Genomic DNA, 111404 nt, shown 5'->3' on the forward strand with positions numbered 1-111404 from the left:
GGGCCCTCCACCCCGCTTCACCACCCCCCGGGTGGGACGCATAAACCCACACTGTTTGGCGGCGCCGTTTTGTGGCGGTGGGGGGGGGGGGGCGGGGGGGGCCCCCCCCGCCCCCGCCGCTTTTTGTGGACGCGGGCTGCGCGCCGGTAGATCTCTGACTAAAGTCAGAGAATGACTGACGCTGCGCACATCGACGACGTCCGCCGCTTCAACCGCACCGTGACCGCGCGGGTGGGGGTGCTGCACGACCGGTATCTCGGGCGGGACCGGCCGATCGGGGAAGCCCGCCTGCTGTGGGAGATCGGCGAGGACGGGCGGGACGTCCGGCAGTTGCGTGAGCGGCTGGGGCTGGATTCCGGGTACGTGAGCCGGTTGCTGCGTTCGCTGGAGGCGGCCGGACTGGTGACGGTCGAGTCGGCGGAGGCCGACCGGCGGGTGCGGACGGTGCGGTTGACCGAGGCGGGGCGGGGCGAGCGTGACGTGCTCGATCGGCGGAGCGACGAGGTCGCCGCGTCGTTGCTGGCGCCGTTGAACGCCGGGCAGCGGGAGCGGCTGGTGGCGGCGATGGCCGAGGTCGACCGGTTGTTGACGGCCGGGACCGTGTCGATTGACGAGGTCGATCCGGAACATCCCGACGCGGTGTTCTGTCTGCGCAGCTTCTACGCGGAGCTGGGGGAGCGGTTCGACACGGGGTTCGACCCGCTGCGGAGTCTGCTGCCGGATGCGGGTGAACTGCGGCCGCCGCGCGGGGTTTTCCTGGTGGCGCGGCAGTACGGGGAGCCGGTGGGGTGCGGCGGATTGAAGCTGCCCGCGGGGTTGCCGGCGGAGGTGAAGCGCATGTGGGTGGCGCCGAGCGCCCGGGGTTTGGGGCTGGGGCGGCGCTTCCTGGCCGAGTTGGAGGCACGCGCGGCCGCCGCGGGGCGGGCCGTGTTGCGCCTGGACACCAACAAGGTGCTCGACGAGGCGATCGGCCTGTACCGGGCGTACGGCTTCCGCGAGATTCCGGCGTTCAACGACGAGCCGTATGCCCACCACTGGTTCGAGAAGGAGGTGCGGGGCGGGGCGTGAGTCGCGGCGAGGCGGTTGTGCTCTTCCGGAAATAGCTAGGCGGAAAGTGACTTTGCGCAAAGCTGTCTCCGGAAGGGCGTGCTGCCTTCAAGCGGCCCGCACCGCAGTCGGCCGGCAGCGCGCGCGTGGCCCGGGCCGCGGCGGAGCGGCCCGGGCCGTTCAGCCGCGGCCCGGGCGCCCGCTCAGCGGCTCGCCAGGAACGCCTCGACCTGTTCGTGGATGTAGGCGGTGTCCTCGTCGTCCATGCGGTGGTTCAGCGGGACGATGAAGGCGTGCTCCATGACGCGGTCGGCGTTCGGGTATCCCGCCGGGTCGGCGCGGTGGGCGATGTCCTTGAAGCCGGGCTGGCGGAGGATGTTGCCGGACCAGACGGTGCGCGTGGAGATGCCGCGTTCTTCGAGGTACTGCTGGAGTTCGCCGCGGGTGAAGCCTGCCTCCGGGTTGATGATCGCGGGGAAGTTGAGCCAGCCGGTCTCCAGGCCGTCGGTCTGGCGCGGCGGGATGAAGGCCTCGGGGTGCTTCGAGAAGAACGCGTGGTGGGCGGCGAAGTGCCGCTGCCGGGTGGCGAGGAAGGTGGGGAGCTTCTCGAGCTGGGCGAGGCCGAACGCGGCGCCGAGTTCGGACGGTTCGAAGTTCCAGCCGATTTCGTCGAAGATGAACAGGTTGTCGTACAGGACGCCGTCGATCTCTTCGAAGAAGTCGCGGTTGCCCTTCTTGGAGCCGAAGAGCTGGAGTTCGGAGCGGCGGCCCCAGCGGCGCAGCATGAGGCCGCGGTCGCGGAGGGCTTCGTCGTCGACGAGGACCATGCCGCCGTTGCCGGCGCAGGTGATGATGTGGCTCATCGCGAAGCTGGTGACGGAGATGTCGGCGCGGGTGCCGGTGGGGGTGCCGCGGAGGGTGGCGCCGAGGGCGTCGCAGGAGTCTTCGACGACGACGAGGTTGTGCCGGTCGGCGATCTCGCGGATGCGGTCCCAGTCGGGGGCGTTGCCGGCCAGGTTGGGGGTGAGGATGGCTTTGGTGCGGGGGCCGATGAGGCCTTCGAGGCGGTCGACGTCGATCTGGAAGCTGTCCGGGTCGACGTCGGCGAGGACGGGGACGATGCCGGCCTTCACCATCGGGGCGATGTCGGTGGAGAAGGTGAGCGTGGAGGTGATGATCTCGTCGCCGGGCTGCAGGCGCAGCAGTTCGATGGCGAGGTAGAGCGCGGAGGAGCCGGAGTTGCACATGAGGCCGTGGCTCTTGCCGAAGAGCGCGGCGACCTTCTGTTCCATGGCGGCGACGTTGCGGCCGATGGTCATGGCGCTGGGCGGGCCGTTGAGGATGGCCAGCATGGCGTCGATTTCGGCTTGGTCGTGGACGCTTCCGGCGTAGGGGATCTTGCGCATGCGGCGGCCTCGCGGTGGGATCGTCGGGTGCGTGCCCGGGTGCTGGGTCGGGGTGGCCGGCCCGGTTGGTTCTGACGGGCCGTCAACTCTACTTTCATAGCTATCATGGCTATGATGGTGGGGCAAGGTGTCGAGCCCCGCACCGTCCGTCGGAGGCGGGGCGACGCGCGAGGGACACGGCGGAGAGCGAGGCGCGGGTGCGGTACTCCACGGTCGGCGGGTCGGGGCTGAAGGTCTCGGCGGTCGGGCTCGGCTGCAACAACTTCGGCATGCGCATCGACGCCGACGAGGCCGACCGGGTGGTCGGCGCGGCGCTGGACGCGGGCGTCACCTTCTTCGACACCGCGGACGTCTACGGCGGCGGCGGGCGTTCCGAGGAGATGCTGGGCAAGGCGCTCGGCACGCACCGCGAGGACGTGGTGGTGGCCAGCAAGTTCGGCGCGCCGGGGCGGGGCCCGTACGGCGGCGGCGGGTCGCGGCGGCATGTGATGCGGGCCTGCGAGGCGAGCCTGCGGCGGCTGGGCATGGACCACATCGACCTGTACTACCTGCACTTCCCGGACCCGGACACGCCGATCGAGGAGACCCTGTCGGCGCTGGACGACCTGGTGCGGCAGGGCAAGGTCCGCTACCTGGCGAACTCGAACCTGACCGGCTGGCAGCTGGTGGACGCGGACCACATCGCGCGGGCGAGCGGCGGCTCCCGGTTCATCGCCACGCAGCAGGAGTGGAGCCTGCTGAACCGCGACATCGAGCGGGAGGTCGTGCCGGCGGCGCGGCATCTGAACCTCGGGGTGATCCCGTACTTCCCGCTGGCGTCGGGGCTGCTGACCGGCAAGTACCGGCGCGGCGAGGGTTTCCCGGACGGCACCCGGTTCGCGGCGATTCCGCGGCTTGCGGGGGCGGCGACCGAGGAGAACTTCGCCGCGGTGGAGCGGCTGGAGGCGTACGGGCGGCAGATCGGCCGCAGCGTGCTGGAGCTGGCGCTGTCGTGGCTCGCCGCGCAGCCGGGTGTGCCGTCGGTCCTGGTCGGGGCGACGAGCGCGGCGCAGGCGGCGGCGAACGCGGCCGCCGTGGTGGAGCTGTCCGGCGAGGAACTGCTGGGCGTCGAGCGGGCGATCGCGGGGCCGGTCGCGGAAACGGCGGAGGGGTGACCTCGGGCGCGGTGCGGGCCGTCGGTTCCGGCGACGAGCAGGCGGTACGGCACCACAGTGTCGCCGACGCCGTCGCCGACCGGCTGCGGGCCCGTATCCTCGACGGCGTCATCGCGGACGGCGGAACGCTGCCGAAGCAGGACGACCTGATGGCCGAGTTCGGCGTCGGCCGCACGACGGTGCGGCAGGCGTTCCGGATCCTGGAGACCGAGGGTCTGATCACGGTGCGGCGCGGCAACACCGGCGGTGCGGTCGTGCATGTCCCGCAGCCCGCGGACGCGGCGCACATGTTCGGCATGGTGATGCACGCGCGGCACGTCCCGTTGGAGGACCTGGCCGGGGCGTTGCGGCAACTGGAGCCGGTGTGTGCCGCGTTGTGCGCGGAACGCGCGGACCGGGCCGAGGCGGTGGTGCCGGTCCTCGCGGACGTGCATGCGCGGATGGCGGATGCGCTCGACGACGGGCAGGCGTTCCTGCGGGCGAACCGCGACTTCCACGAGGCGCTGGTGGCGCGCTGCGGCAATGCGACGATGCAGATCCTGCTGGGCGCGGTCGAAGTGCTGTGGGCGCGCCAGGAGCAGGTGTGGGCGCATGCCGCGCTCGCGGACACGGGGCGCCCGGTGCGGGAGGCGGGTCTGCGGGTGCACGGACGGCTGATCGAGCTGATCGCGGCGGGCGACCGCGACGGGGCGTACGCGCTGGCGTCGCGGCACGTGACCGGGGCGCAGGAGTATCCGCTGCGGGATCACGGGGACCGGCCGGTCCAGGTGTGAGGTGCCGCCGGGCTGCCGCTTCGGGAGCCGGGGTGGGAATCGCTTCCGGACCGGGGCCTTACCCCAGTTCCTTGGCCATGCAGACGCTCAGCGGGCTGTTGCGGTAGTAGCCGAAGCCGGGGATGTCGGTGTAGCCGCTGGAGCGGTAGAGGGCGATGGCCTCGGGCTGGAGGGTGCCGGTCTCCAGGATCATGCGGGTGCGGCCTGCCTCGCGGGCGCGGTGTTCCACCTCGGCGAGGACCGCGCGGGCGAGGCCGCGGCCGCGGGCGTCGGGGCGGACGTACATGCGCTTGAGTTCCGCGTCGCCCGCGGACAGGCCGGGCTCGGCGGGGTCGGCGACGCGCCAGCCGCCGCACGCGAGCGCGCGGTCGTCCTGGTACACGACGAGGAACAGGCCCGACGGCGGGGCGAAGTCGGACTCGTCGACCGGGCCCTGGTCGGGGTCGCCGTAGCGTTCGGTGTAGATCTGCTGGACCTCGTCGCAGAGCTTGCGGACGTCGGGGTGCTGGTAGCCGAGCGCGCGGAAATCCATCGGGAAACGGTAACCGGCGGGGTCGGTGGGCCGGACACCGGTCCGCCCCGGCCGCGGACGCATAGTGCGACCCTTGACCTGGTCATACTCTTCTGGATGGACTTGCCGCGCCGTGACACGTGTCACCGCCTTCTCGTCCCAGTTCCGAGTGAGGACCGCCCGTGCGTACTCCCCGCCACACCCTCGTGCAGTTCAGCGACGTGCACATCGTTCCCGAGGGCGAGCTGCTCATGGGCACGCTCGACACGCTCGACCAGATGGAACGCGCGCTCGCCGCGGTCGAGAAGGCGGATCTGGACCCCGCGGCGCTGATCTTCACCGGTGACCTGGCGGACACCGGCGACATCCGCGCGTACCGCCGCCTGCGCGAGCTGGTCAAGGCCGCCGCCGAGCGCATCGGCACGCCGGCGCTGTTCGCGATGGGCAACCACGACAAGCGCGAGGCCTTCCGCGAGGGACTCCTGGAGACGGCGCCGCACGGCGAGCCGCACGACTACGTGCACCACGCGGGCGACGTCCGCGTCGTCGTCCTCGACAGCACCGTCCCGGGCACCCACGGCGGCGGCCTCGAGGATTCCCAGCTGGAATGGCTGCGCGCGGAACTCGCCGAGCCCGCCGCGGCCGGCACGGTGCTGGCCCTGCACCACCCGCCGATCCCGACGCCGCTGGCGTTCCTCGAGCGGCTGTCTCTGGAGAACCCGGAGCGACTCGGCGCGGTCATCAAGGACACCGACGTCAAGATCGTGCTGACCGGCCACAACCACCACGCGACGTGCGGCGCGCTGGCGGGTGTTCCGGTGTGGTCGGCGCCGGCGGTGGCGTACCGGGCGGATGTGTTCCCGCCGAAGGGCAGCTACCAGGGCGTCACCGGCGTCGGCTACACCCGCGTCGACGTGTACGACGAACTGGCGACTGCCACGTTCGTCCCGGTCGAACAGGCCAGCCCCGTCTACAGCTTCGAACGCGCGAAGGTCGACGCGTACCTGGCGAAGAATCCGGGCGCGCAGCACTGAGCAAGCGAGGTGAGGGCCGCGATCCGGCCGGGGGCGTAGCGGCGTTGCCGTGAGGCCCGGCCGGACCGCGGGCGTGGCATGGTGCGGCCGACTGCCACGTGCCTGCTCGCGGGCCGGCCTGCCGGACCCATGTGCGGCCGACTGCGGCACGCCTCCTCGCGGCCCGGCGGCCCGGCCTGTCGGACCCCACCCATAGCCCGTAAGGTCCCCCGGCCCGAGGCCCCGTCCGCTCCCGGGCGCGGGCTACTCCGGCCGGTACGACCCGAACGCCCACAGGTTGCCTTCCGGATCGCGCGCGACGTAGCCGCGGCCCCCGTAGTCCTCGTCCTGCAGCTCGCGTTCGATCTCCGCGCCCGCGGCGACCGCCCGCGCGTAGTGCTTGTCGACGTCGTCGTCCGTGTCGAGGATCAGGTAGACGCACACCCCTCCCACGGCCGTCTTGAGCCGTCCGGGTGCGTCACCCGCGTCCGACGCGGCCATCACACACCCGTTGCCCCAGCGCAGCTGCGCGTGCGCGACCGTGTCCTCGGGCCCGGGCACCACCATCGTGGGCGTCAGCCCGAACGCCTCGTCCAGGAACGCGATCACCCGCGCCGCGTCGCGGAACCGCAGCGTCGGGACCACATCCGCCACGGGCCGTCCGTTGTCTGCGCTGGTCATGGCACACCTCCACCGATTCCGGAGGGGCATCCGCCGTCTGCGGATCCCCACCGCCTCAGTCTCGGCAGGTGGGCGCGGCGTGTATTGGACGAACGGGAACAGCAGGGCCGCCGTCCCCGAGACGCGTGATGCCGGGGCTCCGACCGCGCCCTCCGGGACATCCCTGCCCGACCACGCGGGCCCCGCACCCGGTCCGCCCGGACCTCAGCCCGCGACCCCGCCCTCGTCCGGCAGCCGCGCCCCCAGGTACGTCGTCGGCGTGCACCCGGCCAGGTCCCGGAAGTCGCGGTTGAAGTGCGCCTGGTCGTAGTAGCCGCACGAGGTGGCGACGGCCGCCAGGTCCGGCACCGGCGCCCTCAGCAGAGCGACCGCGCGGCGGAAGCGGAACAGCCGGGCGACCTGCTTCGGAGGCAGCCCCACCTCCTCGCGGAACCGGGACGTCAGATGCCGGCGGCTCCAGCCGACCTCCGTGGCCAGCGCGGCGACGCCGACACGGCCGTGCGACGCGTCCAGCAGCGCCCACGAGCGCGCGACCTCAGGCCGCGGCACCGGGCCCTCGGCGAGGCGGCGCAGCCACACCGCGTCGATCAGCGCGAAGCGTTCCGGCCAGCCGGCGGCGGATGCCAGCCGGTCCGGCAGTTCGCCGCCGAGGGCATCCCAGACGTCCTCGAACGGGACGATCCGGTCGGCGAGTTCCGCCATCGGCAGGCCGAGCAGGGTGTACGCGCCCAACGGGCTCAGATCGACTTGCACGCCCGCCTGGACGCCGTCGTGCTCGGTCACCGTCGGCCCGTTGTGCAGTCCGGCGACGAACGACACCGTCTCGTCGGGCACCGCGATGCCGTCGTGCGGGAGCAGCCGGATCCGGTCGCCGAAGCTGATGATCAGGGTGATCTGCCGGGAGGCGACCTCGCGGCGGCGCAGCGGCCACGGCGTGCGCTCCGCGTAGCCGCAGTAGCCGCCGACCAGGCCGGTCAGCGCCGGGTGCGGGGTGGTGCGCACCATCTCCCAGGACCCGAGCGCCGAGGTGTGGCGGACGACGCGCGGCTCGGGGCGTATGCGGGGCAGTTCCGCGGCCGTGGCCATGGTCCGAGTGTGGCACGGTGGACCCACGGCGGCGGTGCGCCGCCGGTCGAGGGAGGTGCGGCGGTATGCGGATCGCGGTATCGGCGGACGAGGTCGCGGGCGTCGCGGAGCTGATCGGTGCGGAACTCGAGCGCCGCGGGCACGAGGTGCAGTTGTACGGGGCGCTGGTGCCGGGGGAGCGTGCCGACTGGGCGTGGTGTTCGGAGGCCGCGGCGCGCGCTGTTGCCGAGGGGCGTGCCGATCAGGCGGTCGTGGCGTGCTGGACGGGGGCTGGGGCGTCGATCGCGGCGAACAAGGTGCCCGGTGTGCGTGCGGCGTTGTGCACGGATGCGGTGATGGCGGACGGGGCGCGGAAGTGGGCGGATGCCAACGTGCTCGCGCTCAGCCTGCGGTTGACGTCGGAGCCGCTGCTCGGCGAGATGCTGGACGCGTGGTTCGCGGGGGAGCCGAGTGCGGATCCGGTGGACCGGGAGAACGTGGCGCACGTCGCGGACATCTGAGGCCCGCGGTCGCGCGGTCGGGTGGTGTCTGCGGCGTTCAGTCGCGGGTCCGGCCGACGCCGCCGAGGAGGAGTTCGGCGACGCCGCGCGGGGCTTCGCGGCGGGCGAGGCGGCCGTCGCGGACCGCCCATCCGGCGCCGACGGCGAGGGAGAAGACGGCTTCGGTGATCCACGCCGCGGGCAGGTCCAGGCGCAGGACGCCGTCGGCTTGGCCCTGCCGGACGACGGCGTTGACCCGGTTGTCGATACGCTGCCAGGCGGCGTCGATCTCCGGGACCTCGCACAGCGCGTTCTCGCCGTAGAGGATGCCGAGGAACTCGGCGATGGGCATGAGTTCGTCGACCACGCGGCGCAGGGCCTCGTCGGCGGGGCCGTCCTCGATGCGGGCGGCGTCCACGGCGGCGGAGACCTGCTCCAGGGCGCGGGCGCCGATGGCGCGGACGAGGGCGTCGCGTCCGGCGTACATGCGGTGCAGGGTCGCGCGGCTGATTCCGGCGGCGCGCGCGATGTCGTCCATCGCGGCGGCGGGCCGGCGGATCAGCAGGGCGGTGGCCTCGCGCAGGACGGTTTCGCGATCGGTCGACATGAATCAATTCTACCTCAGATGAGACAGTAATGTCTCATCGCGCCGGGGTGGCGGACTCGGCACCGGGGTGTGCGGGTGCGAAACCCTTGACCTTCTCCAAGAAAACGAGTTTTCTTTCGACGGTAAGACGTACGGAACGTACCCGCCGGAGGATCGATGACCGACCAGCACGCCGCCGACCCGTTCGACCTGACCGGACGGGTCGCCGTCATCACCGGCGGCAGCCGCGGCATCGGCCTGGCCATCGCCAAGGGCTTCGCCGCCCGCGGCGCCAAGGTCGTCGTCGCCAGCCGCAAGGCCGAATCCTGTGAAGCCGCCGTCAAGGACATCGAAGCCGCCGGCGGCACCGCACTGGCCGTCGCCGCGCACATGGGCGAGCTGGACGACCTGCAGAAGCTCGTCGACCGCACCGTCGAGCACTTCGGCGGCATCGACATCGTCGTCAACAACGCCGCCAACCCGCTGACCCTCCCGATCGGGCACTACACGCCCGAGGCCTGGGACAAGTCCATGCAGGTCAACCTGCGCGGCCCGATCTTCCTCGTCCAGTACGCGCTGCCCTACCTGCGGCAGAGCCGCAGCGCGTCCGTCATCAACGTCATCAGCGCCGGCGTCTTCCTGCGCTCGGAGCCGACGTCGATGTACGCCCAGGCCAAGTCCGGCCTGCTCGCCTACACCCGCTCCGCGGCCGGCGCCCTCGCCGCCGAGGGCATCCGCGTCAACGCGCTCGCGCCCGGCACCGTCGACACCGACATGGTCCGCAACAACACCCCCGATCGTGTGGAGTCCATGAAGAAGTCCTCGCCGCTCGGCCGCATGGCCGACGCCGACGAGATGGTCGGCCCGGCCCTGCTCCTGGCCTCCGACGCGGGCAGCTACATCACCGGCGCGGTCATCAGCGCGGACGGCGGACTGACCGTCCACTGACGGACGTTGCCGGACTCCTCCGGTGTTGCGATCGCGGCCGGGCGCCCGTGCGGGCGCCCGGCCGCCACCGTCGTGACGGGTGCGGCGGGTGGGACGTCGGCGTTGCGGTTCGAACTGTTCGATCCGGACGCCGAAAGCCCCCGCCGGGTGTCCGGGCGGCTGCCTAGAATGCCCAGATGCGCAGCACGCCCGACCCCACCGCCCCCGAAGACCCGCCCCCGCACGAGGCGACGGCCGCCGGGCCGACACCCGGCGACCCGGTGTCCGAATCCGTGCACGGCGTGCTCCAGCGCGTCTTCGGCTACGACGCGTTCCGCGGCGACCAGCACGAGATCGTCACCCACGTCGCCCGCGGCGGCGACGCCCTCGTCCTGATGCCCACCGGCGGCGGCAAATCGCTGTGCTACCAGATCCCCGCGCTGGTCCGCGACGGCGTCGGCGTCGTCGTCTCGCCGCTCATCGCCCTCATGCAGGACCAGGTCGACACCCTCACCGCCCTGGGCGTCCGCGCCGGCTTCCTCAACTCCACCCAGGGCCCCGACGACCGCCGCCGCGTCGAAAACGCCTTCCTCTCCGGCGAATTGGACCTGCTCTACCTCGCCCCGGAACGCCTCCAAGTGGAAGGCACCCTGCGCCTCCTCGACCGCGGCAAGATCGCCCTGTTCGCGATCGACGAAGCACACTGCGTCGCGCAATGGGGCCACGACTTCCGCCCCGACTACCTCGCGCTGTCGCAACTGCACGAACGCTGGCCCGACGTCCCGCGCATCGCCCTCACCGCGACCGCAACGCCCGCCACCCACAAGGAAATCACCCAGCGACTCCAGCTCGACGGCGCCCGGCACTTCGTCGCCAGCTTCGACCGGCCCAACATCCAGTACCGCATCGAGTCGAAGCAGGACCCGAAGAAGCAGCTGCTGCGCCTGATCCGCGAGGAACACCCCGACGACGCGGGCATCGTCTACTGCCTGTCGCGCGCCTCCGTGGAGAAGACCGCCGACTTCCTCGTCGCGAGCGGTGTGACCGCGCTGCCGTACCACGCCGGACTCGACACCCGCACCCGCGCCGCCAACCAGGCCCGCTTCCTGCGCGAAGACGGCGTCGTCATGGTCGCCACCATCGCCTTCGGCATGGGCATCGACAAACCCGACGTGCGGTTCGTCGCGCACCTCGACCTGCCCAAGTCCGTCGAGGGCTACTACCAGGAAACCGGCCGCGCCGGCCGCGACGGACTCCCGTCCACGGCCTGGCTCGCCTACGGGCTCCAGGACGTCGTCCAGCAGCGCAAGATGATCGACGACTCCGAGGGCGACGCCGCCCACCGGCGCAAACTCAGCGCCCACGTCGACGCCATGCTCGCCCTCTGCGAGACCGTCGAGTGCCGACGCGCCCGCCTCCTCGCCTACTTCGGCCAAACCGGCGCCCCCGCCTGCGGCAACTGCGACACCTGCCTGACCCCGCCGGAGTCCTGGGACGGCACCGTCCCCGCGCAGAAGCTCCTGTCCACCGTCGTCCGCCTGGCCCGCGAACGCCGCCAGAAGTTCGGCGCCGGCCAGATCATCGACATCCTCCGCGGCAAGAAGACCGCGAAGGTCATCCAGTTCGACCACGACGCCCTCAGCGTCTTCGGCATCGGCGCGGACCTCGACGACAACACCTGGCGCGGCGTCGTCCGCCAACTCCTCGCCCAAGGCCTCATCGCGGTCGAAGGCGACTACGGCACCCTCGTCCTCACCGACGCCAGCGCCGACGTCCTCGGCGGCCGCCACCAGGTCATGCTCCGCCGCGAAACCCAGCGCGCCGCGGCGGGGAAGACGGCCCGGACGAAGTCCGCGGGCGGCTCGCGTACGAAGGGCACGCCGGAAGACTTCCCGGCGGAGGCCGTCCCGGTCTTCGAACACCTCCGCGCCTGGCGCGGCGCGACCGCCAAGGAACAAGGCGTCCCGGCCTACGTGATCTTCCACGACGCCACCCTCCGCGACATCGCCGCCGGCCGCCCCCGCACCCTCGCCGAACTCTCGACGATCGGCGGAGTGGGCGAGAACAAGCTCGCGAAGTACGGGGAACAGATTCTGGAGGCGCTGGGGGAGCTGGGGGAGTTGGATGAGGACGGACCGGTGAGCCCGAGTCCCTCGGGGGAGCCGGTGACCGGCGCCGGGGGCTCGGGCTCGTCTGGGCAGTCCGGCCTTGCCGGGGCCGGCGACGGAGCCGAGGGGCGTGGCCCGCGGGCGGACGCCGAGGCGGGGTCGGCGGCTGCGGCCGGGGACTCGGCGACGGCGGGACGGCTCGGGGGCTCCGGAGCAAGTGCCGGGGCCGAGAGTGCCCCCCGGGCGGCTATCGGCGCGCCCCGGTCGGCGGAGGAGACGGTCGGTGCGGGGGAGTTGAGCGCCGCGCACGCGGTGAGTGCCGGCCGTCCGGACGCGTCGGCCGCACCTGCGGCAGGCGCCGACGGCACCAGCCGCCCTGCCCCCGCCCGCACCGCACCGCGCCCGCCGCGCGGCGGAGGCGCCCCCGTCCTCGGCCCGGACGACGGCGCCCCTTGGGACGAACCCCCGCCGTGGGACATGGTGGAACCGCCGGAGGACGACGAGATGTACCGCTGACGAGGCCGGCCGGGCGCCCGACCGTGGCCGACGCCGGGGCGGGGGCTCGTGAGGCTTGCGGCATGTCCTTGGCCCGGCCGCGTTGGAGGGCGCGTGCCGCACGCTCCGGAGTAAAGGGCGTGGGGGTCTGCCGTTGTGCGTCTGCTGACGAGGTCGGCGGGGCGCCCGACCGTGGCCGACGCCGGGGCCGGGGCTCGTGAGGCTTGCGGTATCTCCTTGGCCCGGCCGCGTTGGACGACGCGCGCCGCAGGCCCCGGAGCGCGCGGGGACTCGGGGGTCGACCGCCGGGCGGGTCGACGTCGCCGTGGGCTGGGCTCCGCGGCACACGCGTCGTGCGCAGCGGCGGCGGGTTCGGGCCCGGCGGCATCGCCCTGGTCGGGAACCGCTCCGCGGCGATAGCCGACGGCGTTCGCGCGCTGTTGGTGGCGCGAGTGATGCCACCGCTCCCCGGACATGGGGCACTCGTCGCACGCGGAGTTTCCCGTGGCGACCGCTTGCCTGGGCCTGCCGCACCGGTGATGTCCTCGGCGCGGCCCCTTCCTGCCGCGCGCGCCGCAGGCTCTGGAGCCCGCGGGGACTCGGGGGCGCGGGGGCGACCGTCGGCGGGATCGCCACCCGGTAAGCGTCGCCGTGGGTCCGGAGGACGAAAGAACGAGACGGGCGCGGTGGCGGTGACAGTCGCTTGGCGACTTCTGTGGGCGCATTCAAGGGGCGTTGGCCGGCGTTGGCCCCGTGGTCGTCGTCGGTGCCCCGGTCGGCCACCGCCACCACCGGCTCCGCGGCTGCACGATGAACGCTTGGCAGCGTGGGCCTCGCCTGTCCGAGCTGCTTGTCGCAGGTCGGCGACCGGAAGCCATTCCCCTTTGAGGGCGATTCAGGGTAATTCGTGAATTTCGGGTGATCTATCCCCGTATTGGGGTGTGTCGGGCTCGATCGGAAGGTGGGCTGCCCCCTAGCGTCGGGGGCGGCGCGTACCTCGGCTCTGTGCAGGGCTGGTTGCGCGCGGTCCACCGCCCCCGTCGGGAGGTCCCGTGTCCGAAGAGGTGGAGAACCGCCCCGCCCCGCCCACCCGCCCGCGCAAATCGCGGCGCGCGGCGACGACCACCGCGGACGAACAGTCACCGCACCCCCAGGCCGAGTCGGCCGAGGAACCCAAGCCGCGGACCCGGCGTTCGAAGGCGCCCAAGAACTCGACGCGGACGCCGGGGCGTGAAGCGTCGCCGACGGATGCGCCCACAGGTGGTGATGTACCGGCGGACGGCGGGGTGGCGGCGTCGGCGGACGTGGCACCGTCGCCGGACGGCTCGACGGTGACGGAAGGGGCATCGTCAACGAACGCCGCTGCGTCGGCGGATGGTTCGGGGCCGAAGGCGGCCGTGCCCGACACGGTCGAGTGGTCGGCGTCGAGTTCGGCGCCGGCTTTGGCCGAGTCGGCTGCGGGAGCGCGTGAGTCGCGCAACTCGGCCGTGGAGGCACCGGCTGGACGGCGGCGCAAGTCGTCTGCGCGCAAGTCGCGTTCGACGGCGGTCGATACGTCAGCCGGTCAGGGCGCTTCGACCGCGGAAGCCGCAGAGGCAGGAAGTCCGCGCGGCGCGCAGGTCGGCGCCGAGGAGTCGCGGACGACGGCCGACGATGCCCTCAAGGACGACGCCGGACGGCCCGCGGCGTCGGCCGAGGGGGCCGTCGGTCAGACCGCCCGCACGCACGATTCGGCGCCACCCGTCGTGTCGGCGGACGACGACGATGCGTGGTCGTCCGCCGCGGCGAACGTTGCGGCTGCGCAAGGCGGGTCCAGGAGTGGTGCGGCAACGGGAGCCACGTCGACGGCGGACACCGAACCGCACGTCAGCCCGGTCGATGTGGTCGATGCGTCTCCCGTGTCGACGGAAGACGGTCAAGAGCCACCCCGTGACGGCACCGCTGCTGTAGCACACCCCGCCGGATCCACGCAGGCTGCGGTCGAAGCCGACGGCGCGACTCGCGGGACCACAGCCGACGTCGCGGCGGATGCCGCCTCAACCGACACCGCCGACGCGTCCTCCGCGTCGACGGACGAAGTCGCCGAACCGGTCGAGGCGACCACCGGCGCCCCAGCCGAAGCCACCCCGGCTGAAGCCGACGCCGACCATGACACCAAGGCCGAGGCCGTCGACAACGCTCAGGCGGACCTCGACGTCGACGCCGACCGCGAGACCGCGGCCGAGACGGAGACCGAGGCCGACACGGAGGCCGAGGCCGACGACGAAGCCGCGGCCGACCACGAGACCGACGAAGCGTCCGACGACGCAACCATCACCGACGACGACCCCTCCGCCTCCCAAGACACCCCCCACCCACCCCTCCCCGCCCTCGCCGACTCCATCCCCCTCCCCGCCCGCGTCCAGGCCCCCGCGGCCGCGTTCGGTCGGCTCATGTCCCGGCGGTCGCCGCTGGTCCACCTCGGCGTCCTGGCCGTGGCTTGGGTCCTGGCCCTCGGCGGGGTCGCCCTGCTCTGGCAAGGGCTCCCGGGCGGCGGCGGAGGCGCCGGGATCTGGGGGTTTCTCGGACTGCTGATGGCGTGTGTCGGCTGCGGGTTGGGCGTGGCGCAGGCCGTACCCGTGGCACGGACCCGGGAACCGGAAATCGCCGCGAGCGGCTGGGCGGTGGCCGGACTTGCCACCGCGGTGATCGGCGGGCTGGGCGTCGTCGCGGTCGTCGCCATCAACGAGATCGCGTGGGTGTGGAACCGGATCGGCTGACGAACCGCAGCCACGGTCGACGGCACGGCGGTACAGGCCGCACCGCCGACCGTCGAAGCCGACGCTGACCGCACCGACGCTGCGCCACCCGCGCGGGGAGTAGGCCGTCGGACTCGCAGAGCGGGAAGCGCGGTGACCACGGCGATGTCCCGGTGTGCCGACCATCCGCGTGGACCTCGGCGCGGACCCGGCCGAACGGGCGCAGCACGCTGACCCACCGAGGACAGCGATCGCGTCGGGCAGCCCCGCCGGCTGACGCCCGACGGCCACGACCGACGGCCACGATCGACGGCGATCACGGCCCAGGCAGCCCCGAAGGCATCGATGCTGCCACCAGCCCCACGGAGCACAGTCGGCGTGCAGGAAAGCGGCGGCGCGATCACGGCGATGTCGGTGCCCCGGCGTCCGGGTGGACGTCGACACAGACCCGGTCGAACAGTCCCGTCACGCTCAGAAGAGCGATCGCGCCGGGCAGCCCACCCGCGGCTCGACTTCGACAGCGCGGCCCTCGAACCAGGCAGTGCGGACTGCCGCGCAGCGCCAAGCGGGCGGGCGGCTGATCGTCTGCAATCTCCGACCACGAGAGGGAAGGCGGGCGTGGTATCGGCCGGGCCGCGGTCGAAGACAGCTACCCGGCTGCCAACCCTCTGGGCATCAACGCCGACGCCACATACATGTCACTGCCGCCGCACCACACCACGGTTGACGCCGACCTTCGGCCGCGTCGCATGCCCGGACCACGAAGTCACCCGCGACCACATCACGCCGACTGCCTCGGCTCGCCGCCGGACACGCCTCCGCGCCGGGCCGCCCCGGATGCGATCGAGAGCCGGACCCGGGGCGTACCGTACGGCCATGGAGTTCACCAAGCTCGGCCATTCCTGCGTCCGTCTGCGCGCCAAGGGCGTCACCTTGGTCATCGATCCCGGCGCGTTCAGCGACCCCGGGGCCGTCGACGGCGCGGACGCGGTCCTGGTCACGCACGAGCACTTCGATCACGTGGTGCCCGACCGGTTGCGGGCCGCGCTCGCGGCGAATCCCGAGCTTGAGGTGTGGACGAACCCGGCCGTCGCCGCGCAGTTCGCCGACCTCGGCGGGCGGGTGCATGCGGTGACGCACGGGGACATGTTCTCCGTGGGCGGCGCGCAAGGCGTTCCGGTGCACGTGTACGGCGAGAAGCACGCGACGATCCACCGCGACATCCCGCTCGTCGACAACGTCGGATTCCTCGTGGACGGGCTGGTGTTCCACCCCGGGGACGCGCTGACCGTCCCCGAGGAGCCCGTCGCCACGCTGCTGACACCCGCGGCCGCGCCGTGGCTCAAGGTGGCCGAGGCGGTCGACTACGTCCGCGAAGTCGCCCCGCGCGAAGCCCTGCTGATCCACGACGCGGTGCTGAGCGACGCCGGGCGCGAGATCCACACCCGGCTGCTGACCGGGCTCACCGAGTCGCCGGACCGCACGGTCGCCCTCCCCGCGAAGGGGACCGACCGGACGCTCGGCTAGCCGCTCCCGTCAGGGGTCCTTCGCCAGGCTCTTGACCGGCGGCGCGGACGCGGGACCGAAAGTGCCGCGCGCCGGTTCCCGCGGACTCCGGTGCTCGACGCCGGCCGGGAGTCGCGGCCCCGCCACGCCGGTCGCCCGGCCGACGGCGGACAGGTTCACCTTGAGGTAGTTCCGGTGGGCCGGGATTCGGGCGATCCCCCTGCCTGCCACGTCCGTCGCCCGCCGCACGGTCTGCGACCGCGGCTCCGGCGCTGTCGAGGGCGGTCCCGCAACCGACCGCGCGCGCGAGGTGTGTGGGGCGCGCGCACCGTGCGCGGCGGCCTGCCGGCTCTTGTCCAGGTGATCGTGGAACACGTCGTGGACCTTGTCCGGTTCGACCGGGGTCGTTCCCCGCAGTGCGTGCAGTTCGTTGACGCGTTGGGCATACCGGCGCATGTTCACCGGGTCCATATCCCCGATGAGGTCCGCGCCACGGGCGAGCCGGGTGGCGATGGCCAGGCCCCAGGTGGCCACATGACCGCCGACGACGAGAGTTTCGATGAGTTTCCGGTCCGACGCCGACGGGTCGCGACCCCCGTTGGGTAGCTCGGAGAGCATTTCCCGCACGATGTCCCAGCGTTGCTCGCTGGTTTCGCTGGGGTTCCAGCGGTCCAGGCATCGGTAGGCGAGGTATGCGGGATCGTCTCTGCGGATTCCCGCGAAGTCGAAGTTCCAGGTGGTGCCGCCGGCATCCCTGATCATCTGCGCCGGCGCGAGGCGGTGGCCGAGGGGCACCGGCCCCGGCTCGTGTTTCCGCATCAGTCCGTCGACAGACCCGAGGAGTCCTTCGGACAATCCGAGAGCCTTGACGATCGGGCGGAACTCCGCACGGAAACGCTCGTGATACCCGCGGGAGAGCGCGCTGTGGAGCGTCAGCGCCTCATGCGTGTTCGTCAGATCGGCGTACGGCCCATCCCAGGTCAACCGTGGCTGGACGGCACTTCCGGCGCGGGCCAGCCCGCCGATGAAGTGCGCCATGTCCGGAACGACGTCCCAGGGAAACGGCGTCGGCTGGTCGGCGACTTCCTTCAGTGTGTCGACGGACTCTCCCGAGACGGCGTCCATGATGAAGCCGGGGAAGTCGCGGCCTCCGAGATGAACCACCGGGACGACTCCCGGCACGTGCTCCTGGAGGACGTGCTGGATCTTTCCCTCGGGACTCGTGCAGGGGTCTTCGAGCGGGTAGGCGACCGCCTGGCTTTTGAGCTCTTTCAAGGCGAACTGCCGCTCGCCGTCGTTGACCAGGTAGACCTTGTTGTTCGAACCCTCGCGGAACACCGCGTCTTTGTGTCCGGCCTCGCGCCACAGGTCGCGGGCTCGGCCGTCGTCAAGCATCGGTACCGCGCCGGCAGGTCGCAGCATCGGACTCGGGCATCTCCTGTGTCGGCAGTCTCTTGCGGTTCCCCGGCGCAAAACCGTTCACGCTGTGGCAACCCCGAGGACTCGTCCCGGTCGCTCATGCTCCCACTCCGATGCCTCCCGTGACTTGCCGACGTCCCCCGTCATCCCGGATGCGCGACCAAGCGGCGTTCCGCACACTCGTGCGCGGTCCGGGTCCTCGGCGAACTCCGGGAACGGGGTACTAGGCCGCGTCGCGGGTGCCGCGGCGCAGCAGCACGATCGCGAGCAGGCAGCCGACCGCGGCGCAGATCCCGGCCGCGCCCAGGGCTGTTGCGATGCCGGACGTCATGGTGCCGCCGCCGCGGGTCTCGGTTCCGTAGACGGTGACCCATGCGGCCAGGCCGACGCCGCCGCCTTGCCACTGGGAGGTTTGCAGCAGCCCGGAGGCCGCGCCGGAGTCGGCGGGGGAGACCGCGGCGAGGGCGTACGTGTTGAGGGTGGGCATCGACATGCCGATGCCCAAGCCGAGTAGGACCATCGGCCAGAGCAGTCCCCCCGCGTAGCTGTCGTGCGGGCCGAGCAGGGTGAAGCCGCCCAGGCCCGCGGCGACGCCGGCCGCGCCGGAGACGATCAGCCGGGTCGGCCCGAAGCGCCGGGAAAGGATCGGCGACAGGCGGGCGGCGGCGAACTGCGCGGCCAGCATCGGGACCAGGAGCAGGCCGGAGGCCACGGGGCTGTAGCCGCGTACTTCCTGGAGGTAGCGGCCCAGGAAGAACAGGGTGCCGAAGACCGCGGCCGCCAGGAGGGCGATGACCGGCAGCGCGCGGGCGAGGGGGCCGCGGAAGGCGAGCCGGAGCGGCATGAGGGGCTGCGGTGCGCGTCGTTCGACGGCGAGGAAGGCCGGGGCCGTCAGAGCGGCGGCGGCGAGGGCGACGAGGGTGGCGGGGGCGGACCAGCCGTCGGAGGCGGCGCGGAGGCACGCGTAGACGAACGCCGTCGCCGCGAGGGTGCCGGTGATCGCTCCGGCGATGTCGAGCCGGCCGGGAGCGGAATGCTGCCGCGCCGGGTCGGGCAGGACGCGAACGGCGGTTGCGGTCAGCAGGATGCCGAGCGGCACGTTGACGAGGAACACCCAGCGCCACGAAGCGAGATCGGTGAGGACGCCGCCCAGGACGAGTCCGGCGGTCGCGCCGCCGCCCAGCACCGCGGAGTACCAGGCGAGCGCCCGGGCCCGGGCCGGGCCGGGGAAGGTCGTGAGGATCAACGCCATCGTGCTGGGGCCGGCCAGCGCTCCGCCGATGCCTTGCGCCACCCGCGCGGTGATCAGCCACCAGGCCCAGGGAGCGCAGCCGGCCAGCAGGGACGCGAGGGTGAACAGGGCGATGCCGGTGAGGAACGCGCGGCGTCGGCCGAACACGTCGCCTAGGCGGCCGCCGAGCAGGAGGAGTCCGCCGAACGCGAGGGTGTAGGCGTTGAGGACCCAGGCACCGGCGGTGGGGGAGAGGTGGACGGCGCGGGTCATGTCGGGCAGCGCCAGGTTCACGACGGTGGCGTCGATGCCGATGAGGAGCATGACGCCGGTGACGACGGCCAGTACCAGCGACGGCCGCGGTGGAGTGGGATCCGCGGACGGTTTGGCGGTGGTGAGGCGGGACCGGGACGCGGTGAGGGCGGATGCGGTCCCGGGCGGGTCGGATGCAGGCATGGCGGAATCCCCGAGTGGTGGGTGGGTGAAGGTGGCCCGGCCGGCCCAGTGGTCGGCCCAGTGGTCGGCCCGGAGCGCGGACCGGCTTTTCCGGCGCCGGGACGCCGGGGCTGGGCATGGCCGGGCATGGCAGGACATGGCAGGGCGAGAAGGCAACGCTGCGTCGGCCTGGCAGCCGACGCCGCAGCGCCGCGGTTTAGAGACGATGTAGTCTCTTCACGTGCCTCGACTTTAGGAGACTCTTCGGTCTCTTACAAGTCCTCCGCGATACTGGATCCCGGCAAGCGGCAGATTCCGCCCGACGATCCGAAGCGAGGTGACCGCGTGGCAGCCACCACCAGCGGTGCCGGCGCGGCCCGCGCCTCCGCGGGGGCGCCCACGCGCCGCCGCGGCCGCGAACTCGAACAGGCCATCTACCAGGCGGTGTTCCAGCAACTCGCGGAAGTCGGCTACGCCGGGTTCAGCATGGACGGGGTGGCCGCGGCGGCCCGTACGGGCAAGGCGCCGCTGTACCGGCGCTGGCCCGACAAGGAGGCGCTGCTGCGGGACGCGCTCAGCGACCGGCTTCCGGACGCCTCGGCGGTGGAGTTCGTCGGTGATCTGCGTGCCGACCTGATCGCGGTGCTGGGGTTCCTGAAGTCCGCGTGCACGGCGACGGCGGATCCCGCGCTGCAGGCCGTCAAGGGGCATGCCGACCCGACGCACGCGTTGGTGCGCGAACGGGTGTCGGAGCCGAGCCGGAGCATGCTGCTCGACGTGCTGGTCGCCGGCGAGGAGCGTGGCGAGGTACGGCGCGGTGCGGCAACTCCTTTGACGGCGCGTGTGGGACCGGCCATGGTGATCTACCAGAACCTGACCGCCCCGGGCACCGTCGACGACGCGTTCGTCGAGCAGATCGTCGACGACGTGCTCCTGCCCTTGGTGAGGCCATGACCTCGTACGCCGTCCGCACCGCCACCCCCGCCGACGTCGACGCGCTCCTCGCCTTCTGGGCGCAGGCGGCGGAGGGCACGAGCATCACCGACGACCGCGACGGGGTGGCACGACTCGTCGCGTGGGACCCCGAGGCGGTGCTGATCGCCCACGCGGCGTCGGGGCCGGACGCCGCCGCGATCGCCGGGACCGTCATCGCCGGCTTCGACGGCTGGCGCTGCCACCTCTACCGCCTCGCCGTCGACCCCGCCCGGCGCCGCCAGGGCATCGGCCGGCTCCTCCTCGACGCCGCCGAGGAGCGTTTCACCCGGCTCGGCGGCCGCCGCGGCGACGCGATGGTCCTCGACCACAACGAACTCGGCCGCTCCGCCTGGGCCGCCCAGGGCTACGCCCCCGAACCCCAGTGGACCCGCTGGACGAAGCCGCTGAAGGCCTAGCGCCGGCTCCGCGAAGGCGCAGCGAAGGCGCAGCGAAGGCGCGGCAAGGGGGCAAGCGAAGGCTCCGCGAGGGCAAGCGAAGGCGACGTGAAGGCCTGGCCCGGTGTCAGGCGCCCCCCAACTTCGCCAACGCCTCCCCCGTCAGCCGGTACACCGTCCACTCGTCCTGCGGCCCCGCGCCCAGCTTGCGGTAGAAGCCGATCGCGGGTTCGTTCCAGTCGAGGACCGACCACTCGACCCGCCCGTACCCCCGCTCGACCGCGATGCGGGCCAACTCCGTCAGCAAGGCTTTGCCGTGCCCGCCGCCCCGCGCCGCGGGGGTGACGAACAGGTCCTCCAGGTAGATCCCGGGCTTTCCCAGCCACGTCGAGTACGTCGTGAACCACAAGGCGAAGCCCACCGGTTCGCCCGTCGCGTCGTCCTGCGCGATCAGGACCTGCGCGGCCGGGGCCGGGCCGAACAGGTCGCGTTCGAAGTCCTCCGCCGTCGCCCGGGCCTCGTGCGGGGCCTGTTCGTAGGCGGCGAGTTCGTACACGAACCGGACGATGGTCGGGACGTCCTCCCGCACAGCGCTTCTGATCATGCCGGAACGCTACCGCCGACCGCGCCGCCCGCGACTGCGCAACCGGGCGCGTCGCGGCTACGATCGAGCCGGTCCCGGGGGTGCGACACGGCAGGTCCACGCCCCACGTCCTGCGCACGTTCCGCCCCGAAGGAGTCGCCGTGAGCGCCCCCGTCCCCTGGACGCTCGACCACATTGCGGCCGACGAGGTCGCGCGCCCCGCGATGCGCGCCGCGATACGTGCGCTCTATACCGAGGTGTACGCCGAGGAACCGTATCTGCGGACCGAGGCCGACGCCGCGGCGTGGGACGAGGGCGTGCTCGCCCAACACCTGGCGAACCCGTACTTCCGCCTGGTGTTCGCCCGTTCGACCGAGGGCGGGGTGCCGTACGGCTTCGCGCTCGGCACCGCGCTGCAGCCCGACACCCGCTGGTGGTCCGGCATGCTCGACCCGCTGCCCGACCGGATGACCCGGGAGGACGGCCGGCAGACCTTCGCCGTCTACGAGTTCGTCGTCCGCAAGCAGTTCCGCCGGCAGCGCCTCGGCACCGCCATGCACCGCGCGCTCGTCGGCCCCTGGACCGGCACCCGCACCACGCTCACGCTGCGCCCGAGCGCGCCGGCCGCGGTGGCGTTCTGGGCCCGCCAGGGGTACCGCGCGGTCGGGTTCTCGCGCCCGTACCCGCTTTCGCCGGTCTACACGATGATGCTGCGCGACCACGAACACGGCAGGTTCCGGGACGGCTGGGGCCCCGGAACCCCGTCGGACGCATGAGCCGCCGGCCACCGGCCGCCCGTCACCCCAGCAGCGGAATGACCCGCTCTCCGTAAGCCGCCACCGTGCTGTCCCGCTCGTCGTGCATCGCGTACACGGCGAACTGGTCGATGCCGATCTCGCGGAGTTCCATGAGGCGTTGCAGATGTGTCTCGACCGGGCCGATCAGGCAGAAGCGGTCGATGACGTTGTCCGGCACGAAGTCGGTCGACGGGTTGTCGGCCCGGCCGTGGTGGCTGTAGTCGTAGCCCTGGCGGTTCTTGATGTACGCGGTCAGCTCGTCGGGCACGGCCGACGAGTGCTCGCCGTAGCGGGCGACCAGGTCGGCGACGTGGTTGCCGACCATGCCGCCGAACCAGCGGCACTGGTCGCGGGCGTGGGACAGCGCGCCGGCGGAGTCGTCGGCGGTGACGTACGCGGGCGCGGCGACGCACATGGTGATGGCGTCGGGGTCGCGTCCGGCGCGTTCGGCGGCGAGGCGGACGGACTTGACCATGAAGTCGGTCAGGTACGGGTCGGCGAGCTGGAGGATGAACCCGTCGGCTTGGCGGCCGACGAGTTCGAGGGCGCGCGGCCCGTATCCGGCCATCCAGATCGGTAGTTGCGCGGCTTCGGGGCGCACCCACGGGATGCGGACGCGGGTGCCGTGCATGTCGACTTCGCGGCCTTCGGCGAGTTCCTTGATGACGCGCATGCCTTCGCCGAGTCGGGCGAGGGTGGCCGGGTGCCCGCCGGGGACGCGGACGGCCGAGTCGCCGCGGCCGATGCCGCAGACGGTGCGCGGGCCGTACATGTCGTTGAGGGTGGCGAACAGGGATGCGGTGACGGTCCAGTCGCGGGTGATCGGGTTGGTCACCATGGGGCCGATGCGGATCCGGCTGGTGGCTTCCAGAATGCGGCTGTAGATGACGAACGGTTCCTGCCACAGCACCACCGAGTCGAACGTCCAGCCGTGCGTGAACCCGGCCGCTTCGGCGGTGCGCATGAGGGCGATGACGTCGTCGGCGGGCGGGTCGGCTTGCAGGACCAGGCCGAAGTCCATGGCGGTTCTTCCCTGAGGGTGCGAAGGACGGAAAGACGAAACGACGGAAGGGCAGAAGGGCGGAAGGGCAAAAGGGCGGAAGGCGGCAGTGGAAGGGGGCTCAGCTGCCGTTCAGGTACTGGCAGGTCGCCCGTTCGACGTACCGCCCGTCGCCGGGGCGTCCGAAGTAGCGGCCGCCTTCGACGATCGCCTGGCCGCGCGACATGACGAGGTCGGCGCGGCCGGTGACTTCGCGGCCTTCGTACGCCGAGTAGTCGACGTTCATGTGGTGCGTGGCCGCGGACAGGGTGTGTTTGGCGGCCGGGTCGTAGACGAGGAGGTCGGCGTCGGCGCCCGGCGCGATGGTGCCCTTGCGCGGGTACATGCCGAACATGCGTGCGGGTGCGGCGCACGCGAGTTCGATCCAGCGGCGGCGCGAGATGTGCCCGTCGACGACGGCCTGGTGCAGCAGGTCCATGCGGTTCTCGACGCCCGGCAGCCCGTTGGGGATCTTGGAGAAGTCGTCGCGGCCGAGGTCCTTCTGGCCGGTGAAACAGAACGGGCAGTGGTCGGTCGACACCACGCTCAGGTCGTTGCCGCGCAGTCCGCGCCACAGTGCCGCCTGGTGTTCGGCGGGCCGCAGCGGCGTCGAGCACACGTACTTGGCGCCTTCGAAGTCCGGCCGGGCGAGGTCGTCCGTGGACAGGAAGAGGTACTGCGGGCAGGTCTCGCCGAACACATCGAGCCCGAGGTCGCGCGCCTGGGTGATCTCGGCGACGGCCTCCGCGGCGGACACGTGCACGACGTAGAGGGGGCTGCCCGCGACGCGGGCGAGCTGGATCGCCCGGTGGGTGGCCTCGGCTTCGAGGAGCGCCTTGCGGACCTCGCCGTGCACGCGCGGGTCGGTGCGGCCCTCGGCGAGCGCCTGGGCGATCAGCACGTCGATGGCGATGCCGTTCTCGGCGTGCATCATCGGCAGCGCGCCGTTGTGCGCGGCCTGCTGCATGGCCCGCAGGATCTGGCCGTCGTCGCTGTAGAGCACGCCGGGATAGGCCATGAACATCTTGAAGCTGGTGACGCCTTCGCCGACCAGCCCGTCCATTTCCTTCAGGGTGGCGTCGTTGACGTCGGCGAGGATCATGTGGAAGCCGTAGTCGACGGCGCACTTGCCGTCGGCTTTGGCATGCCACGCGTCGAGGCCTTCGCGGAGCGAGCCGCCGACCTTCTGGATCGCGAAGTCCACGATCGTGGTGGTGCCGCCGAACGCGGCGGCGCGCGTGCCGGTTTCGAACGTGTCGGACGCGACCGTGCCGCCGAACGGCATCTCCATGTGGGTGTGCACGTCGACGCCGCCCGGCACCACGTACTTGCCGGTCGCGTCGACGACCCGGTCCACGCCGCGCAGCCAGCCCTCGGCGGTCTCCGGCGACGCGACTGCGGCGATGCGTTCGCCTTCGACGAGGACGTCCGCGTACATCTCCTCGGCGGCGGTCACCACGAGACCGCCGCGGACCAGGATGCGCATGTCAGGCCTCCGTGAGCGGGCCGTACGCGTCCGGTCGGCGGTCGCGGTAGAACTGCCACTGCGTGCGGACCTCGTCGATGACCCCGAAGTCCAGGTCCCGGACCACGAGTTCCTCGTCGTGATCGGATGCGACCGGGCCGACGAATTGCCCGCGCGGGTCGACGAAGTAGCTGGTGCCGTAGAAGTCGTTGTCGCCGTACTCCTCGACGCCGACCCGGTTGATCGCCGCGATGAAGTACTCGTTGGCGACCGCGGCGGCCGGCTGCTCCAGCTGCCACAGGTACGACGACAGGCCGCGGCTGGTCGCCGACGGGTTGTAGACGAGCTGCGCCCCGGCCAGGCCGAGGGCCCGCCAGCCCTCCGGGAAGTGCCGGTCGTAGCAGATGTACACGCCGATCCTGCCGGCCGCGGTGTCGAACACCGGCCAGCCCAGGTTGCCCGGGCGGAAGTAGTACTTCTCCCAGAAGCCCTTGAGCTGCGGGATGTGGTGCTTGCGGTACTTGCCGAGCACCGTGCCGTCGGCGTCGATCACCGCGGCGGTGTTGTAGAGGAACCCGGACTGCTCGCGCTCGTAGACCGGGACGACGATCACCATGCCCAGCTCGCGCGCGAGCGCGCTCATCCGCGCGGTCGTCGGCCCGTCCGGGACCGGCTCGGCCCACTGATAGTGCTCGGGCTCCTGGACCTGGCAGAAGTACGGGGCGTTGAAGACTTCCTGGAACCCGATCACCCGCGCGCCCTGCGCCGCGGCCTCGCGGGCGTACGCCTCGTGCCGGTCGACCATCGACGTGGTGTCGCCCGTCCACTTGGCCTGCACGAGTGCGGCGCGTACGACTGGAGACATGCCCGACCCCCAACAGTCAACGAACCTGCCGAACCGGCCGAAACCAGCCGGAATCCGCCGGATCCCACCGGATAGCGTCGGAAAACCGACATGGCGGGAAGAGCCGACTGTAACGCCGGGCATGCGGCGGCCGGTGGATTTCGCGCGGTGCGTGTCGCGTTGGGGGGTTCAGTGCCGTGGGGCAGGGCCGGTCAGGCGTCCTCGGCGGGCCTCTCGTTGTAGACGCCCGCCGTCTCCTGGCCCGACAGCTTCTGGATCGCTTCCATGATCTCGTCGGTGATCTCGCGGCGTGCCTTGCCGACGTCCTTGCGGTCGTAGTGCGCGGAGAAGTCCATCGCCTCGCCGAACCGCACCAGCGCCTTCGGCGAGAACTTGGGGATCTTCGTGCCGATCGGCTGCACCTTGTCGGTGTCCACCAGCCCCACCGGCACCACCGGCACGCGCGCGGTCAGCGCCAGCCACGCCACGCCGGTACGCCCGCGGTACAGCCGTCCGTCCAGCGAACGCGTGCCTTCCGGGTAGATCCCGAACGCGCGCCCCTGGTCGAGGATGCCCTTGCCGGCTTCCAGCGCCGCCATCGCGCCGCGGTTCTCGGAGCGCGGCACCGGCACCGCGCCGAGGCCCTCGAAGAACGCGCGGCTGGCCGCGCCCCGGATCCCGGTGCCCTCGAAGTACTCCGCCTTCGCCAGGAACGTGACCTGGCGCGGCGCGACCAGCGGGATCACCAGGCTGTCGCAGAACGACATGTGGTTGCTCGCGATGATCACGCCGCCGGTCTTCGGGACGTTGTCCGCTCCTTCGACGCGGGGACGCCAGATCGCGCGCGAGGTCGGTGCGACGACGCGGTGCATGAAGTGGTAGAACAGCACGTCTTTCCCCCGGTCGGGTCTAGGGCCAAGCCACCCTACCCACTCCGCGCGGCCCGCCGTGCGACCGCCCACCCCTACGGGTGGTTACCAACCGGTCACCTTGAGCGTCTTGGCCCGCAGTGGCCGGAAAAACGCCCTGATGTCCTCGACGAGCAGCTCCGGCTCCTCCATCGCGGCGAAATGCCCGCCCGACGGCATGTCCGTCCAGTGCACCAGGTTGTACTGCCGCTCCGCCCACCGCCGCGACGGGGTGCTCAGCCGTTCCGCGGGGAAGTACGCGTACCCGGTCGGCACCTCCACCCGGCCCCGCTCGCGCGGCTCCGTGGCCGCCACCGCGTTCTCGTAGTAGAGGCGTGCGGCCGAATGGGCGGTCGCCGTCACCCAGTACAGGGTGATGTTCGTGAGCAGCTCGTCCCGGGTGAACGCCGCCTCGACGTCGCCGCCGCAGTCGCTCCAGCCGCGGAACTTCTCCACGATCCACGACGCCAGCCCGGCCGGTGAATCGGTGAGGCCGTGCCCGAGCGTGTACGGCTTGGTCGCCTGCAGCCGCAGATAGCCCGCCTCGTCGCGCCCCAGGTCCCGCATGCGCGCGAGCGACGCCCGCTCGGCGTCGGTGAACCCGGCCGGATCGTCGTCCGGACCCGGGCCGGCGATCAGCAGGTTGATGTGCAGTCCGACGACGTTTTCCGGCCGCGCCAACGCCAGCTCGGTCGACACCACCGAACCCCAGTCGCCGCCCTGCGCCCCGTAGCGGTCGTAGCCGAGCCGCGCCATCAGCTCGGCGACGGCCGCGGCCATCCGCACCGGACCCCAGCCGGCCTCGCGGACCGGGCTCGACCAGCCGTACCCCGGCAGCGACGGGCACACCACGTGGAAGGCGTCCGGGCCCGGCTCGGTCAGCGGCCCGACGATCTTCGCGAACTCGGCGACCGACCCCGGCCAGCCGTGGCTGATCACCAGCGGCAGCGCGTCCGGATCGGCGGACCGTGCGTGCACGAAGTGGATGCGCTGGTTGTCGATCTCGGTGACGTGGTTCGGGTGCGCGTTCAGCGCGGCCTCGTGCACGCGCCAGTCGTAGCCGTCCCGCCAGTACGCGCACAGTTCGCGCAGGTACTCGGTGTCCGTCCCGGCGTCCCACCCGGTGCCCGGCACCGGCTCGGGCCAGCGGGTCCGGGCGAGCCGCTCGCGCAGGTCGTCGAGAACCGCGTCCGGCACATCGATCCGAAACGGCTGCACAAGGCTCATGGCGCGGTCCGATCCCCGGCCCCATCGGGCCGGACACATGACGGGAAGTCAGATCCCTTGTGTCCTATCCGGATTGGGTGGCGGGATCAAGGGGCGGAGGGGTCGAGGGGGTGCCGTCGGCCGTGCCGGCTCCGCAATGCCGCGGGGTCGAAGCCCCGCTCGGCAGCAGCCGGCGGGCCGTCTGTACGCCGGCCCGCCGACCGCGTGAAAAGGATCTTTCACCGCGCGTAGACCTCTACGCCGGGATCGGCTACCTTGCGCGGTGGGGGGAGAAATCCCCGCGCGGAAGGGCCGGTGCCTGGGGAGGACCACCGGTCCGCGGTGCGGGCCCGGCGTGTGGCAGCCCCCGTCTGCCGTCGTCGCCGGGCCGGCATCCGCGGTTCCGCGTCCGTATGGGACGTTCGGCGTCCGACACAGGACGCCGCGACTGCTGGGGGGAACCATGCAGTTCGGGGTGGGGCGATGACGTACGCGGGAGCGCGTGCCGCCCTCGACACACGGCACGCCCGGACCGAATCCGGGTCGGCCGCCGCATTGTTCGGCGGGGCTTCGGCCCGGCCGGCGGTGCCCGGCCACGTCACGCAGGGCCGGTTCGGCCTGCACGAATGGCTGCTGCCGCCGCACGGCGGCCTGGTGGCGCCGCACAGCCACACGTTGTTCTCCGAGTCGTTCCACGTCGTCTTCGGCACCGTGCAGGTCTACGACGGGGAACGCTGGACTCCCGCGCCCGCGGGCGACTTCCGGCACGTGCCGGAGGGCCGCGACCACGGGTTCCGCAACGACGGCGACGAACCGGCGGCGATGCTGGTCCTCGTCATGCCGGGCGCACCCCGCGAGGCGTACTTCCGCGAACTCGCGGAGATCTCCGCGGCGGGCCGCGACCTCAGCGACGCCGAATGGGACGAGTTGTGGGAGCGCTACGTGCGGGTAGGAGCGACCTGAGAGCAGGCCGTGCTTCCCGCCGATGAAGCGCGGCCCTCCCGCGGCCGGCGAGGGCCCCCACCCCTCGCCGGCCGCGCCAGGTCGTCCTCAGGAGCCGGAGACCGCAAGGTCCGCGGCCCGGCGCAGCAGGTTCTGCTCCTCGTCGATGGTCAGCGGCACGTCGAGCACTTCGAGCCAGTCGGCGAGTTCGCCCGCCGCCAGCGGGCGGTGCTCGGTCGGTTCGCCGGCGCGCCGTACGGTGACGGTGTCGTGGGTGACGGTGACGTGCCGGTCGGGCAGGTGCCGGGCGACGACCAGGGTGCGGGTGAAGTGCGAGTCGGGGTGGGTGCTGGTGTAGTGGTGCCCGATGGCGACATCTATCGGCGTGACCGGCAGTTCGTCGGTGCTGTGCATCATCAGCCAGCCGTTGTCGCGCCAACGGCGCATGCGCCACGTGGTGTCGGCGCAGGCGCCTTCGGTGTCTTTCGCGGGCTCGTCGTGCCGTTCCATCCGGTAGCGCCAGCCGAGGTGGTCGTCTTCCGCGCCGTCGGCGAGGGCGATGGGGCGGAGCAGGCTCATGCCGAAGCCGGTGTCGCAGAGCAACCGCTGTCCGTCGAGGTCGACTTCGACGACCATGTGGGTCCGGCCCTGCCGGCTGCCGTCGGCGGGGTCGCCGACCCGGCCAAGGTGGCGGCGGACGGTGTAGCCGAGGCGTTCCAGCACGGCGGCGAAGACCGTCGAGTGTTCGAAGCAGTAGCCGCCGCGGCCGCGGCCCACGAACTTGCCTTGGACGGCGTCGAGGCCGACGCCCGGGTGCTGCCCGAGCAGCACGTCGATGTTGTCGAAGGTGAACGTGCGGACGTGGGCTTCGTGCAGCGCGTCCAGGCCCGCCCGGGTCGGCTCCTGCGGTTCGAGGCCGACGCGTGCGAGGTAGCCGTCGAGGTCGAGGCGGTCGGCTTGCCATTGATCGGTGGTCACGGCACCAGTGAACCAGCGTCCGCCGACGTCCGCGGCGCGAAGGTCCCGGTGCGGGCCCGCCGGTGCCGCAGCCAGGCGGCGCCGACGACCGCGGCGGTGGCCAGTCCGTAGGCGCCCTGGTGGACGGCGCGGATCTGGCCTTCGGTGAGGTAGAGCAGCCACGTGAAGTAGAGCGCGTATCCGGCGAGACCGACGGCGAGCCATTCGACGCGGCCGTCGAGGACGACCAGGGCGACGAGCAGCAGCGCGTACCACGGGTAGTTGGGTGCCATCACGAGCAGCAGGACGCCGGTCATCGTCAGCGCGGCGCTCCAGGGCCGGTCGGGGTCGGAGCGCCGGGCGACCAGGACCGCGGTGGCGGCCAGGACGGCGACGGCGGCGAACGGGGCGACGGCTTCCGGCAGGGCGAGGTCGAGGAGGCCGAACCGGGCGCCGTCGTCGTAGCGTTCCTCGCGCAGGTAGCCGGGCAGGTAGCCGACGACGGCGGAGCCGGAGGCGAGGAGGTAGGGGACGTACGCGCCCGCGACCGTCAGCACCGCCGCTCCCCAGGTGTGCCACGGCTTGCGCTTGCTCGCGCCGACCAGCGCCGCCGCCGGGAACATCTTCACCGCGATCGCCGCGCCGAGCAGCACGCCGCCCGCGGTCGCCCGGCGCGCGGCGACCGCGGCCAGCCCGAGCAGCATGAGGAACACCCCGAGCCCGTCGACGTGGGCGTTGTTGCCGAGTTCGAGCGGCACCATCGGGCACCATGCCCACAGCACGACGTAGCGCGGGTCGCGTCCGATGCGGCGCAGTATCCGCAGCAGCAGGCCGGTGACGGCGAGTCCGGTGAGTGCGGCGGCGATCTGCACGGGTTCGCGGTGGCCGGGCGGGGTGGCCGCGTGGATGCCGAGGTACCACGCTTGCGCGACGGGCGGGTAGATGGTGTGCACGTTGGGACGGTTGATGAGGGTGCAGCCGCCGTCGGGGAGCGGGTGTTCGAACCAGCCGCGGCAGGCTCCCGGGGGGAACAGCCAGTCGTCGCGCAGGTGGGCGACGGCCGGGTCCTGCGGCGCGTACCGGTAGGGGGAGATCCCGGCGGCTTGCACGCGGCCGTCCCACGCGTAGCGGTAGGCGTCGTCGCTGGTCTGCGGCGGTGCCGACACTGCGACGATCTGGAACGCGACGGCGCCGATCCACACGAGCCACAGGGCACGACGCACCGGGACGCGGCGGATCACCGCGAACGCGGCGAGCGTGAACAGCGCCCAGGCGACGCCGTACACGGCGTACGTGCCCGGCGTGCCGGGCCGTGTGTAGGGGCCGTGGACGGCGTACGCGAGGACCGCGCCGAGTGCGGTGGCGCAGGCCGCGGCGGCGCAGGTCCACGCGGTGCGGCTCCCGGCGCTTCGGCGGTCGGCGGGGGGCCGCGGGGCGGTGCGCCCGGTCCCGGTGCCGGGCGTGCTGATGTGCATGGTCCGACCTTGGCAGTTCGACGCCGGCGGATCGGTGTGCGCGGAGGTACGTCAGCGATTCGTAAGCAGATGGGCGTCTGCCGATGCTCCGTTTGGCGTTTGTCAGGATTCGGTAATGCGCGCCGGAGGTACGCGGCGGTGCTTTCGGGGGTTGAGTGCGGTCATGAGGAGGAATCGCATCCCCAGTGACGTGCCGCTGCCCGAGCCCCCGGAGGCGTTGCGCCGCGGGCCGCTGCGCGAGGGCGCGTTCGGCAAGGCGTTGCACGATCCGCGCACGGCGGTGGTGGTGGGGCGTTGGCTGGGCCCCGCGTTCGCGGTGTGCTTCGTGACCGGGCTGATCAGCCACTACATGCAGCACCAGCCGAGCTGGCTCGCCATCCCGAGCCGCCCGGTGTGGGGCTATCGGGTCACCCAGGGCCTGCACGTGGCGACCGGTCTTGCGGCGATTCCGCTGCTGCTGGTGAAGCTGTGGGTGGTCTATCCGCGGTTGTACGTGTGGCCGCCTGCGCGGTCGGTCCGGCATGCCGTGGAACGGCTGACGGTCGCGGTGCTGGTGGCCGCGGCGCTGTTCGAGCTGATCACCGGACTGATCAACATCGTCGAGTGGTACCCGTGGCCGTTCCCGTTCGTGCCGGTGCATTTCTGGATCGGCTGGGTGGCGACCGGGTCGGTCGTGCTGCACATCGCGGTGCAGCTGCCGGTGATCGCCGCGCACTGGCGACGCGGTCCGGAGGCGCTGCCGGCTGTGGACGGCCCGTCGCGGCGCGGGTTGTTGGCCGGGCTGGCGGCGTCCGTCGGAGTGGTGACGCTTGCGACGGTCGGGGAGACGGTGGCGCCGCTGGCGGAGGTGTCGCCGCTGGCGTTCCGACGCCCGCGGGTGGGCTCGCAGCATCTGCCGGTCAACCGCACGGCGGCCGCGGCCGGTGTCCTGCCGGTCGTCCACGACCCCGGATGGCGGCTGACCGTTCTCGGCCCGCAGGAACTCTCGCTCTCCCGCGACGAGTTGCTGGCGATGCCGCAGCACACCGTGAAGCTGCCGATCGCATGCGTCGAGGGCTGGAGCGCGTCGGCCACCTGGTCGGGGGTCCGCGTCCGCGACCTGCTCGACCGCGCCGGGGCACCGCACGACGCGACCCTGCGTGTGGTGTCCCTGGAGAAGTTCGGCGCCTACGCGGTCATGGAGATGCGCAAGGAGTACACCCGCGATCCACTCACCTTGCTCGCCCTGACGGTCAACGGCGAAACGCTGAACGAGGACCACGGCTACCCGGCCCGGATCATCGCCCCCAACCGGCCCGGCGTGCTGCAGACGAAGTGGGTCGACCGGATGGAGGTGCTGGCATGACCGGGCAGGCAGGCCCCGATCCGGCCGCGGACGAGACGGCCCGCGTCCCCGTGTCGCGCGCCATGACGGTGTCCCGGCTCGTCCTGGGCGCGGCCGGGCTGGCGGCGATCGGCTATGGCACGGCCGGACTGCTCGACGAGCCGTCGTACGTCGACAAGTGGGGCGTCGGCCGCTGGCTCCTGGGCGGCCTGCTCGCCCACGACATCGCCTTCGCCGCCCTCGTGTTCGGCACCGGCGGGCTGGTGATGCGCGTCGGCCGCGGCCGTGGACCCGAGCCGTGGGTACGCCGCACCCTGCTCGGCGGACTGGCGGCCGGCGTCGCGGCCACGCTCGTCGCCCTGCCCGTGTTCGTGCGGCCTTGGCCGCCGCCCAACCCGTCCGCGCTGCCGCTGGCCTACGGCCGCAACCTCGCCGTGGTGTGGGGCGTGGTGGCGGCCGGGACGGGGATGGTCATCGTGATCCGGAAGTGGGCGATGCGGCGCCGCCGGGAGGGTGCCGGGCACGGGTAGGGAGGAGGCGGCGGGGCGTCTGTGGGCGCCCTGCCTTGGTGCTCGGTGCTCGGTGCTCGGTGCTCGGTCCTCGGCCCTGTTCCTTGGTCCTCGGCCCTTGTTCGCCCCTTGGTCCTTCCCGGTCCGGTCGGTTTTGGCCCGGTCGGTTCCGGCGCCGGTCAGTTCCGGTGCAGCGCCACGAACGTCCGCCCGCTGTGCCGCCACGTCTCGGTGGCGGTGAACCCGTGCGCGGGGCCGAGCCGAGTGAGGGCCGCGGAGCCGATGCGGGCCCAGCGGAACGGGCGTCCGCGGCCGCCGCGCGCGTCCTCGACGCGTACCGCGAACCGTTCGTGGACGTCCGCGTCGTCCGGATCGGTTTCGGCGAGCAGGACGCCGCCGCGGCGCAGCAGCGCCGCGACCCGGTCGAGCAGTGCCGCGGGGTGGCCGCCGATCCCGACGTTGCCGTCCGCGAGCAGCGCCCCGGACCAGCGGCCCTCGCCGGGCAGCGGCTCGAACACCGAACGGCGCAGGCAGGCCGCGCCCGTGGCGATGGTCAGCCGGACGGCCTCCCCGGAGACGTCGACGCCCAGGACCGGGATCCCGCGGCGCACCAGCGCGGCGGCCAACCGGCCGGGCCCGCAGCCGATGTCGAGCGTCGGCCCGGTGCAGCGCGCCAGCAGCGACGCGTCGGCGGCATCGGCGGCGGCCTTCCAGCGGGCCACGTCGACCGGAGCGCGGGTGCCGTCGGCGCGGCGTACGTAGAGGTCGCCGCCGGTGCGCAGGGCGGCTTCGTAGGGAGCCGCGGATGCGCCTTCGGTGTCGGCGAGTTCGTCCGCGGCGGGCTCGCGGCGTGCGGGCAGTCGGCCTTCGGGGATCCGGAGGCCGTGCTCTGCGGGGCTCGTCATGCCGTCGCCGCGGCGGTCGCTGTCGCCGTTGTTGTTGCCGTTGCCGACGCCTTCGCCCGGGCGGGGGCGCGGTGCGGCTGCGGGACCGCCGTGCCGGGCAGGAGGCGTCGTGCCAGCCGGGCGGTCCGGGTGCCCGGTGCGGCTGCGGCGACGGCGGCGAAATCGGCGATGTGGTCGATGTCGGTGAGTTCGGGGAGCAGACCGACCCGCAGCCCCGCGCCGGTGAGGCGGGCCAGTTGTGCGGCGCCGGTCCGCGGGGTGGACATCGGGACGCCGAGCAGCAGCGCCGGATCGGGCCGGCGGAGGCCGAGCGCCCAGAACCCGCCGTCCGCGGCGGGCCCGAACCACGCGTCGCTGTCCGTCCAGTCGACGGCGAGCAGGTCGGGCCGCAGCTGTGGCGTGTCCATACCGACCAGCAGCGCGGGCCCGGTGCACAGCCCGAACGCGGCGGCGAGGCGCACGTCGAGCCCGCCGCCCGTCTGCGGCACGACCTCCAGGCCGCACGGGAACCACGGCCGCGGCGGCCCGTCGAGGACCAGCACACGGCGCGCGGCGGGTGCGGCGAGGACGGCGTCGAACGTGTCGGCGAGCGCGGCTTCGGCCACGTCCGCGGCCTGATCGGGCGTCAGGTCCGGGGTGAGCCGGGTCTTGACCCGGCCGGGTACGGGGGTTTTCGCGATGACCAGCAGCGTCGTCCCGGTGGCGGTGGCGGTGGCGGTGGCGCTAGGGGCGGCGGCGGAGGCCGAAGCTGAAGCGGGGGAGCGGCGGTCAGACACGGGCGAGCACCGCGCTCATGTCGCGGACCGCGTGCAGCGTGCCGCGCACGGTGCCGGTGACTTTGGAACGCCCGGTCCGCGGCAGGTACCGCACGTCGGTTTCGCGGATGCGCCAGTCCGCCGCGGCGGCCCGCACCACCATCTCCAGCGGGTACCCGGACCGGCGGTCGGCCAGCCCGAGCGCGAGGAGTGCCTCGCGGCGGGCGGCGCGCATCGGGCCGAGGTCGTGCAGGCGCACCCCGGTCCGCGACCGCAGCTTCCCGGCCAGCACCCGGTTGGCGACCCGGGCGTGCGGCGGCCACGCGCCGAACGTCGCGGGACGCCGTCGGCCCAGCACCAGGTCGGCCTCGCCGTCCCGGACCGGGTCGGCGACGTAGGGGAGCTCGCGCGGGTCGAGGGACGCGTCGCAGTCGCAGAAGCACACCACCGGTGCGGTGGCCGCGACCAGCCCGGCGTGGCATGCGGCGCCGAAGCCGCGCACCGGCTGGTCGACGACCAGCGCGCCGAGCCGGCGGGCCAGGTCGCCGGAGCCGTCCGACGACCCGTTGTCCACGACGATCGCGCGGTAGCCGGGCGGCATGCGGTCCAGGACCCACGGCAGCGCGTCCGCCTCGTCCAGGCACGGAAGCACCACGTCGACCGCGGCGGTGGGCGATACGGCCGCCGGGGCGGCCTCGAGGGGCTTGTCCATGACCGCAACGCTACGGAGCGCGACGGCGGATTCCGGGCTGCGGCGTGCTTACGGAATTCGTACGTCCGGGTGGTCTCCGGCCGGTCGGCCGTCCCGCGGCCCGGGAGTCTTACGGATTGCGAACGGGCCTCGCGGGCGATCCCGACGCGCCTTCCCGGCTCCGTACACTCGCCGCATGTCAGGCACCGTACTCGTGGTCGACGACGATCCGACCGTCGCGGAAGTCGTCGTCGACTACCTCCGCCAGGCCGGATTCCGCACCACTCACGCCGCGGACGGCCCCGCCGCCCTGGCCGCGGCCGGGGAGATCGCCCCCGACCTCGTCGTCCTCGACCTCATGCTGCCCGAAATGGACGGCCTGGAGGTCTGCCGCCGGCTCCGCGCCCGCGGCCCCGTCCCTGTGGTGATGCTGACCGCGCTCGGCGAGGAAAGCGACCGCATCATGGGCCTGGAACTGGGCGCCGACGACTACGTCACCAAACCCTTCAGCCCCCGCGAACTCGTCCTGCGCATCCAATCCGTGCTGCGCCGCGCCGGAACACCCCCCGAGCCGGGGCCCGGCGTGCTGCGCGGCGACGGCATCGAAGTGGACGTGACCGCCCACCGGGTGACCCGGAACGGCAGCGAGCTGTCGCTCACCGCCCGCGAATTCGACCTCCTGTGCTTCTTCCTGCGGCACCCCGGCAGGGTGTTCTCCCGCGACGAACTGATGCACGAGGTGTGGGGCTGGGAGTTCGGCGACCGGTCGACGGTGACGGTGCACGTGCGGCGGCTGCGGGAGAAGGTCGAGGACGATCCGGCGGCGCCGCGGCATCTGGCGACGGTGTGGGGGGTCGGGTACCGGTGGGATGCGGGGCCTGACGCTGCTGCCGCCATGTCGGGTGGGTGACCGGCCGTGCCGCTGAAGGACTTTCTGCTGGTCTGCCTCATCGCGGGGCTGTGCGGCCTTGCGGTCACCGCCGCGGGCATGCTCGCGCTGCGGTGGGCGGGGCGCCGCCCCGTCGCCGTCGCGCTGGGGGCATCGTCGGTGGTGACAGTCGCCGCGATGGCCGCCGGGACGCTCGGCGTCGCGCAAGCCATGTTCCTCTCCGGGCACGACCTCACGGTGATGATGGCGGTCTGCGCGGTGGCCGCGGTCCTGGCGATCGGCGCCGCGGCGGTCCTGGGGCGGCCGGTGGTCGCCGACGTCCGCGCGCTCCAGCAGGCCGCCCACGGCCTCGGCTCGGCCTCGGCCGACGACGAGGCCGCCTACCGGCCACCGCCGCGTCCCTCGGCGATAGCCGAACTCGCCGACTTGAGTGTCGAGTTGGAAAGAACCTCGGCCCGATTGCGGGAAGCCCGGGCCCGGGAACGCGCCGTTGAGCAGTCCCGCCGCGAACTCATCGCCTGGATCTCCCACGACCTGCGCACCCCGCTCGCCGGACTGCGTGCGATGGCCGAGTCGCTGGAAGACGGCGTCGCCGCCGACCCGGCGCGCTACCACCGCCGGATCCGTGTGGAAGTCGACCGGCTCAGCGGCATGGTCGACGACCTGTTCGAACTGTCCCGCATCCAGGCGGGCGCCCTGCAGCTGTCGGTATCCCGGGTGTCCCTGTACGACCTGGTCGGCGACGCGCTCGCGGGGACCGAGGTCCTGGCCCGGTCCCGGGCGGTACGCCTGGAGGACAGCGGCATTGCCGCCGTCCCGGTGCACGTGGACAGCAAGGAGATGTCGCGGGCGCTGACCAACCTGCTGGTGAACGCGATCCGGCACACCCCGTCGGACGGCACGGTCGCCGTGGGCGTGGAACGCCTCGCGGACGACCACGTGCTGGTGACCGTCACCGACGCGTGCGGCGGCATCCCGGAAGACGACCTGCCGCGCGTATTCGACACCGGCTGGCGCGGCTCGCACGCACGCACACCGGGACCGGACGGCGGCGCGGGACTCGGGCTGGCCATCGTGCGCGGGATCGTCGAGGCACATCGCGGGACGGTCGACGTGGTGAATGTGGGCGGCGGGTGCCGGTTCGAGATGCGGTTGCCGGCGTGACCTGGTGTGTCCGTGTCAGTTGCTGCGCCTGCTTCAGCGGAGGGGTGCGGCGGCGAACTCCCGCATACCGTCCTCGAAGGCCACCCGAGGCCGCCAGTCCAGCTCGGTTTCCAGGCGGGCGGGTGACGCGGTGATGTGCCGGACGTCGCCGAGCCGGAACTGGCCGGTGACGACCGGGGTGGGGCCACCGTGCGCCTCGGCGAGGGCCGCGGCCATCTGCCCGACGGTGTGCGGGCGTCCGGTGCCGGCGTTGTAGGCGCGGAAGCCGGATCCGTCCGGGCTTGCGCTGCCCTCGGTGGTCGCGCGGGTGAGCGCGGCGACGTTGGCCGCGGCGATGTCCGAGACATGGATGAAGTCGCGCCGCTGGCCGCCGTCTTCGAACACGCGCGGGGCGATGCCCGCGGCCAGCGCCGACCGGAAGATCGACGCGACACCGGAGTACGGCGTATCGCGGGGCATCCGCGGCCCGTACACGTTGTGATAGCGCAGCGACGTCGCCGTACCTCCGACGGTACGCGCCCACGCCGCGGCCAAGTGCTCCTGCGCCAGCTTGGTCGCGGCATACACGTTGCGCGGATCCGGCGCCGCGTCCTCGCCGACCTGCCCCGGCGCCAACTCCGCGCCGCAGCGCGGACAACGCGGTTCGAACCGACCCGCGGACAGATCCGCGGCCGGCCGCGGACCGGGCACGACGGCGCCGTGCTCGCCGCAGGTGTAGCGGCCTTCGCCGTACACGACCATCGACCCGGCGAGCACGAGCCGATCCACTCCGGCGCGGGCCATCGCGGCGAGCAGGACCGCGGTGCCCAGGTCGTTGCAGCCGACGTAGTCCGGCGCGTCGTCGAGGTCGAGCCCGAGACCGACCATCGCCGCCTGGTGGCTGACCGCGTCCACACCGCGCAGCGCCTCCGCGACGGTCTCGGAATCGCGGACGTCCCCCTCCCGGAACTCCACGTCCCCCGGCATCGTCGGACGGCTCCGGTGGACGGCGGGCAGCAACGCGTCGAGCACCCGCACCTCGTGGCCCGCGGCGAGCAGGGCCTCGCAGACATGCGATCCGATGAACCCGGCACCGCCGGTGACCAGAACCTTCATGGACGCGACGCTAGGCCCGAATCGGGGGCGAGGGGTGTAGGCGGGGCGGGACGTCACGGGTCCGTAAGGCGTTCGGATCAGCGGGCGAGCACGCGTTCCGACACCTGGGTGGTGAGCGGCCGCTCCTCGCGGTCAGCACGTAGACGACCGCGGCAGCTGTCCGCGAAGCTGGGGCAATGCCGGGGCAACAGAAGAGGAAGCGCAAGAAGCAGGACGAGTACAGGCGGTTCGCGGCCCGCACCGCACCTGGTACGGGCCGCTGGGTAGTCGTTCTTGAGACGCAAGACGCGTCGGAATGGCGTGACCGGTTCAGCCGCCTGCGGTCCGGAGAGGACCAGATCGACTGGTCGAGGACCCGCATCGACATGCTCTGCGGTCGCGGCACGTACCCGACTACCCACCGACTGAGTCTGTTCGTCCCGGACGACGAGTGCGCGGGCATCAGCGCGTCGAACCTGACCAGCGCCTGCCTGCGACGGGGAATTCCACCACCGCCTCGCGGAGGCCACATGATCCGCATCGAACGACTCGACGGGCCCCACGCCGCCGAAGCCGAAGACGCCATCCGGCTCGTCTACGCCGAAGCCTTTGCCGAACCCCCCTACACCAAGACCTCCGTCGACGTCGACGCCAACTTCCGCCGCTTCCGTTCGCAGACCAGGAAGCCCACCTTCCGGGCCCCGCTGGCCCGGACCGAGGAGGACGACGAACCCATCGGCATCGCCTACGGCTACGCACTGGCGGACTACCGCTCGGCCGCGATGTAGCTGCCCGGCAGCTGCGGGCACAAAAGCCACCGTCCGCCATACCGGTCGAGAGCGGATATTCCGCTGGCGTCCGCAAAGCCCGCGGCGAAGGATGGCGGGCATGAGCCACGAGCCCGAGCGATGGACCCAGGCCACTGTCTACCCCGACATGTGGATGGATCCCGACGACGACCCGCGCAGCGAGACCGCCCCGGAGGGCGAGCGGGCCACGCTGCTGGACTATCTCGCGAACTTCCGGATGACGCTTCTCCTCAAGTGCGACGGCCTCGGCCCGGAGCAGTTGGCGCGGCGGTCGGTGCCGCCGTCGACGATGTCGTTGCTCGGTTTGCTGCGGCATCTCGCCGAGGTCGAGGTGGACTGGCGGAACTGGATCACCGAGGGTACTGATCCGCTGCCGAAGCTGTACGGCGCGAGGGGTGCGGACTTCGACGGCGTGGCCGAGGCCGACCAGGCGATGGTGGACGCTGCCTACCGCGACCTGGCGCGGGAGCAGGCCGCGACCGATGCCGCGGTGGCCGGGTTCGCCGACCTGGGTGCGAAGGTGGGCCGGGACCAGGTCGTGGTGCGGGAGCTGATGGTGCACCGGATCGAGGAGTACGCCCGGCACTGCGGCCATGCCGACCTGCTGCGCGAGTGCATCGACGGCCGCGTGGGGCAATAGCGGGAACGGGCAAAGCAAGCGGGCGGTGTGTGCGGACCTGCCCCCGTGCGGCGGCAGGCCGATTCGGTGATCCTCGTGCCCGCTCCTCCATCCGACGGAACTCGTGCGTGTCGCCGTGTCCTCTGCCGATCCACGGGTGGCGTGAATCGGATAGTCGGCCTGTATGACCAAGCCGGGGGCCCGCCGACAGGAGCACCACGTGATCACCGACATCCGTCCCCGAGAGCCCCGACGTCCGCGACGTCCCCGACACGCCCGCGCGATCCGCCGCAGACGGCTGGCCGCCGCGGTCGTGGGTGCTGCCGCCTTCGCTCCGGTCGTGCTGTTCCCGGCGGTTGCCTCGGCGGCGCCCGGGGACAACGGCGACGTCAAGATCCACGCGACGACCACGCCGGTGGACGACGAACGGAACGAACCCAAGGTCTGCCGCTTCTACCTGGATGCGTTCAATTTCGACACGCTCCAGCAGGTCGGCTGGACGATCGACCCGCAGCCCGCCAACAGCGGCACCGGGCACCTCGAAGGCACCATCACGCTGCTCGACGGCACCGGCCACACCGCCGCGCTGTCGCTGCCCAACGGGCAGTACAAGCTCACCTGGACGTTCGAAGGCGAGAACGGCGCCGGCAAGCACAAGGTTTTCAAGGTCTCGTGTGTGACCCCGCCGCCGAACACGCCGACCAACACCGACGTCTTCGGCAACGTCGTGCCCGCGGGCGGCGCCGACACCGGTGTGGGCAGCACCGTCTCGGGCTCGGACCCGGTGAAGGCGGTCGGTGGCGTGGCGATCGCGGCGGCCGCGCTCGGCGGCGGCGTCTGGCTGCTGCGGCGCGGGCGGCGCAGCGACGGCTGACGAGGAACACCGCGTAGTGACGCCTGGATCGGCCCCGCGCCGTCCGCGCCCGGGAAGGCCGCCGGCGCGCCCCGTGACCCGGGCGCGGCGGCGGCCTTCGCCGCGCCGCGGGCGGCCCGACCGCGTTCGGCTCACGCGCCGCGGGCGCCGGAACGGGCTGAGGCTCACCCGCCGCGGCCGACTCGCCGTGGTGGGGCTCGTCCTGGTGACCGTGTGCTTCGGGGGCAGCCTGGCCGTCGACGGGTTCACCGCGCACGGCGGTCCGCCCGCGCCGAGCACCGGCGTACGGCCGCCCGGCCCGGACAGCGCGGCGCCGATGGCCCCGGCGAGTGCGGCCGGCGAGATGCGGCCCGCTCCGCCGATGGCGGCATCGCCGCCGACGCGGATCAGCATCCCGATGGTGCGCGTCGAGGCGCCGGTCGGGACGGTGGGCCTCACGGCCGACGGCACGGTCGCCGCGCCGCCGCCGGACAACGCGAACTTGGCGGCCTGGTACACGGGTTCGCCGACCCCGGGGGCGCTCGGCACGGCCGTCGTGGTCGGCCACGTCGACGCGAAGGGCGGCCGGGCGGTGTTCTACGACATCGCGACGCTGCACAAGGGCACCACGATCCGGGTCGCCCGCCAGGACGGCAGCACCGCGGTGTTCACGGTGTACGGGATCCAGGTCTTCAAGAAAGCCGACTTCCCCGTCGAACGGGTCTACGGCGGCACGGGTTTCGCCGAACTCCGCATCCTGACGTGCGGCGGCAAGTACGACAAGAAGCAGGGCTACACGGGCAATGTGGTGGTCTTTGCCCGGCTGACGGGGGAAGGACCGCCGGGGCAGAGCATGCATACGTGAGACCGGGGTGGGCGGTGTGTCGCCGCCCCGGTCATCGGACCCGGTTCCACATCCGCGTCGTTCCGTCGAGGCCACCACTGGCTATGAGGGTGCCGTCAGGGCTGACGGCGACCGCGCGCACGTCGTCGGTGTGCCCGGTCAGCGTGGCGACGCGTCGGCCGGAAGGGACGTCCCACAGCACCACGTTGCCGTCGTCGCCGCCGGTGACCAGCACGGTGCTGTCAGGGGTGAAGGCCACCGACGCGGTCCACTTGTGCGCGAGCGTGGCCGTGATTGTCCAGGTGCCGACGTCCCACAGCCGGGTGGCATCGCCGCAGCCTGCGGCCAAGAACCTGCCGTCGGGGCTGAAGGCCAACTCGGACACGCTGCGGGTGGGCTCGGTGAGGAGGGCGACCTGTTCGCGTGTGCCGACATGCCACACGCGCACGCTGCAGTCCGCGCCGCCGGAGGCCACGAGCTTGCCGTCCGGGCTGAACGCCACCGAGTACAGCTCGTTGTTGTGGTCCGCTCCCGACAAGCTGTCGACCGGCTCTCGGGTGATCACGCTCCAGAGTTGGAGCCGGTAGCCGTTGGCGCCGGCCAGGAGCGTGCCGTCGGGGCTGAACGCCAGCGAGCAGACGTTGTCGAATTTGAGATCGAGGGTGGCGAAGAGCGAGCGCGTGGCGACGTCCCACAACCGCACCTGCGTGCCGACGTCGACGCTTGCGACGAGCTTGCCGTCCGGGCTGAAGACGGCCGACTGTACTTGGTCGCCGTGTCCGGTCAGAGTGGCGGCCACGGAACGGCTTGCGAGGTCCCACAGCCGGATCGCGTAGTCCGCGCCCGCGGTGGTGTGGAACACGCCGCCCGCGGTCGCGAGTGTGCGCCCGTCGGGGCTGAACGCGACGGACAGGACGGGGTCGCTGTTCGCGGTCAGCCGGAACAACGATGTGTCCTTGGTTGCGCCGCCCGCGCACCGATCGAGGACAAGGCCGCCTGCGGCCGCGGCCAGGGCCGCACCGCCGCCGATGAGGACCGTGCGTCGGGACGGCGCGCGTCCGGGCGAAGCCGAAGGGGTGCCGGGTGCCGGCTCGGTGGGATGCGGTGGAGGAGGCGCAGAAGGGAGCGTGGGCGTGGCTCGTGGGTTGGGGACCGTCACGGCGGCTCGGGCCGGGGCGGCGCCGGGGGTGGTGCGCGGCGCGCGGCGCGCGGCGGGCGTCGTCGCCGCACCGGTCGTGGCACTCGCCGCGTTCGAGGCGGGGCGCCCCGCCGCGTCCGGCAGTCCGCGGAGCAGCCTCAACGACTCCTCGGCATCCGGCCGTTGCCGCGCCTCCTTGGCCATCAGCGCCACCAAGACCTCAGCCAGCGGCCCGGCATGCGGAGCCTCGGGCAGGGGGGCCGTCAGGACGGCGGTGAGGACGGCGGTCAACGTCGGGCCGTCGAAGGGCGGCCGGCCTTCCACGGCCGTGAACAGCGTGGCGCCCAAGGCCCACAGGTCGGTGGCCGGTTCGACCGGTCGGCCTTCGAGTTGCTCCGGGGACATGTAGTGCGGCGTGCCGATCACCGCGTGCGTGCTGGTGAGTTGGCCGACGTCGTCGAGGACCCGGGCGATGCCGAAGTCGGTGAGGAGGACACGGCCGCCGGCCATCAGCACGTTGTCCGGCTTCAGATCGCGGTGCACCACCCCGGCCGTGTGGGCGTGGGCGAGCGCGTCGGCCAGGTCGGCGCCGATCACCGCGGCTCGCCGCCAGTCGACCGGGCCCTGCTCGGCGAGGTGCGCGGCGAGCGAGCGGCCGCGGACCAGTTCCATGACGATCCACGGCGCTCCGTCGTGCTCGGCCACGTCGAACACCGTGACGATGCCGGGGTGCTGGAGCCGTGCGGTGGCTTTCGCCTCACGCGTGGTGCGGGCGGTCAGCCGGTTGCGCATCTCGTCCGACAGACCCGCGGGGAACAGGACTTCCTTGACCGCCACATCGCGGTCCAGGACGTCGTCGTGGCCGCGCCACACCCGGCCCATGCCGCCTTGGCCCACCGGCTCGACCAGCCGGTACCGTCCGCCGATCAACAGCCCCGCGGTCCCCGTCACGGCGATCACCCTAGCCAAGCCCGCGCCACCGACGGGAAGTGTGAAGCGCCCGCTGTCCGGTCGCCGCGGATTTGTGCGCGGTCCGAACGCCGCCGACGCGTGTTCCGTGCGAAGCGGGGCAGTCGATCGTGAGGGGGCGAACCGGAAAGGGGAACCGACATGCGGCGTCCGACCGCACGTTTCCAGTACGTGCGCCGAGAGCCGGGCCTCGGCGAGTACCTGGCGATGACCATCCCGATGCTGGTGCTTGCCGCGGTCGGCTACGTGGTTCTGCTGGTGCTCCTCGGAGTTGCCGGTGCGGGCGGCGCGGCGGTGGTGTGGCTGTGCGGATTCCTGCTGCTCGGCGGGATCACGCACGGACGGCCGCCGCTCGCCCTGCTGCGCTGGGGCTGGCTGATCGCCGGGGCATTGGTCGTACTGACTACGTAACGCGTTGGTCGTGCTGACGACGCCACGGGACCGGCCGTCCGCCAAAGAGCCCTCAGGCCTCAGCCCGCCCCCAGCGCCCGCGCGAGCATCCCCGTCACCAACCGCACGAAGCCGTCGTGATCGGGTGCGATCTTCCTCTCCCCGCCGTGGACTTCGGCGGCCGGTTCGCCGTCCGCGCCCTCGTCGATCCGCCGGGCCCGGTCGGCCATCACCGCGGCATGCATCTGGACGGCGAGGGCGAGGCGTTCGTCGATGTCGGACACGCCGGAGCGGTCGAGGTGGTCCCGGAGCAAGGCCAAGGTGCGCACGACGGCGGGCGGGGCCGCGGGCGCGCCCGAGCGGACTTGGGCCAGGTGGGACACCTGCGGGAGCAGGCGCAGGTAGTCGCGGCCTTGTGCGGTGTGCAGTTCCTCGGCCGCGGGGCTGACGAGGAGGTCGACGATGACGGCCAGTTCGGCGTGCGGGCGGCCGTCGTCGGTGCCGGGGGGTGCGTAGCGTTCGTGGAACACGTCGAGGGCCACGGCTCGGCGGGCGTCGACCTGTTGGCCGTGGCGTGCGGTGACCGCCAGGGCGAGTTCGAGGACGGAGCCGAAGTGGTAGCGCACCGCGGACTTGTTGCGTTGGGCGGCGGCGTCCTGGATCTGCGTCACCGGGACGCCGAGGCCGTGCCGGGCGATCAGCCGGGCGCCGCTGCTCAGCAGCGCCTCGCGGGTGTCGGCGGCGTCGGCCCGGGGCTGCCGGGTGCGGGTGGGCGTACCCGGGGCGACGCGCGAGTCGGCGGTCACGCGGCGGGCGCGAAGATCGTGACGCGGTGCAGGACGCGCTTGGCGGTGCCGTAGTCGTTGACGGCGTAGTGCTGCGTGCAGCGGTTGTCCCACAGGGCGGCGTCGCCGGGCGTCCACGTCCACCGCACGGTGTTCTCCGGGCGTTCGGCGTGGTCGCACAGCATGCGGAGCAGTCCGGTGCTTTCGATCGAGGACATGCCTTCGAAGCGGGTGGTCCAGCCGCGGTTGACGAACAGAGCGCGGCGTCCGGTCACCGGGTGGGTGATGACGGCCGGGTGGGTGTGCTCGCCGGTGGACGGCGGACGGCCGTGCACGGCGCGCAGGCCGTCGACGAGGGTGCGGACCGGCTCGGACAGCGTCTCGTAGGCGCGGTACTGGTCGAGCCACATGGTGTCGCCGCCGCGTTCCGGGCAGGTGCGCATCGACAACAGCGCGCCGGTGGGCGGAGTTTCGGCCCAGGTGACGTCGGTGTGCCAGGCGTTGGCGCGTTCCTTGTCGGCGTCGATCTCGAGGATCTCGCCGTGCGCGCCGAGCACGGTCTGCTGCCGGTGGTCGTCGGCGCGGCCGGGACTGGTGGCCGCGAGGTTGCCGAAGAGGGAGCCGAGGGCGATCAGCCGCTCGTCGTCCAGGTGGGCCTGCGGGAAGAACAGGACTTGGTGCCGCATCCACGCGTCGTTGAGCTGCGCGGCGACGGCGCCGTCGAACGTCTCGGGCAGTCCGGTGACGACGGCGCCGAGCGCCTGCGGCATCGGCGTGATGGTGGGGGACGCAGGGGACACAGTGCCGGCCTCCGGAAGTTAAGGAAATTCCTGATGTCTCCGGAGGGTGGCACGGGTGTGTGACCGAGTCAAGAGACCTTGGGCTCGACCGCCTCGACCGCCTCGACCGCCTCGACCGCCTCGACCGGTTCCGTCGGCTCCAGGACGAACAGCGGGATCTGCCGGTCGGTGTTGCGCTGGTACACGGCGTAGTCCGGGTACGCCTCGACCGCGCGCGCCCACCACAGTTCCTTCTCCGCGCCGGACGCCTCGTGGGCGCGGTACGTGCGCGTGACCGTGCCGTCCTGCAGCTCGACGACGGGCTCCGCGGCCACGGAGGCGTACCAGTGGGGGTTCTCCGGCATGCCGCCCTTCGAGGCGACCGCGGCGTACCGGCCGTCGTGTTCGACGCGCATGACCGGCGTCTTGCGAAGCTTGCCGGTCTTGGCTCCGCGGTACGTCATGAGCACGGTCGGCAGGCCCTGGATCGTCACGCCGTCGGTGGTGCCGGTGTCGATGATCCGAGCGACGTGGTCGCGGACCCAGTCGAGAGCGCTGGGCTCGAAGCCGGCGGTGTCGTCGGCGCGGGTGATGGGCATGGCGGGGCTCCTCGCTCTTGGTTATGCGCATAACTATTATGCGCATAACTATCGAGCCTTGGCGAGCCCCGCCGCGGCCTCGGCCCCGCACCCACCGCGGCCCCGCCCCAGCCCACCCCCGCTCCACCCAACCTCAGGAGATCGTCAGCCCCCCGTCCACCGTCAGCGTCGTGCCGGTCGTGTAGCCGGCGGCGTCGGACGCCAGGAACACCACGGCGGCGGCGAGTTCGCGCGCGTCGCCCAGGCGGGGGATGGGGAGCCGGGCGATCTGGCCCTCCAGATAGCCGTCCTTGTACTGGTCGGTCATCTCGGACGCGAAGAACCCCGGCGCGATCGCGTTGACCCGGATTCCGCGGCGCGTGCTCCACTGCGCGGCCAAGTCGCGCGTCAGCCCGAGCAGCCCGGCTTTGGACGCCGAATAGGCGGCCTGCGGAAGACCCGCGGTGACGAGCCCGAGCACGCTGGAGATGTTGACGATCGACCCGCCTTCGGGCATGACGTCGGCGGCGGCTTGGGCCATCCAGTAGGCGCCGGAGAGGTTGACGTCCAGAACGGCCCGGAACTGCTCGGGAGTCTCCCGGGCGGCGGGGACCGCAGTGCCGACGCCGGCGTTGTTGACGAGGACCCGGACCGGGCCGAAGTCGGCTGCCGCGGCGGCGAGTTCACGGCACTGCTCGGGTGAGGAAACGTCCGTGCCGACGCACAAGGCCCGACGTCCGGCCTCCTCGACCGATGCGGCGGCCTCCGCGAGGCGGTCGGTACGCCGTGCCGCGAGCACCACATCGGCGCCGGCTTCGGCGAGAGCGCGGGCGAAGACGACGCCCAGGCCGGAGGAGGCGCCGGTGACGATGGCTACGCGGTCGGTCAGACGGAAGGTGTCGAGGATGGTCATGCGTTGCCTCCCAGGACTCGCAACCCGGCTGCCGTCAGCGGCTCCACCGCACTGCCCACCGAACCGAACCCGGTGCCGCGGGTCAGCCCCTGTCGGTGGCGGGCGTGGATCCCTTCGGCGATGACCGCGACCTTGAACAGGCCCAGCGCGGTGTAGAACCCCAGGTCGCGGACGTCGCGGCCGCTCGTGGCCGCGTAGCGATCGGCCAGTCGGTCCGGCGACGGCAATCGCGGGCTCGTCGACGCCGCCGCATCGGCCAGGACCGGGGCGAAGGCCGGGTTGGCGTAGGCCAGATGCAGGCCGAGGTCGGCCAACGGGTCGCCGAGAGTGGCCATCTCCCAGTCGACGACGGCGCGTATGTCCGACGGGTCGTCCGCGGCCAGGATCGCGTTGTCGATGCGGAAGTCGCCGTGCACGATCGACGCGCCGCTCTCCGCCGGGCACGCCTCCGCCAGCCGCGCGTGCAGCTTGTCGACGTCGGGGAGTTCGCGGGTACGGACCCGCTGCCACTGGTCGTGCCAGCGGCGGATCTGCCGGGACAGGTACCCCTCCGCCCGGCCGAAGCCGGCCAAGCCGACCGCGTCGGGGGAGACGGCGTGCAGGCCGGCCAGCGTGTCCACCAGCGCGAACGCGCAATCGGCGATGCGCGCGTCGGGCAGCGCATGAAGGTCTTCGGGGGTCCTGATCACCGCGCCCGCGACGTGGTCGAACACCGCGAACGGAACCCCCAGCACCTCCGCCGGCCCGAACACCACCGCACGCGCCACGGGCACCGCGCTGCCCGCGAGCGCGTCGACGACCCGGTACTCGCGGGCCATGTCGTGCGCCGACGGCGTGACCCCGCCCAGCGGCGGGCGCCGCAGCACCCACGTCCGGTGCCCGTCGGTGAGCCGGTACGTCAGGTTCGACCGCCCGCCGTGCATCAGCTCGGCCCGCAGGCCGCCGTCGAACTCCGGCACGTGGTCGGCGAAGAACCGTTCCAGGGCCGGCAGGTCCAGTCCGTCGACCGTGACCGCCCCGCTCATCGGGCGTCCTCCGCATCCAGCCGGCGCACCACGCGGCGGGCGATCGTCCACCGGTGCGTCTCGGACGGCCCGTCGTAGATCCGGAACGGCCTTACCTCGCGCAGGAACCGCCCGAGCAGCACGTCGCCGGACACCCCGAGCGCGCCGCAGATCTGCAGCGACCGGTCGACGACCCGCCAGACCGCCTCCGCGCAGAACGTCTTCGCGATCGACGTCGAATGCCCGGACGGGCCGCCCAGGTCGAGGTCCGCGCACGCCTGGAGGATCAGGCCGTGTGCGGCGGCGATGTCGATCTCGTTGTCCGCGATCATCTGCTGCGCCATGCCCAGCTCGGCGAGCCGGGAGCCGAACAGTTCGCGGGTGGAGGCGCGCCGGACCGCGATGTCCTGGGCCCGCCGGGCGATGCCGAGCCACCGCATGCAGTGCGTGGCCCTGGCCGGGCCGAGGCGGACGCGCGCGTACGCGAAGCCCTCGTCGACCTCGCCGAGTACCGCGTCGTCCGGCACGACGCAGTTGTCGAACACCATCTCGGCGTGGCCTCCGAAGAGGCTTTCGTCCAGTGTCTCGATGTGCCGGACGATCTTCATGCCCGGGTTGCCCGCGTCGACGAGGAACATCGTCGCCCCGCCCGCCTCGCCCGGCGCCCCCGACGTCCGCGCCATCACGATCGCGAAGCCCGCACCGTCCGCGCCGGTGATGAACCACTTGTGTCCGTCGATACGCCAACCCCCCGGCACCCGCGTGGCCTTCGTGGCGAGCGCGGAGGCGTCCGAGCCCGCGCCCGGGGCCGGTTCGGTCATCGCGAAGCACGAACGCGTCTCGCCCGTCGCGAGCGGACGCAGGTACTGCTCCTTCTGCGCGGGAGTCGCGACGGCCTCCAGCATGTGCATGTTGCCTTCGTCGGGCGCGGCGCAGTTCAGCGCGAGAGGGCCGAGCAGCGAGTAGCCGGCCGCCTCGAACACGAAGGCGCGGTCCCGCATGTCCAGCCCGTGGCCGCCGAACTCCGAGGCGACGTGTGGGGCGAAGACCCCCGCGGCGCGGGCGGCCGCCTGGAGTTCGCACCGCTCGTCGTCGGAGCGAAGCACGCCGCCGTTCGCCTCCTCGACGGGGACGACGGTGTCCCGGACGAACCGCGCGGTGCGCCGCGCCAGTTCGGCCGCGACCGGACCGGGGGTGAGATCGACTGCCATGGAACCCTCCACGCTGACACGTCGGCTAACGGGTATTAGCCGAACATAACAGGAGGCACCGCAAGGCGGCGGGATATTATGAGATGGCCAACACGATGCTTGAGCTAGCAAGAAATAGCTTCCGGAAAGGCAGGGCAATCCGTGTCCGGTTCGCCGCGGTCCGACGACATCCGCGCCGCCGCGCTCGACCTGTTCACCCGGCAGGGCTACGAGGCGACGACCATGGCGGACATCGGCGCCGCCGTCGGCATCCGCGGCCCCAGCCTCTACAAGCACGTCGCCTCCAAGCAGGACCTGCTGGCCGGCCTCATCACCAGGGCGATGAACGACCTGCTCGCACTGCACCGCGCCGCCGTCGCCACCACCGCAGATCCGGTCGAACGGCTGCGCAGGGCCACCGAGGCGCACGTGCGCTACCACGCCCGGCACCGCAAGGAGGCGTTCGTCGGCACCCGCGAGCTGCGCAGCCTTCAGGAGCCGCACCGCTCCGACGTGCTCGCGCTGCGCGCGGCGTACGAGTCGGGCTTCCGCGAACTGGTGAACGCCGGGGTGGAGGCGGGCCGGTTCCGGGTCGCGTCCGCGCGGCTGACGTCGTACGCGATCCTGGACCTCGGCATGGGTGTCGCGGTGTGGTTCCGCGAGGACGGCGAGATCGGCGAGGATGCCGTGGTGTGGGAGTACGGCGAACTCGCGCTGCGCATCGCCGGCGCAGGCCTGCCGGACTGAGCCCCTGCGGCTGCAGGCCTGATAAGGCGACTCATCTTGCGGTCAACGGCAGCAAAGGCCCGGATTCGCTAGGATGAACCCCTGAATAAGTATCCTTTTTCGTGGGAAGGGCGGCACGGCGTATGCAGGAGGGAGGCAGTCAGCGGCTCGCCGAGACGGTGGCCGCGCGGATCGAGAAGGACATCGTCTCGTCGGGCTGGAGCACCGGCACCGTCCTGGGGTCCGAGCGCGAGCTGATCGAGCGGTACGGGGTGAGCCGGGCGGTCTTCCGTGAAGCCGTACGCCTCGTCGAGCACCACCAGATGGCCCGCATGCGGCGCGGCCCCGGCGGTGGCCTCGTCGTCACCGAACCGGACCCGGGAATCGTGCGCGACGCCGCGCGCGTCTATCTGCGCCGCGCGGCGGTCAGCCGCCGGCAACTGTTCGACGCCCGGATGGCCCTCGAACTCGCGGGCGTGACGGCCGCCGCGGAGAAACTCACCGAGCCGGGCATCGCCCGGCTGACCGAATCGCTGGCCACCGAACGGGACTTGATCGACCGCGGCGTCACCCTCGGGCATGCCCGCAACCTGCACAGCGTGATCGCGGAACTCGCGGGGAACCCGGCGCTGACCCTGTTCGTCGAGGTGCTCGCGCAGCTCGACCAGGACATGGTGCAGCAGGAGTGGGAGTCGGGCGAACAGTCCGACGAAGGCCTGCGCGAAGGAGCGCTGCGCTCGCACGAGGCGCACGAGGCGATCGTGGAGGCCATCGTCGGCGGCGACGCCGCGCTCGCCCAGCACCGGATGCGGCGCCACTTGCAGGCAATCGCCGCCCTCCTGGACGACGAAGCGGCCGACGAGCGGGAGTGAGCCGGGTCGGTCCGGCGGCTGCGACCGTCTCGGCGCAAGCGCGCCCGGGGCAGTCCCGGCTTCCGCCGGGCGTGGCGTAGCGTTCGCGAGATGAGCTGTCGGACGGCATTCATCCTCCGTGATGCGGATGGCAGATGCCTGGTCACCGCGGAGAAGCACAGCTGGTGGGATCTCGGCCGTGCGGAGCACGTCGACGGCATGCTGGAGATGATCCGCCGCACCGGCATGCCGACGGACGACGGACGCGCTGCCGACTTCGTCGACGGCTGGCACTGCCGGGCCGTCGCGATCGACATGGTCGAACGCCGTGTGCGCCACTTTCAATGCGGAATGTCCCTGCACAGTGCCGCCCACGCCGACAGCTTCGCGGCGTGGGTCGCGGCGGCCCCGGTGTGGTCGGGCTGGGATGTCGGCTACGCGTGGGGAGGCCGACAGGGGCTTCTCGACGCCGTGCCGCAGGCCGCACCCGCCGTGGCGCCCGACGACCCGGCTCCGGCGGACATCCCGCTCGCCGCCCTGTGTGCGCGCGACGAGTGGTTTGTCGGGTGGGACGCCGGGCGGTCCGAGATCACCGTGAAGTATGCGGAGTCTTCCGCGGATTGGTTCCATTCCGGCTGCTCGGTCGTCAGTGTCGTCCGGCCCGACAACGTGGTGCTGGACTACCGCCTGGAGTACTGGGACGTCGCCGGCTGGCTCACCCGCCACGGCGAGGCGGTGGTTCCGGCGCTGTCGGCCGAAGCCCCGTACCCGCTGCCCGACGAATCCACCATCGGCCGAAGCGCGGGCGCGGTCCTCGACACGGCATCCCGGCGTCTGCGCTATTGGACGGCGGACGCGGTTCCCCCGGCCGCGCAGGAGCGGCTGGTAGCCGCATGGCCGGGGTGGCGCACGGAACGCCTGCCCTACGGCTACCCGGGCCACTTGGCCTGCACGGGCCGGACGGACCACGACGTCCTCAGTTCACCTGAGCAACTCCGCGGCGGAGGCTGGGACGATGCCCTCCTCGCCCACCGGGACGCGGGCCGCCGACGGTTGGCGGTCCCCGCCGACACCCTGCGTGCCTGCCGCATCGTGGTGGTGGACGACTGAGGCAGCCGAACGCCCCCTCACCCCACCGCGACAGGCCGCAGCGGTGACCCCGCAGCTGGGTGCCCCGCCGGGACAGCAACTGCGGTGGCCCATCGGCAGGGTGTGTCGGCGGGACGCGGAAGCCGTCCCACTTCGGCTCGAAGACTCCGGCAGCGGTCAGCCTGTAGACCGGCGCCGCCAATATCGGCTCCGCAGGCACCCGCATCGTCATGACGGGCCGCTACCACCTGCGGATCTGCCTCATGCACGGTCACGCCGTCGATGAGGCTCCCGATACTTGGGAACGGGCTCGCTCGCTGAAATTCCCGATCTACGTGACGCTGACCTGCGGGCAAGTGCCGCACCGGAGGGCTGCTGCGGAGCTGTCGGCCGGCGCTGGTTGAGGGATTTCGTTCACGCGGACGGAGGGGGATCGGGGACGGAACGCCGTGGCGGGGCTGCTTCGGCATGACCGGCCGAACCGATCGGCCACTGCACAGCGGGAGAGCGACCGACGTAGAGATGATCCTCCACTTCAACCGTCACGACTTGGACCTGTTCACTTCGGGCCAGGGCTGACCGAGGGCGCCACATCGCAGCACGAGGTGAAGGCCCATGCCGCAGCCGCGGCATGGGCCTTCGGCACGCCGTCGCGGCCCCTACGCCGCCGGCGTGCGCAGCCGCTCGGCTTGGAGCCGGAGCGGCTGTGCAAGGTCGGGGTGGTCGCCGCGGTCGATGCTCTGCAGCAGGGATGCCGTGACGACGATCTCCGCGGCGCGGCCGGCCGGGCTGTCGAGGATCGGGAATGCCTGGCGGACGCGGGCTGCGGTTTTGGGGTGCACGAGGCTGTAGGCGTGGAGCATGGCGGCGTCGAACCCTGCCGGGCCGCGGCCCCAGCCTTCCCAGTCCAGGATGATCGGAGTGCCGGTGGTGAGGTTTGCCCAATGCATGTCGCCGTGCACGGTCACCGCGTCGTCGAGGCGGGGCGAGGGAACGCCGATGAGTTGAGGCACGACGCGGTCGGCCCATTCCTGGCGTACGGCGGTTCGGTCCGTGGGGGTCTTCGCAACGGTGTCGAGTGTGTCGCGGAGGGTGGTCCACCACAGATCGGGCAGCGCGAGGTCCTGGCGCGGGAGGGGACTGGCCGAGCAGACGGCTTCGGTCAGGAGCGGGGCGAGATCCGCGCGGTACGCGGTGTCGCAGTCGATCCAGTCGTACAGCCCGAGTAGGGCGGGCCGCCTGCCGTCGAGGTCGCCGAAGGCCTCGGCCGCGTCCTTGATGCCGTCCCAGAGCTTGCCGTGGGCCTTGGCTTCCGGGACGGCGACCAGGCGCAGCCACACGGAGCGGCTTTCGGCGTCGGTGCCGGGGCGGCTGATGGTCCGGCCGAGCCAGCCCCATGCAGGTGTGCCGTGGCAGCTCACGGCCAGTGCGGCGGCGGCCTGTTCGTGTGCGTCGATCATGCGTTGTTCGTCGGCCGGGTCACTCGGCGGCGAGTACATGGGCGACCTTTCGGAGGTGTTCCGTTGGGAGCGGCGGCAGGTCAAGGGTGTCGGCTGCCTCGCGCCAGTGTTCCGCAGTGGAAGCGGACAGCAGGACATGCGAGATGTCGGGACAGGACATGACCGCATGGAGGGCGGCCCGCGCCGGAGTCAGACCCGGGCGGATGTAAGCCGCGAGTTCGTCGTTGACGAGCGGGGGGAGTTCGCCGCCGTGGAGCGGGGCCGAGGCGAGGACGGCGAGTCCGGCGCGGGCCGCGTCGGCGATGGGTCCGCGGCCGTCGAGCCATGCAGTGATCGGGTCGAGATTGACGAGGCTGACAGGAAGCTGGACCGCGGTGAGGTGGTGTGCGCCGGGCGCCGCTTGGTCGGCGAGGGCCAGGAGGTCCGCGACGGAGAACAGGCCGTCGGTGAAGCCCGACCAGGTGGCGACGCCGTAGCCGCGGATATGCCCCGCGTCGGCCTCGGCTTCCAGGACGGCGAAGGCGTCGAGCAGCATGGCGTGGAAGGCGTCGCGGTCCGGGCCTGCGCCGTGCTCGGGGTTGTGCAGGAACACGGTGTCCAGGATGTCCCGGCCGAGTTCGGCGCGGTTGCGTTCCATCTGCCAGTGCACGTAGGCGGGGTTGAGGTCGTGCGCGGTGTTCGCGTGCTCGACGACGCCGGCGTGTGCGGCGTCGATGGCGGTGCCGGGGGCGAGGAACCCGACCTTCGTGGATACCAGGGTCTCGGGGTGGTCGGCGAGGAACCGGGCCAAGCGGCGGTGCGCGTGCCGTGTTGGTAGTTGGGGGCGGTGTCGATCCAGCGTGCCCCTGCGGCGTGGGCGTGCGCCGCTGCGGCGTCGGCGTGGCGGCAGCGGTAGGTGCCCAGGGCGAGGCCGGTCACGGGGCGGCCTCGACGGTGACGGCCTGGCCGGAGACGAGTTCGGTCAGTACCGCGGCGGTGTCGTGCGCGGTGATGCCGGAGGCTTGGGCGAGCTGCGCGACGGTCACGGTGGCGCCGTCGACCAGGAGCCGGAGCATCGGTTCGGCGGCCGGCGCGAAGTCCCATTCGGTGCCCGCGGCGGCGAGGGTGACCGTGTCCGGGCCGGTGTGGAGGCGGGCCCGTGCGGTTGTCATGCGGACGCGCAGACCGGGGTCGGGCGGGATGTCGCCGAGAGTGGGGAGCGAGGTGCGCGTGCGGCCGGTGTCGGCGCCGTCGCGTGCCGCCGCGTAGCGGTCGATCAGGGACGGGTCGCGGAGTTCGTCGGTGACGAGCTTGCGCAGCTGGTCGAGGTAGGCGGCTTTCTCTTCGTGGGTGTCGTGGGTGGGCAAATCGGCGCGGATCTCCGTGTGGGTGCGCAGGATCTCCGACAGCCACCCGATCAGGTCGGCGCCGGTGTGGGTCTGCAGCCCGCACGTGATGTGCATCGAGTGCAGTCCCTGGTCGGCGGAGACCGCGTGCCACCAGCCGCGCGGCAGGTACAGCAGATCGCCCGGCCGCAAGACGAGTTCGGCGATCGGTTCGGTCGGCGGCGCGCCGGCGTCGAACTCGACGTCGCGGTGCATGGGGAGCACGCGGGTCGGGCCGAAGATCCTCCAGCGCTTGGCGCCTTCGAGCTGCATCACGATCACGTCGTGGTCGTCCCAATGGGTGCCGAACCCTTCGGTTCCGGTCCACGACGCGTAGACGTTGATCTGCACGCCTGTACGGAGGAATCGCTCGATGTCCTCGGCGAACCGGCCGAGCGGCGGGTGAAGTTCATCCGCCGCGTCGAGGACGAGGGTGGCGCCGTCCCGCAGCCGCGCGTGCAGGTCGGCCGGTTGCACCTGGTGCCACACGGTGTGACGGCGGGTGGTGACGGGCCGGGTGTAGCGGTGTGCGGGGAGGGCGTCCCCGTTCAACGCCACGCGCAGGCGGGGCGCTTCGAGGCGGTGGGTGCTGAGGAGGGTGTTCAGCGCGTGCCAGGTCATCAGGTGCTCGGCGTCGCCGGGGCTGCCGGGGATGTGCCGGTAGTCGCGCCGTAGCGTCTGGGCAAGGAACGCATCCCCGCCGAGGCGCGTCGCGATGGACGTGGGCGTCATCGTGTGGGTCCTCCCGCTCGGGTTGGAATGGACACGGAGGCGCGGTGCGCCGGAGCGGACGCTGCTCCGGCGCACCGCGTCGAACTACGGCCGTGCAGGGGGTCAGTCGTTGCTGTCGCTGACGCCGGTGCTGCCGCCATCTGACGGCTGGGTGCCACGGGCGCGGGCGGCGACGATGTCGCGGCGGGCCTTGAGCAGGCCGGTGGTGACGGGGGCGGCCTCGCTCGTTGCGGTCTTGTCGGTCTTCATGGCAGGGACCTTCCTGGTCGGTGCTGCTGTACCGCCCGACGGTTGACGGGCGGGGGTCTGGAGCGCCGCGGCCCGGGATGGGGCAAGAAGTCACCGGACCGCGGCGGGCTTCGGGTGCGCCGCCTACGGGCGGACCGCGGCGAGGCGGCCGCGGCGCACGGTCGGCAGCGCGGCACGGATCCGCGCGGCGAGGCGCTTGGACTGGTCGGCCTGTTCGAGGTCGACCTCGAACCACAGGACCCGGCCGTGCGCGTGGGGCTCGGCACCCCAGGCGGCGGCAACGTGCGCGACCACGAACAGGCCCGTCCCTGGATGCGGTGCGGTCGGGAGCGTCATGCCGGCATCGATGACTTCGAGCCGGAACCGGGGGCCGTTCACGGACAGGCGCGCGCTGCACCCCGCGCCGATCTCGTAGTGGGAGTGGCCGACGAGTTCGATCGCGCACAGACCGAGGTCTGCGAGGGCGTCAGGGTGCGCGATGTCCCACGTGCTGGCGACCGTGAGGACGCGTCGGCGGGCGTTGGCGATTGCCTCCGTCGTGGGCTCGACGCGGAACACGTCGGGCAGCGGTGCGAGGCCGGCGGCGCCGTGTGGCGTCATGCCTGTCCCCCCGGGGTCGCGAAGAGGCAGGAGAAAGAGGACAGCGAGACCGACCATTCCAGGCCGCCACCCTCAGGACGCAGGTACACCGTGGCCCGGTCTCCGCCGTCGTCGACGGTGCCGACGACGTCCATCACCACCTGACGGCCGTGGATCGTGTCGAGGACAGCGCCGATCGCGGGCCGTTGGGCAGGGGCCCGGACCGCGCCCGGCGCGGTCGTGATGCCCTCGCTGCTCATGTCACAGGCTCCTTCGGTTCGTCGTGGTCCGCGGTGTGCCCCCGCCCTGCCCGACGTGGGGGGGCCACGCGGACAGAGCGGGAGCTTTCGCCGGCAGCTCCGAAGGCGCGTTTCGGGGCTGCGCTGCTCGGCGTCCTCCGAGGAGCAGGCTCCTTGGCCGGGATGCCGTGACGACCAGTCAACGCCCCGCTACGTATGGCGACGAGGTCATTGAGCGGCCATTCAGCGGCCATTCCGGCCGCGCGTGCGTGGCCGGTGCGGAGGACCGGGCAAACCCTGCTTCGATCGAGCTTGCGCAGATGCCCGAACCACCGTGGAAGGGAGGGATGTCGTGGACGCAGGCGCCATTCCGTCGGGAAGCGAGCTGCTGGGGGAGATGCGTCGTGCACCGCCCCGCCGGCGCCGCACCGGCAGCCGGCAGCCCGTCGCAGTCCTGGAACTGACGTGCCGGAAACGGGTCCGTCAGTCGTTGACCTGCATGTACGGTATGAGTCCGTTCAGTTGGGGGCCACCGTGGACACCGGCAAGGCAGACCGGCAGGAACCGGGAAACGAGGCGCTGCGCGCCGCCCGCCTTGCACGAGGCTGGTACTCCCAGGAGCAGGCAGCCGAGGGGATCAGCCAGGCCGGTCGCGAGGCGTTGGGTGATCCCAGCTTCGAAGTCAGCACCAGGACATACCGGCGGTGGGAGTCCGGTCGTCCTGGATGGCCGCGACCCGACTGCATTACTGCTCTGCAAGCAGCGTTCGCCACCGTGCCGGATCGCCTGGGGTTCACCTCGCCCGGCAAGGCCTCCGTCGGTGCACTACGAACGCTTGCAGCACCACAGATCTTGGAGGACGACGTGCGTCGTCGTACGTTCCTCGGCAGCGCCCTCGGCGCGATCCCTCTTTTCGACGTCGACGCTCTCGAACACCTTGCTGCGGCCACCCGCGACGCCGGCCGCTACAGCGACCAGGCCCTGGTCGAGCACCTGCGCAACGCGCTGGACGACGTCGCCGGCCTCGACGGCCGGATGGGACCGCGCCGAGCGTTACCCGCGACGCTCGGAATCCTCGCCGTCATCGCCAACACCGCTCGCGACGCCCGCCCAGACCTACGTGCTGATCTCCTGCGCCTGGGCGCCCGGGGCGCAGAACTCGCCGGGTGGCTCCACAAAGACGGAGGCGCCCCCGCACACGACACCGCCTATTGGCACCAACAATCCAAGGAATGGGCCGCGCTGACCGGCGACGGCGCGATGCACGCCTATGTCCTGCTGCGGCAGGCCCAAGCGACAGACCCGGCGCAGCCCACGCGCATGCTGGATCTCGCGCGAGGCGCCACGACCGGACCGTGGACCCTGCCGCCGCGCCCACGCGCGGAAGCCCTGCAACAGGAGGCCCGCGCCCTTGCGTTGGCCGGTGCGCCTCTCACCGCGGTGGAGCGCACCCTCGACCGGGCTCACGCCGCCCTTGACCAGGCTGCCCCGGTCACCGCGCCGCCGACCTGCACCGGGCCGCTGGGCGACGGATTCACCGCGGACCGGCTGATGGTGCAGACGGCCATCTGCTACCGCGAGGCCGGGCACCCCGAACGCGCCGTCCCCGTGTTCCAGCGCCACCTGGCCGACGGGGCGTTCGCTCCGCGCGACCGCGCGTTCTTCACCGCCCACCTCGCCGGCGCGCTCGCCGCAGCCCGCGAACCGGACGCGGCAGCCGACGCCGCCATGAGCGCCCTGGGCATCGCGGCCCCTGCCCGGTTCGGCCAGGCCCTGGCCGAGCTGCGCCGGACCGCCGCGCACCTGGGCTTGTATGCCGACCGTCCGGCCGTGCGTGAATTGCGTGACCGGGTGCAGGCGGTCTGAGGCGCGGTTAGGCGAGGAAGGCGCGCACCCGGCTGATCACATCGCGCTGCCACGCCTGTGTCTGCGGGTCGAGGTATTTCGGGTCGTCGTGGACGGCGAAGCCGTGTTGTGCGCCTTCGATCTCGACCAGCTCGGCGCTGGCCCCGAACAGCGGCAGCAGGCGGCGGGACGTCTCGACGGGGACGAAGGTATCCGCGGTGCCGTGGAGCACCAGGACCGGTGAACGGACCGCGCCGAGGACGGATGGCAGCTCCCACAACAGCACTTCGTTGAGGAGTGCCCGGCCCAGCTCGAACGGGGACCGCTCCGTGAAGCCGTGCGCGTCCAGGTGCTTGGCCGTCTCCGGCGACAGGTAGTCGTCCGTCCAGCCGGGGCGGGTGGTGGTGTACCGCTCACGGTAGTCCAGGCGCGGATTCAGCAGCACGAGTCGGTCGATGTCGTCCGGGCGGTGTCCGGCGAAGCGTGCGCACGCGCCACCGGAGAACGACGCCGACACCACATGCACCGGCCCCGGCCATCCCGTTGAGCGGCGGACGTGGTCGACGGCCGCGCGGACGTCGTTGGCAACGCCGGCGATCGTCAGCTCGGCTTCGCGGCCGGCGCTCGCACCGTGCGCCCGCAAGTCGAAGCGCAGGTTCGGCACCCCTGCGTCGGCGAGGCTCGAAGCAAGGCGAGTGAAGAAGCCGCCTTCTTCCCGGGTGACGCCGGAGCCGTGAACGAGTACCGCGGCGCCGTACGCCGGTAACTCGGACTCGGCGACCGTGCCGTACAAGGCCGTCCCGTCCAGGGAGTTGAAGGCTGTTTCTGTGTCCCTCATGGGCCCAGGCTAGGGCAGCTCGGGCATCCGGAACCGGTTCGGTCGGATCTCCTGCCTTGCTGGAACCGGCTCGTTTCGATTCCGCAGGTCGCGACGAACCCACAGATCAGAGTGCTCGCCAATGCCGGTTCGAGTCCGGCTCCGGGCGCGGGGGTAGACGCTGGGCTCGACCGGCGGAAAGGCCGTGTCTGCTGCCGCCCGAACTCCTTCGTGGGTGCACCGTGGGTGCACGGCCCTGGCCGCGCCCGCACGGATATGAGGTGCTTCCGTACGTGGGAGCGAACGTGTGCCCGTATCAAGGGCGTTCGGTGCGGCTACCATTCACCCACGTACAGGACCACCACGCGCCGGGGGACTACCGGCTTGAGGACGGAAATGAACTCCGCAGTGGTCTCCAGCTCCATGACACACCGCATGAACTGCCGGAGATCACGGCGCTGCATGTCGTCGAGCCCTCGCACGACGGTGACCACCGGACCCTCGTCCGCCACGACGAAATCGGAATAGCAGTCGGTGTAGGCGGGCCAACTCTCCCCGAAGTAGTCCGGGAAATCGTAGGTCCCGGCCAGCGCCCGCAATACATCGCGCTCACCACCTCCTGCGGGAACATCGACGTCCAACCGTACGAAGCCGGCCGCGACGAATCTCCCGACCACGTCCCGAGCGGTGGGCTCGTCGACCAGGTAGGGCTTGTCTCCCAGCGCGGCCAGGACGTCTGTCCCGTCCTCCCACCTGCGCGATCTGCGCCGGGCGGCGACGACCCACGGGTCCGTCGAGTCCCTCGGCTCGTTCGCCAGCCTTTGCCAACCATCAAGCGGTCCGGTCAAAATTGCAGCCCTCCCCGGCAGAACCGCCACGGCCCTCTCCTGAGCCTGTCCTATCCCCGTGGCTCCCCGTGCGGTGGGTCCTGATTCTCGCGGTCGGCGGGCCGCCGCCGGAGCCACCGGGCTCGTCGGCGCCACCGCCTCAGACCACCGCGATGGGCCGCAGCGGTGACCCCGTCCCCCCGCGGATCGTCAGCGGCAGGCCCATGAACAGGAACTCGGTGATGCCGTCGGCGGCCAGTTCCTCGCAGTTCACCCATTCCATGATGTGGATGCCGTGCTCGTGCAGCAGGTACACGTGCACCGGGAACGGGTTGGCCGGGTCCGGGGACGGCATGCGTTCGAACGACAGAGTGTCGGCGCCGACGTAGCGGGCGCCTTGGGCGACCAGCCAGTGGGCGCCGTCGAGGGCGACGCCGCTGCCGTCGCTCAGCGCACGGATCTTCTTGATGTCCGGCCAGTACTTCATCTGCCCGGTGCGCACCAGCACGATGTCGCCGTCCCGGATCTCCACGCCGCCCGCCTCGGCGGCCTGGCGGAGGTGTTCCTCGCCGATCCCGAAGTGCGGCGGCAGGACGTCGACGCCGAGGGCCTTGGGGATGTCGAGCAGCACGCCCCGGCCGATGATCGCCGGCAGCTCCGACGCGTCGCCGCTTTCCGCGCCGTAGTTGCCCATCGCGTCGCGCGCCGAGACGCCGCCGTGCCATTCGTCGTTGTCGCCGCACGTGATGTGGCACAGCGCGTCGATGTGCGTTCCGGTGTGCAGGCCGCCGGAGACCAGCTCGGACGTGTAGCCGATCTGCTCCTGGTTGCGCTCCGGGTCGTCGAAGGGGAAGCGCTTCTCGCTGCGCTGCGCTTGCGGCGAGTTGTAGGTGACCACCTCGAAGCGCGGATACCCGGCGAAGCTCGGCATGTGCCGCCACCAGCCCGACGACAGGTCGTAGACGGTGCCCCGGGTGGGGAGGGCGAGGCTGCCGAGGAGGTCGGCCGCGCCGAGGCGCGGCGGAACCGGCGAAGTCATGGAGCGTCCCTTTCGCGAGTCGCTGCCGGGGCGCCGGAGACGCCCCCGCTGAACACGCCGTGCCCGACGTGTCGACACAAGTTCAGTGTACTCAACAGCTGGCAAAGGTCCAGGGTTGCGGCATGGTAGCCCTCGGTAGGCTGCCTGGTTGGCACCGATCACGGCAGTTTCTGCCCCGTCGGCGCCCGGCGGCCATTGTGTGGTCGCCGATAAAGAGGATACTCTTTTCGTGTTTCGGGTGGGGTCGAGAAGAGAGGGCTTCCCGTGGTCAAGGACATCGGGCGGGCGCTGCACGGCGTCGCCGTCGTCGGCGCGTTCAACACGCCGCAGGCGCGGACGCTGCCGGGACGGACCTCGGCGTCGGTGACGCTGGAAGCCGCCAAGGGCGCGCTGGCCCAGGCCGGTCTCGCCATGGCGGACGTCGACGGGTTCAACATCACCGTCGGGCTGGACGCCGAGGCAAGCGCCGCGTTCGCCTACGACGTCGGCGCCGAGCACTTCTGGATCGGCCACGAGATGGACGGCGTGCAAGCGGTCCTGGAAGCCGCGCTCGCGGTCGCGTCCGGCGAATGCGCGGTCGCGCTGATCGCCAGCGGCCAAGCGTCGCTCTACACCGACCGCGCGTCGACGGCGCCGTGGACCCGCCCCACGAACGAGTTCATCGAGACGTGGGGCCTGCACACCGCCGTCGAATGGGCCCTGCCCGCCCAGCGCTACCTGCACGAGTTCGGCATCAAGCCCGAGGACGTCGCGCACATCCCCGCCACGATCCGCAACTACGGCGCCGTGAACCCCAACGCCGTGTACTACGGACGCGGCCCGTTCACCGCCGACGACATCCTCGCGTCCCGCATGGTCGCCTCGCCCTACCGGCTGCTCGACTGCGCGACGACGTCCGAAGGCGGCAGCGCCCTCGTGCTCACCAGTATGGAGCGCGCCCGCGACCTGCCCGCGGCGCCGATCCGGCTGCTCGGCGGCGGCCGTGAGGAATGGGGTCCGACGTACGTCAACCCGCCCGCGTACCGACGCACCGGCCCGGTCGGCCGACGCGCCGCCGACGCGGCCTTCGCGCAGGCCGGCATCGCCCGCGACGACGTCGACGTCTTCGAGGTCTACGACAACTTCACCTACGAGATCCCCCGCTACTTCGAGGCCTACGGATACTGCGCGCCGGGAGAAGGCGCACAGATCCTCTCGCCCGAGAACATCCGCCTCGACGGCCGCTACCCGATCTGCACCGACGGGGGCGTCATGGCGCACTCGCACACCGGCTATTCGCAACTCACCCAGAAAGTCGTCCGCGCCGTCCAGCAATTGCGCGGCACCGCGAACGTCAACCAGGTTCCCGGCGCGAAGATCGCGCTTGCCAACTGGCCGAAAGGCCTGCTGCTCATGACCTCGGAGTGACCTGTGAACCCTGCCTCCCCTTCACCGGCACAGCGGCCGATTCCGGTGCCGACCCCGTTGTCCGCCCCTTTCTGGCAAGGCTGCGCGGAAGGAAAACTGCGCTACCAGGAATGCGAAGACTGCGGCCGCGCCATTTTCAAGCCGCAGGACTTCTGCCCGAACTGCCTCGGTATCCGGCTCACCTGGCGGGAGAGTTCCGGGAGCGGCGAGGTCTACAGCTACTCCGTCGTCTGGCGGCCGCAGACCCCCGTATTCGAAGTTCCTTACGTCGTGGCCATCGTCGAACTCGCCGAGGGCTATCAGATGCTCACCAACGTGGTGAACTGCGAGCCCGAAGCGGTGTATTGCGGCATGCCCGTGTCCGTGGTGTTCGCCCCGGTCGCCGACGACATCGCGCTGCCGTTCTTCGCACCGTCGCCCGCCTGACCGGCCCGACCACCCACCTCAACCCCTCCCGACGGCCGGACGGTGACGCATGAACGGCATGGCATTCTCCGAACTGACCCCGACGGCCTTCGCCGCCCGCGCCGCCGCGGTCTTCGCCGACCGTCCGGCCGTCGTGGACGGCGGACTCCGGTTCACCTACGCCGAGCTGTGGCAGCGCAGCACCCGCCTCGCGGGAGCACTCGCGGCGCACGGCGTACGGCCGGGCGACCGGGTCGCCGCCCTCGCGCCCAACACGCACGTCCTGCTGGAAGCGCACTACGGCGTCCCGCTCGCGGGCGCCGTCCTGGTCGCGCTCAACACCCGGCTGGCGCCTGCGGAGATCGCGTACATCCTCGGCCACAGCGGCGCCGCCACGGTCGTCGTCGACGCCGAATACCGCGACCTCCTCGCCGCCGCGCTGCGCGCCGATCCGAGTCTGCGGCCCGCCGTCGTCGAGTCCGGCGGCAGCGCCGACGCGTACGAAGCGCTGCTGGCCGCCGCCGACCCCCTCGCGCTGCCCGTCGCCGACGAGAAGTCCCTGCTGTCGCTCAACTACACGAGCGGCACCACCGGGCGTCCCAAGGGCGTCATGTACCACCACCGCGGCGCCTACCTCCAAGCCCTCGCCATGGCCTACCAGGCCAAGCTGGACACCTCGTCCCGCTATTTGTGGACGCTGCCGATGTTCCACACCAACGGCTGGTGCTTCCCGTGGGCGGTCACCGCGGCCGGCGGCGTCCACCACTGCCTGCGCAAGGTCGACGCGGCGGCGATCTGGCGGGCCATCCGCGAGGACGGCGTCACGCACTTCTGCGCCGCACCCACCGTGCTCGCGATGCTGGCCGCCGACCCAGCGGCAGCCCTCCCCGCCGAGCGGGAGCACCGCGTGCAGGCCTTCGCGGGCGGCGCACCGCCCGCCCCCGCCCTGCTCGCCGAACTCGGCGCCGCGGGCGTGGAGATCCACCACCTCTACGGGCTGACCGAAACGTTCGGCCCGGCCGTGGTCTGCGCTCCGCAGCCCGAGTGGCGCGGCCTCCCCGCCGAACGCCGTGCCGCGCTCACCGCCCGGCAGGGCATCGCCAACATCGTCGCCGAACCCGTGCGTGTCGTCGACGAGTCCGGCACGGACGTGCCCGCGGACGGCGCGACGCTCGGCGAGATCGTGCTGCGCGGCAACAACGTCATGCTCGGCTACTACCGCGACCCGGAGGCGACCGCCGCCGCCCGCACCGCCGACGGCTGGTTCCGCACCGGCGACCTCGGCGTCCTGCACCCCGACGGCTACGTCGAACTCCGCGACCGCGCCAAAGACGTGATCATCTCCGGCGGCGAGAACATCACCTCCGTCGAAGTCGAACACACCCTCGCCCGCCACCCGGCCGTCCTCGACGCCGCGGTGGTCGGAGCACCCCACCCCAAGTGGGGCGAAGTCCCGGTCGCCTTCGTGACACTCCGCGCCGGGACCTCGGCGGACGAAGCCGAACTGATCGCCTTCGTCCGGGACCGCATCGCCAAGTTCAAAGCACCCCACCGGGTCGTCTTCGGCGACCTGCCCAAAACCTCGACCGGCAAGATCCAGAAGGCCCTGCTGCGCACGCACGCCGCCGGGCCCCTGGGTACCGAGCCCTGGCACCGGGAGAACACATGACAGGACACACGACCGGACAACCGACAGGAGAGGTGACCGAGAACAGCACGTCAAGCAAGAGCAGCAAGAACAGCAAGAACCGTACGACAGCCGGGAACAACCGCAGGAACCTCGCCCTCGCCGCGGCCTTCGCCATCGTGCTCGGTGCCGGCGGCGCAGCGGCGACGACCGCCGCGATGGCCGACCCGGCGGACGGCAAAAGCGCCGGCGGCAACGCCGCCGGCCGCGGCCAAGGCCCGCGCGAAGTCCCCGCGACGCGTTACGCCAAGGTCGCGGACCTCGACCCGCCGTCCGGCTTCGGTCCGCTGACCGTCCTGGAAGGCCCCGCCTTCGGCCCCGACGGCAAGCTGTACTTCGTCGACCTCACCGCGCCCGCGGGCGGCCCCAAGATCCTCAAGTTCGACGTGCGTACGAAGGCCGTCACCCCGGTCTACCGCGACGCCGACAGCGGCTTCTCGTCGCTCCAGTTCAGCCCGGCCGACGGCAAGATCTACGCGACCGACTTCAAGAACGGCAAGATCGACCGGCTCAACCCCGACGGCGGCGGCTTCACCACCGTCTTCTCCGGCCCCGTCGAGGGCCGCACGATGGTCCCCGACGACCTGGCCTTCGACAAGGCCGGGAATATGTATGTGGCCGACTACCACGGCTCGCCGTGGGACCCGACCGGCCGCATCGTGCGGTTCGACGCCGACGGCACCCATCCGACGGTGCTGCAGGGCGGCCTGTCCGCGCCGAACGGCATCTCGTTCAACGCCGACTACTCGGCGCTGTGGGTCGGCGAGTACAGCACCGGCCGCGAAGCGCTGTTCACCCTCGCGCCGGACGGCAAGAGCGTGGTGGAGAGCCGGGTGGCGATGACCGCGAACATCGGCGGCCACGGCTTCGACTCCAACGCGGTCGACGCCGCCGGAAACGTCTACCAGGTCGTGATCGGCACCGGGAAGATCCTCGTCTGGAACGACCACGGCGACCTGATCGGCACCATCATGGTGCCGGACGAGCGCGGCTGGGAGCCGCTCGTCAGCAACCTCGTCATCAAGCCGGGCACCACCGACGGCTACATCACGGTCGGCGGCAAGGACGGCGGCTACATCTACTCGTTCCGCGCCTTCGCCCCGGGCACCCCGCAGTCCAACGGCGGCGGCGCCTGACCCCGCGGTCCGCGTGAGGCCCGCCGCGCGCGGCGGGCCTCACACCCGGGCCTGGACCCCGCCGTCCCGGGGGAGGACGGCCCGGTGCCGGTCTCGGTGCGGGTCAGCGCTCCAAGCCGAACGCCTGGCGGGCGACGAGCCCGCGCATCATTTCGGACGTGCCGCCGCCGATCGTCTCGAGGATCGCCTGGCGCCACATGAACTCCACGTCGGTGCCCTTCACCAGCGCCTCCGGCGACCCGAACTCCAGGGCCGCGCGGGCGATGTCCTGGGTCAGGAGGGTGCCGGCCAGCTTGTGGTAGGCCGCCGGGACCGCGGACGGCTGCCCGCTGATGATCTCGCCGAGCAGCGCCAGCCCGAGCGCCTCGACCTCGGCGACCTTGGCCGCCAGATCGCCCAGCGTGCGGCGCACCACCGGGTCGCCGTCGAGGCCGGTGTCCCGGACCCACGCGGCGAGGTCCTGCAAGTCGCGGCGCAGCCGCTTCGGCGGGAACTGCACGTGCCGTTCCACGGCGAGCGCGGAACCGGCGACCTGCCAGCCGTGGTTCTCCTCGCCCACCCGGTTCTCCGCGGGCACGCGCACGCCGTCGAACCGCACTTCGTTGAGGCGGCCGCCGTCGTGGGTGGGGATCGGCGACACCGACACCCCCGGATGGTCGAGCGGCACGATCAGAATGCTGAGCCCGCGCGCCCTGCTGTCCGCCGGTCCCGTGCGGCACAGCAGCCAGATGTAGTCGGACCAATGCGCGTTGGACGTCCAGCACTTCGCGCCGTCGACGACGTATTCGGCGTCGGACGCGCGCCGGGCCCGGGTGCGGACCGAGGCCAGGTCGGAGCCCGCGTCGGGTTCCGAGTAGCCGAGGCAGAAGTTGATCCGGCCGAGCCGCAGGTCCGGCAGGAAGCGCTCGCACTGGTCGGGGGTTCCGTGGCCCATCAGGGCTTTGGCGACCAGACCGGGGCCCATCGGGGGCCGGGCGACGCGGGCGTAGGCCATCTCGTCCCACAGGATGAACTCGTAGGCGGGGGAGAGGCCCGCGCCGCCGAACTCCTCCGGCCAGGACAGCGACAGCCAGCCGCGCTCGCCGAGCGCCCGGTAGAGGCCTCGGAGGCCCGCCCCGGTGTGGTCGCCGCGGTGGAAGTAGCCCTGCAGGTCTTGGTAGTCGGCGAGGAAGTCCAGGACCTCCTTGCGGAAGTCCTCTTCTTCGCGGGTGAATCCGAAGTCCATGTCAGCCGTCCTCGCGCGCGCCCGTCGTCCACCGCGGCTCGCGGCCTTCGGCGAACGCGCGGGGGCCTTCCTTGGAGTCCGGGTGCGCCCAGTGCATGCGCAGCAGGGCCCAGCCGTACTCGCAGGCCTGGGCGTAGCTCATCTCCAGCGAGCCCCAGATGGCCTGCTGGGACAGCGACACCGCGGCGGGGGAGTTCTTCACGATGGCCCGGACGATTTCCTCGGCCGTGTCCATCAGGTCTTCCGGGGCGGCGAGTTCGTCGACCAGGCCGAGCTGGTAGGCGCGTTCCGCGGGCATCCGGTAGCTCTTGCCCATCAGCGTCATGCGCAGCGCGGAGCCCAGCGGCAGGCGCTTGGCCAGGCCGATGTTCTCCATCGCGCCGACCAGGCCCACGTTGACGTGGGTGTCCATGAAGCTCGCGCGCTCGGACGCCACGACGATGTCGGCGTCCACGACGAAGTGCAGGCCGGCCCCGGCGGCCAGGCCGTTCACGGCGGCCACGACGGGCTTCCAGACCCGGTTCTGGCGCGGCGACCAGAACACCTCGTCGGTGAGCGGGCCGGTGCCGGTGCTCATGCCGCCGCGGTTCGCGACGACGTTGACGTCCGCACCGGTGGAGAAGTGCCGTTCGCCCGAGCCGGTGACGATCGCCGCCCGGATCCACGGGTCGTCGCGGACCTCGCCCCAGATCTCCCGCATGCGCGGCATCATCGTGCCGGTCAGCGAGTTGCCCTTGTGGGGGCGGTTCAGCGTGATGTACGCGACGTGGTCGCGCTTCTCGAAGAGGACCTCCGGGGCGTCCCCGCCCGCCTCGTTCGCCGCCGCCTCGTTCCGATCCTGTGTCATGCCCGGCCCTTCTCCGTGTACATCGCCAGTACCCGCTCGCCGATCCCGGCCTCGTGTGCGGGCAGCAGGGACAGTTGCCTGATGCGCTGCGCCACGTGGCCGACCGGCCCTTCGACCGAGTAGCCGAGCGCGCCGTACGTCTGGTGGGCGACGAATGCCGCCGCCATGGCCGCCCGCCCCGCGGACAGCCGCGCCGCCGCCGCGAGGGCGGAGGCCTGGTGGTGTCCTTGGTCGACCGCCTGGGCGGCGACCACGGCCAGCTTTTCCGCGGCCTCCAGGCCGAGGCCGGTGTCCACGATCGGGTGCGCGACCGCCTGGAACGTGCCGATCGCGCGGCCGAACTGGACCCGGGTGCGGGCGTGTTCGACCGTCTCGTCGAGCAGTCGCCGTCCGGCGCCGCCGAGGTAGCCGGCGAGCGCGACGTTCGCGAAGTCCGCGCCGTCGGCGGCGTCCTCCAACGGGGCGACGCGTTCCAGGGCGACGCGTCCCCACGGCTCGCCGCCGAGCGTGTCGACGGGGTCGATACCGCCGCTCGGCCGGGCGAGCCACGCGAGGTCTCCGTCGGTTTCGACGAACACGCTCGCGGCCGGCGCCCACGGCATCAGCGGCGGCTTGCCCATCGACACCAGGGCCTCGCCCGCCGCCACGGGTTCCGCGTCGGCGCGCGGCAGCGCGCGGACCGCGAAGAACGTCGCGGCCACCGGGCCGGGCGCGACCGCGCGGCCCAATTCCCTTGCGGCTGCGCACACGTCGCCCGCGCCGCCGCCCTCGCCGGGCAGCGCCATGGCGAAAACCCCGAGGTCGGCCAGCCCGCGCCAGAACGGCAGCGGGAACGCGTCGGCGGGCGCACGCCGGACCTCTTCGGTGCACTTGGCCGCGCAGTAGCGGCGCACCGCGTCGGCCAGGGCGGCCTGCTCCGGCGTGAACGCCACGGGGATGCTCACGCCGCCGCTCCCCACCGCGACGCCGTCACGGCTCGCCGGTGCCCGCGCAGCCCGCCGGCCTCCGCGGCCAGTTGCTGGAGGCGGAGCGTCCACAGGTGCAGGTCGTGTTCGCGGGTGAGCCCGACCGCGCCCATGATCTGGTGGGTCTCGCGGGTCAGGCGGCGCACCGCGGCCATGGTGTGCGCGGCGGCGACGGCGGACGCCTCGGCGGGGGCGCCGTGGTCGGCGGCCTCGTAGGTGAGCCAGCGGGCGCCTTCCACGTGCACGCTCAGCTCGGCGAGGCGGTGCTGGAGCGCCTGGAACGAGCCGATCGGGCGCCGGAACACGGTGCGGTCCTTGGCGTACTGCACGGTCAGGTCCAGCGCCTTGCGCATCATGCCGACGGCTTCGGCGGAGACGCCGACCCGCCACCAGTTCGCCGCGGCCGCGGCCGTGCCCGGGTCGAGGTCGGTCGTGCCGGCCGGGGAGACGCGGGCGAGGGGGTAGCCGTAGGCGGACGGCACGGGGGTGGCGTCGTCGGGCACGAGTTCCGCGGCGGCGCACCGGTCGGGTCCGACCAGCAGCGCGCGGCGGGCCGCGGCGCCGTACCGCACGGGGCTCGGGTCGTCGCGGACGGCCAGCACGACCGGGACTTCGGGGGAGGGGAGGCCGAGTGCGGGCAGTACCAGCAGGTGCGGCACCGCGCTGACCGCGCCGAGTTCCGCGGCGATGTGCTCGACCGCGAGGGCGGCTTCCAGCGGGCCCGCGTCGGCGTCGGCGAACAGCTCGAAGAACCCGCCCGCGCGCAGCTTGGCGTCGAGAGCGTGGTCGTATTCGCCGCGCACCGCCAGTTCCCGGGAGCGCGCGGGCCCGGCGTGCCGGCGCAGCAGCGCGTCGAGGGCGTCGAGGAGCGCGCGTTGTGTGTCCGACGGTTCGAAATCCACGGCTATCCCTTCGGGAGTTCGAGGATCAGGCGGCTGATCAGGTTGAGCTGGGTTTCGTAGCTGCCCGCGGCGATGCCCGCGCCCAGCGAATTGCGGAATTGCGCGTCGCCGGGGGAATGCTCGACCAGGGCTTCGCTGCCCATGACGTCCAGGGCGAGGTCGCCGACCGCGCGTTCGGCCAGGACCATGGCCGCGCGTGCCTGATAGGCCATGGGCGACGGCTCCTTTCCCTTGGCCCGCTCGTCGATCACACGGTAGACAAGGACGCGCGCGGCTTCGCACAGGACCCGGGCGTTTCCGAATTGCTCCTGGATTCCCGGGTCGGCGAGCAGGCCGGCGTTCCGGCACCATTCCGCGAGCCCGTCGAGAACGCGGGCCGCGCGGGCATAGCGCGGGGCGCCGACCCTTTCGTAGGCGAGGGTGCGGCGGACGATTTCCCAGCCCTTGTTCTCCTCGCCGAGCCGGGATTCCGCGGGCACTCGGGCGTCGGTGAGGAAGACCTCGTTGAACGAGTGCGCGCCGACGAATCCCTCGATGCGGCGCACCTCGACGCCGGGGGTGTCCAGCGGCAGCAGGAACACCGAGATGCCGTCCCGGCCGTCCGCGACGGTGCCGGTGCGGGCGAGGAGGAAGCAGTAGTCGGCCTCGTTGGCATACGACGTCCAGATCTTCTGCCCGTTCAGCACGTAACTGTCGCCGTCCCGGACCGCGCGGGTCCGCAGGGCCGCCAGGTCGGTGCCGGCCTCGGGCTCGGAGAAGCCCTGGCACCAGAAGACCTCGCCGCGCGTGATCGGCGGCAGGAGGGTGCGCTTCTGCTCCTCGGTGCCGTACTTGATGATCGCGGGGCCGACCCAGTTGACGTTCATGTACTGCGGGCCGCGCGGCTCGCCGCGCATCCACATTTCCTCGCCGAGCACGAAGTGCTGCCAGGCCCCCTGTCCGCCGCCGCCGTACTCGACGGGCCAATGCGGGGTGAGCCAGCCCTTGGCGGCCAGCGTGCGGACGAACTCGCGCGAGAAGTCCGTGAAGACGGCACTGCCGAGGCCGAACTCGGAGCGCGTCCAGTGCGCGAGTTCGGGTTCCAAAAAGGCGACGAGATCGCTGCGAAACGCCGCGTCCGCTTCGGTGAAAGCGAACTCCATCTGTTCCTCCCGGTGCTACGGGCAACACTGAAAAGAGTACACTCTATTTTCGAGGGTCGGCAAGGGCGGTCCGATCACGCCTCCCGGCCTGCTCGCATGCTGCCTTGACCACACTGGCCATCCCGCTCTTCCCTGCGACCGGGGTGGCGTGCATAGATTAAGTGCACTCAATCACTGCCGGGTCGCTTCCGAAGGAGCCACGCATGGCCGACGTCCTGACCCTGCCCCACTGGCTGCGCACCATCGGTACCCAGCCGCACGGCGCGCACCGCCGGGCGCTCCGCGACGAGGCCGGCGACGTCACGTTCGCCGGACTCGTCGGCGCCGCGGACGCCGTTGCCGTCGGCCTGCGCGCCGCCGGACTGCGCCCCGGCGAGCGGGTCGTCACCGCCATGGAACCGTCGGTCCCGCACGCCGCGGTGATCCTCGGCACGATGGCCGCGGGCATGGTCGCGGCACCGCTCAACACCCGGCTCACCGCACCGGAAGCCCGCGCCTACCTCGCCCCGCTGCGCCCCGCCGTGGTGGTCGCCGACCCCGCCCACGCGGACCTCGCCCGCGACACCGGCCACCGCGTCGTCGAACTCCCGGCCGCCGCCGAACACCTGCCGATCGCCGCCCGGCTCGCCCCGCTGCACACCGTCGGCACGCCGCCGCCGCGTCCCGCGGAGGCCGCCCCGGCCATCGTGTTCGGCACCGGCGGCACCACCGGCACACCCAAAGGCGCCTTCCACACCCACCGCAGCCTGTGGCTGTGGCTCGACACCTGCGTGCGCGGCAACCCGCGCACCCCGGAGGACGTGGAGCTGTGCTTCTCGCCGTTCTTCCACATCACCCTCGGCACCAACCTGCTGGCGCCGCTGCTGGCCGGTGGCGAGGTGTGGATCCAGCGCAAGTTCGACGCGGGCGCGGCGCTGGCGGCCGTCGACGACGGCGCGACCCGGCTGATGGGCGCGCCGACCATGTTCACCGCGATGCGCGCCCACCCCAAGTTCGCCGCGGCACGCCGCGACCGGGTGACCGCGATCCGCTTCGGATCGGCGCCGTCCACCGGGGACTTCGTGCGCGACCTGCTGAGCGACTACCCCGACGCGAAAATCCGCGCGGGCTTCGGCGCGACCGAACTCGGCTCGGTCATGGGCTTCGACCACGACGACCTGGCCGCGGGCCGGTTCACCGGCGTCGGCCGGCCGCTGCCCGGCGCGACCGTGCGGGTCCTCGGCCCCGACGGCCGCGAGACGGCGCCCGGCGAGGTCGGCGACCTGGTCGTCGCGTGCCCGTGGCAGGCCCGCGGCTACTACGGCCTGCCGCGCGACACGGAGGAGACGTTCCGCCCGGACGGCGTGCACATCGGCGACCTCGCCGCGCGCGCCGCGGACGGCTGGGTGACGATCGTCGGCCGCCGCAAGGACATGATCACCAGCGGCGGCGAGAACGTGTACCCGCGCGAAGTCGAGGACGTCGTCCTCCGCCACCCGCGGGTCGCCGACGCCCTGGCGTTCGGACTCCCCGACGACCACTGGGGCGAGCGCGTCGAGATCGCCGTGGTCCCGGTGCCGGGCGCCACCATCGGCCTCGCCGAGTTGCGCGAGTTCTGCCGGACGAGCCTGGCCGGCTACAAGATCCCCAAAGGACTGCGGCTGCTCGACGCGATCCCGCTGACGGCCAACAGCAAGCCGGACCGGCGCCGCGTGCGGGACGACGCCCTGCGGGAGGCGGACGCCGCCGCCGTCCGGCGCCCGTGAGCGTCCCTCGCCCCCTCGGGATTCCTCCCGCCCCCTCACGCACGGAACGGAGCTTCACCATGCCCCTCGTCGTCGACGGCATCGCCGAGATCACCCGCCTGGCCGGCCGGGACCTGGGCCACTCCCGGTGGTGGGAGGTGACGCAGAAGCAGATCGATGCGTTCGCGGACGTGTCCGGCGACCACCAGTGGATCCACACCGACACCGACCGCGCCGCCGACGGGCCGTTCGGCGGCACCATCGCGCACGGCTACATGATCCTGAGCTGGGGCGTCCCGATGGTCGCCGAACTGATCCGGGTCACCGGCGTCGGCATGGCACTCAACTACGGTCTCGGCAAGGTCCGGTACCCGGCCCCGGTCCCGGTCGGCAGCCGGGTGCGCCTGCACGCGGCCGTCACCGCCGTCCGCGAGGTCGGCCGCGGCGGGGTCGAGGTGAGCCGGGCGTTCACCTTCGAACTCGACGGGTCCGCGAAGCCCGCGTGCGTGGCGGAATCCCTCACGCACTACTACCCGTGACAGACAACACCCTCGGAAGGAGCAGCACCGTGCACATCAGGATCGTCGGCGCGGGCGTCATGGGACGCGGCATCGCCCAGTGGGCGGCCACCGCCGGCCACACCGTCGAAATCGGCGACATGCGCCGCGAATCCGTCGGCGAAGCGGTCGAGTTCGTGGCCGACATGCTCGCGCGGGCGGTGCGCAGGAAGCGCATGACCGCGGACGAAGCCGCCGCGGTGCGCGGCAGGCTCGTCCCGCTGGACTTGCCTACGGCGCCCGGCCCCGGGGTCGACCTGGTGGTCGAGGCGGTCCGCGAGGACCTCGCCGTCAAAACCGAGCTGTTCCGCGCCCTCGAAGCCGTCCTGCCGGACACCGCGGTGTTCGCGACCAACACCTCGTCGCTGTCGGTCACCCGCATCGCCGCGGGCCTCGCCGACCCCTCGCGGCTCGCCGGGCTGCACTTCTTCAACCCGGTCCCGCTGATGAAGGTCGTCGAGGTGGTCCCGGGCGTCCTGACCCGCCCGGACATTCCGGCCCGGCTCGCGGACCTGGTCCGCGGCGCCGGCCACGCCGCCGTGATCGTGGCCGACACCCCGGGATTCCTGGTCAACCACGTGGGCCGCGGCCTCGCCACCGAGGCGCTCGCCCTGCTGGAGGACGCGGTCGCGGAACCGGCCGACATCGACCGCATCGTCCGCGACGTGCTGGGCCTGCGCATGGGCCCGTTCGAACTCGTCGACCTGACCGGCCTGGACGTCAGCGCCGCGGTCAACGACGAAGTGTGGACGGGGTTCCGGCACTCCGACCGGCTCCGGCCGTCCTACCTCACGCCCAACCGGGTCGCCGCGGGCCTGTACGGACGCAAGACCGGCCGCGGCTTCTACCCCTACACCGACGGCACGGCGTCGGTCCCCGACGAACCGCCGATCGCCGGGAACGCCGACCGGCCCGTGCGGGTCGCGGGTACCGGGCCGGACGCGGACGCGCTGCGCGACGCCCTCGCACGGTCCGGCGCGACCGTCCGCACCGACGGCGGACCGGACGACGACACCCTCGTGCTGGTGCCGACCTGGGGCACCACGGTGGCCGCCGCGGTCGCCGAAGGCGGGCTCCCCGCACACCTGGCGTTCGGTGTGGACCCGCTCGCGCTCGCCGCACCCCGCCGGGTCCTCGCCATCACCCCGGCCTCCGACCCCGCCGCCGCGCGCGACGCGCGGGCGCTGCTCGCCCGACCCGACGCCGGGGCAGGGGCGGAGCGCATGGTCACCGTCGTCCGCGACACGCCCGGCGGAGTCGCGCAGCGGATCCTCGCATCGATCGTGTCGGTCGCCGCCTCGGTCGCCGAGCGCGGCATCGCGCACCCAGGCGACATCGACAGTGCCGTCGCCGCCGGACTCGGCTATCCGCACGGCCCCTTGGCCTGGGGCAACCGGATCGGGGCCCGGCGGATGCTGCAGCTGCAGCGCGCCCTGCACGACGAGACGGGGGACCCGCGTTACCGGCCTACCCGGTGGGTGACCGAACGGGCCCGCCTGGGGCTGCCCCTGACCGAAGCCGGGACCGCACCGGCCGACGTGTAGCGCCCCAGCCCCCTACCTGCACTTCAAGGAGCCTCCCTGATGCCCGCACCCGACTTCGGCCTCACCGACACCCAACGCGATATCCGCGCGATGGCCGCGGACTTCGTCGACACCGAGATCGCCCCGCACGCCCGCGCCTGGGACCGCGCCGAGAGTGTCGACCGGGGGATCGTCAAACGCCTCGGCGACCTGGGCTTCCTCGGCCTGACCATCGCCGAGGAGTACGGCGGCACCCCCGCCGACATGCTGTCCTACGTCCTCGCGACCGAGGAACTCGGCCGCGGCGACTCCTCGGTCCGCGGCATCGTCTCGGTGTCCCTCGGCCTGGTCACCAAGACCATCGCCGCCCACGGCACCGCCGAGCAGAAGAGCGCGTGGCTCCCGCAGCTGGTGAGCGGCAACGCCCTCGGCTGCTTCGCACTCACCGAACCCGGCACCGGATCGGACGCCGGATCGCTGGCCACCCGCGCGGTCCGCGACGGCGGCGACTGGCTGATCAGCGGCACCAAGATGTTCATCACCAACGGCACGTGGGCCAAGGTCGCGCTGACCTTCGCCCGGACCGGCGACGACGGGATCACCGCGTTCCTGGTGCCCACCGACAGCCCTGGCCTCACGGCGTCGGAGGTCCACGGCAAGCTCGGCCTGCGCGGCCAAGCCACCGCCGAACTGGTCTACGACGCGGTCCGCGTCCCCGACACCGCCCGCCTCGGCGACGTCGGCCGCGGCCTCGGCATCGCGATGGCCGCGCTGACCCACGGCCGGGTTTCGGTGGCGGCCGGCGCGGTGGGCGTCGCCCAGGCCTCGGTGGACGCGGCGGTGCGGTACGCGACCGAGCGCACCCAGTTCGGAAAGCCCATCGCCTCGTTCCAGCTCGTGCAGGAACTGCTGGCCGACTCCGAGGTCGACGTCCGGGCATCGCGGCTGCTCACCCACCAGGTGGCGCGCATGGTCGATGCGGGCATGGCACCCAAGGAGTTCGCGACGGATGCGTCGATCGCGAAGTACCACGCGGGCGAAACCGCGGTGCGCGTCACCAACAACTGTCTTCAAGTCTTCGGTGGCTACGGCTATATCGACGAGTACCCGCTCGGCAAGTACCTGCGCGACGCCCGCGTCCTCACCCTCTACGAAGGCACCAGCCAGATCCAGAAGCTCATCATCGGCCGCGCGCTCACCGGCGTGAACGCGCTGGTGTGAGCCGGGCCGCCGCGAACTGCCCTACCCAGAAAAGGAACCAGATGACGACGCAGCCCGCCGAACCGCTGAAGCTCGACCTCGGCATAGGCACCCAGCCGGACATCGCCAAGGCCGCGGTGCTCGCCGAACGGCACGGAATCGACCGGGTCCTGGTCCCGGAGACCGCACAAGACCCCTTCCCGCCGCTGGCCGTCGCGGCCTCGCACACCGTGTCCGTCGAGGTGGGCACCGGCGTGGCGATCGCGTTCGCCCGCACGCCGATGACCCTGGCCTCCAGCGCCTGGACGCTGCAGCGGATGTCCGGCGGGCGCGCGGCCATCGGCCTCGGCTCGCAGGTCAAGGCGCACATCACGCGCCGCTTCGGCATGCCGTGGTCGAGCCCGGCCGCGCGGATGCGCGAGTTCGTCGCCGCGACGCGGGCGATCTGGGACGCGTGGCAGACGGCGGAGAAGCTGGACTTCCGCGGCGAGTTCTACCAGCACACGCTGATGAACCCGCTGTTCGACCCGGGACCGATCGAGCAAGGCCCGCCGCCCGTGCTGATCGCCGCCGTCGGCCCGCGCATGGCGGCGACCGCCGGAGCGGTCGGGGACGGGGTGATCTGCCACCCGTTCAGCACCGCCGCGTACGTCACCGAGCGGATCACCCCGGTGGTCCGCAGCGCCCGCGCCGAAGCCGCCGGCGAACCGGGCGCGTCCACTCGGCCGTTCGAAATCACCGGCCAGGTGTTCACCGTCACCGGCCGCACCGAAGCCGAGTACGCCGCCAACCGCAGCGGCATCTGCGAACGCCTGGCCTTCTACGGCTCCACACCCGCCTACCGCGCGGTCCTGGAACACCACGGCTGGGGTGCCCTGCACGAGGACCTGCACCAACTCTCCTTGCAGGGACGGTGGAAGGAGATGGGACGGCTCATCGACGACGACGTCCTGGGCGCGTTCGCCGTCGTCGCCGAAGACCCGGCCACGGCCGGGCGGTTGCTCCGCGATCGGTACACCGGCGTGTACACGAGGGTGTCGATTGCCCTGGCCGCGGAGTCGGATCTGGACCTGGCTTTGGCGGTATTGGAGGGCGTGCGGAGTTAGTCCCACCACAAGGCCCACAGCTCCGAGCGGACCATGCCTTCTCCGTGGACATCGTCACAGTAGGCCGCCAACTCGGCGGCGGCGCGAGCTGCCTCGGCCCGGTTGCTCGGGCAGGGCAGCCCGAGCAGGAACGGCACGTGCCAGGGCTCCTCGGCCGGGATCAGCGCGAGCCACGGGGTATCCGACCGACTTTGGGCGGAGCCACGTGGCGTGAAGGCGTGCTGTCACGCACTGTCAGAGACGGGTCGAGGCACGGGAGAGTGCGCCGCCGACGAGGGCGTACACCACGGCCGCGAGGCCTTCGTTCACGAAGATGCGGGCCTTGTAGCTGTCGGGAGTGAAGAGGTCTTTGGACCAGCCCGAGATGTCGCCCGCCCAGTTGGACAGGTGCTGGACCAGGCTGTTCCCCGGGTTGGCCTCGAGCAGCACCAGCAGGATGTGCAGCACCAGGATGCCCACGAAGACCGCGGTCACGGCTCGGATGGCCGTGGCGATGAGATGAACGTGCGTTCTGCGCCTGCGAGTTGTCGCCATATAGGGAATTTGCTCGCTATCCGCCGACCCAAACGGGCCCGCCTGCTGCCCGGTGACGGCAGGGCGTCACCGGGCAGTCGGCGGACCCGCACGGCCGTCACTCGGGGCGCAGGATTCCGGACACCAACTCGCGCGGGAGGCCATGGGTGTCGTGCAGGTACCGGTAGTCCTCTTCGCCCAGCCTGCGGGCGAATTCGGGGCGGGTGAGGACACGGCGTCCGCGCTCCAGCAATGTCCGGAAGCGGCGTTCCTCGTCGTGCAGCACGGCGAGGACCGGGTCCGACCCGCCGGACTGGCGGAAGTGCTCCAGCGTGTGGTCGAGCAGTTCGGGGGGCAGGTCGGTGAGGGTGCGCGACGGGTCGCCGCGCCACAGCGTGGTGAGGACGCGGCGGATCAGGCGGCGCGGGACGTACCCGCGGCCGGTGTTCGACGGCCGGACGCCGTCCCCGACGATGACGGCGGCGGACCGCAGGTGGTCGGAGACCAGGCGCAGCGATGGCTCGTCGAGGTCCCACAGCGGCGGCAGCAGTCGCATCCACGGTTCGAACAGGTCGATCCCGTAGACCGATTCCCGGCCTTGCAGCAGTGTGGCGAGGCGTTCCAGGCCCATGCCCGTGTCGATGCTCGGCTGCCGCAGCGGTTCGAGGCTGCCGTCGTCGTGCCGGTGGTAGCGCATGTGCACGTGGTTCCACACCTCCACCCAGCGCGGATCGGTGCTCGGCCGGCCTTGCGGCGGTGTTCCGGGGCCGCCGGTCCACACGAAGATCTCCGAGTCCGGACCGCACGGGCCCGTCGGGCCGTTGGACCACCAGTTGTCGCCGCCGGTCGGTTCCACCGGGACGCCCAGGCCGTCCCAGACCCGTAGGGAGTCGGTGTCCGGGCCGAGGGTGTCGTCGCCGCCGAAGACGGTGGCGTGCACGCGCTCGTGCGGGATGCCGAAGCCGTCGCGCAGGAGTTCGTAGCCCCAGCGGAGGCTTTGCGGGTGGCCGTAGTCGCCGAGCGACCACGAGCCGAGCATCTCGAAGACGGTCAAGTGTGTGGTGTCGCCCACCTCGTCGAGGTCGGTGGTGCGCAGGCAGCGCTGCACGCCGACCAGGCGCCGCCCCTCGGGATGCGGCTCGCCCAGGAGGTAGGGCGTTAGCGGATGCATGCCCGACGTGGTGAACAGCACCGGATCCCCGGGCGGGGGAAGCAGCGTCGTGCCGGTGATGAGGTGGTGCCCGCGTTCGCGGAAGAAGTCGGTGAAGGTGCGCAGGATCTGCTCGGTGTCCATGGCCGTGGTCCTCGGGGCGAAGGGGCGGGGGACGCCAAGGACCGGGAACGGAGGGCGGGAACCTTGCCGCGACGATACGGCACACCCGGCGGTCCGTTTCCGGCCGCCGGGCGAAGGAAGGGGAGTTCAGCAAGCAGCGGCAGCCGGCGAGCGGGTCGCTCGCGCGGCTGCGGCGTCGGTCCGCGGACCGGTGCGCACGTGGGTGGGCAGGAACTCCATGTCCCGACCGTAACAGGGGCCGGCACGGGAACCGATCGGTTTTTGGACCGACACGCCCGCTAAATCGAACGCGTGTTCCATTTTGGGGCCGCGTCGGCCCGGGAATCCACCCAGGGGTGTTTTCTGCCCCCGACCCTTGGTAAGGATGGGGGCATGGCCGCCGGGCCGCCTGCCGGTTCCGGTGATGTGGGCGGGTGTCGACCGCCCCGGGCCAAGGCACCCGACACGTGCCGGGCTCCGCGCCGTAGCGTGCGCACATTGCGCGTCCCGCGGGGTTCCCCTGCCGCCGGCGCGACTTCCGACGGGGCCCGGCCAAGATCCGGGCACGCGCCCCGCAGGGTCTCGCACCAGGGAAGGAGCCTCTGTGGCTTTTGCAGCGACCGCCGTGGAAACCCACCTGCCGTCCGCGCCGCCGGACTTGTGGCTGGTCGATGCGCTGGGGATGGACCGGGTACGCGACTTGGACAAGTCGGACGCGCGCCGGGTCACCCGGGTATTGCTGGCACGGTTGCGCGACGCGGAGGAGGGCACGCGCGAATACGGGCGTATCCGAGCCGCGTTGGTCGACGCCAACCTCGCGCTGGTGCACCACGCCGCACGGCGCTACAAGCGCCGCCGCGACCTGTACGAAGACGTGGTGCAGACCGGCATCGTCGGCCTGATCAAGGCCATCGACCGTTACGACCCCGAGCGCGGCGACGAGTTCGCGTCGTTCGCGCTGCCGACCATCACCGGGGAGATCAAGCGGTTCTTCCGCGACACCGGATGGGGTGTGCACGTCCCGCGCGGGCAGCAGGAGCGGTTCCTCGCCGTGACCCGCGCCCAGGAGGAACTCCGCCAGGAGCTGGGGCGCGACGGCAGCGAACAGGAGATCGCCGCCCACCTCGACACCACCGTCGAAGACGTGCGCCTCGGCCGGGAAGCCGAACACGCCTACAGCGTCGATTCGCTGGACGCCGTGCGCAACCGGCCCGAGGGCGACCCGGGCCAGTCGTCCACCGAACGGCTGGGCGCCGAAGAGCCGGAGTTCGACCTCGTCGATTTCAAGGTCTCCGTCGCCCCGCTCATCGCCGACCTCGACGAACGCGACCGGACGATCCTGCGCCTGCGCTTCTGGGGCGACAAGACGCAGCGCGAAATAGGCCGCGAACTCGGCATCTCGCAAATGCACGTCTCCCGGCTGCTCAAGCGGGTCTTGGACCAACTGCGCACCCCGCTGGAGAGCGAGCACGGACGAGCCGTGCGCGTCTGACCCGACGCCCGAAGCCGGCTGTCCGATGGGTGAGAGGGCCTGACAGTCCGGCCCCGGCCCCGGCCCGGTCTGGAGGGCGCGATCCTTCCGACGGCGGCCGGGGTGCGCCATGATGCGTGCCGGTCGGGCGGCGGGGGGGTTCGCGATGGCGGGGACGGGCGACCGACTACCGGGAGCCGTCCGGGTGCTGATTGCCGTGCCGACGCTCGCCCTGGGGTTGTTCGCGCTGGTGATGGAGGCCTGCGTTCTTCTGATCTGCGAGTTCGGGCTTGCCTGGACGTCGTTCGGCACGGGCTTCCTGACGACGTATCCGTTCTGGGTCCTCTTCATCCGGCCGCGGGCGGGAAGCGCGACGGTGGTGGCGGGCGGCTCTGGTGGAGTGAGTGCGGGTCATCCGGCGGCCCTGCCGGGCGTGGGCGTGCCGAACCAGCGGGTCAAGTGGGTGGCGAGGTCGTGTTGGTCGTCGCCGATCCAGGCCACGTGGCCGTCCGGACGGAGCAGCACCGCCGGAACGTCCACGTCTTCGGCCGGGTCGATGCGGTCGGCGACGTGGTCGACGCGGTCGGCCCAGGCGTGTGCCGACAGGCCGCCGGTCCGGCCGGTCTGGTCGAGGAGCAGGCCGCGGCCGGCGTGCAGCAGCGGGTAGAGGCGGCCGTGCGTCAGCCGGACGTCGCGAAGGCGTCGGCCGACGAGGTCGTGGCTGGCGGGCTCGCCGAAGTCGTAGCGGATGTCCAGGGCGGTGATCATGCCGGTCACATGGCGGTTGACGTCGTCGAAGGCCATCAGTTCGTCGAACAGCCCGCGTAGCGCGACGGCGCCCGGGTCGGTGCCCATCAGCGTCATCTGCGCTCGCGTGCCGGACACCACCCGGGCGCCGACCGGGTGGCGTTCCGCGTGGTAGGTGTCGAGGAGCCCGTCGGGTGCCCAGCCCCGCACCGCGGCGGCGAGCTTCCAGCCGAGGTTGAACGCGTCCTGGACGCCCAGGTTGAGCCCCTGTCCGCCGGTCGGGGGATGGATGTGCGCGGCGTCGCCGACGAGGAAGGCCCGGCCGACCCGGTACTGCTCGGCTTGCCGCGTGGCGTTGCCGAACCGGGACAGCCAACGCGGTGCGCGGGCGCCGAAGTCGGTGCCCGCGACGGTCCGAAGTTGGCGCGCGAACTCGTCGAGGGTCGGGGCCTCGCGGCCTTCGGCCAAGCCGTCCGCGGGCATGACGACGCGGTAGAGGCCCGCGACCTCGCGGTCCGGGACGGCGCCGAATCGCAGCTGGGTCTTGCGGACTTCCGCCACGACCTCGGCGATCGCCGCCGGGTCCGCGGTCAGTTCCAGCTCGCCGAGCAGGTGTTCGGCGGTGGCGGGTTCGCCGGGGAAGGCGACGCCGAGGAGCTTGCGGACCGTGCTGCGGCCGCCGTCGCAGCCGACGACGTAGCGGGCGCGCAGCGTGCTGCCGTCGGCCAGCGCGACGGTCGCGCCGTCCGCGTCCTGGTGCAGGTCGACGACCGCGCAGCCGCGGCGGATGTCCGTGCCAAGTTCGCGTGCGTGTGCGTCGAGCAGTCGTTCGGTGACCGGCTGCGGGGTCGCGAGACCGTACGGGTGCGCGGTGTCCATGCCTGGCGGCCACGGCTTCGGCAGTCCCGCGAACAGGCCTCCCGACTGGAACTTCTCGCTCACCGCGGCGAACCGGTCCAGCAGCCCGCGCTGGTCCATGATCTCGACGCTGCGCGCGTGCAGTCCCTGGCCGCGCGACTCCCCGGTCGGCGCGGCCAGCTTTTCCAGCACCACCACGCCCACGTCGTGCAGGCGCAGTTCGGCGGCCAGCATCAGGCCGGTGGGTCCGCCGCCGACCACGATCACGTCAATCGTCACAAGAACGCCCGTTCGAGGAGAAGGATTTCGAGCACGGCCGCGGGCGGGCGCACATGCCGCGCCGCATACCCGTGCCAAAGCCGTGAATGCCTAGTTTTCGGAGTATCCCGGCATGTTGTCGCCGAGGCCGGTCATTCTGCGGCACCACGGGGGTCTTGCCGCAAGGCCCCCGGTCGGCTATAGCTTGAAACCGGCGGCCCCGGCCGGCGTCGGTGTGCGGTGCGTGCCGCGCCCGCGCAGCGGCTCACCGTCGGTCACGCCGCTTTCGCACGCGGAGTGGAACCCTGGATACATGGCCTCCACCCCCGTCTCCCTGTTCCTCTGCGGCGACGTCATGCTCGGCCGCGGTGTCGACCAAGTGCTGCCGCATCCCGGGGATCCGCACCTGCGCGAGGAGTTCGTCGGCGATGCGCGGGGGTACGTGCGCTCGGCCGAAGCCGTCAACGGGCCCATTCCGCGGCCGGTGGAGTACACGTGGCCGTGGGGAGAGGCCCTGGCCCTGCTGGACGACGCGCAGCCCGACGTGCGGATCGTGAATCTCGAGACGAGTGTGACCTCCGAGGGCGACTTCGCTCCGTACAAGGCCGTGCACTATCGGATGAACCCCGGCAACCTGCCGAGCCTGGCCGCCGTCCGTCCGGACGTCTGCGTGCTTGCCAACAACCACGTGCTGGACTTCGGCCGTGCCGGGCTGCTGGAGACGTTGGACGTGCTGCACGGTGCGGGCCTGCGCACGGTCGGGGCCGGGCGGGACGCCGACGAAGCCGCGCAGCCCGCGGTGCTCCGTACCGCCGCGGGTGCACGCGTTGTCGTGGCCGCGTTCGGGATGCCCTCGAGCGGTGTGCCGGTCGACTGGGCCGCGGCCGAGCACACCGCGGGCGTGGATTTCCTGGCCGATGCCTCGGAGGAGTCGGCCGATCACGTGCTGGAACGGGTCGCGCGGGTCGCGGAGCCGGGGGACGTCGTGGTCGTATCGATCCACTGGGGCGGCAACTGGGGCTATGACGTCGACCGCGCGATGACCGACTTTGCCTGCCGGCTGATCGACGGCGGCGTCGACGTCGTCCACGGGCACTCGTCGCACCACCCCCGCGCCGTGCAGGTCTACCACGGCAAGCTGATCCTGTACGGCTGCGGCGACTGCGTCGACGACTACGAGGGGATCAGCGGCTACGAGTACTACCGCGACGACCTGCGGCTTCTCTACCTCGCCACGGTCCGCCCGGACGACGGCGACCTCCTCGACCTGCGCATGGTCCCCATGCAGGCCCGCCGCATGCGCCTGCAGCACGCCGGCCGCAACGACGCGGAATGGCTCGCCACCACCCTGTCCCGGGTCAGCCGCCCCTTCGGCTGCGATGTCGGCGTGGACGCGGAAGGCGATCTGGCGGTCCTGCGGTGAGGCCCCCTTTTTTGACACCGGCTCGACTTCGGCCCCTTTTGACATCGGCCCGCTCCCGGCTTAGGACGGGAGTTGGGTCCGGGAGACCCGGCCTACCCGACGCGGGCGAGGAGGTACCGCCATGACACGTGCGGTGGGGATCGATCTCGGGACGACGAACTCCGTGGTGGGCGTGCTCGAAGGCGGTGAGCCGACGGTCATCGCCAACGCCGAAGGGGCCAGGACGACCCCCTCGGTGGTCGGCTTCGCGAAAGGCGGCGAAGTCCTCGTCGGCGAGGTCGCCAAACGCCAGGCCGTGACCAACGTCGACCGCACCGCGCGGTCGGTGAAACGGCACGTCGGGGACGCCGCCTGGCGGTTCCCCGAGACCGGCGACATCGACGGCAAGCGGTACACCGCGCAGGAGATCTCCGCGCGCGTGCTGCAGAAGCTCAAGCGGGACGCGGAGGCGTACCTGGGGGAGAAGGTCACCGACGCGGTGGTGACCGTCCCGGCGTACTTCAACGACGCCCAGCGCCAGGCGACCAAGGAAGCCGGGGAGATCGCGGGCCTGAACGTGCTGCGGATCGTCAACGAGCCGACCGCGGCGGCGCTCGCGTACGGGCTCGACAAGGAGAACGACCAGACGATCCTGGTCTTCGACCTCGGCGGCGGCACCTTCGACGTGTCCCTGCTGGAGATCGGCGACGGCGTGGTCGAGGTGAAGTCGACCAACGGCGACACGCACCTCGGCGGCGACGACTGGGACCAGCGGGTCGTCGACCACCTCGTCGCGCAGTTCAAGAACGGCTACGGCGTCGACCTGTCCAAGGACAAGATGGCCACCCAGCGGCTCCGCGAGGCGGCCGAGAAAGCCAAGATCGAGCTGTCGTCGGCGTCCGAGACCACCATCAACCTGCCGTACATCACCGCGTCGGCCGAGGGCCCGCTGCACCTGGACGAGAAGCTGACCCGCGCGCAGTTCCAGCAGCTCACCGCCGATCTGCTGGAACGCTGCAAGCAGCCGTTCCACAACGCGCTCAAGGACGCCGGGATCTCCGTCTCCGACATCGACCACGTGATTCTGGTGGGTGGTTCGACCCGCATGCCGGCCGTGACCGAACTGGTGCGCGAGCTGACCGGCAAGGACCCGCACAAGGGCGTGAACCCGGACGAGGTCGTCGCGATCGGCGCGGCACTGCAGGCCGGTGTGCTCAAGGGTGAGGTCAAGGACGTCCTGCTGCTCGACGTCACCCCGCTGTCGCTTGGTATCGAGACCAAGGGCGGCATCATGACGAAGCTGATCGAGCGGAACACGACGATCCCGACGAAGCGCTCCGAGGTCTTCACGACGGCCGACGACAACCAGCCGTCCGTGCAGATCCAGGTCTTCCAGGGCGAGCGGGACATCGCGTCCTACAACAAGCGCCTGGGCATGTTCGAGCTGACCGGTCTGCCGCCGGCGCCGCGCGGCGTCCCGCAGATCGAAGTGACGTTCGACATCGACGCGAACGGCATCGTGCACGTCGCCGCGAAGGACCTCGGGACGGGCAAGGAGCAGTCGATGACCGTGACCGGTGGTTCCTCGCTGTCGAAGGACGACATCGACCGCATGGTCCGGGACGCCGACGCCCACGCCGCCGAGGACCTGCGCCGGCGTGAGGACGCCGAAACCCGCAATCAGGCCGAGCAACTCGTCTACAGCACCGAGCGGTTGATCCGCGACGAGGGCGACCGGATCCCCGCCGCCACGCGCACCGAGACGGAGGCGGCGATCGCCGAACTCAAGACGGCGCTGGCTGGCGAGGACACCGAGGCCGTCCGCACGGCCGCCGAGAAGGCCGCGACGGTCGCGCAGCGCATCGGCACGGAGATGTACGCGCACGCCCAACCGGGTGACGCGGCATCCGCACCCGGCGGCGGCACTGAAGGCACCGGCGGCCAGGCCGCCGAGGACGACGACGTGGTCGACGCCGAGATCGTCGACGACGAGCGGAAGGAAGGCCAGGGCTGACCGGCCGCGCGCCGAAGGCACGCCCGCACGACGCGCTGACCTGCGTATTCAATCGACCGGTTGACGATGCCCGCACGCCGGCCTAGGGTGGTATTCAACCCCAAGGTTGAGAACGTGAGGTGGCTGCGGTGTCCGACGACCGGCTCTCCCGCGTGTTCGCCGCGCTGGCGGACCCGACCCGGCGCGACATCGTCGCCCGCCTGGCCGACGGCGGGGATGCCACGGTCGGGGAACTCGCCGAGCCCTACGCCGTCAGCGTGCAGGCGGTCTCGAAGCACCTCAAGGTCCTCGAGGACGCCGGGCTGGTGAGCCGCCGCAAGGACGCCCAGCGGCGCCCGGTGCACCTCGAAGCGGACGTCCTCGACCTGATGACCAAATGGATCGAACGCTACCGGCGCGAGGCCGAGGACCGGTTCCGCCGCCTCGACGCCGTCCTGGAGTCGCTCGACGACGACCGCGGCGACCCGCCCGACGGCCACGTCGGCGACCGGGCGGCGCGGCCGGCCGGCGCGTCCCCGATGGAGGAAACGGCATCATGACCGGCACCGACACCCGCCAGAACGACGACACCCGGATCGCGGCCGACCCCGCGCTGCCCACCATCGTGATCAGCCGCGAGTTCGCCGCGGCGCCCGAACGGGTGTTCCGCGCCTACACCGACCCCGACCTGCTGATCCAGTGGCTCGGGCCGCGGCGGCTGACCATGCGGATCGACGCGTACGACGCGCGCCGCGGCGGCTCGTACCGCTACGTCCACCGCGCCGACGACGGCACCGAGTTCGCCTTCCACGGCGTGTTCCACGACGTTCGCCCGGCGGAGCGGATCGTGCAGACGTTCACCTACGAAGGCTCGCCCGACGAGGTGAGCCTGGAGACCATGGTCTTCGAGGACCTCGGCGGCCGGACCCTGGTCACCACCACCTCGCTCATGAGTTCGTTCGAAGCGCGCGACGGCATGCTGGCGAGCGGCATGGAAGGCGGGGTCCGGGACGGCCACGAACGCCTCGACGAACTACTCCGCGGCACCCCTGCTGCCGCCGAACATCGGCGTATCGCAGGCGTGTTCACCGAGCGGGTGCGCGGCGTGGCGGCGGGGGGCTGGGACGCCCCGGCGCCGTGCGAAGGCTGGGTCGCCCGCGACGTCGTGCGTCACCTGGTCGAGTGGTTCCCGGAGTTCCTGAAGTCCGGCGCCGGGATTGCGCTGCCCAAGGGCCCGTCGGTGGACGACGACCCGGTAGGCGCGTGGACGGTGCACAGCGAAGCCGTGCAGGCCTTGCTCGACGACCCGGCGACCGCGGGAAAGACGCTGTCCAACCCGCACATCGGCGACGTCCCGCTCGACACCGCGGTCGACCAGTTCTACACCGCCGACGTCTTCATGCACACCTGGGACCTGTCCCGGGCGACCGGCCAGGACGAGGCCCTCGACCCGGAGAAGTGCCGCCAATTGCTGACCGGCATGGAGCCCATCGACGAGGTGCTCCGCGGCAGCGGGCAATACGGGCCCAAGGTGGCGGTCCCGACCGACGCCGACGCGCAGACGCGGCTCCTGGCCTTCATCGGCCGGCAACCCTGACACGGGCACCGTCACAGACGCACACAGACACAGACACACACAGACATAGACGCACACAGACACGGACACGCACAGACGCAGGCGCAGACCCGGCCTCGGGTGCCGGTTCCCGGGGCCGGTCGCCCCGCGTCCGGGCCTCCGCCGCGGCGGCCGGTCTCGACCTGACCGCGGCGGAGCCGGCGGACCTGGACGGCTTCCGGCCGGATCCCGCGCGGCGGCGCTGACCGGGTCTACGGCGGCGGGGGCGCCGGCTTGGGCTGAGGCTTCCGCTCGGGGCCGGGCTCCGGCTCGGGCTCGGGCTCCGGTTGGCCCGGTTCGGGCGACGGGTCGGGTCCGGGTCCGGGTCCCGGCCCGGGGACCGGCGGTTCGGGGGTGAACGGATCGGGGGTCAGCGGGCCCGGCCAGGGGTCGGGCAGCGGCCCGGGGTCGGGGACCGGCGGCCCCGGCGGATGGGTGTCCGGCTCCGGCGGTGCGGGAATCGTCATGGCGCTCCTCCTGGACTCCTCGACGGCGCGTCGATCGCGGGCGATGGCGGGCGCCGGTGCGGCGGGCACCGGGCGACCCCGCGGTTACCCGGCCGCGGCCCCTTCATGCGCCCCCGCTGCCCGGCCGGGCGCGGCTGAAACCGGGCCGGAGCGGGAACCGGGTCTCTCATCACCCTCGGGAGGCGCCATGTCCGACACGTCAGCACCGCGCGGCGACGACGACGCGCGCGGCGCCGAGAACCGCCGGGCCGAGCGGGACAGGGTCCGCGTCGGCCGCCGGGAGAGCGCCGACGAGCGCGCCGACCGGCGGTGGACCGATCTGCTCCAGGAAGTGCGCGTCGTGCAGACCGGTGCGCAGGTGCTCTTCGGCTTCCTGCTGAGCGTGGTCTTCACACCCCGCTTCGGCACGCTGAGCGACTTCGACGTGGCGTTGTACGTGGGCGCGGTCGTGCTCGGCGCCGCGTCCATGGCCGTCCTGGTGTCCGTCGTCTCGCTGCACCGTGCGGTGGCGGGCCACCACGTCAAACCGATGCTGGTCCGCGTGGGCTACCGGCTCGTGCCGCTCGGCGTCGGGCTCCTGGCCTGCACGATCGGCTGCTCTCTGCTGCTGCTTCTGCGGGTTGCGGTCGGCGCGGTGACGGCGGGCCTGCTCACCGGGCTCGCCGCGGTGTGGTTCCTCGGCTGGTGGGTCGTCCTCCCCGCGGTTCTGCGCGGGAAAAGCCGGGACCCAGGGGAGGACGACCCACTGGAGTGACCGTGCCCGCTACGGGACCGACACCGTGAGCGTCGGAGTGTCGTTGTCCCAGGAGACGCCCGAGCTGCGCGGGATGGTCGGCGCCTGTGCGGCCAGCGGGTCCGCGGGTGTGTCGGGACGGCTGATCGACCGTGGCGACCGCTTTGCCGCCGCCCCCGCCGACTACTTGCCGAACCGGCGTTCCCGGTTGGCGTACGAGCGCAGCGCGCGCAGGAAGTCCACGTGCCGGAACGCCGGCCAGTAGCAGTCCACCCAGTACATCTCGGCGTACGCGGACTGCCACAGCAGGAAGCCCGACAGTCGCTGCTCGCCCGACGTGCGGATGACGAAGTCGACGTGCGCCGCCGTCGGCGAGTACAGGTGCCGGGAGATGTCCTCCACCGCGAACCGCTCGACCAGGTCGGCCGGGTCGCCGCCGGTCGCCATATGGGTCTCGAACGCGCTCTTTACCGCGTCGACGATTTCCCGCCGCCCGCCGTAGCCGACCGCGACGTCCACCTTGAGCCCCGGACGCCCGACCGTCGCCGCGGCCGCTTCCTTGAGCACCCGCGCGGTGTCGCCGGGCAGCATGTCCAGCGACCCGATGACCTGCACCTCCCAGGGGCGGCCTTCGGCCGAGATGTCCCGGACGGTCTCCTCGATGATCTCGATCAGCGGCTCGAGTTGCTCGGCGGGGCGGTCGAGGTTGTCGTCGGACAGCATGTACAGGGTCACGTGCGCGATCCCGTCGGCCGTGCACCAGCCGAGGAATTCGGCCACCTTGGCGCCGCCCGCGCGGTACCCCTCCCGCACGTCGGAATGCCCCGCCTGCCGGGCCCAACGCCGGTTGCCGTCGAGCATGATCCCCACGTGCTGCGGCCGGGGGAGACCGACCATCGTGGCCGACAACCGACGCTCGTACACCGTCTCGATCGGCCGTCGGAGGAACAACGGGAGCAGCCTCATGGGAAACATCTCCATCGCGTCGGGAAGCCTCGGCAGGCTACCAGGGGCGCACGCTCCTTCCTCAAGCCCTGCGACCAGGCAATTGGATTGACCGACAAGCGACTTGACGACATTGCCGCGATCGGGCAAGTCAGCTGCCCCGGGCGGTCGGCTCCACCGGCCCGTCGCCGACCGCCGCGGCGGCCACCGGCGGCGCGGACGCCGCGGGCACCGGCGTCCCGGCACCGCGATCCGGCCGCCCGGCACGGAACTTGAGGTAGACCAGTGCGGCACCGGTGACCGCCGCGGGCCACAGCAGATACCGGCCGGACATCGCGAGCATGATCGCCACGGCCACCACCGCGCCCCACACCGCGACGCGGTGCCTGCCGTGCTTCGGGAGCAACCGGACCGCGGCCGCCACGCCGACCGCGTAGACCGTGACGAACGAACCGGTGGTCATCAGCACCAGCGGGCGCACGCCGAGCCGCGCCGCCGTCACCACGCCCAGGGCGGCCACCGCGAGCGCGGACACGGTCGCGAGGCTGCGGCGCGGTACTTCGCCGGCCAGGCTGCCGCGGCCGAGCCACGCCGGGAACGCCCCGTCGCGGCCGAGCGCGGCACCGAGTTTGGCGGCGCCCGCGTAGTACGCGTTCATCGCGCCGAGGGTCAGCAGCACGGCCACCACCGCGGCCAGCACCTTGGCGTGGCCGCCCATGCCGCGTGCCATGAGGGCGCCGAGGGGCGCGTCGGCGTCCGCGGCGGCCGGGCCGAGCACCGCGATGACGGCGAACGCGACCGCCAGGTACATCACGCCGACGACGAGCACCGCGGCGGCGGTGGCGCGGGGGATGTCCCGGGCCGGGGCACGGAATTCGCCCGCGAGGTGGGTGATCGCCTCCCAGCCCGCGAAGCTCCACACGAGCAGCGCGGCCGCGGGGCCGATCGCCGTCCAGCCGTGCGGGGCGAACGGGTGCAGGTTCGCGGTGTGCGCGTGCGGCAGCGACAGCGCGACCGAGGCGAGCAGGAGCACGACCAGCAGTCCGGCCAGCGCGAATTGGAGGCGTCCGGCGACCGTGATGCCGAGCGCGTTGGATGCGGTGACGATCGCCATGAGGCCCGCCGCGGTGGCCGTTTCGGTGGTCCGGCCGCCGCCGACGGCCGCTTCCACATACGCCCCGGCGAACAGCGCGGCGGCGCTGGCCCCGGCCGGGATCGCCAGGTAGAAGCACCAGCCGATGACGCCCGCGACGCGGTCGCCGAACGCCAGCCGGGCGTACGTCGACACCCCTCCCGCGTCCGGATGCCGCGCGCCCAGCGCGGCGAACGTCGCGGCGAGCGGAGCGGACAGCACCACGAGCGCGAGCCACGCCAGCAGCGAAGCGGGCCCCGCGGCGTCCGCGGCGAGCGCGGGCAGGGCGATCACGCCGGTGCCCAGGACCGCGCCGATGTACATCGCCGTGCCTTGGAGTGCGGTCAGCCCCGTGCGCCGCCCGGCCGTCGTTGTTTCCTTCGCGGAACCCATGGAGCGAGTGTCCGGACTGCGAGACGGCCCCACCAGCGGCAGAAATGCCAGGGTGCGTTAAATTCCTGCCACGCGGGGGGCGGGGTGGGCCGCCCCCGGAACTCCGGCTCGGGAGCCGCCATGTCCCTCGTCACCGCTGTTCGGCACGTGCACGACACCCAATGCCGCCGACGCGGGTGGGAATCCCGGCTGTTCGCAGCCTTCCTCGCCTTGGCCGTGGGCGTGGCCTGGCTCGAACTGTCCGGCGTGGACCTCGGCTTGGCCGAAGCCGCCAGTACCGTCGTCGTCGCGTTCACCTGGCCGTGGACGTGCGCGATGGGGTGGGTCGGCTCCTTCTTCGGCGCGAACTGGTGGACAGGCGGGACGTCGCCGATCGCGCGCACCGTGTGGGCGGCCGGGAGCCTCGTGGCCGTCCTGCTGGAAGCCGCGTTCGTGGACGCGGCGTTCCGGCAGCTGCGCGCGATCTTCCCCGGGCTCGGCCGCACCGCGCCGGTGATCCTCACGTCGGCGTGGCTGGCCGGCGCCGTGGCGCTGGTCCTGGCGACGTTCTGAGTAATCCGCCGCGCGGCGTCAGCCCTTCGACGCCGCCTTCAGGAGAGCGTCCACCAGGCGTTCGGCGGCGTCCGGGCGGCCGTGCGCGCGGGCCCGTTCGGCGATGGCGCGGCGCTTGGTGTCGTCGGAGAGCAGCGGCCCGAGGGCTTCCTGCAGGGTCTGCGCGCTGACCTCGCCGAGCAGCGCGACCGCGGCTCCGGCGTCCGCCAAGTGGCGTGCGTTGTGGGCCTGTTCGTTGCCCGCCGCGGAGGCGAGCGGGACGAACACGGCGGCCTTGCCCAGCGCGGTCAGCTCGGCGAGGGTGCCCGCGCCGCTGCGCGACACGACCACGTCCGCGAGCGCCAGCACGTCGGGCAGTTCGGGGCCGACGAAGCCGGTCAGGTGGTAGCGCGCGGTCAACTCCGCGGGCAGCGAAGCCGCGTAGGCGCCGAGCGCCTCGACGTTCTTCGGGCCGCACTGGTGCACGACGTTCGCGCGTTCCAGCAGCCACGGCAGGCTGTCGCGGATGATCGTGTTGATCTGCTGCGCGCCCTGTGCACCGCCGGTGACATACACCGTCGGCAGGTGCCGGGCGAAGCCGTGCCACCCGAGCGCCTCGACGGCCTTGCTCGCGTTCCCGGCCAGCACCTCCGGGCGCACCGGGTTGCCGGTGACGACGGCGGTCGCCTTGGCTGCCTCGGGCAGCAGCCCGAGGGTGGACTCGGCCGACACGGCCACGCAGGAAGCCCCGCGGGCCAGCACGCGGTTGGCGAGGCCGAGCCGCACGGTCTGCTCGTGCACCACGAGCGGGCGGCGGCACATCTTCGCCGCCAAGCCGATCGGCACGGCGACGTAGCCGCCGGTGGACAGCACCACGTCGGGGCGGAACGCGGCGACGATGGACCGCGCCTGCGCGACTCCGAGCGGCACCCGGCCCATGTCCTTGACGTTCGCGGGGGACACCATCTTCAGCGGGTTGGCCGACCGGCGGATCTTGCCGGTGGCGACCTCGGCGAACGCGATGCCTTCGGCCGCGGCGACCCGTGCTTCCAGGCCCGCGGCGGTGCCGACCCACAGCACCTCGACGGCGCGGCGGGTCACCGCGAGGCGGGCCTGCAGGGTCCGCACCGCGGTCAGCGCCGGATATGTGTGGCCGCCGGTCCCGCCTCCCGTGACGAGCAGCCGGAACGGCCGTCCGGCACGGTTGTCGGAATCATCGTGGTTCACGGGCGCTCCCACACACTCGGGCACGGTCGGACACGGCGGCCGTGGACGGGCACGGCCGCGACCACAGTATCGGGACCGCGTGCGCTCCTCGGCCACCCGTGTCGGGCGACCGAGGAGGCCGGGCCGGCGGGGGAGCGCGGGTTCAGTCGTCCTCGGCGCGGTGCGGGTCCCCGCCGGCGAGGGCTTCGGCGACCAAGTCGTCGTCGGTGGCGCCGCGCCGCCAGTAGCCGGTGAAGACGATCGACTTGCGGTCGATGCCGCGGACCGCGACCAGGTTGCGGCGCACCGCGCGGACCATGCCGGATTCGCCGGCGATCCACGCATACGCCCGTCCTTCGGCCGGGAGTTCCGCGGCCGCGACCGCGCCCGGCAGCGGGTCGGCGGCGTGCCGGACGAACCACCGCACGGTCGCGTCGGCTTTCGTGGTCAGGTGCCGCATGTCGTCCTGGTGCGGCACGGACAGCCAGGCAAACGCGGGGAGACCTGCGGGCAGGCCGGCGAGGATGCCTTCGGCGGCGGGCAGCCCGGTCTCGTCCGCGGCGATCAGCACCCAGTCGGTCCCGGCCGGCGGCCGGAAGTCCACTCCGGCGTTGTCGGCGACGGCCGGGCCGAGGACGGTCACCCGGTCGCCGGGGCGCGCGGCCTGCGCCCACCGCGACGCGGGGCCGGTGTCGCCGTGCAGCGCGAAGTCGATGTCGACCTCTTCCGGCGCCCGGGATTCACGGATCGTGTACGTCCGCATGACGGCGCGCTCGTCCGGCGGCAGTGCCGACCAGGCCCCGAACCAGTTCTCGCCCGCGTCGACGGGCACCACGGGGGTGTCCTGGCCGGGGTGTGGGAGGAAGAGCTTGACGCGCTGGTCGAAGCCGCCGTTCGCGAACCGGCGCAGGTCGTCGCCGGTGAACGCGATGCGGATCATGTGCGGGCCGACGCGGGTCGCGCGCGCGACCTCCAGGTCGAAGAATCGGAAGGGATAGGCGGGCTGTTCGGGCTGTTCGGGCTGTCGGGTGGCCGGCTCGGCGGTGTGCGTCACGTCAGCTTCCTCGCTTTCTGCAGGGTGGCGGCGAGTTGTTCGAGGAGGGGCGCGCAGCCCGCGTACGAGTACCGCGGTTCGCTGACCCACGGCACGACCTGTCCGGCCTTGACCGCGGGGAGTTCGCGCCATGTCGGCTTGCCCGCGAGGCCCTGGGGCTGGAGGGCCGTGGACCGGTTGTCGAGGATGATCACGTCGGCCTGGTAGGTGCCGACGGCTTCCCAGCTGAGGCTCTCGAAATAGCCCTGCCGGTCGACGTTCTTGGGCAGGACGAAGTCGACGCCGAGTTCGGCGAAGTAGCGCAGGTCGGCGGACGGGGCGGGGGTGGAGACGTAGAACAGGTCGGGGCTGCCCGAGGCGGCCATGACCTTGATGCCGCCCGCGGCCTTCGCCGCCTGGCGGAGCGTTTCGGCGGCGGCTTCGAAGCGCTGCTTGTCCGCGAGGGTCTTGGCGGCGTTCGGGTCGGCGCCGAGCGCGGCGGCCAACTCGGCGTGACGGCGCAGGGGTTCGGTGAGGGGCACCCCGGAGACGTTGAGGGCGACGCTGGGCGCGACGGCGAGGATCTTGTCCTTGCTGTCGTCCGGGACGTACCAGAGGGTGTCCTTGTCGTACGTCGCCGAGACCAGCAGATCGGGCTGCAGCGCGGCGTAGTTCTCCAGCGAGAATTCGCCCCATGTGTTGCCCAGCACCTTCAGCTTGCCGATGTCGAGGTCGCCGGCCTGGACGTCGGGCTTGCCGTCGGCGGTCTTGGTGGGCCCGAACACGCCTGTGCACGCGATGCCGTAGTCGTGCAGCGCGGCGGCGGTGCCGACGAACGCGACGATCTTCTTCGGCCGCGCCTTCGTGCCGACCGTCTTGCCGCGGTCGTCGACGAAGCTCCACGGCCCGTCGCCGCCCGGCGCGCCCGAGCCGCCGGGTGCCGCCGCGGGACCGGTGTCGTCGGATGAACTGCCGCAGGCCGCGGCCAGGGCGCCGACGCCGAGCGCGGCACCGGCCGCGAGGAATCTGCGCCGGGTCGGATCCGGAACGGTGAACTGCGGCATGGACGTGCTCCTTTGCGGGTGGTTCACGGCATTTGCGGGGTGACAAATGGCAGATATTGGCGCCATATGCGTTATTTCGGCATGGCGATGCCCAGGTCACCCCTGGCCGACTCGGGGAGGTTAGGTTAACCTAACCTAACTCTCCGGCCCAGGGGTCGACCGTGATCCGACAGGCCGTCACCCCGCACGATCCGCAACGGAGTTCCACGTGAGACCCGCCCCGACTGCCGCCTCCGGCGTCCTGCTCGCCGCAGCGGTGCTGCTGAGCCTTGCGCTGGGCGCCCGGCACCTGAGCGTCGGCGAGGTATGGGCAGGGCTGACCGACCCGAATGCCGCGGGCTACGCCGTCGTGCACGACATGCGGCTGCCCCGCACCGTCCTGGGACTGCTCGTCGGACTCGCCCTCGGTGTCGCGGGGGCCGTCATGCAGGCCGTGACCCGCAACCCGCTCGCCGACCCCGGCCTGCTCGGCATCAACGCCGGCGCCTCGGCGGCCGCCGTCTCCGCGATGGTGTTCTTCGACGTCCGGGTCTTCACCGGCTACGTGTGGTTCGCCCTCGCCGGAGCCGCCGCCGTCGCGGTCCTCGTCTACGCCGTCGGCGGCGGCCGCAGCGCCACGCCCGCGCGCCTCGCGCTCGCCGGCGCCGCCCTCAACGCCGCGCTGTACTCCTACGTGCAGGCCGTCATGCTGATCGACCCCGCCGCACTCAACGCCGCCCGGTTCTGGGGCAACGGCACGCTGGCAAGCGCCGACATGGACACCGTCCGCAAAGTCGCCCCGTTCATCGCCGCCGGACTCCTCCTCGCCCTGCTGCTCGCCCGGCCGCTGAACGCGCTCGCCCTCGGCGACGACGCGGCCCTCGCGCTCGGCGCCCGGCCCGTCCGCACCCGGGCCGGGGCGATCGTCGCCGTCACCCTGCTGTGCGGGGCGGCCACCGCGGCCTGCGGACCCCTCGTCTTCGTCGGCCTGATCATGCCGCACGCCGTGCGCGCGGTGACCGGGCCCGACCTGCGCAAAGTCCTGCCGTACTGCGCGATCCTCACACCCGCCGCGCTGCTGATGGCCGACGTGCTCGGCCGCCTGGCCGCGCGCCCCTCGGAGTTCCAAGTCGGCATCGTCTGCTCGGTCGTCGGCGGGGCGCTGTTCCTGGTGCTGCTGCGCCGCGTCAAGGCGGTGACGGCATGACCGCACCGCTCGGAAACACCGCCGCCACCCCGGCCGCCGTGCGGATATCCGGCGCGCGCACCGTGCGGGCCGGCCGGTTCTCGGTGCGCGTCCGGCCGCGCGCCGTGGCCGCCGGGCTGCTGGCGCTGGCCGCGGCCGCGGCGTTCGCCGTGCTGTGCATCGGAAGCGGCCAGTACGCCATGGGCTTCGGCCGCGTCCTCGACGCGCTGACCGGCCACGGTTCGCCCGCGGACACCTTCATCGTGCGCGAACTGCGGCTGCCCCGCGCCTGCGTCGCCCTCGCCGTCGGCGCCGCACTCGGCCTCGCCGGCGCGGTGTTCCAGGCCGTGGTCCGCAACCCGCTCGGCAGCCCCGACCTGCTCGGCTTCACCTCCGGCTCGGCGACCGGCGCCCTCGTCGCCATCGTGTACCTCGGCGGCAGCGCGGGCGCCGTCGCCACCGGGGCCGCGGCCGGCGGCATCGCCACCGGCGTGCTCGTCTATGCGCTCGCGTGGCGGCGCGGCGTGCACGGATTCCGGCTCGTGCTCACCGGCATCGGCCTGACCGCCGCGCTCACCGGCGTCAACGGCTACCTCCTCACCCGCGCCCAACTCACCGACGCGGCCCGCGCCGTGCTGTGGCAGACCGGCAGCCTGGACGGGCGCGGCTGGGACAACGTGGCCCCGCTCGCCGTCGCCATGGCCGTCGTGGTGCCTGCCCTGCTGCTCGGCTGCGGACCCGCGCTGCGGATGCTCGAGATGGGCGACGACACCGCGTCGGCGCTCGGCGTCCGCGTCGAACGCGTCCGGCTCGCGCTGATCGGCGGTGCCGTGGTCCTCACCGCGCTCGCCGCGGCCGCCGCCGGACCCGTCGCGTTCGTCGCCCTCACCGCTCCCCAACTGGCCCGGCGTGCGACCCGCGCGCCCGGCCCCAACCTCCTGCCCGCCATGGCGGTCGGCGCCGCGCTGCTCACGGCGTCCGACTGGATCGCCCAACGCGCTTTCGACGACCACCCCCTCCCGGTCGGCGTGGTGACCGGCCTGCTCGGCGGGGTGTACCTGGTGGCCATGCTCGCGGCCGAACGCCGCGCGGGAAGGATCTGATTCCGTGGACACGACGACCGCAGAACGCACCGAAACCGCCGTCGGCCACCCGCCGGTCCGCCTGCACGGCAGCGACCTCACCCTCGCCTACGACCGGCGCACCATCGCCACCGGACTCGACGTCGCCATCCCCGACCGCTCCTTCACCGTCGTCGTCGGCCCCAACGCGTGCGGGAAATCCACCCTGCTGCGCGCCCTCGCCCGGCTGCTGCCCCCGGCCCGCGGCGGCATCGTCCTGGACGGCCGCGACCTCGCCGCGTACCCGGCCAAGCAACTCGCCCGCATTCTCGGCCTGCTGCCGCAATCGTCCACGGCACCCGACGGCATCACCGTCGCCGACCTGGTCGCCCGCGGCCGCTACCCGCACCAAGGCCTGCTGCGCCAATGGTCGCGCGAGGACGAAAGCGTCGTCGCCGCGTCCATGGCGGCCACCGGCGTTGCCGACCTCGCCGACCGGCCGGTCGACGAACTGTCCGGCGGACAACGGCAACGCGTGTGGATCGCCATGGTGCTCGCGCAGGAGACCCCGCTGCTGCTCCTCGACGAGCCGACCACGTTCCTCGACCTCGCCTACCAGATCGACGTCCTCGACCTGTGCGCACGCCTGCACCGCGAGCAGGACCGCACCCTCGTCGCCGTCCTGCACGACCTCAACCAGGCCGCCCGCTACGCCACCCACCTGATCGCGATGCGCGACGGCCGCATCGTCGCCGAGGGCCCGCCCGCCGACATCGTCACCGCCGACCTGGTCGGCGACGTCTTCGGGCTGCGCTGCCGGGTGATCGCCGACCCGGAGACCGGCACCCCTCTGGTCATCCCCGCGGCACCTTCCCGGGAGTGATCCCGGAGCCCTGTCACACTTCTCCGCCGGCCGGTGTCTTCATGCCAACGAAACGCCACCACCCAGGAGGACACCATGGCCCCCCGCATTCCCCTCGCCGACCTGCCCGCCGACCTCGAGAAGAACATGATCGAGCAGCTCGGTACGGTGCCCGAGCCTGTCGCGGCCACCTTCCACAGCCCCAAAGTCTCCCTGTCCAGCATGGAGTTCGGCGGCAAGGTAGCCGAGTGGGACGACGCCGAAGAGAGCCTCAAGTCCTACGCGCACATGGCGGTCGCCACCCAGGTCGGCTGCGGCTGGTGCCTGGACATCGGCTATTTCCACGCCCTCAACCAGAACCTGGACCTGGCCAAGGCCAGCCAGGTGCCGGTGTGGCGCGACTCGGACGTGTTCTCGCCACTGGAGCGCGACGTCCTGGAGTATGCCGAGGCGATGACGAACACGCCGCCTACCGTCACCGACGACATGTACGCGGGCCTGCTCGACCGTCTCGGCGCCCCCGCGATGGTCGAACTCACCGCCTACATCGCCTTCGTCAACATGGCGACCCGCAACAACAACGCGAACGGCATCAGTTCGCAGGGCTTCTCGGACAACTGCGAGATCCCGCTGGCCAAGCGCCCCGCCGCGCCCGCGGCCTGACCCGGCCGCGCCCCGCCGCCTACCACCCGGGCGGTGGGGCGCGGCGCGTGTCGCGGTCAGCGCGTGTGCGCAATCACCCCGGAATCGCGCCGCGCCGTCGGGGATTCGCGCGTAGTGGCGCCTTGCGTCTCTTCGTTGCCGGTTGCGGCTAGCATCGCCGGACTCCGGGCCCCCGCCGCGCGGCCTTCGCCGGTCGGGGCCCGGAGCATCGACGCGGGGCCACCGGCGGTCCCCGGAAGAAGCCTTCCCCGGGTGCGTGCTTCCGGCGCCGGACATCCCGGCGTCCGCCATGCACGCACCACGAACACGGGGAAAAACATTGCGTAAAAGGAGTGCCGCGGTCGGATTGGCCGCGGCCGTGGGATCGGTCGCCGGCTGTTCCGGCGGCGGGGACACCACCAAGCACACCGTCGTCTACGAGGTCGTCGGCCGGGGGCCCGCCGACGTCCGCTACGTCGTCGACGACCCGAACTCGGACGGCGAGGAAGCCAAGAACGTCGCGTCCGGCTGGACGAAGTCCGTCGACGTCACCACGCCCGGGACGCTCATGCACATGACCGTGTACACGTCCCCGTCCGAAGCGCCCGACGAGACCATCACCTGCCGGGTCACCCTCGACGGCAAGGTCGTCGACGAGAAGACGCAGAAGCGCTCCAACGTGTCCGACGCGTTGCAGTGCGAAGCCGACCTGTCGGAGCGGTGACCGTGCCGAATCCGATACCGCGCCCGCTCCGCGCCCTCGGCGTCGCGGCGGCGCTGCTGCTGGCCGGTACCGCATGCTCCGGCGGCGGGGGAGGCGGCGGCGGCAAACCGTCCGCGAGCATCCCGGTGACGCTGCCCGCGACGTCGGCGCCCCCTTCCGCCGACCCGTCCGCGTCAGCCACCGCGTCCGGCCCGTCCGCGCAGCCGAGCGCCACGAGCGCGCGGCCCGCCACCACGTCCCCCACGCGCGCGGCGACCACCGCAAAGCCGCGGACCAGCGCGCCCGCGGGCGGCCCGGACGCCAAGTTTCAGGGCCTCTGGTACTACTCGATGCGGGATCAGACCGGGGGAGTGCCGACCCTGACGGTGCGCGGATCGACGATCTCGGTCCAGGCGACGGGACTCAACTGCTCCGGCAGCATCTCGACGTCCGCGTACGTGAACATCTCCTGCAAGGGCGACACAGGGAAGGGCCAAGCCTCGGTGAGCGCCGACGGCAAGACCCTCACGATCGCCTGGACGGATACCCCGGCGGAACGCTTCCAGCGCACGAAGCCGTAGGCGCGGGCGCGCCGGCCCCGCTCAGGGCGTGCCCGGGCGGGGCCGGACGAGGCCCGATTCGTAGGCGGCGACCACGGCCTGCGCCCGGTCCCGGATGCCGAGCTTCGCGAAGATGCTCGTCACGTGGTTCTTCACCGTCGACGCGCTGATCTGCATGGCTGCCGCGATCTCGGTGTTCTCCGCGCCCGTCGCGATCAGACGCAGCACTTCGACCTCGCGCGGGGTGAGCCGGGACAGCACGCCGGAGGCGAGCGGCTGGGGCGCGTCGGGCGTACGCACGTACGTTTCGATCAGCCGGGTCAGCAGCCGCGGCGCCACCACGGACTCGCCGGCCTTCACGGTGTGCAGGGCGGCGAGCAGGTCTTCCGGCGACACGTCCTTCGGCAGGAAGCCCGAGGCACCGGCGCGGAGCGCGGCGACCACGTACTCGTCCATGTCGAACGTGCTGAGCGCGAGGACGCGGCATTCCGGGTGCGCGGCGGCGAGTTCCGCGGTTGCCCGCACGCCGTCCATGACCGGCATGCGGATGTCCATGAGCACGACGTCCGGACGCAGCCGCGCCGCCGCGTCGACCGCCTCGGCGCCGTCGGCGGCCTCGCCGACCACCTCGACGGACGGGTCCGAGCGCAGGATCAGCGACAGGCCCGTGCGCACGAGCGGCTGGTCGTCGGCGATGAGGACGGTCACGCGGGCGTCCGCCCGCTCCGAAGCCGCCGCGGTCATGCGGTCTCCCGGGTGGGGATGGTCGCGGCGACCCGGAAGCCGCCGTCGGGGGTCGGTCCCGCGTCCACGAACCCGCCGTGCACGGCCACACGTTCGCGCATCCCGAGCAGCCCGTGCCCGGACCCCGGCAGCGCCGCGTCGCCCGGCGGCCGGTCCGGCTTCGCCCCGCCCGTGTCCTGCACCTCGACCGTCACCCGCCCCGGACGGTACGCCAGCCGCACCGTCGCCCGCGCACCCGGACCGGCATGCTTGCGTGCATTCGTCAACGCCTCCTGCGTGATCCGGAAAACCGCCAGCTGTACCGGCAGCGGCAGCTCGCGCCACTCGCCCGTCGCGGCGAACTCGGTGGGCAGCCCGGCCAGGCACGACTCCGCGACCAGGCGGTCCACGTCGCCGACGCCCGGCTGCGGCGCCGACGGGGCGTTCTCCCCGTCGTCGTCACTGCGCAGCACCCCGAGCAACTGCCGCATCTCGGCCAGCGCGACCCGGCCGGACGCCTCCAGGGTGATCAATGCCGCGCGGGCCGTCTCCGGATCCCGGTCGAGGTTCGCGCGGGCGCCGCCGGACATGAGGTGCATGGTCGTGATGTGGTGCGCGACGATGTCGTGCAGCTCCCGGGCGATCCGGCGGCGTTCGTCGGTGACCGCACGGTCCGCGAGCAGCAGCCGGTTCACGTCGACCTGCTTCTGCCAGCGCCGCACACCCGCGCTGACCCCGACGACCAGCGCGATCGCGGTGACGTCGCCGGTGAACGTCCAGACGAACGAGTCCTCCGAGTTGCCGTACGCCGTCATCTGCCCGGCCAGCACCGCCAGCGACGCCAACGCCACCGTCCGCGGGCGGCACGCCAGACCGACGGTGTAGAGCGCCGCGACCACCGACAGCGAGAAATGCGTCGGCATGCGGACGACCAGGTTGACCACGATCTCGATGGCCAGGATCGCCCCGAGCACGAGGATCGGGTGGCGGCGCCTGGCCAGCAGGCAGGCCGCGGCGAGCGTCAGGAGCAGGGCGCCGGCGACCGTGAACGCGGCGTTCTCCGAGCGCATCGTGATCGTGTAGCCGAGCAGGTCCACGGCGCCGACGGCGGCGGCGATGAAGATGTCGGCCTGGCGGGGGCGGGGCCTGCGCCTCCGCGGCTGCTTCGGCGGAGCCTCGGGCCGGGGCGGCGGCGCGGCCGCGGGCGGCTCCGTCTCCGCTTCCCGGTCCGTTTCCGGCAGGTCGCGTCCGGTGATCGCTCTGCCCAGGCCGGCCAACGCCGCGGACGCCGGGCCGAACCCCATGCCGCGCTCCCTTCCGGCCGCCGGCCGAGTCGTGCCCGGCGCTTCCGAAGTTTCCGGGACTCCATTCCATCGTGCCCGGTCGGCGCCCCGGCCCGCCGCCGGCACGATTCGCGTGTCCTCCGCAGGTACCAGCCGCCGGCCCCGACCCGGGACCACGCTCCCGCTTCCGGCTCCGTTCCGGCGGCCGATGACCTCCCGGATCGCCGGGTGATGGCCTGGGACCCGTCCGGAACCCCGGCCCGTCCCCCTCTGCGGAGAGACCATGATCCGTGCTCTGACCAGCTTCTCCACCCGCCACGCCTGGAAAGTCGTCGTCCTCTGGGTGATCGTCTGCGGTGCCATGACCGTGCTCGGCCCCGGCTTGATGTCCCGGGCTTCGGACGCCCAGACCGGTGACTTCCTGCCGAGCACCTACGACTCGGCGGCCGCGCTGCGCATCGCCGAGGACGACTTCGGCCAGGCCTCGGACACCACCACGGTCACGATGCTGGTGGCGCGCACCGACGGCGCCAAGCTCGCGGACGGCGACCGCGCCCGGCTCGCGGACATCGCCGGACAGCTTGGGCGGCTCCGCGTCGAGGTGTCGCCGAGCGAGCCCTTGGTCAAGGACCGATCGCAGACACCACACGTGGCCGTCGGGCCGGGCGCACCCGACGGCAGTTTCCAACTCGTGACCGCCGATCTGCGCGGCGGTCCCGGCGATACGGCCGTGCAGGACGTCTACAAGAAGTTCCGGGACAACGCCGAACGGGAGTTCGGCGCGGCCGGCCTGCGCACCGGCTTCACCGGGCCGATCGCGGACGCCGTCGACACCGACGAGGCCAACAAGACGGCGACGATGGTGGCGGGGATCCTGACGTTCGGGCTGATCGTGCTGCTCAACGTCCTGGCGTTCCGGAGCGTGCTGGCGGCGATCGTTCCGCTGCTCGCGGTCACCCTGGTGGGCGGGGCGGCGACGGGTGCGGTGGCGGGGATGGCGCTGCTGTTCGGCATCCAGTTGGACGCCTCGGTGCCGTCGCTGATCAGCGTGGTGCTCCTCGGGATCGGCGTCGACTACTTCCTGTTCCAGATGTTCCGCTTCCGCGAGCACCTGCGGAACCACCCCGACCAGAACAAGCGGACCGCGGCGGCGATCACCGCGGGGAAGGTCGGCGCGGCCGTCACCTGCGCGGCACTGACCATCGTGGCGGCCTTCGCCACGCTCGGGATCGCGACTTTTGGACAGTTCCGGGTGCTGGGCCCGGCGATCGCCGTGTCGGTGCTGGTCATGCTGGCGGCGAGCCTCACGCTGATGCCGGCGCTGCTCGCGGTGTGCGGGCGCGGGCTGTTCTGGCCGGCGAAGGCGTGGAAGAAGGAGCCGGCGGAGGACGGCTGGTCCGGGCGGTGGGCGACGCGGGTCGCGGCGCGTCCGGCACGTCACGCACTCGGTGCGCTGCTGCTGCTCGGTCTGCTGACCGCGGGCGCGGTGGGCGTACGGATGAACTACAACGTCGGCGAGCCGCGGTCGGACACCGCAGCGGCGCGGACCGCGGCGGAGATCTCGTCCGCCCTGCCGGCGGGGGCGTCGGACCCGCACACCGTGTACGTCCGGGCCGACGGGGGTGCCGCGCTCGACGGGCGCGCGGTCGACCGGCTGGCCTCGGTGGTGGGCGCCGTGCCGGGTGTCGGACAGGTGGGTGCGGTCTCCTACACGCCCGACCGCGGTGCCGCGCGCTTCGACGTCTTCCTGGAGTCCCCGTCGGAGACGCAGGAAGCCCGGGACCTGGTGTCCGGCCCGCTGCGCGGGGCGCTCCGCGATGCGGCGCCTCCGGGAGCGGAGGCCCACGTCACCGGGACCGCGGCGATCTTCGCCGACGTGTCGGAAGCGGTCGACCACGACCTGAAGATCGTGTTCCCGGTGGCCGCGGTGCTGATCGCGGTGATCCTGTTCCTGCTGCTGCGCAGCCTGCTCGCGCCGCTGGTGCTGATGCTCGCGGTGGGGCTGGGGTTCACGGCCACGCTGGGCGCGGCGGCGTTCGCCTTCCAACACGTGGCGGGGCGTCCCGGGGTGGCGTTCACGTTGCCGCTGGTGCTGTTCCTGTTCGTAGTGGCACTGGGGACCGACTACAACATCCTGATCAGCGACCGCCTGCGGGAGGAGATGGCCAAGCCCGTGCCCGCGCGTGTCGCGGTACGCGAGGCCCTGCGGCACACGGCCCCCGCGATCGCGACCGCCGGCCTGGTACTGGCCGGCTCCTTCGCGAGCCTGGCGGTGAACCCGGACACCGCCATGCAGGAAGTCGGCTTCTCGACGGGCCTGGGCATCGTGCTCTCGTCGCTGGTCCTGTCCCTGACCCTCGTCCCCGCACTGGCAGCGGTACTGGGCCGCGGGATGTGGTGGCCGCGCAGGGTCCGGACCGGCGGGGGAAAGCCGGACGAGCGGGTGTACCGGTTGCCGGAGACGACGTCGATGCGCTGAGCGTCCGGCAAACCTGTTTCGCTCGTCGGGGTGATGCGGTTGGTGGGAAATCACCGGGGAGCGTGAACGGGAGCGACAGGCCCGTGGCGCAAGGCACGTGAAGCCTACGATCGACCGGATGGGGGAGGTGGGGTCCGCGGTGTGGCCCCACCTGGTTGACGGCGGTCGGAGGGAGCGGGCATGTCCGCAGCGGTGGAAGGCGACGAGGACGAGTACGTGCCGTTGGTGATCGTCGACGGCGCGAACGTGGTGGGGTCGGTCCCCGACGGGTGGTGGAAGGACCGCAAGGCGGCCGCGGGACGGTTGCGGGACGCGCTCGTGCCGTTCGCCGAACAGGGCCTGCCGAAGGCGACGGGCGCACCGGAATGGGCGACCCGCGGACCCCTCGACATGCTGCTCGTGGTCGAGGGCAAGGCCCGCGACCTGCCGGAAGTGCCGGGCGTCCGCGTGACGAGCGCGCCGGGGAGCGGCGACGACATGATCGTGCGGTTGGTGACGATCGAGCACGACGAAGTTCCGGAGCGGGCTTGCCTGGTGGTGACGGCGGACCGGGGGCTGCGAGCACGGGTCACGCCGCTGGGGGCGGCGGTGGTGGGGCCGCGGGCGGTGCGGCCGCGGTGAGCGGGGGTGCCGTGGGGGTCGGTGGCGGCGTGAGGGTGGGCGGTCGCGTGGCGGCGGAGGTCGGTGGTGGTGCGAGGCGTGGCGGTCGTGCCGTGGGGGTCACTCGGACGGCGGCTCCGGCCCGGCTCCTCGGCCGCCGCCGCGGCGTGGCACCCCCGCCCGTGCCCGCCCCGCGGCATAGCCTCGGCCGCGTGCCCAGCCACCCGTACGGCGAAGGACCGGATCCCGTATGACCCCCACGACCTCCCGCGCGGACTTCCTTCCCGCCGAAGACGGCCGGCCGGCCATTCGACTGCGCCGGACCTACCCCCACCCGGTGGGCCGGGTCTGGGAGTTCGTCAGCGACCCGGCCGAACTGGCCCGCTGGTTCCCGAGCCGCGTGGCGATCGACCCGAAGCCCGGCGGCGAAGTCCGTTTCGGCTTCGACCCCGGGATGCCCGACTCCACCGGTGAGGTCCTGGCCGCCGAAGCGCCCCGCCACCTGGCCTTCACCTGGGGCCCCGACGAACTGCGCTTCGACCTCGAGGCGTTCGACGGCGGCACCCGCCTCACCCTCACCAACGTCCTCGCCGAGGTGAACACCGCCGCCCGCAACGCCGCGGGCTGGGAGGTCTGCCTCGACGCCCTGGATGCCGCCGCCCGAGGCGAGGCCTACGACGGCCCGCACGTCGGCCCCACCCCCGAATGGCGCGCCTACTACGCGGGGTACGTCACCGCGGGTTTCCCGTCCGGCGCCCCCGTCCCCGGCCTCGACAGCGGCGCCTGACGGGAGCCCTGCACGGGCCCCTACACCCCCAACGCCCCCACGGCCTTCTCCGCCGCCGCTTGCCGTCCCTTCGCTGTGCGGGCCTGCAGCAGCGGCAGCATCACCAGGTACCTGGCGGTCTTGTCCAGCTCCGCGAACGCCTGCTGAGCCTCCGGATTGTCTGCCAGCGCCGCCGTCAGTTCCTCCGGCACGGCCGCCGTCGACTGCGGCGCATACGCCGCGTCCCACCGCCCGTCGCGCTGCGCCTTGCGCACCTCGTCGAGCCCCGGCTCCCGCATGCGCCCCGCCGCCGCGAGCGCCGCGACCTTGTCGACGTTGACCTGCGACCACAGGCTCTTCGGCCGCCGCGGCACGTACTTCTGCAGGTAGTACGTCGCATCCGACGACCGTCGCTGACCGGAGATCCACCCCCAGCACAGCCCCACGTCGACCAGTTCGTCCGCCGTCACCGACGCAACCCCCGACCCCTTCTTGGCGACCTTGACCCACACGCCCGCATGCCGCCCGTGGTGCTCCGCCAGCCATCCCTCGAACGCCGCCGCGTCCTCGAACGCGACGACCTCCACCCCACCGATCTCGTCCATGCGCCCAGGCTAGGCGGGGCTGCTCCGCTTCATTCACTGACACACCATCAGGCGGGCTCCCTACGATGCGCCCATGCCGTTCCTTGATCGCTTCCGCGCCGGCCGCCCGGCGCCCCCGCAGCCGACGTACGTCACCGGCCGGACCCTGGGCCTGGCGCCCCTGTTGCGCGCCTGCCAGGAGGTACGCCGGACCGGCGGTTTCGCCCTCGCCGCCGAGTTGCTCGCCGCGGTGGGGGACCACTGGGACTACCGCGCCACCGCCGTCGACGCCCTCGCCGAGGCGGCGATCACTCCCCGTGGAGTCCGGGCCATAGAGAGCTGGCGCAAGGCCGCACCCGGCGACGGCGACATGCCGGCCGTACGCGCCGAAGCGGCCGTGCAACGGGCGTGGCGTGCGCGCGGCTCGGGTCCGGCGTCGCACACCAGCCGCGAAGGCTTCGCCGCGTTCTTCCGGCACCTTCCCGAAGCGGAAGCCTTCGCGATCGAGGCAACAGCCGCGCGACCCGACGACCCCACGCCCTGGGTCACCCTCATGCGCGTCACCCGCGGACTCCGGCAGCCCCGTGCCGTCTTCGACTCCCGCTGGGACGAACTCACCGCGCGCGACCCGCACAACGCCCGCGGCACTGCCCAAGCGATGCAGTACCCGTGCGACAAGTGGTACGGCTCGCACGCCGAGATGTATGCGTTCGCCCGTGATGCCGCCTCCCGGGCACCCGCCGGATCACCGGTGAAGCTCCTCGTCGTCGAAGCACACGTCGAGGAGGTCCTGCGCGACGAGTGGGCCTCGGGCAAAGACCTGGGCAATCGGCACGGGAAGACGCCCGACGCCCAGGCCGACCTCGACGCCGCGCTCCGGGAATGGCCGGACGGCCACGGCCACGGCTATCCCACACGTTTGCGCGACCGCAGTTTCCTCGCGTACGCCTGCGCCGAGTCCCGCCGTTGGCGCGACTTCGCCCGCCAAGTGACCGACGCGGGCCACCGGGTCTGGCAGACGCCTTGGGAGTACCGCGGCGGCAGCGCCTACGTCCGGTACGCGCACCGGTGCGCGGTACGCGTGCGCGGGTACTCCTGAACCGCAGGTGTCAGCCCGGAAGTGCCCCCGCCACTTTCCGGATCGCCGCATCCACCGGCCCCACCCCGTCTTCCGCCGTCACCCGTGCCGCGACCGCGCGTGCGCGGGTGCGGTACCCGAGGTTGCCGGTGGCCGCGGTCAGGGCGGCGGCGAGGCGGTCCGCGGTCAGGGAGCGCAGCGGGACGGCGCGCGGGGCGACGCCGAGCCGTACCAGCCGGTCGGCCCAGAACCCCGCGTCGAACTGGATCGGCACCGGCACCGTCGGCACACCCGCGCGCAGCACCGCGCCGGTCGTGCCCGCGCCCCCGTGGTGCACGACCGCGGCGGTGCGGGGGAACAGCAGGTGGTGCGGGACGTCCCCGACGGTCAGCATGTCGTCGCCGGTGACCCGGATTTCTGCCCAGCCTTGCTGGACGATGCCGCGGAGGCCCGCCGCGCGCAGCGCCCGTACCACCTCGGCGCCGAAGCGCCCGGGATCGGGCACGGTCGCGCTGCCCATGCCGACGAAGACCGGGGGAGGGCCCGCGGCCAGGAAGTCCTCGACGGTGTCCGGCAGCGGGCGTTCGTCGAACGGCCACCAGTACCCGACGGGGTCGAGCCCCGGCCGCCAGTCGTGCGGGCGCGGCACGACGACCGGGCTGAAGCCGTAGAGCACCGGCCAGCGGGCGTGTTCGCGGGCGCGGCGGGCCGGGCCGAGGCCGCGCGGCGGGAGCCCGAGGCGGGTGCGCAGGTCGCGGGACGCGGCGCCGAACACCCGGTCGACGGCGGCGTCGACGGCACTGCCCGCGGCCCGGTTGCCCCACGCGCCGAGCGGCGGCAGCCCGAGCATCGGGGGCGAGAACTCCCGTGTCGGATGCAGGGGTTGCAGGTACGCGCCGACCGTCGGCAGCCGCAGCGCCTCGGCGATGGTGGCGCCCACCGGTGCGACCGACGGGGAGAGCACCAGCACGTCGTGGCCGGGCGCGGCCTCGAAGAGCCCGTCGGCGAGTTCCCCGGCGAGCGACCGGGCGAGGTTCACGACGCGCAGCAGCTTCCCGGGACCGGTACGGCTGTGGTGCAGCCCTTGGCCCCGCGCCGAGTGGAGTTCCGCCATCGGGTCGACGGGCAGCGCGTGGAAGCGCATCCCGGAGCCGACGATCAACGGTTCGAACAGGCGGTGTGTCACCAGGGTCACGTCGTGGCCGGCCCGTACGAGCCCGGCCCCGAGCCCGGTGAACGGGGCGACGTCGCCCCGGGAACCCGCCGTCATGATCGCCACCCGCACGGCAGCGAGTATCGCCGCGGCGGTGGCGGTCGCGGGGCGGACACGCGGGCGGGGGAGGGGGGTTCACCCTGTGGGGTGGTGGGGGTAAGCCGAGCGGCAAGTCACCCGACGGCAGGTCGAGCGCAAGTCACCCGCAGGTCGTAAGCCGACCACAACCCGACCGCAAGCCGACCGCAAGCCGACCGCAAGCCGACCGAAGGCCGTAAGCCGACGGCAACCCTGACCGCAGGTCGTAAGCCGCCTCGCAATCCGCCCGCAGAACGCCGCGGTCCGCGGACACCCGGAGTTCCGGATGCCCGCGGACCGCTTGCGAAGCGCGTCGGCCGCGTTCTTGCGGACCGTCAGCCCTGCGGCTTGCCGTCCAGGCCGAGGATGGCGTTGGCCGGCAGCACCGAGTGCTTGAGGTTCTCGTCGACCGGGCCGTTGAACGGCGGGTACTTCGGGCCGCCCGCGTTGCGGCGGTAGACGCTCGTCGAGTGCTCCGGGTTCTTGTCGAACTCGGGGATGACGTGCTCGCCGAACAGCTCGATCTGCTCGTGGTACTCGTCGTGCGTCAGGTTCGCGCTGAGGCCGAACACCAGCTGGTCGCAGCCGACTTCCTGGTACTGCGCGACCTGCTCGCAGACCTCTTCCGGGGTGCCGCAGAGCAGGAAGCCGCCCGCGATGAGCTGGTCGAGCAGCTCGTCGCCGCCGAGCGAGGACAGGTCGGTCGGCGGGGTCGGCCAGGTGATGCCGTCCGTCGACTTCGGCATGGTGTCGTGGTACAGGTTCACCAGGGTGACGAGGTAGCCCGCCTGGCCCTTGAGCGCGATTTCGCGGGCGCGCTTGCGGTCGCTCAGGCAGATGACGCCGTTCGTCATCATGACGTTGTTGTTCTGGTAGTCGCCGAGGATCTCGACCGGGTTCGCGGCGGCTTCCTTGTAGGCCTCGATGCGGCCCTTCAGGTTGTAGATCGGCTCGAAGTTGAACGCGATCGCGCCGATGCCGAGGCCGCCCGCCTTGGCGAACGAACCGGGGTTGCCACAGGCCATCCAGATCGGCGGGTGCGAGTGGCCGTACGGCTTCGGCAGGATGTTGTGCGGCGTGGGCACGGTGAAGTGCTCGCCGTGGAAGGAGTAGTCGTACTGCTCCCACATCCGGACGACCTCGCGCGAGACCTCGTCCCACTCGGCCTTGGTCGAGTTGCTGTCCATGATGTTGAACGAGGCGACCTCGTGGCTGCCCGCGCCGCGGCCGGTGCCCCACTCGAAGCGGCCCTCGGTGATGTGGTCGAGCATCGCGGCGCGCTCCGCGAAGCGGACCGGGTGCTCCTTGCGCGGCGACAGGCTGTTGATGCCGGTGCCGAGGTGGATGCGCTCGGTGCGGGCGGCGACGTAGCCCATCGCGACCTCGGGGGCCGACAGGTGGCTGTACTCCGTCAGCGCGTGGTGCTCGCCGAACCAGGCGTACTTCCAGTTGTGCTTGTCCGCCTTGATCACAAGGTCGAGCTCGCGCATGAGGGACAGGTGCTCGGATGCGCGGTCGTGCGCGGCCGGTCCCGGGGTGAAACCGTTCAGAAAGATACCGAACTCCACCGGGAGTCCTCCTTGGTCGCCGTGGATGGGGGAGGGCCGGCCGGGCTGCCGCGATCGTCCGGACATGCGGTGCGGGGCGGGCTCCTGATTTGCGTAACGCTTACATGAACGGCCCGCCGGTTCAAGAGCGATCACCGGACGGTTCTCAGGATGCGTGCGTCCTACGTCACACTCGGGTGATGGGGTGTCAGGTGTGGCCCTGTGCGCCCAGGGAACTACTCCCTGTCGCTGTCCGCTCACCCGCCTCGCCACCACCCCCGCAAGGAACCCCGTGCCCGCTTCCTCCCCCTCGGCTTCGTCCCCCTCTGCGCCCCTTTCTCCCTCCCCCCTCTCTCCCGCCTCCCCCTCTCCCATCGGGGTCCACCGGGAGTGGGACCGTCTCGCCGAGGTCGTCGTCGGCCGCCCCCTCGACTTCACCTTCCCGCCGGCACTGCCCACCGGGGACCGCGCCCTCGGCTTCCTCCCGGCAGGCTTCGTCAGCCGCGCCGCCTACCTCGCCGGCAAGCGCTGGTCCGAGGCGGACCCGGACGGCTTCGCGCGCTGCGCCGCGCAGCTCGACGCCCTCGCGGACTTCCTGACCGCGCGCGGCATCACCGTCCACCGCCCGGTCGAACTCACGCCCGACGAATAAGCCCTCTTCGCCGAGTTCTCCCCGATCTCCCTCCAGATCTTCGTCCGCGACCCGATGATCGTCGTCGGCGACACCGTGATCGAGTCGTCGCTGCGCCTCCCGCACCGCTTCAAGGAGCGCTACGGGCTCCGCCCCCTCATCGCCGACCTCGTCGCCCGCGGCGCCCGGCACACCGTCGTCCCGCCGGGCCGCGCCGTCCCCCTCGACCGCGTCGCCGACGCCCGCGGCCCGTTCCTCGAAGGCGGCGACGTCATGCTGTTCGGCCCCGACCTCCTCGTCGGCGTCGGCGAGGGCCGCTATGCCACCGACCCCGACGGCGTCGACTGGCTCCGCACCGAGCTGGGCGCCGACTACCGCGTCCACGCGGTCCCCCTGCACCCGCGCGTCCTCCACCTCGACGACGGCCTCGCCGCCGTCCGCGAAGGCCTCGCCATCGTCGCCCGCGACCAGTTCACCGCGGGCCCCCGCCCCTGCTCGCCGACTGGGACCTCGTCGAGGTCACCCTCGACGACGCCCTCGACCTCCTCGCCGCCAACGTCCTCGTCCTGGGCCCCGGCGAAGTCGTCCTCGACACCCGCCTCCCCCGCCTCGCCGAAACCCTCACCGCCCACAACGTCACCTGCCACCCCCTCCCCTTCGACGCCGTCACCCCCTTCGCCGGCGGCTTCCGCTGCTCCCACCACCCCATCCGCCGCGAACCGACCTGACCCCCGTCGGACTCGGTGCAGCCCACCCAGCTCGCGACCGCGGCCCCGACCGTCAGGCGCC

General features: G+C 72.4%; 110 protein-coding genes. 52 read left to right on the forward strand and 58 right to left on the reverse strand.

Annotated elements, in window-relative coordinates; translation table 11 throughout:
- The first annotated feature begins 171 nt into the window (after positions 1-171).
- A complete protein-coding gene (locus ACPA54_RS17730; RefSeq protein WP_423530826.1) occupies positions 172-1068 on the forward strand; it encodes a bifunctional helix-turn-helix transcriptional regulator/GNAT family N-acetyltransferase in 897 nt (298 codons plus the stop codon).
- Between the two features lie 182 nt (positions 1069-1250).
- Here the strand turns inward: ACPA54_RS17730 and ACPA54_RS17735 are convergent, their stop codons facing one another.
- Entirely contained in the window at positions 1251-2453 is a 1203-nt protein-coding gene (locus ACPA54_RS17735) for a DegT/DnrJ/EryC1/StrS family aminotransferase (RefSeq protein ID WP_423530828.1), read from the reverse strand.
- A 197-nt stretch (positions 2454-2650) separates the two neighbouring features.
- On the opposite strand from ACPA54_RS17735, the gene ACPA54_RS17740 reads away from it, so the two are divergent.
- A complete protein-coding gene (locus ACPA54_RS17740) occupies positions 2651-3607 on the forward strand; it encodes an aldo/keto reductase (protein ID WP_423530830.1) in 957 nt (318 codons plus the stop codon).
- Positions 3604-4380 carry a FadR/GntR family transcriptional regulator gene (locus ACPA54_RS17745; protein WP_423530832.1) on the forward strand — a complete coding sequence of 259 codons (777 nt, stop codon included), beginning with the start codon at positions 3604-3606 and terminating at the stop codon, positions 4378-4380. The genes ACPA54_RS17740 and ACPA54_RS17745 overlap by 4 nt, the downstream gene beginning before the upstream one ends.
- A gap of 58 nt (positions 4381-4438) precedes the next feature.
- Here ACPA54_RS17745 and ACPA54_RS17750 read toward each other — a convergent pair whose 3' ends face one another.
- Entirely contained in the window at positions 4439-4912 is a 474-nt protein-coding gene (locus ACPA54_RS17750; RefSeq protein ID WP_423530834.1) for a GNAT family N-acetyltransferase, read from the reverse strand.
- A 161-nt stretch (positions 4913-5073) separates the two neighbouring features.
- Between ACPA54_RS17750 and ACPA54_RS17755 the strand changes: the two genes are divergently transcribed.
- Positions 5074-5925 (forward strand): metallophosphoesterase, encoded by an 852-nt coding sequence (locus ACPA54_RS17755; RefSeq protein ID WP_423530836.1) that lies wholly within the window; start codon positions 5074-5076, stop codon positions 5923-5925.
- Between the two features lie 243 nt (positions 5926-6168).
- Here the strand turns inward: ACPA54_RS17755 and ACPA54_RS17760 are convergent, their stop codons facing one another.
- Positions 6169-6585 carry a VOC family protein gene (locus tag ACPA54_RS17760; protein WP_423530838.1) on the reverse strand — a complete coding sequence of 139 codons (417 nt, stop codon included), beginning with the start codon at positions 6583-6585 and terminating at the stop codon, positions 6169-6171.
- A gap of 204 nt (positions 6586-6789) precedes the next feature.
- Positions 6790-7671, reverse strand: a complete 882-nt coding sequence (locus ACPA54_RS17765) for a helix-turn-helix domain-containing protein (RefSeq protein WP_423530841.1) — start codon at positions 7669-7671, stop codon at positions 6790-6792.
- A 65-nt stretch (positions 7672-7736) separates the two neighbouring features.
- On the opposite strand from ACPA54_RS17765, the gene ACPA54_RS17770 reads away from it, so the two are divergent.
- Positions 7737-8171, forward strand: coding sequence for an RpiB/LacA/LacB family sugar-phosphate isomerase (locus ACPA54_RS17770; RefSeq protein WP_423530843.1), 435 nt, complete (start codon positions 7737-7739; stop codon positions 8169-8171).
- A gap of 37 nt (positions 8172-8208) precedes the next feature.
- Here ACPA54_RS17770 and ACPA54_RS17775 read toward each other — a convergent pair whose 3' ends face one another.
- On the reverse strand, positions 8209-8757 hold the full coding sequence (locus tag ACPA54_RS17775; protein ID WP_423530845.1) for a TetR/AcrR family transcriptional regulator: 549 nt from the start codon (positions 8755-8757) through the stop codon (positions 8209-8211).
- Positions 8758-8913: 156 nt separating this feature from the next.
- On the opposite strand from ACPA54_RS17775, the gene ACPA54_RS17780 reads away from it, so the two are divergent.
- Positions 8914-9684: an SDR family NAD(P)-dependent oxidoreductase gene (locus ACPA54_RS17780; protein WP_423530847.1), complete on the forward strand. Its 771-nt coding sequence runs from the start codon at positions 8914-8916 to the stop codon at positions 9682-9684.
- Between the two features lie 176 nt (positions 9685-9860).
- On the forward strand, positions 9861-12287 hold the full coding sequence (gene recQ, locus ACPA54_RS17785; protein WP_423530848.1) for a DNA helicase RecQ: 2427 nt from the start codon (positions 9861-9863) through the stop codon (positions 12285-12287).
- Positions 12288-13822: 1535 nt separating this feature from the next.
- Here the strand turns inward: recQ and ACPA54_RS17790 are convergent.
- Positions 13823-13993, reverse strand: a complete 171-nt coding sequence (locus ACPA54_RS17790) for a hypothetical protein (RefSeq protein WP_423530849.1) — start codon at positions 13991-13993, stop codon at positions 13823-13825.
- Between the two features lie 171 nt (positions 13994-14164).
- Here ACPA54_RS17790 and ACPA54_RS17795 point away from each other — a divergent pair, with 171 nt between their 5' ends.
- Positions 14165-15025 carry a hypothetical protein gene (locus ACPA54_RS17795; RefSeq protein WP_423530851.1) on the forward strand — a complete coding sequence of 287 codons (861 nt, stop codon included), beginning with the start codon at positions 14165-14167 and terminating at the stop codon, positions 15023-15025.
- An 855-nt stretch (positions 15026-15880) separates the two neighbouring features.
- Positions 15881-16531 (forward strand): MBL fold metallo-hydrolase, encoded by a 651-nt coding sequence (locus tag ACPA54_RS17800; protein ID WP_423530853.1) that lies wholly within the window; start codon positions 15881-15883, stop codon positions 16529-16531.
- A 9-nt stretch (positions 16532-16540) separates the two neighbouring features.
- Here the strand turns inward: ACPA54_RS17800 and ACPA54_RS17805 are convergent, their stop codons facing one another.
- Positions 16541-17932 (reverse strand): hypothetical protein, encoded by a 1392-nt coding sequence (locus ACPA54_RS17805; protein ID WP_423530855.1) that lies wholly within the window; start codon positions 17930-17932, stop codon positions 16541-16543.
- A 220-nt stretch (positions 17933-18152) separates the two neighbouring features.
- A complete protein-coding gene (locus ACPA54_RS17810) occupies positions 18153-19616 on the reverse strand; it encodes an MFS transporter (protein WP_423530857.1) in 1464 nt (487 codons plus the stop codon).
- A gap of 324 nt (positions 19617-19940) precedes the next feature.
- Between ACPA54_RS17810 and ACPA54_RS17815 the strand changes: the two genes are divergently transcribed.
- Together ACPA54_RS17815 and ACPA54_RS17820 are read left to right on the forward strand one after the other, a co-directional pair.
- Complete coding sequence (locus ACPA54_RS17815) at positions 19941-20549, forward strand: TetR/AcrR family transcriptional regulator (RefSeq protein WP_423530859.1); 609 nt, start codon at positions 19941-19943, stop codon at positions 20547-20549.
- Positions 20546-20986 (forward strand): GNAT family N-acetyltransferase, encoded by a 441-nt coding sequence (locus ACPA54_RS17820; RefSeq protein WP_423530861.1) that lies wholly within the window; start codon positions 20546-20548, stop codon positions 20984-20986. The genes ACPA54_RS17815 and ACPA54_RS17820 overlap by 4 nt, the downstream gene beginning before the upstream one ends.
- A gap of 106 nt (positions 20987-21092) precedes the next feature.
- Here ACPA54_RS17820 and ACPA54_RS17825 read toward each other — a convergent pair whose 3' ends face one another.
- Entirely contained in the window at positions 21093-21569 is a 477-nt protein-coding gene (locus tag ACPA54_RS17825; protein WP_423530863.1) for a GNAT family N-acetyltransferase, read from the reverse strand.
- Positions 21570-21709: 140 nt separating this feature from the next.
- On the opposite strand from ACPA54_RS17825, the gene ACPA54_RS17830 reads away from it, so the two are divergent.
- On the forward strand, positions 21710-22324 hold the full coding sequence (locus tag ACPA54_RS17830) for a GNAT family N-acetyltransferase (RefSeq protein ID WP_423530865.1): 615 nt from the start codon (positions 21710-21712) through the stop codon (positions 22322-22324).
- Between the two features lie 22 nt (positions 22325-22346).
- Here ACPA54_RS17830 and ACPA54_RS17835 read toward each other — a convergent pair whose 3' ends face one another.
- The 5 genes from ACPA54_RS17835 to ACPA54_RS17855 form a co-directional block, all read right to left on the reverse strand.
- Positions 22347-23366 carry a TIGR03842 family LLM class F420-dependent oxidoreductase gene (locus ACPA54_RS17835; RefSeq protein ID WP_423530867.1) on the reverse strand — a complete coding sequence of 340 codons (1020 nt, stop codon included), beginning with the start codon at positions 23364-23366 and terminating at the stop codon, positions 22347-22349.
- A 100-nt stretch (positions 23367-23466) separates the two neighbouring features.
- The gene (gene hydA, locus ACPA54_RS17840; protein ID WP_423530868.1) at positions 23467-24870 is read right to left on the reverse strand and encodes a dihydropyrimidinase; all 1404 of its coding nucleotides are present in this window, start codon (positions 24868-24870) and stop codon (positions 23467-23469) included.
- Between the two features lies 1 nt (position 24871).
- Positions 24872-25714 (reverse strand): nitrilase-related carbon-nitrogen hydrolase, encoded by an 843-nt coding sequence (locus ACPA54_RS17845; protein ID WP_423530870.1) that lies wholly within the window; start codon positions 25712-25714, stop codon positions 24872-24874.
- Between the two features lie 191 nt (positions 25715-25905).
- Positions 25906-26583, reverse strand: a complete 678-nt coding sequence (locus tag ACPA54_RS17850; protein WP_423530872.1) for a lysophospholipid acyltransferase family protein — start codon at positions 26581-26583, stop codon at positions 25906-25908.
- 84 nt (positions 26584-26667) lie between these two features.
- Positions 26668-27828 carry an epoxide hydrolase family protein gene (locus ACPA54_RS17855; protein WP_423530874.1) on the reverse strand — a complete coding sequence of 387 codons (1161 nt, stop codon included), beginning with the start codon at positions 27826-27828 and terminating at the stop codon, positions 26668-26670.
- A gap of 462 nt (positions 27829-28290) precedes the next feature.
- Here ACPA54_RS17855 and ACPA54_RS17860 point away from each other — a divergent pair, with 462 nt between their 5' ends.
- Positions 28291-28770, forward strand: coding sequence for a cupin domain-containing protein (locus tag ACPA54_RS17860; protein ID WP_423530876.1), 480 nt, complete (start codon positions 28291-28293; stop codon positions 28768-28770).
- Between the two features lie 87 nt (positions 28771-28857).
- On the opposite strand, the gene ACPA54_RS17865 is transcribed toward ACPA54_RS17860, so the two are convergent.
- On the reverse strand, positions 28858-29727 hold the full coding sequence (locus tag ACPA54_RS17865; RefSeq protein WP_423530878.1) for an arylamine N-acetyltransferase family protein: 870 nt from the start codon (positions 29725-29727) through the stop codon (positions 28858-28860).
- Entirely contained in the window at positions 29724-31181 is a 1458-nt protein-coding gene (locus ACPA54_RS17870) for a glycosyltransferase family 87 protein (RefSeq protein ID WP_423530880.1), read from the reverse strand. Before ACPA54_RS17870 ends, ACPA54_RS17865 begins: the two co-directional genes overlap by 4 nt.
- A gap of 163 nt (positions 31182-31344) precedes the next feature.
- Between ACPA54_RS17870 and ACPA54_RS17875 the strand changes: the two genes are divergently transcribed.
- Both ACPA54_RS17875 and ACPA54_RS17880 read left to right on the forward strand, forming a co-directional pair.
- On the forward strand, positions 31345-32526 hold the full coding sequence (locus ACPA54_RS17875) for a molybdopterin-dependent oxidoreductase (protein ID WP_423530882.1): 1182 nt from the start codon (positions 31345-31347) through the stop codon (positions 32524-32526).
- Positions 32523-33035: a hypothetical protein gene (locus tag ACPA54_RS17880; RefSeq protein ID WP_423530884.1), complete on the forward strand. Its 513-nt coding sequence runs from the start codon at positions 32523-32525 to the stop codon at positions 33033-33035. The genes ACPA54_RS17875 and ACPA54_RS17880 overlap by 4 nt, the downstream gene beginning before the upstream one ends.
- A gap of 158 nt (positions 33036-33193) precedes the next feature.
- Here the strand turns inward: ACPA54_RS17880 and ACPA54_RS17885 are convergent, their stop codons facing one another.
- The 3 genes from ACPA54_RS17885 to ACPA54_RS17895 all read right to left on the reverse strand — a co-directional run bounded on the left by ACPA54_RS17885 (position 33194) and on the right by ACPA54_RS17895 (position 35386).
- Complete coding sequence (locus ACPA54_RS17885; protein ID WP_423530886.1) at positions 33194-33919, reverse strand: methyltransferase domain-containing protein; 726 nt, start codon at positions 33917-33919, stop codon at positions 33194-33196.
- A complete protein-coding gene (locus ACPA54_RS17890; RefSeq protein ID WP_423531292.1) occupies positions 33916-34608 on the reverse strand; it encodes a TIGR04282 family arsenosugar biosynthesis glycosyltransferase in 693 nt (230 codons plus the stop codon). Before ACPA54_RS17890 ends, ACPA54_RS17885 begins: the two co-directional genes overlap by 4 nt.
- A 79-nt stretch (positions 34609-34687) precedes the next feature.
- A complete protein-coding gene (locus ACPA54_RS17895; RefSeq protein ID WP_423530888.1) occupies positions 34688-35386 on the reverse strand; it encodes a glycosyltransferase family 2 protein in 699 nt (232 codons plus the stop codon).
- 175 nt (positions 35387-35561) lie between these two features.
- Here ACPA54_RS17895 and ACPA54_RS17900 point away from each other — a divergent pair, with 175 nt between their 5' ends.
- A complete protein-coding gene (locus ACPA54_RS17900) occupies positions 35562-36275 on the forward strand; it encodes a response regulator transcription factor (protein ID WP_423530890.1) in 714 nt (237 codons plus the stop codon).
- 12 nt (positions 36276-36287) lie between these two features.
- Positions 36288-37418 (forward strand): sensor histidine kinase, encoded by a 1131-nt coding sequence (locus ACPA54_RS17905; RefSeq protein WP_423531294.1) that lies wholly within the window; start codon positions 36288-36290, stop codon positions 37416-37418.
- A 33-nt stretch (positions 37419-37451) separates the two neighbouring features.
- Here the strand turns inward: ACPA54_RS17905 and ACPA54_RS17910 are convergent, their stop codons facing one another.
- Entirely contained in the window at positions 37452-38513 is a 1062-nt protein-coding gene (locus tag ACPA54_RS17910) for an NAD-dependent epimerase/dehydratase family protein (protein ID WP_423530892.1), read from the reverse strand.
- 509 nt (positions 38514-39022) lie between these two features.
- Between ACPA54_RS17910 and ACPA54_RS17915 the strand changes: the two genes are divergently transcribed.
- The 4 genes from ACPA54_RS17915 to ACPA54_RS17930 all read left to right on the forward strand — a co-directional run bounded on the left by ACPA54_RS17915 (position 39023) and on the right by ACPA54_RS17930 (position 41638).
- Positions 39023-39280 (forward strand): hypothetical protein, encoded by a 258-nt coding sequence (locus ACPA54_RS17915; RefSeq protein ID WP_423530894.1) that lies wholly within the window; start codon positions 39023-39025, stop codon positions 39278-39280.
- Between the two features lie 91 nt (positions 39281-39371).
- Positions 39372-39941 (forward strand): DinB family protein, encoded by a 570-nt coding sequence (locus ACPA54_RS17920; RefSeq protein WP_423530896.1) that lies wholly within the window; start codon positions 39372-39374, stop codon positions 39939-39941.
- Positions 39942-40104: 163 nt separating this feature from the next.
- Positions 40105-40794, forward strand: coding sequence for a hypothetical protein (locus ACPA54_RS17925; RefSeq protein WP_423530898.1), 690 nt, complete (start codon positions 40105-40107; stop codon positions 40792-40794).
- Positions 40795-40984: 190 nt separating this feature from the next.
- Entirely contained in the window at positions 40985-41638 is a 654-nt protein-coding gene (locus ACPA54_RS17930) for a class F sortase (RefSeq protein WP_423530900.1), read from the forward strand.
- Positions 41639-41669: 31 nt separating this feature from the next.
- On the opposite strand, the gene ACPA54_RS17935 is transcribed toward ACPA54_RS17930, so the two are convergent.
- The gene (locus ACPA54_RS17935; protein ID WP_423530902.1) at positions 41670-43706 is read right to left on the reverse strand and encodes a WD40 repeat domain-containing serine/threonine protein kinase; all 2037 of its coding nucleotides are present in this window, start codon (positions 43704-43706) and stop codon (positions 41670-41672) included.
- 159 nt (positions 43707-43865) lie between these two features.
- On the opposite strand from ACPA54_RS17935, the gene ACPA54_RS17940 reads away from it, so the two are divergent.
- A complete protein-coding gene (locus tag ACPA54_RS17940; protein WP_423530904.1) occupies positions 43866-44135 on the forward strand; it encodes a hypothetical protein in 270 nt (89 codons plus the stop codon).
- Between the two features lie 59 nt (positions 44136-44194).
- Here the strand turns inward: ACPA54_RS17940 and ACPA54_RS17945 are convergent, their stop codons facing one another.
- The 6 genes from ACPA54_RS17945 to ACPA54_RS17970 form a co-directional block, all read right to left on the reverse strand.
- Positions 44195-44920 (reverse strand): hypothetical protein, encoded by a 726-nt coding sequence (locus tag ACPA54_RS17945; protein ID WP_423530906.1) that lies wholly within the window; start codon positions 44918-44920, stop codon positions 44195-44197.
- Positions 44917-45669, reverse strand: coding sequence for a TauD/TfdA dioxygenase family protein (locus tag ACPA54_RS17950; RefSeq protein WP_423530908.1), 753 nt, complete (start codon positions 45667-45669; stop codon positions 44917-44919). Before ACPA54_RS17950 ends, ACPA54_RS17945 begins: the two co-directional genes overlap by 4 nt.
- A gap of 98 nt (positions 45670-45767) precedes the next feature.
- The gene (locus ACPA54_RS17955; protein WP_423530909.1) at positions 45768-46277 is read right to left on the reverse strand and encodes a nitroreductase family deazaflavin-dependent oxidoreductase; all 510 of its coding nucleotides are present in this window, start codon (positions 46275-46277) and stop codon (positions 45768-45770) included.
- A gap of 133 nt (positions 46278-46410) precedes the next feature.
- On the reverse strand, positions 46411-47169 hold the full coding sequence (locus ACPA54_RS17960; RefSeq protein ID WP_423530911.1) for an SDR family NAD(P)-dependent oxidoreductase: 759 nt from the start codon (positions 47167-47169) through the stop codon (positions 46411-46413).
- Positions 47166-48194, reverse strand: coding sequence for a phosphotransferase family protein (locus ACPA54_RS17965; protein WP_423530912.1), 1029 nt, complete (start codon positions 48192-48194; stop codon positions 47166-47168). Before ACPA54_RS17965 ends, ACPA54_RS17960 begins: the two co-directional genes overlap by 4 nt.
- A complete protein-coding gene (locus ACPA54_RS17970; protein ID WP_423530914.1) occupies positions 48191-49384 on the reverse strand; it encodes an acyl-CoA dehydrogenase family protein in 1194 nt (397 codons plus the stop codon). Before ACPA54_RS17970 ends, ACPA54_RS17965 begins: the two co-directional genes overlap by 4 nt.
- A gap of 141 nt (positions 49385-49525) precedes the next feature.
- Here ACPA54_RS17970 and ACPA54_RS17975 point away from each other — a divergent pair, with 141 nt between their 5' ends.
- The 3 genes from ACPA54_RS17975 to ACPA54_RS17985 all read left to right on the forward strand — a co-directional run bounded on the left by ACPA54_RS17975 (position 49526) and on the right by ACPA54_RS17985 (position 52050).
- Positions 49526-50110, forward strand: a complete 585-nt coding sequence (locus tag ACPA54_RS17975) for a TetR/AcrR family transcriptional regulator (RefSeq protein WP_423530916.1) — start codon at positions 49526-49528, stop codon at positions 50108-50110.
- Between the two features lie 122 nt (positions 50111-50232).
- Positions 50233-50961 carry a FadR/GntR family transcriptional regulator gene (locus ACPA54_RS17980; protein WP_423530918.1) on the forward strand — a complete coding sequence of 243 codons (729 nt, stop codon included), beginning with the start codon at positions 50233-50235 and terminating at the stop codon, positions 50959-50961.
- 90 nt (positions 50962-51051) lie between these two features.
- A complete protein-coding gene (locus tag ACPA54_RS17985) occupies positions 51052-52050 on the forward strand; it encodes a hypothetical protein (RefSeq protein WP_423530920.1) in 999 nt (332 codons plus the stop codon).
- Positions 52051-52688: 638 nt separating this feature from the next.
- Here ACPA54_RS17985 and ACPA54_RS17990 read toward each other — a convergent pair.
- The 6 genes from ACPA54_RS17990 to ACPA54_RS18015 all read right to left on the reverse strand — a co-directional run bounded on the left by ACPA54_RS17990 (position 52689) and on the right by ACPA54_RS18015 (position 56673).
- Entirely contained in the window at positions 52689-53489 is an 801-nt protein-coding gene (locus ACPA54_RS17990) for a phosphotransferase (RefSeq protein WP_423530922.1), read from the reverse strand.
- A gap of 19 nt (positions 53490-53508) precedes the next feature.
- On the reverse strand, positions 53509-54279 hold the full coding sequence (locus ACPA54_RS17995; RefSeq protein ID WP_423530924.1) for an aldo/keto reductase: 771 nt from the start codon (positions 54277-54279) through the stop codon (positions 53509-53511).
- 124 nt (positions 54280-54403) lie between these two features.
- Positions 54404-55585 carry a cupin domain-containing protein gene (locus ACPA54_RS18000; protein ID WP_423530926.1) on the reverse strand — a complete coding sequence of 394 codons (1182 nt, stop codon included), beginning with the start codon at positions 55583-55585 and terminating at the stop codon, positions 54404-54406.
- A 102-nt stretch (positions 55586-55687) separates the two neighbouring features.
- Complete coding sequence (locus ACPA54_RS18005; protein WP_423530928.1) at positions 55688-55834, reverse strand: hypothetical protein; 147 nt, start codon at positions 55832-55834, stop codon at positions 55688-55690.
- 123 nt (positions 55835-55957) lie between these two features.
- Positions 55958-56434, reverse strand: coding sequence for an ATP-binding protein (locus ACPA54_RS18010; protein WP_423530930.1), 477 nt, complete (start codon positions 56432-56434; stop codon positions 55958-55960).
- Positions 56431-56673 carry a hypothetical protein gene (locus tag ACPA54_RS18015; protein WP_423530932.1) on the reverse strand — a complete coding sequence of 81 codons (243 nt, stop codon included), beginning with the start codon at positions 56671-56673 and terminating at the stop codon, positions 56431-56433. Before ACPA54_RS18015 ends, ACPA54_RS18010 begins: the two co-directional genes overlap by 4 nt.
- A gap of 513 nt (positions 56674-57186) precedes the next feature.
- On the opposite strand from ACPA54_RS18015, the gene ACPA54_RS18020 reads away from it, so the two are divergent.
- A complete protein-coding gene (locus ACPA54_RS18020) occupies positions 57187-58518 on the forward strand; it encodes a helix-turn-helix domain-containing protein (protein WP_423530933.1) in 1332 nt (443 codons plus the stop codon).
- A 7-nt stretch (positions 58519-58525) separates the two neighbouring features.
- Here ACPA54_RS18020 and ACPA54_RS18025 read toward each other — a convergent pair whose 3' ends face one another.
- The 3 genes from ACPA54_RS18025 to ACPA54_RS18035 all read right to left on the reverse strand — a co-directional run bounded on the left by ACPA54_RS18025 (position 58526) and on the right by ACPA54_RS18035 (position 61180).
- Positions 58526-59335, reverse strand: coding sequence for an alpha/beta hydrolase (locus ACPA54_RS18025; RefSeq protein WP_423530935.1), 810 nt, complete (start codon positions 59333-59335; stop codon positions 58526-58528).
- 314 nt (positions 59336-59649) lie between these two features.
- The gene (locus tag ACPA54_RS18030; protein ID WP_423530937.1) at positions 59650-60192 is read right to left on the reverse strand and encodes a barstar family protein; all 543 of its coding nucleotides are present in this window, start codon (positions 60190-60192) and stop codon (positions 59650-59652) included.
- Between the two features lie 109 nt (positions 60193-60301).
- The gene (locus tag ACPA54_RS18035) at positions 60302-61180 is read right to left on the reverse strand and encodes a cyclase family protein (protein ID WP_423530939.1); all 879 of its coding nucleotides are present in this window, start codon (positions 61178-61180) and stop codon (positions 60302-60304) included.
- A 264-nt stretch (positions 61181-61444) separates the two neighbouring features.
- On the opposite strand from ACPA54_RS18035, the gene ACPA54_RS18040 reads away from it, so the two are divergent.
- Genes ACPA54_RS18040 through ACPA54_RS18055 form a run of 4 tightly spaced genes read left to right on the forward strand, consistent with a single transcriptional unit; the run spans position 61445 to position 65815 of the window.
- A complete protein-coding gene (locus tag ACPA54_RS18040; protein ID WP_423530941.1) occupies positions 61445-62587 on the forward strand; it encodes a thiolase family protein in 1143 nt (380 codons plus the stop codon).
- Positions 62588-62644: 57 nt separating this feature from the next.
- Positions 62645-63013, forward strand: coding sequence for a Zn-ribbon domain-containing OB-fold protein (locus ACPA54_RS18045; protein WP_423530943.1), 369 nt, complete (start codon positions 62645-62647; stop codon positions 63011-63013).
- Positions 63014-63062: 49 nt separating this feature from the next.
- Positions 63063-64661 (forward strand): AMP-binding protein, encoded by a 1599-nt coding sequence (locus ACPA54_RS18050; protein WP_423530945.1) that lies wholly within the window; start codon positions 63063-63065, stop codon positions 64659-64661.
- 32 nt (positions 64662-64693) lie between these two features.
- A complete protein-coding gene (locus tag ACPA54_RS18055) occupies positions 64694-65815 on the forward strand; it encodes an SMP-30/gluconolactonase/LRE family protein (RefSeq protein ID WP_423530947.1) in 1122 nt (373 codons plus the stop codon).
- A gap of 103 nt (positions 65816-65918) precedes the next feature.
- On the opposite strand, the gene ACPA54_RS18060 is transcribed toward ACPA54_RS18055, so the two are convergent.
- From ACPA54_RS18060 to ACPA54_RS18080, 5 genes are read right to left on the reverse strand one after another with little or no spacing between them, the layout of a single operon-like run.
- Positions 65919-67040 (reverse strand): acyl-CoA dehydrogenase family protein, encoded by a 1122-nt coding sequence (locus ACPA54_RS18060; protein ID WP_423530949.1) that lies wholly within the window; start codon positions 67038-67040, stop codon positions 65919-65921.
- Between the two features lies 1 nt (position 67041).
- Positions 67042-67887, reverse strand: coding sequence for an enoyl-CoA hydratase/isomerase family protein (locus ACPA54_RS18065; RefSeq protein ID WP_423530951.1), 846 nt, complete (start codon positions 67885-67887; stop codon positions 67042-67044).
- On the reverse strand, positions 67884-68831 hold the full coding sequence (locus ACPA54_RS18070) for an acyl-CoA dehydrogenase family protein (protein WP_423530953.1): 948 nt from the start codon (positions 68829-68831) through the stop codon (positions 67884-67886). Before ACPA54_RS18070 ends, ACPA54_RS18065 begins: the two co-directional genes overlap by 4 nt.
- Positions 68828-69754, reverse strand: a complete 927-nt coding sequence (locus ACPA54_RS18075; RefSeq protein ID WP_423530955.1) for an acyl-CoA dehydrogenase family protein — start codon at positions 69752-69754, stop codon at positions 68828-68830. The genes ACPA54_RS18070 and ACPA54_RS18075 overlap by 4 nt, the downstream gene beginning before the upstream one ends.
- A gap of 2 nt (positions 69755-69756) precedes the next feature.
- The gene (locus ACPA54_RS18080; protein WP_423530957.1) at positions 69757-70896 is read right to left on the reverse strand and encodes an acyl-CoA dehydrogenase family protein; all 1140 of its coding nucleotides are present in this window, start codon (positions 70894-70896) and stop codon (positions 69757-69759) included.
- Between the two features lie 203 nt (positions 70897-71099).
- Here ACPA54_RS18080 and ACPA54_RS18085 point away from each other — a divergent pair, with 203 nt between their 5' ends.
- From ACPA54_RS18085 to ACPA54_RS18105, 5 genes are read left to right on the forward strand one after another with little or no spacing between them, the layout of a single operon-like run.
- Positions 71100-72641 carry a class I adenylate-forming enzyme family protein gene (locus ACPA54_RS18085; RefSeq protein WP_423530959.1) on the forward strand — a complete coding sequence of 514 codons (1542 nt, stop codon included), beginning with the start codon at positions 71100-71102 and terminating at the stop codon, positions 72639-72641.
- Positions 72642-72700: 59 nt separating this feature from the next.
- Positions 72701-73159, forward strand: coding sequence for a MaoC family dehydratase (locus tag ACPA54_RS18090; protein ID WP_423530961.1), 459 nt, complete (start codon positions 72701-72703; stop codon positions 73157-73159).
- A 29-nt stretch (positions 73160-73188) separates the two neighbouring features.
- Entirely contained in the window at positions 73189-74721 is a 1533-nt protein-coding gene (locus ACPA54_RS18095) for a 3-hydroxyacyl-CoA dehydrogenase (protein WP_423530963.1), read from the forward strand.
- Positions 74722-74760: 39 nt separating this feature from the next.
- Positions 74761-75921 carry an acyl-CoA dehydrogenase family protein gene (locus ACPA54_RS18100; protein WP_423530965.1) on the forward strand — a complete coding sequence of 387 codons (1161 nt, stop codon included), beginning with the start codon at positions 74761-74763 and terminating at the stop codon, positions 75919-75921.
- Between the two features lie 41 nt (positions 75922-75962).
- Positions 75963-77006 carry a TIGR03617 family F420-dependent LLM class oxidoreductase gene (locus ACPA54_RS18105; protein ID WP_423530967.1) on the forward strand — a complete coding sequence of 348 codons (1044 nt, stop codon included), beginning with the start codon at positions 75963-75965 and terminating at the stop codon, positions 77004-77006.
- Here the strand turns inward: ACPA54_RS18105 and ACPA54_RS18110 are convergent.
- The 3 genes from ACPA54_RS18110 to ACPA54_RS18120 form a co-directional block, all read right to left on the reverse strand.
- Positions 77003-77143, reverse strand: coding sequence for a hypothetical protein (locus ACPA54_RS18110; RefSeq protein ID WP_423530969.1), 141 nt, complete (start codon positions 77141-77143; stop codon positions 77003-77005). The genes ACPA54_RS18105 and ACPA54_RS18110 overlap by 4 nt on opposite strands.
- A 97-nt stretch (positions 77144-77240) precedes the next feature.
- Complete coding sequence (locus tag ACPA54_RS18115) at positions 77241-77480, reverse strand: hypothetical protein (RefSeq protein ID WP_423530971.1); 240 nt, start codon at positions 77478-77480, stop codon at positions 77241-77243.
- 157 nt (positions 77481-77637) lie between these two features.
- Positions 77638-78813: an alanine--tRNA ligase-related protein gene (locus tag ACPA54_RS18120; RefSeq protein ID WP_423530973.1), complete on the reverse strand. Its 1176-nt coding sequence runs from the start codon at positions 78811-78813 to the stop codon at positions 77638-77640.
- Between the two features lie 583 nt (positions 78814-79396).
- Between ACPA54_RS18120 and ACPA54_RS18125 the strand changes: the two genes are divergently transcribed.
- Complete coding sequence (locus ACPA54_RS18125; RefSeq protein ID WP_423530974.1) at positions 79397-80284, forward strand: SigB/SigF/SigG family RNA polymerase sigma factor; 888 nt, start codon at positions 79397-79399, stop codon at positions 80282-80284.
- Positions 80285-80674: 390 nt separating this feature from the next.
- Here the strand turns inward: ACPA54_RS18125 and ACPA54_RS18130 are convergent, their stop codons facing one another.
- On the reverse strand, positions 80675-82147 hold the full coding sequence (locus ACPA54_RS18130) for an FAD-dependent monooxygenase (protein ID WP_423530976.1): 1473 nt from the start codon (positions 82145-82147) through the stop codon (positions 80675-80677).
- A 292-nt stretch (positions 82148-82439) separates the two neighbouring features.
- On the opposite strand from ACPA54_RS18130, the gene ACPA54_RS18135 reads away from it, so the two are divergent.
- The 4 genes from ACPA54_RS18135 to ACPA54_RS18150 all read left to right on the forward strand — a co-directional run bounded on the left by ACPA54_RS18135 (position 82440) and on the right by ACPA54_RS18150 (position 87118).
- Entirely contained in the window at positions 82440-83549 is a 1110-nt protein-coding gene (locus tag ACPA54_RS18135) for a CapA family protein (RefSeq protein WP_423530978.1), read from the forward strand.
- Between the two features lie 121 nt (positions 83550-83670).
- The gene (gene dnaK / locus ACPA54_RS18140) at positions 83671-85542 is read left to right on the forward strand and encodes a molecular chaperone DnaK (protein WP_423530980.1); all 1872 of its coding nucleotides are present in this window, start codon (positions 83671-83673) and stop codon (positions 85540-85542) included.
- Between the two features lie 128 nt (positions 85543-85670).
- Positions 85671-86081: an ArsR/SmtB family transcription factor gene (locus tag ACPA54_RS18145; protein ID WP_423530982.1), complete on the forward strand. Its 411-nt coding sequence runs from the start codon at positions 85671-85673 to the stop codon at positions 86079-86081.
- Positions 86078-87118 (forward strand): TIGR03086 family metal-binding protein, encoded by a 1041-nt coding sequence (locus ACPA54_RS18150; RefSeq protein WP_423530984.1) that lies wholly within the window; start codon positions 86078-86080, stop codon positions 87116-87118. The genes ACPA54_RS18145 and ACPA54_RS18150 overlap by 4 nt, the downstream gene beginning before the upstream one ends.
- Before the next feature lie 230 nt (positions 87119-87348).
- Here the strand turns inward: ACPA54_RS18150 and ACPA54_RS18155 are convergent, their stop codons facing one another.
- Positions 87349-87603 carry a hypothetical protein gene (locus ACPA54_RS18155; RefSeq protein WP_423530986.1) on the reverse strand — a complete coding sequence of 85 codons (255 nt, stop codon included), beginning with the start codon at positions 87601-87603 and terminating at the stop codon, positions 87349-87351.
- 187 nt (positions 87604-87790) lie between these two features.
- On the opposite strand from ACPA54_RS18155, the gene ACPA54_RS18160 reads away from it, so the two are divergent.
- A complete protein-coding gene (locus tag ACPA54_RS18160) occupies positions 87791-88357 on the forward strand; it encodes a DUF6328 family protein (RefSeq protein WP_423530988.1) in 567 nt (188 codons plus the stop codon).
- Positions 88358-88519: 162 nt separating this feature from the next.
- Here ACPA54_RS18160 and ACPA54_RS18165 read toward each other — a convergent pair whose 3' ends face one another.
- Together ACPA54_RS18165 and ACPA54_RS18170 are read right to left on the reverse strand one after the other, a co-directional pair.
- On the reverse strand, positions 88520-89302 hold the full coding sequence (locus tag ACPA54_RS18165) for an isoprenyl transferase (protein WP_423530990.1): 783 nt from the start codon (positions 89300-89302) through the stop codon (positions 88520-88522).
- A gap of 130 nt (positions 89303-89432) precedes the next feature.
- Positions 89433-90806 (reverse strand): APC family permease, encoded by a 1374-nt coding sequence (locus tag ACPA54_RS18170; RefSeq protein ID WP_423530992.1) that lies wholly within the window; start codon positions 90804-90806, stop codon positions 89433-89435.
- A gap of 120 nt (positions 90807-90926) precedes the next feature.
- Here ACPA54_RS18170 and ACPA54_RS18175 point away from each other — a divergent pair, with 120 nt between their 5' ends.
- Entirely contained in the window at positions 90927-91358 is a 432-nt protein-coding gene (locus tag ACPA54_RS18175; RefSeq protein WP_423530993.1) for a hypothetical protein, read from the forward strand.
- 18 nt (positions 91359-91376) lie between these two features.
- Here the strand turns inward: ACPA54_RS18175 and ACPA54_RS18180 are convergent, their stop codons facing one another.
- From ACPA54_RS18180 to ACPA54_RS18190, 3 genes are all read right to left on the reverse strand, one after another.
- The gene (locus tag ACPA54_RS18180) at positions 91377-92564 is read right to left on the reverse strand and encodes a UDP-N-acetylglucosamine--N-acetylmuramyl-(pentapeptide) pyrophosphoryl-undecaprenol N-acetylglucosamine transferase (RefSeq protein ID WP_423530995.1); all 1188 of its coding nucleotides are present in this window, start codon (positions 92562-92564) and stop codon (positions 91377-91379) included.
- Positions 92565-92706: 142 nt separating this feature from the next.
- Positions 92707-93597 carry a siderophore-interacting protein gene (locus ACPA54_RS18185; RefSeq protein ID WP_423530997.1) on the reverse strand — a complete coding sequence of 297 codons (891 nt, stop codon included), beginning with the start codon at positions 93595-93597 and terminating at the stop codon, positions 92707-92709.
- A complete protein-coding gene (locus ACPA54_RS18190; protein ID WP_423530998.1) occupies positions 93594-94640 on the reverse strand; it encodes an ABC transporter substrate-binding protein in 1047 nt (348 codons plus the stop codon). Before ACPA54_RS18190 ends, ACPA54_RS18185 begins: the two co-directional genes overlap by 4 nt.
- Before the next feature lie 208 nt (positions 94641-94848).
- On the opposite strand from ACPA54_RS18190, the gene ACPA54_RS18195 reads away from it, so the two are divergent.
- The 6 genes from ACPA54_RS18195 to ACPA54_RS18220 all read left to right on the forward strand — a co-directional run bounded on the left by ACPA54_RS18195 (position 94849) and on the right by ACPA54_RS18220 (position 99654).
- Positions 94849-95826 carry a FecCD family ABC transporter permease gene (locus ACPA54_RS18195; protein ID WP_423531000.1) on the forward strand — a complete coding sequence of 326 codons (978 nt, stop codon included), beginning with the start codon at positions 94849-94851 and terminating at the stop codon, positions 95824-95826.
- Positions 95823-96908 carry a FecCD family ABC transporter permease gene (locus tag ACPA54_RS18200; protein ID WP_423531002.1) on the forward strand — a complete coding sequence of 362 codons (1086 nt, stop codon included), beginning with the start codon at positions 95823-95825 and terminating at the stop codon, positions 96906-96908. Before ACPA54_RS18195 ends, ACPA54_RS18200 begins: the two co-directional genes overlap by 4 nt.
- Positions 96909-96912: 4 nt before the next feature.
- Entirely contained in the window at positions 96913-97749 is an 837-nt protein-coding gene (locus tag ACPA54_RS18205) for an ABC transporter ATP-binding protein (protein WP_423531004.1), read from the forward strand.
- A 75-nt stretch (positions 97750-97824) separates the two neighbouring features.
- A complete protein-coding gene (locus tag ACPA54_RS18210) occupies positions 97825-98391 on the forward strand; it encodes a carboxymuconolactone decarboxylase family protein (RefSeq protein WP_423531006.1) in 567 nt (188 codons plus the stop codon).
- A gap of 346 nt (positions 98392-98737) precedes the next feature.
- On the forward strand, positions 98738-99094 hold the full coding sequence (locus tag ACPA54_RS18215; protein WP_423531008.1) for an MmpS family transport accessory protein: 357 nt from the start codon (positions 98738-98740) through the stop codon (positions 99092-99094).
- A 2-nt stretch (positions 99095-99096) separates the two neighbouring features.
- Positions 99097-99654, forward strand: coding sequence for a hypothetical protein (locus ACPA54_RS18220; protein ID WP_423531010.1), 558 nt, complete (start codon positions 99097-99099; stop codon positions 99652-99654).
- A gap of 21 nt (positions 99655-99675) precedes the next feature.
- On the opposite strand, the gene ACPA54_RS18225 is transcribed toward ACPA54_RS18220, so the two are convergent.
- Together ACPA54_RS18225 and ACPA54_RS18230 are read right to left on the reverse strand one after the other, a co-directional pair.
- Positions 99676-100377, reverse strand: coding sequence for a response regulator (locus tag ACPA54_RS18225; protein ID WP_423531012.1), 702 nt, complete (start codon positions 100375-100377; stop codon positions 99676-99678).
- Complete coding sequence (locus ACPA54_RS18230; protein ID WP_423531014.1) at positions 100374-101660, reverse strand: sensor histidine kinase; 1287 nt, start codon at positions 101658-101660, stop codon at positions 100374-100376. Before ACPA54_RS18230 ends, ACPA54_RS18225 begins: the two co-directional genes overlap by 4 nt.
- Positions 101661-101922: 262 nt before the next feature.
- Between ACPA54_RS18230 and ACPA54_RS18235 the strand changes: the two genes are divergently transcribed.
- The 3 genes from ACPA54_RS18235 (at position 101923) to ACPA54_RS18245 (ending at position 105505) form a co-directional block, all read left to right on the forward strand.
- Positions 101923-104118: an MMPL family transporter gene (locus tag ACPA54_RS18235; protein ID WP_423531016.1), complete on the forward strand. Its 2196-nt coding sequence runs from the start codon at positions 101923-101925 to the stop codon at positions 104116-104118.
- 180 nt (positions 104119-104298) lie between these two features.
- Positions 104299-104739, forward strand: coding sequence for a PIN domain-containing protein (locus ACPA54_RS18240; RefSeq protein ID WP_423531018.1), 441 nt, complete (start codon positions 104299-104301; stop codon positions 104737-104739).
- Positions 104740-104968: 229 nt separating this feature from the next.
- Positions 104969-105505 (forward strand): SRPBCC family protein, encoded by a 537-nt coding sequence (locus ACPA54_RS18245; RefSeq protein WP_423531020.1) that lies wholly within the window; start codon positions 104969-104971, stop codon positions 105503-105505.
- A gap of 20 nt (positions 105506-105525) precedes the next feature.
- Here ACPA54_RS18245 and ACPA54_RS18250 read toward each other — a convergent pair whose 3' ends face one another.
- On the reverse strand, positions 105526-106089 hold the full coding sequence (locus tag ACPA54_RS18250; protein ID WP_423531022.1) for a YdeI/OmpD-associated family protein: 564 nt from the start codon (positions 106087-106089) through the stop codon (positions 105526-105528).
- Positions 106090-106162: 73 nt separating this feature from the next.
- Between ACPA54_RS18250 and ACPA54_RS18255 the strand changes: the two genes are divergently transcribed.
- Complete coding sequence (locus tag ACPA54_RS18255) at positions 106163-107167, forward strand: hypothetical protein (RefSeq protein ID WP_423531024.1); 1005 nt, start codon at positions 106163-106165, stop codon at positions 107165-107167.
- 10 nt (positions 107168-107177) lie between these two features.
- On the opposite strand, the gene ACPA54_RS18260 is transcribed toward ACPA54_RS18255, so the two are convergent.
- The 4 genes from ACPA54_RS18260 to ACPA54_RS18275 form a co-directional block, all read right to left on the reverse strand.
- Positions 107178-108416 carry a glycosyltransferase gene (locus ACPA54_RS18260; RefSeq protein ID WP_423531026.1) on the reverse strand — a complete coding sequence of 413 codons (1239 nt, stop codon included), beginning with the start codon at positions 108414-108416 and terminating at the stop codon, positions 107178-107180.
- Positions 108417-108772: 356 nt separating this feature from the next.
- Positions 108773-110005, reverse strand: a complete 1233-nt coding sequence (locus tag ACPA54_RS18265) for an LLM class flavin-dependent oxidoreductase (protein ID WP_423531028.1) — start codon at positions 110003-110005, stop codon at positions 108773-108775.
- Positions 110006-110192: 187 nt separating this feature from the next.
- Positions 110193-110999: a hypothetical protein gene (locus ACPA54_RS18270; protein ID WP_423531030.1), complete on the reverse strand. Its 807-nt coding sequence runs from the start codon at positions 110997-110999 to the stop codon at positions 110193-110195.
- A complete protein-coding gene (locus ACPA54_RS18275) occupies positions 110987-111316 on the reverse strand; it encodes a hypothetical protein (protein ID WP_423531032.1) in 330 nt (109 codons plus the stop codon). The genes ACPA54_RS18270 and ACPA54_RS18275 overlap by 13 nt, the downstream gene beginning before the upstream one ends.
- Between the last annotated feature and the right edge of the window lie 88 nt (positions 111317-111404).

The organism is Uniformispora flossi (assembly GCF_049534875.1).
GTDB lineage: Bacteria > Actinomycetota > Actinomycetes > Streptomycetales > Streptomycetaceae > Yinghuangia > Yinghuangia aomiensis.

Excerpts from the sequence above, each read along its gene's own strand:
- ACPA54_RS17960 (WP_423530911.1), bottom strand. The coding sequence starts at position 47,169 with ATGACCATCCTCGACACCTTCCGTCTGACCGACCGCGTAGCCATCGTC.
- ACPA54_RS17810 (WP_423530857.1), bottom strand. The coding sequence starts at position 19,616 with ATGCCTGCATCCGACCCGCCCGGGACCGCATCCGCCCTCACCGCGTCC.
- ACPA54_RS17800 (WP_423530853.1), top strand. The coding sequence starts at position 15,881 with ATGGAGTTCACCAAGCTCGGCCATTCCTGCGTCCGTCTGCGCGCCAAG.
- ACPA54_RS17970 (WP_423530914.1), bottom strand. The coding sequence starts at position 49,384 with ATGGCAGTCGATCTCACCCCCGGTCCGGTCGCGGCCGAACTGGCGCGG.
- ACPA54_RS18255 (WP_423531024.1), top strand. The coding sequence starts at position 106,163 with ATGCCGTTCCTTGATCGCTTCCGCGCCGGCCGCCCGGCGCCCCCGCAG.
- ACPA54_RS17985 (WP_423530920.1), top strand. The coding sequence starts at position 51,052 with ATGAGCTGTCGGACGGCATTCATCCTCCGTGATGCGGATGGCAGATGC.
- ACPA54_RS17920 (WP_423530896.1), top strand. The coding sequence starts at position 39,372 with ATGGCGGGCATGAGCCACGAGCCCGAGCGATGGACCCAGGCCACTGTC.
- ACPA54_RS18170 (WP_423530992.1), bottom strand. The coding sequence starts at position 90,806 with ATGGGTTCCGCGAAGGAAACAACGACGGCCGGGCGGCGCACGGGGCTG.
- ACPA54_RS18175 (WP_423530993.1), top strand. The coding sequence starts at position 90,927 with ATGTCCCTCGTCACCGCTGTTCGGCACGTGCACGACACCCAATGCCGC.
- ACPA54_RS17940 (WP_423530904.1), top strand. The coding sequence starts at position 43,866 with ATGCGGCGTCCGACCGCACGTTTCCAGTACGTGCGCCGAGAGCCGGGC.
- ACPA54_RS17855 (WP_423530874.1), bottom strand. The coding sequence starts at position 27,828 with ATGAGCCTTGTGCAGCCGTTTCGGATCGATGTGCCGGACGCGGTTCTC.
- ACPA54_RS18005 (WP_423530928.1), bottom strand. The coding sequence starts at position 55,834 with ATGAAGACCGACAAGACCGCAACGAGCGAGGCCGCCCCCGTCACCACC.
- ACPA54_RS17770 (WP_423530843.1), top strand. The coding sequence starts at position 7,737 with ATGCGGATCGCGGTATCGGCGGACGAGGTCGCGGGCGTCGCGGAGCTG.
- ACPA54_RS18235 (WP_423531016.1), top strand. The coding sequence starts at position 101,923 with ATGATCCGTGCTCTGACCAGCTTCTCCACCCGCCACGCCTGGAAAGTC.
- ACPA54_RS17965 (WP_423530912.1), bottom strand. The coding sequence starts at position 48,194 with ATGAGCGGGGCGGTCACGGTCGACGGACTGGACCTGCCGGCCCTGGAA.
- ACPA54_RS17825 (WP_423530863.1), bottom strand. The coding sequence starts at position 21,569 with ATGATCAGAAGCGCTGTGCGGGAGGACGTCCCGACCATCGTCCGGTTC.
- ACPA54_RS17885 (WP_423530886.1), bottom strand. The coding sequence starts at position 33,919 with ATGACGAGCCCCGCAGAGCACGGCCTCCGGATCCCCGAAGGCCGACTG.
- ACPA54_RS18035 (WP_423530939.1), bottom strand. The coding sequence starts at position 61,180 with ATGACTTCGCCGGTTCCGCCGCGCCTCGGCGCGGCCGACCTCCTCGGC.
- ACPA54_RS17900 (WP_423530890.1), top strand. The coding sequence starts at position 35,562 with ATGTCAGGCACCGTACTCGTGGTCGACGACGATCCGACCGTCGCGGAA.
- ACPA54_RS17895 (WP_423530888.1), bottom strand. The coding sequence starts at position 35,386 with ATGGACAAGCCCCTCGAGGCCGCCCCGGCGGCCGTATCGCCCACCGCC.
- hydA (WP_423530868.1), bottom strand. The coding sequence starts at position 24,870 with ATGCGCATCCTGGTCCGCGGCGGTCTCGTGGTGACCGCCGCCGAGGAG.
- ACPA54_RS18120 (WP_423530973.1), bottom strand. The coding sequence starts at position 78,813 with ATGGACACCGAGCAGATCCTGCGCACCTTCACCGACTTCTTCCGCGAA.
- ACPA54_RS17805 (WP_423530855.1), bottom strand. The coding sequence starts at position 17,932 with ATGCTGCGACCTGCCGGCGCGGTACCGATGCTTGACGACGGCCGAGCC.
- ACPA54_RS18000 (WP_423530926.1), bottom strand. The coding sequence starts at position 55,585 with ATGACGCCCACGTCCATCGCGACGCGCCTCGGCGGGGATGCGTTCCTT.
- ACPA54_RS18025 (WP_423530935.1), bottom strand. The coding sequence starts at position 59,335 with ATGAGGGACACAGAAACAGCCTTCAACTCCCTGGACGGGACGGCCTTG.
- ACPA54_RS18190 (WP_423530998.1), bottom strand. The coding sequence starts at position 94,640 with ATGCCGCAGTTCACCGTTCCGGATCCGACCCGGCGCAGATTCCTCGCG.
- ACPA54_RS17925 (WP_423530898.1), top strand. The coding sequence starts at position 40,105 with ATGACCAAGCCGGGGGCCCGCCGACAGGAGCACCACGTGATCACCGAC.
- ACPA54_RS18200 (WP_423531002.1), top strand. The coding sequence starts at position 95,823 with ATGACCGCACCGCTCGGAAACACCGCCGCCACCCCGGCCGCCGTGCGG.
- ACPA54_RS17915 (WP_423530894.1), top strand. The coding sequence starts at position 39,023 with ATGATCCGCATCGAACGACTCGACGGGCCCCACGCCGCCGAAGCCGAA.
- ACPA54_RS18015 (WP_423530932.1), bottom strand. The coding sequence starts at position 56,673 with ATGAGCAGCGAGGGCATCACGACCGCGCCGGGCGCGGTCCGGGCCCCT.
- ACPA54_RS17950 (WP_423530908.1), bottom strand. The coding sequence starts at position 45,669 with ATGCCGCAGGCGCTCGGCGCCGTCGTCACCGGACTGCCCGAGACGTTC.
- ACPA54_RS17860 (WP_423530876.1), top strand. The coding sequence starts at position 28,291 with ATGACGTACGCGGGAGCGCGTGCCGCCCTCGACACACGGCACGCCCGG.
- ACPA54_RS18105 (WP_423530967.1), top strand. The coding sequence starts at position 75,963 with ATGACGACGCAGCCCGCCGAACCGCTGAAGCTCGACCTCGGCATAGGC.
- ACPA54_RS18100 (WP_423530965.1), top strand. The coding sequence starts at position 74,761 with ATGCCCGCACCCGACTTCGGCCTCACCGACACCCAACGCGATATCCGC.
- ACPA54_RS18240 (WP_423531018.1), top strand. The coding sequence starts at position 104,299 with ATGTCCGCAGCGGTGGAAGGCGACGAGGACGAGTACGTGCCGTTGGTG.
- ACPA54_RS17880 (WP_423530884.1), top strand. The coding sequence starts at position 32,523 with ATGACCGGGCAGGCAGGCCCCGATCCGGCCGCGGACGAGACGGCCCGC.
- ACPA54_RS18150 (WP_423530984.1), top strand. The coding sequence starts at position 86,078 with ATGACCGGCACCGACACCCGCCAGAACGACGACACCCGGATCGCGGCC.
- ACPA54_RS17735 (WP_423530828.1), bottom strand. The coding sequence starts at position 2,453 with ATGCGCAAGATCCCCTACGCCGGAAGCGTCCACGACCAAGCCGAAATC.
- ACPA54_RS17870 (WP_423530880.1), bottom strand. The coding sequence starts at position 31,181 with ATGCACATCAGCACGCCCGGCACCGGGACCGGGCGCACCGCCCCGCGG.
- ACPA54_RS17765 (WP_423530841.1), bottom strand. The coding sequence starts at position 7,671 with ATGGCCACGGCCGCGGAACTGCCCCGCATACGCCCCGAGCCGCGCGTC.
- ACPA54_RS18225 (WP_423531012.1), bottom strand. The coding sequence starts at position 100,377 with ATGACCGCGGCGGCTTCGGAGCGGGCGGACGCCCGCGTGACCGTCCTC.
- ACPA54_RS17990 (WP_423530922.1), bottom strand. The coding sequence starts at position 53,489 with ATGATCGACGCACACGAACAGGCCGCCGCCGCACTGGCCGTGAGCTGC.
- ACPA54_RS18165 (WP_423530990.1), bottom strand. The coding sequence starts at position 89,302 with ATGAGGCTGCTCCCGTTGTTCCTCCGACGGCCGATCGAGACGGTGTAC.
- ACPA54_RS17780 (WP_423530847.1), top strand. The coding sequence starts at position 8,914 with ATGACCGACCAGCACGCCGCCGACCCGTTCGACCTGACCGGACGGGTC.
- ACPA54_RS17820 (WP_423530861.1), top strand. The coding sequence starts at position 20,546 with ATGACCTCGTACGCCGTCCGCACCGCCACCCCCGCCGACGTCGACGCG.
- ACPA54_RS17760 (WP_423530838.1), bottom strand. The coding sequence starts at position 6,585 with ATGACCAGCGCAGACAACGGACGGCCCGTGGCGGATGTGGTCCCGACG.
- ACPA54_RS18160 (WP_423530988.1), top strand. The coding sequence starts at position 87,791 with ATGTCCGACACGTCAGCACCGCGCGGCGACGACGACGCGCGCGGCGCC.
- ACPA54_RS17980 (WP_423530918.1), top strand. The coding sequence starts at position 50,233 with ATGCAGGAGGGAGGCAGTCAGCGGCTCGCCGAGACGGTGGCCGCGCGG.
- ACPA54_RS17750 (WP_423530834.1), bottom strand. The coding sequence starts at position 4,912 with ATGGATTTCCGCGCGCTCGGCTACCAGCACCCCGACGTCCGCAAGCTC.
- ACPA54_RS18060 (WP_423530949.1), bottom strand. The coding sequence starts at position 67,040 with ATGGACTTCGGATTCACCCGCGAAGAAGAGGACTTCCGCAAGGAGGTC.
- ACPA54_RS17955 (WP_423530909.1), bottom strand. The coding sequence starts at position 46,277 with ATGCCCATCACCCGCGCCGACGACACCGCCGGCTTCGAGCCCAGCGCT.
- ACPA54_RS17910 (WP_423530892.1), bottom strand. The coding sequence starts at position 38,513 with ATGAAGGTTCTGGTCACCGGCGGTGCCGGGTTCATCGGATCGCATGTC.
- ACPA54_RS17875 (WP_423530882.1), top strand. The coding sequence starts at position 31,345 with ATGAGGAGGAATCGCATCCCCAGTGACGTGCCGCTGCCCGAGCCCCCG.
- ACPA54_RS18155 (WP_423530986.1), bottom strand. The coding sequence starts at position 87,603 with ATGACGATTCCCGCACCGCCGGAGCCGGACACCCATCCGCCGGGGCCG.
- ACPA54_RS18250 (WP_423531022.1), bottom strand. The coding sequence starts at position 106,089 with ATGGACGAGATCGGTGGGGTGGAGGTCGTCGCGTTCGAGGACGCGGCG.
- ACPA54_RS18245 (WP_423531020.1), top strand. The coding sequence starts at position 104,969 with ATGACCCCCACGACCTCCCGCGCGGACTTCCTTCCCGCCGAAGACGGC.
- recQ (WP_423530848.1), top strand. The coding sequence starts at position 9,861 with ATGCGCAGCACGCCCGACCCCACCGCCCCCGAAGACCCGCCCCCGCAC.
- ACPA54_RS18135 (WP_423530978.1), top strand. The coding sequence starts at position 82,440 with ATGGCCTCCACCCCCGTCTCCCTGTTCCTCTGCGGCGACGTCATGCTC.
- ACPA54_RS18050 (WP_423530945.1), top strand. The coding sequence starts at position 63,063 with ATGAACGGCATGGCATTCTCCGAACTGACCCCGACGGCCTTCGCCGCC.
- dnaK (WP_423530980.1), top strand. The coding sequence starts at position 83,671 with ATGACACGTGCGGTGGGGATCGATCTCGGGACGACGAACTCCGTGGTG.
- ACPA54_RS17835 (WP_423530867.1), bottom strand. The coding sequence starts at position 23,366 with ATGGACTTCGGCCTGGTCCTGCAAGCCGACCCGCCCGCCGACGACGTC.
- ACPA54_RS17775 (WP_423530845.1), bottom strand. The coding sequence starts at position 8,757 with ATGTCGACCGATCGCGAAACCGTCCTGCGCGAGGCCACCGCCCTGCTG.
- ACPA54_RS18010 (WP_423530930.1), bottom strand. The coding sequence starts at position 56,434 with ATGACGCCACACGGCGCCGCCGGCCTCGCACCGCTGCCCGACGTGTTC.
- ACPA54_RS17730 (WP_423530826.1), top strand. The coding sequence starts at position 172 with ATGACTGACGCTGCGCACATCGACGACGTCCGCCGCTTCAACCGCACC.
- ACPA54_RS18090 (WP_423530961.1), top strand. The coding sequence starts at position 72,701 with ATGCCCCTCGTCGTCGACGGCATCGCCGAGATCACCCGCCTGGCCGGC.
- ACPA54_RS18065 (WP_423530951.1), bottom strand. The coding sequence starts at position 67,887 with ATGACACAGGATCGGAACGAGGCGGCGGCGAACGAGGCGGGCGGGGAC.
- ACPA54_RS18210 (WP_423531006.1), top strand. The coding sequence starts at position 97,825 with ATGGCCCCCCGCATTCCCCTCGCCGACCTGCCCGCCGACCTCGAGAAG.
- ACPA54_RS18080 (WP_423530957.1), bottom strand. The coding sequence starts at position 70,896 with ATGGAGTTCGCTTTCACCGAAGCGGACGCGGCGTTTCGCAGCGATCTC.
- ACPA54_RS18260 (WP_423531026.1), bottom strand. The coding sequence starts at position 108,416 with ATGACGGCGGGTTCCCGGGGCGACGTCGCCCCGTTCACCGGGCTCGGG.
- ACPA54_RS18230 (WP_423531014.1), bottom strand. The coding sequence starts at position 101,660 with ATGGGGTTCGGCCCGGCGTCCGCGGCGTTGGCCGGCCTGGGCAGAGCG.
- ACPA54_RS17845 (WP_423530870.1), bottom strand. The coding sequence starts at position 25,714 with ATGTCTCCAGTCGTACGCGCCGCACTCGTGCAGGCCAAGTGGACGGGC.
- ACPA54_RS18085 (WP_423530959.1), top strand. The coding sequence starts at position 71,100 with ATGGCCGACGTCCTGACCCTGCCCCACTGGCTGCGCACCATCGGTACC.